The sequence below is a fragment of the Pontibacter litorisediminis genome, assembly GCF_029360645.1.
Classification (GTDB): Bacteria; Bacteroidota; Bacteroidia; order Cytophagales; family Hymenobacteraceae; genus Pontibacter; species Pontibacter litorisediminis.
Genome location: NZ_JARDUA010000001.1, coordinates 115343 through 228643, shown reverse-complemented (window position 1 = coordinate 228643; position 113301 = coordinate 115343). Strand labels below are relative to the sequence as shown.

The 113301-nt window shown below is 53.9% G+C and carries 114 protein-coding genes (2 of these 114 only partly in view); 61 read left to right on the top strand and 53 right to left on the bottom strand.

The window, feature by feature from the left end:
* From PXG97_RS01090 to PXG97_RS01070, 5 genes are all read left to right on the top strand, one after another.
* Positions 1 to 92: the 3' end of a hypothetical protein gene (locus PXG97_RS01090; protein ID WP_276495863.1), read on the top strand. It extends 634 nt beyond the left edge of the window; only the last 92 of its 726 coding nucleotides appear in the window; its start codon lies beyond the left edge, outside the window; its stop codon occupies positions 90 to 92.
* Positions 93 to 206: 114 nt separating this feature from the next.
* Entirely contained in the window at positions 207 to 917 is a 711-nt protein-coding gene (locus tag PXG97_RS01085) for a tetratricopeptide repeat protein (RefSeq protein WP_276495862.1), read from the top strand.
* A 107-nt stretch (positions 918 to 1024) separates the two neighbouring features.
* Positions 1025 to 1891, top strand: a complete 867-nt coding sequence (locus PXG97_RS01080; RefSeq protein WP_276495861.1) for a methylated-DNA--[protein]-cysteine S-methyltransferase — start codon at positions 1025 to 1027, stop codon at positions 1889 to 1891.
* A 64-nt stretch (positions 1892 to 1955) separates the two neighbouring features.
* Positions 1956 to 2834: an OmpA/MotB family protein gene (locus PXG97_RS01075; protein ID WP_276495860.1), complete on the top strand. Its 879-nt coding sequence runs from the start codon at positions 1956 to 1958 to the stop codon at positions 2832 to 2834.
* Between the two features lie 219 nt (positions 2835 to 3053).
* Positions 3054 to 3632 (top strand): heme NO-binding domain-containing protein, encoded by a 579-nt coding sequence (locus tag PXG97_RS01070; RefSeq protein WP_276495859.1) that lies wholly within the window; start codon positions 3054 to 3056, stop codon positions 3630 to 3632.
* Positions 3633 to 3671: 39 nt separating this feature from the next.
* On the opposite strand, the gene PXG97_RS01065 is transcribed toward PXG97_RS01070, so the two are convergent.
* Positions 3672 to 4187 (bottom strand): DUF2062 domain-containing protein, encoded by a 516-nt coding sequence (locus tag PXG97_RS01065; protein ID WP_276495857.1) that lies wholly within the window; start codon positions 4185 to 4187, stop codon positions 3672 to 3674.
* A gap of 23 nt (positions 4188 to 4210) precedes the next feature.
* On the bottom strand, positions 4211 to 4339 hold the full coding sequence (locus tag PXG97_RS01060) for a hypothetical protein (RefSeq protein WP_276495856.1): 129 nt from the start codon (positions 4337 to 4339) through the stop codon (positions 4211 to 4213).
* A 148-nt stretch (positions 4340 to 4487) separates the two neighbouring features.
* On the opposite strand from PXG97_RS01060, the gene PXG97_RS01055 reads away from it, so the two are divergent.
* From PXG97_RS01055 to PXG97_RS01045, 3 genes are all read left to right on the top strand, one after another.
* Complete coding sequence (locus PXG97_RS01055) at positions 4488 to 7253, top strand: TonB-dependent receptor (RefSeq protein ID WP_276495855.1); 2766 nt, start codon at positions 4488 to 4490, stop codon at positions 7251 to 7253.
* 147 nt (positions 7254 to 7400) lie between these two features.
* Positions 7401 to 8549: a helix-turn-helix domain-containing protein gene (locus PXG97_RS01050; protein ID WP_276495854.1), complete on the top strand. Its 1149-nt coding sequence runs from the start codon at positions 7401 to 7403 to the stop codon at positions 8547 to 8549.
* Positions 8550 to 8639: 90 nt separating this feature from the next.
* Complete coding sequence (locus PXG97_RS01045; RefSeq protein ID WP_276495853.1) at positions 8640 to 9791, top strand: acyltransferase family protein; 1152 nt, start codon at positions 8640 to 8642, stop codon at positions 9789 to 9791.
* A gap of 12 nt (positions 9792 to 9803) precedes the next feature.
* Here PXG97_RS01045 and PXG97_RS01040 read toward each other — a convergent pair whose 3' ends face one another.
* From PXG97_RS01040 to PXG97_RS01030, 3 genes are all read right to left on the bottom strand, one after another.
* Positions 9804 to 10775, bottom strand: a complete 972-nt coding sequence (locus PXG97_RS01040) for a multidrug resistance efflux transporter family protein (RefSeq protein ID WP_276495852.1) — start codon at positions 10773 to 10775, stop codon at positions 9804 to 9806.
* Between the two features lie 42 nt (positions 10776 to 10817).
* Entirely contained in the window at positions 10818 to 11711 is an 894-nt protein-coding gene (locus tag PXG97_RS01035) for an AraC family transcriptional regulator (protein ID WP_276495851.1), read from the bottom strand.
* A gap of 80 nt (positions 11712 to 11791) precedes the next feature.
* Entirely contained in the window at positions 11792 to 12889 is a 1098-nt protein-coding gene (locus PXG97_RS01030) for an AI-2E family transporter (RefSeq protein ID WP_276495850.1), read from the bottom strand.
* Positions 12890 to 13015: 126 nt separating this feature from the next.
* On the opposite strand from PXG97_RS01030, the gene PXG97_RS01025 reads away from it, so the two are divergent.
* Both PXG97_RS01025 and PXG97_RS01020 read left to right on the top strand, forming a co-directional pair.
* Positions 13016 to 14392 carry a DEAD/DEAH box helicase gene (locus PXG97_RS01025; RefSeq protein ID WP_276495849.1) on the top strand — a complete coding sequence of 459 codons (1377 nt, stop codon included), beginning with the start codon at positions 13016 to 13018 and terminating at the stop codon, positions 14390 to 14392.
* 127 nt (positions 14393 to 14519) lie between these two features.
* Positions 14520 to 15851, top strand: coding sequence for a DNA recombination protein RmuC (locus tag PXG97_RS01020; RefSeq protein ID WP_276495848.1), 1332 nt, complete (start codon positions 14520 to 14522; stop codon positions 15849 to 15851).
* 84 nt (positions 15852 to 15935) lie between these two features.
* Here PXG97_RS01020 and PXG97_RS01015 read toward each other — a convergent pair whose 3' ends face one another.
* Positions 15936 to 16829, bottom strand: a complete 894-nt coding sequence (locus PXG97_RS01015; RefSeq protein ID WP_276495847.1) for a hypothetical protein — start codon at positions 16827 to 16829, stop codon at positions 15936 to 15938.
* Positions 16830 to 17256: 427 nt separating this feature from the next.
* Between PXG97_RS01015 and PXG97_RS01010 the strand changes: the two genes are divergently transcribed.
* Entirely contained in the window at positions 17257 to 19086 is a 1830-nt protein-coding gene (locus tag PXG97_RS01010; RefSeq protein WP_276495846.1) for a M2 family metallopeptidase, read from the top strand.
* 84 nt (positions 19087 to 19170) lie between these two features.
* Here the strand turns inward: PXG97_RS01010 and PXG97_RS01005 are convergent, their stop codons facing one another.
* Together PXG97_RS01005 and PXG97_RS01000 are read right to left on the bottom strand one after the other, a co-directional pair.
* Positions 19171 to 20403 carry a pyridoxal phosphate-dependent aminotransferase gene (locus tag PXG97_RS01005; RefSeq protein ID WP_276495845.1) on the bottom strand — a complete coding sequence of 411 codons (1233 nt, stop codon included), beginning with the start codon at positions 20401 to 20403 and terminating at the stop codon, positions 19171 to 19173.
* 77 nt (positions 20404 to 20480) lie between these two features.
* The gene (locus PXG97_RS01000; protein ID WP_276495844.1) at positions 20481 to 20936 is read right to left on the bottom strand and encodes an AAA family ATPase; all 456 of its coding nucleotides are present in this window, start codon (positions 20934 to 20936) and stop codon (positions 20481 to 20483) included.
* A 119-nt stretch (positions 20937 to 21055) separates the two neighbouring features.
* Between PXG97_RS01000 and PXG97_RS00995 the strand changes: the two genes are divergently transcribed.
* The 4 genes from PXG97_RS00995 to PXG97_RS00980 all read left to right on the top strand — a co-directional run bounded on the left by PXG97_RS00995 (position 21056) and on the right by PXG97_RS00980 (position 25444).
* Positions 21056 to 21760 (top strand): SIR2 family NAD-dependent protein deacylase, encoded by a 705-nt coding sequence (locus tag PXG97_RS00995; protein WP_420851740.1) that lies wholly within the window; start codon positions 21056 to 21058, stop codon positions 21758 to 21760.
* A 177-nt stretch (positions 21761 to 21937) separates the two neighbouring features.
* The gene (locus tag PXG97_RS00990; protein ID WP_276495843.1) at positions 21938 to 24211 is read left to right on the top strand and encodes a TonB-dependent receptor; all 2274 of its coding nucleotides are present in this window, start codon (positions 21938 to 21940) and stop codon (positions 24209 to 24211) included.
* 66 nt (positions 24212 to 24277) lie between these two features.
* Complete coding sequence (locus PXG97_RS00985; RefSeq protein ID WP_276495842.1) at positions 24278 to 24895, top strand: trimeric intracellular cation channel family protein; 618 nt, start codon at positions 24278 to 24280, stop codon at positions 24893 to 24895.
* Between the two features lie 84 nt (positions 24896 to 24979).
* A complete protein-coding gene (locus PXG97_RS00980) occupies positions 24980 to 25444 on the top strand; it encodes a DoxX family protein (RefSeq protein WP_276495841.1) in 465 nt (154 codons plus the stop codon).
* A 33-nt stretch (positions 25445 to 25477) separates the two neighbouring features.
* Here PXG97_RS00980 and PXG97_RS00975 read toward each other — a convergent pair whose 3' ends face one another.
* On the bottom strand, positions 25478 to 25783 hold the full coding sequence (locus PXG97_RS00975) for a ferritin family protein (protein WP_276495840.1): 306 nt from the start codon (positions 25781 to 25783) through the stop codon (positions 25478 to 25480).
* A gap of 81 nt (positions 25784 to 25864) precedes the next feature.
* Complete coding sequence (locus PXG97_RS00970) at positions 25865 to 26449, bottom strand: riboflavin synthase (protein WP_276495839.1); 585 nt, start codon at positions 26447 to 26449, stop codon at positions 25865 to 25867.
* 242 nt (positions 26450 to 26691) lie between these two features.
* Between PXG97_RS00970 and PXG97_RS00965 the strand changes: the two genes are divergently transcribed.
* From PXG97_RS00965 to PXG97_RS00955, 3 genes are all read left to right on the top strand, one after another.
* Entirely contained in the window at positions 26692 to 27348 is a 657-nt protein-coding gene (locus PXG97_RS00965) for a protein-L-isoaspartate(D-aspartate) O-methyltransferase (protein ID WP_276495838.1), read from the top strand.
* A gap of 89 nt (positions 27349 to 27437) precedes the next feature.
* Complete coding sequence (locus PXG97_RS00960) at positions 27438 to 27977, top strand: acyl-CoA thioesterase (protein ID WP_276495837.1); 540 nt, start codon at positions 27438 to 27440, stop codon at positions 27975 to 27977.
* Entirely contained in the window at positions 27978 to 28637 is a 660-nt protein-coding gene (locus tag PXG97_RS00955) for a hypothetical protein (RefSeq protein WP_276495836.1), read from the top strand.
* A gap of 94 nt (positions 28638 to 28731) precedes the next feature.
* Here PXG97_RS00955 and PXG97_RS00950 read toward each other — a convergent pair whose 3' ends face one another.
* From PXG97_RS00950 to alaS, 3 genes are all read right to left on the bottom strand, one after another.
* Entirely contained in the window at positions 28732 to 29865 is a 1134-nt protein-coding gene (locus tag PXG97_RS00950; RefSeq protein WP_276495835.1) for a TlpA disulfide reductase family protein, read from the bottom strand.
* Between the two features lie 2 nt (positions 29866 to 29867).
* Positions 29868 to 31325, bottom strand: a complete 1458-nt coding sequence (gene gatB / locus PXG97_RS00945) for an Asp-tRNA(Asn)/Glu-tRNA(Gln) amidotransferase subunit GatB (RefSeq protein WP_276495834.1) — start codon at positions 31323 to 31325, stop codon at positions 29868 to 29870.
* 66 nt (positions 31326 to 31391) lie between these two features.
* Positions 31392 to 34028: an alanine--tRNA ligase gene (gene alaS / locus PXG97_RS00940; protein ID WP_276495833.1), complete on the bottom strand. Its 2637-nt coding sequence runs from the start codon at positions 34026 to 34028 to the stop codon at positions 31392 to 31394.
* Between the two features lie 202 nt (positions 34029 to 34230).
* On the opposite strand from alaS, the gene PXG97_RS00935 reads away from it, so the two are divergent.
* Both PXG97_RS00935 and dprA read left to right on the top strand, forming a co-directional pair.
* A complete protein-coding gene (locus PXG97_RS00935; RefSeq protein ID WP_276495832.1) occupies positions 34231 to 34578 on the top strand; it encodes a MerR family transcriptional regulator in 348 nt (115 codons plus the stop codon).
* A 21-nt stretch (positions 34579 to 34599) separates the two neighbouring features.
* The gene (dprA, locus tag PXG97_RS00930) at positions 34600 to 35721 is read left to right on the top strand and encodes a DNA-processing protein DprA (RefSeq protein WP_276495831.1); all 1122 of its coding nucleotides are present in this window, start codon (positions 34600 to 34602) and stop codon (positions 35719 to 35721) included.
* Positions 35722 to 35799: 78 nt separating this feature from the next.
* Here dprA and PXG97_RS00925 read toward each other — a convergent pair whose 3' ends face one another.
* The 3 genes from PXG97_RS00925 to PXG97_RS00915 form a co-directional block, all read right to left on the bottom strand.
* On the bottom strand, positions 35800 to 36729 hold the full coding sequence (locus tag PXG97_RS00925; protein WP_276495830.1) for a ketopantoate reductase family protein: 930 nt from the start codon (positions 36727 to 36729) through the stop codon (positions 35800 to 35802).
* Positions 36730 to 36732: 3 nt separating this feature from the next.
* Positions 36733 to 37731 carry a cation diffusion facilitator family transporter gene (locus PXG97_RS00920; protein WP_276495829.1) on the bottom strand — a complete coding sequence of 333 codons (999 nt, stop codon included), beginning with the start codon at positions 37729 to 37731 and terminating at the stop codon, positions 36733 to 36735.
* 150 nt (positions 37732 to 37881) lie between these two features.
* Positions 37882 to 38166, bottom strand: coding sequence for a GIY-YIG nuclease family protein (locus tag PXG97_RS00915; protein ID WP_276495828.1), 285 nt, complete (start codon positions 38164 to 38166; stop codon positions 37882 to 37884).
* 176 nt (positions 38167 to 38342) lie between these two features.
* Between PXG97_RS00915 and PXG97_RS00910 the strand changes: the two genes are divergently transcribed.
* Positions 38343 to 38759, top strand: coding sequence for a hypothetical protein (locus PXG97_RS00910; RefSeq protein ID WP_276495827.1), 417 nt, complete (start codon positions 38343 to 38345; stop codon positions 38757 to 38759).
* Between the two features lie 18 nt (positions 38760 to 38777).
* Entirely contained in the window at positions 38778 to 39038 is a 261-nt protein-coding gene (locus PXG97_RS00905) for a hypothetical protein (protein WP_276495826.1), read from the top strand.
* A 2-nt stretch (positions 39039 to 39040) separates the two neighbouring features.
* Here PXG97_RS00905 and PXG97_RS00900 read toward each other — a convergent pair whose 3' ends face one another.
* Positions 39041 to 39241: a hypothetical protein gene (locus PXG97_RS00900; RefSeq protein ID WP_276495825.1), complete on the bottom strand. Its 201-nt coding sequence runs from the start codon at positions 39239 to 39241 to the stop codon at positions 39041 to 39043.
* A gap of 160 nt (positions 39242 to 39401) precedes the next feature.
* On the opposite strand from PXG97_RS00900, the gene PXG97_RS00895 reads away from it, so the two are divergent.
* The gene (locus PXG97_RS00895; protein WP_276495824.1) at positions 39402 to 40154 is read left to right on the top strand and encodes a pseudouridine synthase; all 753 of its coding nucleotides are present in this window, start codon (positions 39402 to 39404) and stop codon (positions 40152 to 40154) included.
* On the opposite strand, the gene PXG97_RS00890 is transcribed toward PXG97_RS00895, so the two are convergent.
* Together PXG97_RS00890 and PXG97_RS00885 are read right to left on the bottom strand one after the other, a co-directional pair.
* Positions 40141 to 40497, bottom strand: a complete 357-nt coding sequence (locus PXG97_RS00890) for a hypothetical protein (protein ID WP_276495823.1) — start codon at positions 40495 to 40497, stop codon at positions 40141 to 40143. The two genes, PXG97_RS00895 and PXG97_RS00890, sit on opposite strands and share 14 nt — an antisense overlap.
* Before the next feature lie 35 nt (positions 40498 to 40532).
* Positions 40533 to 41480 carry a J domain-containing protein gene (locus PXG97_RS00885; protein WP_276495822.1) on the bottom strand — a complete coding sequence of 316 codons (948 nt, stop codon included), beginning with the start codon at positions 41478 to 41480 and terminating at the stop codon, positions 40533 to 40535.
* A 204-nt stretch (positions 41481 to 41684) separates the two neighbouring features.
* Here PXG97_RS00885 and PXG97_RS00880 point away from each other — a divergent pair, with 204 nt between their 5' ends.
* A complete protein-coding gene (locus PXG97_RS00880; RefSeq protein WP_276495821.1) occupies positions 41685 to 42773 on the top strand; it encodes a PAS domain-containing sensor histidine kinase in 1089 nt (362 codons plus the stop codon).
* A gap of 89 nt (positions 42774 to 42862) precedes the next feature.
* Here PXG97_RS00880 and PXG97_RS21450 read toward each other — a convergent pair whose 3' ends face one another.
* The 5 genes from PXG97_RS21450 to PXG97_RS00855 form a co-directional block, all read right to left on the bottom strand.
* On the bottom strand, positions 42863 to 43489 hold the full coding sequence (locus PXG97_RS21450; RefSeq protein ID WP_338088587.1) for a YqaE/Pmp3 family membrane protein: 627 nt from the start codon (positions 43487 to 43489) through the stop codon (positions 42863 to 42865).
* A 129-nt stretch (positions 43490 to 43618) separates the two neighbouring features.
* Positions 43619 to 44338: an N-formylglutamate amidohydrolase gene (locus tag PXG97_RS00870; RefSeq protein WP_276495820.1), complete on the bottom strand. Its 720-nt coding sequence runs from the start codon at positions 44336 to 44338 to the stop codon at positions 43619 to 43621.
* Positions 44332 to 45588, bottom strand: coding sequence for a carboxylate-amine ligase (locus tag PXG97_RS00865; RefSeq protein WP_276495819.1), 1257 nt, complete (start codon positions 45586 to 45588; stop codon positions 44332 to 44334). Before PXG97_RS00865 ends, PXG97_RS00870 begins: the two co-directional genes overlap by 7 nt.
* Positions 45575 to 47059, bottom strand: coding sequence for a RimK family protein (locus PXG97_RS00860; RefSeq protein ID WP_276495818.1), 1485 nt, complete (start codon positions 47057 to 47059; stop codon positions 45575 to 45577). The genes PXG97_RS00865 and PXG97_RS00860 overlap by 14 nt, the downstream gene beginning before the upstream one ends.
* Positions 47060 to 47062: 3 nt before the next feature.
* Entirely contained in the window at positions 47063 to 47785 is a 723-nt protein-coding gene (locus PXG97_RS00855; RefSeq protein WP_276495817.1) for a peptidase-C39 like family protein, read from the bottom strand.
* A 183-nt stretch (positions 47786 to 47968) separates the two neighbouring features.
* On the opposite strand from PXG97_RS00855, the gene PXG97_RS00850 reads away from it, so the two are divergent.
* Positions 47969 to 48655, top strand: coding sequence for an MCP four helix bundle domain-containing protein (locus PXG97_RS00850; protein WP_276495816.1), 687 nt, complete (start codon positions 47969 to 47971; stop codon positions 48653 to 48655).
* A gap of 33 nt (positions 48656 to 48688) precedes the next feature.
* Here the strand turns inward: PXG97_RS00850 and argH are convergent, their stop codons facing one another.
* The 8 genes from argH to PXG97_RS00810 all read right to left on the bottom strand — a co-directional run bounded on the left by argH (position 48689) and on the right by PXG97_RS00810 (position 57374).
* A complete protein-coding gene (argH, locus tag PXG97_RS00845) occupies positions 48689 to 50041 on the bottom strand; it encodes an argininosuccinate lyase (RefSeq protein ID WP_276495815.1) in 1353 nt (450 codons plus the stop codon).
* Between the two features lie 133 nt (positions 50042 to 50174).
* Positions 50175 to 51245: a M20 family metallo-hydrolase gene (locus PXG97_RS00840; protein ID WP_276495814.1), complete on the bottom strand. Its 1071-nt coding sequence runs from the start codon at positions 51243 to 51245 to the stop codon at positions 50175 to 50177.
* The gene (gene argB, locus PXG97_RS00835) at positions 51245 to 52033 is read right to left on the bottom strand and encodes an acetylglutamate kinase (protein WP_276495813.1); all 789 of its coding nucleotides are present in this window, start codon (positions 52031 to 52033) and stop codon (positions 51245 to 51247) included. The genes PXG97_RS00840 and argB overlap by 1 nt, the downstream gene beginning before the upstream one ends.
* A gap of 175 nt (positions 52034 to 52208) precedes the next feature.
* On the bottom strand, positions 52209 to 53159 hold the full coding sequence (locus PXG97_RS00830; RefSeq protein WP_276495812.1) for a Rossmann-fold NAD(P)-binding domain-containing protein: 951 nt from the start codon (positions 53157 to 53159) through the stop codon (positions 52209 to 52211).
* Positions 53159 to 54313: an aspartate aminotransferase family protein gene (locus PXG97_RS00825; RefSeq protein ID WP_276495811.1), complete on the bottom strand. Its 1155-nt coding sequence runs from the start codon at positions 54311 to 54313 to the stop codon at positions 53159 to 53161. Before PXG97_RS00825 ends, PXG97_RS00830 begins: the two co-directional genes overlap by 1 nt.
* Before the next feature lie 151 nt (positions 54314 to 54464).
* Positions 54465 to 55469 (bottom strand): N-acetyl-gamma-glutamyl-phosphate reductase, encoded by a 1005-nt coding sequence (gene argC / locus PXG97_RS00820; protein WP_276495810.1) that lies wholly within the window; start codon positions 55467 to 55469, stop codon positions 54465 to 54467.
* The gene (locus PXG97_RS00815) at positions 55457 to 56659 is read right to left on the bottom strand and encodes an argininosuccinate synthase (protein WP_276495809.1); all 1203 of its coding nucleotides are present in this window, start codon (positions 56657 to 56659) and stop codon (positions 55457 to 55459) included. Before PXG97_RS00815 ends, argC begins: the two co-directional genes overlap by 13 nt.
* 28 nt (positions 56660 to 56687) lie before the next feature.
* Positions 56688 to 57374: a GNAT family N-acetyltransferase gene (locus PXG97_RS00810; protein WP_276495808.1), complete on the bottom strand. Its 687-nt coding sequence runs from the start codon at positions 57372 to 57374 to the stop codon at positions 56688 to 56690.
* Positions 57375 to 57925: 551 nt separating this feature from the next.
* Here PXG97_RS00810 and PXG97_RS00805 point away from each other — a divergent pair.
* Entirely contained in the window at positions 57926 to 58222 is a 297-nt protein-coding gene (locus PXG97_RS00805; protein WP_276495807.1) for a hypothetical protein, read from the top strand.
* 2 nt (positions 58223 to 58224) lie between these two features.
* Here the strand turns inward: PXG97_RS00805 and PXG97_RS00800 are convergent, their stop codons facing one another.
* Positions 58225 to 59481, bottom strand: a complete 1257-nt coding sequence (locus PXG97_RS00800) for an aspartyl protease family protein (protein ID WP_276495806.1) — start codon at positions 59479 to 59481, stop codon at positions 58225 to 58227.
* Positions 59482 to 59898: 417 nt separating this feature from the next.
* Here PXG97_RS00800 and PXG97_RS00795 point away from each other — a divergent pair, with 417 nt between their 5' ends.
* From PXG97_RS00795 to nhaA, 4 genes are all read left to right on the top strand, one after another.
* A complete protein-coding gene (locus PXG97_RS00795; RefSeq protein ID WP_276495805.1) occupies positions 59899 to 61638 on the top strand; it encodes a sodium:solute symporter family protein in 1740 nt (579 codons plus the stop codon).
* A complete protein-coding gene (locus PXG97_RS00790; protein ID WP_276495804.1) occupies positions 61578 to 62030 on the top strand; it encodes a GNAT family N-acetyltransferase in 453 nt (150 codons plus the stop codon). Before PXG97_RS00795 ends, PXG97_RS00790 begins: the two co-directional genes overlap by 61 nt.
* 1 nt (position 62031) lies before the next feature.
* Positions 62032 to 63105, top strand: a complete 1074-nt coding sequence (locus PXG97_RS00785) for an alanine racemase (protein ID WP_276495803.1) — start codon at positions 62032 to 62034, stop codon at positions 63103 to 63105.
* A 169-nt stretch (positions 63106 to 63274) separates the two neighbouring features.
* Positions 63275 to 64639: a Na+/H+ antiporter NhaA gene (nhaA, locus tag PXG97_RS00780; protein WP_276495802.1), complete on the top strand. Its 1365-nt coding sequence runs from the start codon at positions 63275 to 63277 to the stop codon at positions 64637 to 64639.
* Between the two features lie 141 nt (positions 64640 to 64780).
* Here the strand turns inward: nhaA and PXG97_RS00775 are convergent, their stop codons facing one another.
* Positions 64781 to 65704, bottom strand: coding sequence for a universal stress protein (locus PXG97_RS00775; RefSeq protein WP_276495801.1), 924 nt, complete (start codon positions 65702 to 65704; stop codon positions 64781 to 64783).
* A 148-nt stretch (positions 65705 to 65852) separates the two neighbouring features.
* On the opposite strand from PXG97_RS00775, the gene mbhE reads away from it, so the two are divergent.
* From mbhE to mnhG, 7 genes are all read left to right on the top strand, one after another.
* Complete coding sequence (gene mbhE / locus PXG97_RS00770) at positions 65853 to 68159, top strand: hydrogen gas-evolving membrane-bound hydrogenase subunit E (protein WP_276495800.1); 2307 nt, start codon at positions 65853 to 65855, stop codon at positions 68157 to 68159.
* Positions 68156 to 68698, top strand: coding sequence for an MnhB domain-containing protein (locus PXG97_RS00765; protein ID WP_276495799.1), 543 nt, complete (start codon positions 68156 to 68158; stop codon positions 68696 to 68698). Before mbhE ends, PXG97_RS00765 begins: the two co-directional genes overlap by 4 nt.
* A 4-nt stretch (positions 68699 to 68702) precedes the next feature.
* A complete protein-coding gene (locus PXG97_RS00760; RefSeq protein WP_276495798.1) occupies positions 68703 to 69056 on the top strand; it encodes an NADH-quinone oxidoreductase subunit K in 354 nt (117 codons plus the stop codon).
* A gap of 73 nt (positions 69057 to 69129) precedes the next feature.
* The gene (locus PXG97_RS00755) at positions 69130 to 70668 is read left to right on the top strand and encodes a proton-conducting transporter transmembrane domain-containing protein (RefSeq protein ID WP_276495797.1); all 1539 of its coding nucleotides are present in this window, start codon (positions 69130 to 69132) and stop codon (positions 70666 to 70668) included.
* A complete protein-coding gene (locus PXG97_RS00750) occupies positions 70665 to 71162 on the top strand; it encodes a Na+/H+ antiporter subunit E (protein ID WP_276495796.1) in 498 nt (165 codons plus the stop codon). The genes PXG97_RS00755 and PXG97_RS00750 overlap by 4 nt, the downstream gene beginning before the upstream one ends.
* Positions 71159 to 71428: an MrpF/PhaF family protein gene (locus tag PXG97_RS00745; RefSeq protein ID WP_276495795.1), complete on the top strand. Its 270-nt coding sequence runs from the start codon at positions 71159 to 71161 to the stop codon at positions 71426 to 71428. The genes PXG97_RS00750 and PXG97_RS00745 overlap by 4 nt, the downstream gene beginning before the upstream one ends.
* A gap of 3 nt (positions 71429 to 71431) precedes the next feature.
* A complete protein-coding gene (gene mnhG, locus PXG97_RS00740) occupies positions 71432 to 71878 on the top strand; it encodes a monovalent cation/H(+) antiporter subunit G (RefSeq protein ID WP_276495794.1) in 447 nt (148 codons plus the stop codon).
* Here the strand turns inward: mnhG and PXG97_RS00735 are convergent.
* Positions 71832 to 72653: a metallophosphoesterase gene (locus PXG97_RS00735; RefSeq protein ID WP_276495793.1), complete on the bottom strand. Its 822-nt coding sequence runs from the start codon at positions 72651 to 72653 to the stop codon at positions 71832 to 71834. The two genes, mnhG and PXG97_RS00735, sit on opposite strands and share 47 nt — an antisense overlap.
* Before the next feature lie 214 nt (positions 72654 to 72867).
* Here PXG97_RS00735 and PXG97_RS00730 point away from each other — a divergent pair, with 214 nt between their 5' ends.
* Complete coding sequence (locus tag PXG97_RS00730; protein WP_276495792.1) at positions 72868 to 74652, top strand: chloride channel protein; 1785 nt, start codon at positions 72868 to 72870, stop codon at positions 74650 to 74652.
* Positions 74653 to 74730: 78 nt separating this feature from the next.
* Here the strand turns inward: PXG97_RS00730 and PXG97_RS00725 are convergent, their stop codons facing one another.
* Positions 74731 to 75783: an o-succinylbenzoate synthase gene (locus PXG97_RS00725; RefSeq protein ID WP_276495791.1), complete on the bottom strand. Its 1053-nt coding sequence runs from the start codon at positions 75781 to 75783 to the stop codon at positions 74731 to 74733.
* Between the two features lie 163 nt (positions 75784 to 75946).
* Here PXG97_RS00725 and egtB point away from each other — a divergent pair, with 163 nt between their 5' ends.
* From egtB to PXG97_RS00700, 5 genes are all read left to right on the top strand, one after another.
* The gene (gene egtB / locus PXG97_RS00720; RefSeq protein WP_276495790.1) at positions 75947 to 77221 is read left to right on the top strand and encodes an ergothioneine biosynthesis protein EgtB; all 1275 of its coding nucleotides are present in this window, start codon (positions 75947 to 75949) and stop codon (positions 77219 to 77221) included.
* Between the two features lie 5 nt (positions 77222 to 77226).
* Positions 77227 to 78234, top strand: a complete 1008-nt coding sequence (egtD, locus tag PXG97_RS00715; RefSeq protein ID WP_276495789.1) for an L-histidine N(alpha)-methyltransferase — start codon at positions 77227 to 77229, stop codon at positions 78232 to 78234.
* 48 nt (positions 78235 to 78282) lie between these two features.
* Positions 78283 to 79398 carry a pyridoxal phosphate-dependent aminotransferase gene (locus PXG97_RS00710; protein ID WP_276495788.1) on the top strand — a complete coding sequence of 372 codons (1116 nt, stop codon included), beginning with the start codon at positions 78283 to 78285 and terminating at the stop codon, positions 79396 to 79398.
* 59 nt (positions 79399 to 79457) lie between these two features.
* Positions 79458 to 80801 carry an MATE family efflux transporter gene (locus PXG97_RS00705; RefSeq protein WP_276495787.1) on the top strand — a complete coding sequence of 448 codons (1344 nt, stop codon included), beginning with the start codon at positions 79458 to 79460 and terminating at the stop codon, positions 80799 to 80801.
* Positions 80802 to 80959: 158 nt separating this feature from the next.
* Positions 80960 to 81469 carry a DUF922 domain-containing protein gene (locus tag PXG97_RS00700; protein WP_276495786.1) on the top strand — a complete coding sequence of 170 codons (510 nt, stop codon included), beginning with the start codon at positions 80960 to 80962 and terminating at the stop codon, positions 81467 to 81469.
* A 51-nt stretch (positions 81470 to 81520) separates the two neighbouring features.
* Here the strand turns inward: PXG97_RS00700 and PXG97_RS00695 are convergent, their stop codons facing one another.
* Positions 81521 to 83053 carry an FAD-dependent oxidoreductase gene (locus PXG97_RS00695; RefSeq protein ID WP_276495785.1) on the bottom strand — a complete coding sequence of 511 codons (1533 nt, stop codon included), beginning with the start codon at positions 83051 to 83053 and terminating at the stop codon, positions 81521 to 81523.
* A gap of 218 nt (positions 83054 to 83271) precedes the next feature.
* On the opposite strand from PXG97_RS00695, the gene PXG97_RS00690 reads away from it, so the two are divergent.
* Positions 83272 to 83628 (top strand): tRNA-binding protein, encoded by a 357-nt coding sequence (locus PXG97_RS00690; protein WP_276495784.1) that lies wholly within the window; start codon positions 83272 to 83274, stop codon positions 83626 to 83628.
* A 1-nt stretch (position 83629) separates the two neighbouring features.
* On the opposite strand, the gene PXG97_RS00685 is transcribed toward PXG97_RS00690, so the two are convergent.
* Complete coding sequence (locus tag PXG97_RS00685; RefSeq protein WP_276495783.1) at positions 83630 to 84031, bottom strand: DUF4296 domain-containing protein; 402 nt, start codon at positions 84029 to 84031, stop codon at positions 83630 to 83632.
* Positions 84032 to 84089: 58 nt separating this feature from the next.
* On the opposite strand from PXG97_RS00685, the gene PXG97_RS00680 reads away from it, so the two are divergent.
* From PXG97_RS00680 to PXG97_RS00650, 7 genes are all read left to right on the top strand, one after another.
* On the top strand, positions 84090 to 84971 hold the full coding sequence (locus PXG97_RS00680) for a DUF58 domain-containing protein (protein ID WP_276495782.1): 882 nt from the start codon (positions 84090 to 84092) through the stop codon (positions 84969 to 84971).
* Complete coding sequence (locus tag PXG97_RS00675) at positions 84964 to 85875, top strand: hypothetical protein (RefSeq protein WP_276495781.1); 912 nt, start codon at positions 84964 to 84966, stop codon at positions 85873 to 85875. Before PXG97_RS00680 ends, PXG97_RS00675 begins: the two co-directional genes overlap by 8 nt.
* Positions 85859 to 86911 (top strand): vWA domain-containing protein, encoded by a 1053-nt coding sequence (locus tag PXG97_RS00670; RefSeq protein WP_276495780.1) that lies wholly within the window; start codon positions 85859 to 85861, stop codon positions 86909 to 86911. Before PXG97_RS00675 ends, PXG97_RS00670 begins: the two co-directional genes overlap by 17 nt.
* Before the next feature lie 96 nt (positions 86912 to 87007).
* Positions 87008 to 87694 carry a YggS family pyridoxal phosphate-dependent enzyme gene (locus PXG97_RS00665; protein WP_276495779.1) on the top strand — a complete coding sequence of 229 codons (687 nt, stop codon included), beginning with the start codon at positions 87008 to 87010 and terminating at the stop codon, positions 87692 to 87694.
* A 177-nt stretch (positions 87695 to 87871) separates the two neighbouring features.
* The gene (locus PXG97_RS00660; protein ID WP_276495777.1) at positions 87872 to 88726 is read left to right on the top strand and encodes a glycerophosphodiester phosphodiesterase; all 855 of its coding nucleotides are present in this window, start codon (positions 87872 to 87874) and stop codon (positions 88724 to 88726) included.
* Positions 88727 to 88790: 64 nt separating this feature from the next.
* Positions 88791 to 89237 (top strand): DUF2750 domain-containing protein, encoded by a 447-nt coding sequence (locus PXG97_RS00655; protein ID WP_276495776.1) that lies wholly within the window; start codon positions 88791 to 88793, stop codon positions 89235 to 89237.
* 88 nt (positions 89238 to 89325) lie between these two features.
* Positions 89326 to 89703 (top strand): DUF423 domain-containing protein, encoded by a 378-nt coding sequence (locus PXG97_RS00650; RefSeq protein WP_276495775.1) that lies wholly within the window; start codon positions 89326 to 89328, stop codon positions 89701 to 89703.
* 226 nt (positions 89704 to 89929) lie between these two features.
* On the opposite strand, the gene PXG97_RS00645 is transcribed toward PXG97_RS00650, so the two are convergent.
* The 5 genes from PXG97_RS00645 to PXG97_RS00625 all read right to left on the bottom strand — a co-directional run bounded on the left by PXG97_RS00645 (position 89930) and on the right by PXG97_RS00625 (position 94316).
* Complete coding sequence (locus PXG97_RS00645; RefSeq protein ID WP_276495774.1) at positions 89930 to 90508, bottom strand: hypothetical protein; 579 nt, start codon at positions 90506 to 90508, stop codon at positions 89930 to 89932.
* Positions 90509 to 90591: 83 nt separating this feature from the next.
* Positions 90592 to 91272: a tetratricopeptide repeat protein gene (locus PXG97_RS00640; RefSeq protein ID WP_276495773.1), complete on the bottom strand. Its 681-nt coding sequence runs from the start codon at positions 91270 to 91272 to the stop codon at positions 90592 to 90594.
* Between the two features lie 362 nt (positions 91273 to 91634).
* On the bottom strand, positions 91635 to 92090 hold the full coding sequence (locus PXG97_RS00635; RefSeq protein ID WP_276495772.1) for a DUF1573 domain-containing protein: 456 nt from the start codon (positions 92088 to 92090) through the stop codon (positions 91635 to 91637).
* Between the two features lie 80 nt (positions 92091 to 92170).
* Positions 92171 to 93577: an ATP-dependent DNA helicase gene (locus PXG97_RS00630; RefSeq protein ID WP_276495771.1), complete on the bottom strand. Its 1407-nt coding sequence runs from the start codon at positions 93575 to 93577 to the stop codon at positions 92171 to 92173.
* A 271-nt stretch (positions 93578 to 93848) separates the two neighbouring features.
* Positions 93849 to 94316, bottom strand: a complete 468-nt coding sequence (locus PXG97_RS00625; RefSeq protein ID WP_276495770.1) for a PaaI family thioesterase — start codon at positions 94314 to 94316, stop codon at positions 93849 to 93851.
* Between the two features lie 37 nt (positions 94317 to 94353).
* Between PXG97_RS00625 and PXG97_RS00620 the strand changes: the two genes are divergently transcribed.
* The 4 genes from PXG97_RS00620 (at position 94354) to coaD (ending at position 96800) form a co-directional block, all read left to right on the top strand.
* On the top strand, positions 94354 to 94839 hold the full coding sequence (locus tag PXG97_RS00620) for an NUDIX domain-containing protein (protein ID WP_276495769.1): 486 nt from the start codon (positions 94354 to 94356) through the stop codon (positions 94837 to 94839).
* A gap of 89 nt (positions 94840 to 94928) precedes the next feature.
* Positions 94929 to 95816: a DUF3822 family protein gene (locus tag PXG97_RS00615; protein ID WP_276495768.1), complete on the top strand. Its 888-nt coding sequence runs from the start codon at positions 94929 to 94931 to the stop codon at positions 95814 to 95816.
* An 86-nt stretch (positions 95817 to 95902) separates the two neighbouring features.
* Positions 95903 to 96181, top strand: coding sequence for a four helix bundle protein (locus PXG97_RS00610; RefSeq protein ID WP_276495767.1), 279 nt, complete (start codon positions 95903 to 95905; stop codon positions 96179 to 96181).
* Between the two features lie 142 nt (positions 96182 to 96323).
* A complete protein-coding gene (gene coaD, locus PXG97_RS00605; RefSeq protein ID WP_276495766.1) occupies positions 96324 to 96800 on the top strand; it encodes a pantetheine-phosphate adenylyltransferase in 477 nt (158 codons plus the stop codon).
* Here the strand turns inward: coaD and PXG97_RS00600 are convergent.
* The gene (locus PXG97_RS00600; protein WP_276495765.1) at positions 96757 to 97437 is read right to left on the bottom strand and encodes an NUDIX hydrolase; all 681 of its coding nucleotides are present in this window, start codon (positions 97435 to 97437) and stop codon (positions 96757 to 96759) included. The genes coaD and PXG97_RS00600 overlap by 44 nt on opposite strands.
* Positions 97438 to 97546: 109 nt before the next feature.
* Here PXG97_RS00600 and pyrE point away from each other — a divergent pair, with 109 nt between their 5' ends.
* Positions 97547 to 98185, top strand: coding sequence for an orotate phosphoribosyltransferase (gene pyrE / locus PXG97_RS00595; protein WP_276495764.1), 639 nt, complete (start codon positions 97547 to 97549; stop codon positions 98183 to 98185).
* A gap of 76 nt (positions 98186 to 98261) precedes the next feature.
* On the opposite strand, the gene PXG97_RS00590 is transcribed toward pyrE, so the two are convergent.
* The 6 genes from PXG97_RS00590 to lepA all read right to left on the bottom strand — a co-directional run bounded on the left by PXG97_RS00590 (position 98262) and on the right by lepA (position 104409).
* The gene (locus tag PXG97_RS00590) at positions 98262 to 100193 is read right to left on the bottom strand and encodes an OmpA family protein (RefSeq protein ID WP_276495763.1); all 1932 of its coding nucleotides are present in this window, start codon (positions 100191 to 100193) and stop codon (positions 98262 to 98264) included.
* 6 nt (positions 100194 to 100199) lie between these two features.
* The gene (locus PXG97_RS00585; RefSeq protein WP_276495762.1) at positions 100200 to 100853 is read right to left on the bottom strand and encodes a 7-carboxy-7-deazaguanine synthase QueE; all 654 of its coding nucleotides are present in this window, start codon (positions 100851 to 100853) and stop codon (positions 100200 to 100202) included.
* Positions 100854 to 101122: 269 nt separating this feature from the next.
* Complete coding sequence (locus tag PXG97_RS00580; RefSeq protein WP_276495761.1) at positions 101123 to 102004, bottom strand: bifunctional 5,10-methylenetetrahydrofolate dehydrogenase/5,10-methenyltetrahydrofolate cyclohydrolase; 882 nt, start codon at positions 102002 to 102004, stop codon at positions 101123 to 101125.
* Positions 102005 to 102040: 36 nt separating this feature from the next.
* A complete protein-coding gene (locus PXG97_RS00575; RefSeq protein WP_276495760.1) occupies positions 102041 to 102259 on the bottom strand; it encodes a CYTH domain-containing protein in 219 nt (72 codons plus the stop codon).
* Between the two features lie 74 nt (positions 102260 to 102333).
* The gene (locus tag PXG97_RS00570) at positions 102334 to 102546 is read right to left on the bottom strand and encodes a CYTH domain-containing protein (RefSeq protein WP_276495759.1); all 213 of its coding nucleotides are present in this window, start codon (positions 102544 to 102546) and stop codon (positions 102334 to 102336) included.
* 78 nt (positions 102547 to 102624) lie between these two features.
* Positions 102625 to 104409 carry a translation elongation factor 4 gene (gene lepA / locus PXG97_RS00565; protein ID WP_276495758.1) on the bottom strand — a complete coding sequence of 595 codons (1785 nt, stop codon included), beginning with the start codon at positions 104407 to 104409 and terminating at the stop codon, positions 102625 to 102627.
* A gap of 210 nt (positions 104410 to 104619) precedes the next feature.
* On the opposite strand from lepA, the gene PXG97_RS00560 reads away from it, so the two are divergent.
* Positions 104620 to 108006: a methylmalonyl-CoA mutase family protein gene (locus PXG97_RS00560; RefSeq protein WP_276495757.1), complete on the top strand. Its 3387-nt coding sequence runs from the start codon at positions 104620 to 104622 to the stop codon at positions 108004 to 108006.
* Between the two features lie 144 nt (positions 108007 to 108150).
* On the top strand, positions 108151 to 108300 hold the full coding sequence (locus PXG97_RS00555) for a hypothetical protein (RefSeq protein ID WP_276495756.1): 150 nt from the start codon (positions 108151 to 108153) through the stop codon (positions 108298 to 108300).
* 81 nt (positions 108301 to 108381) lie between these two features.
* Here PXG97_RS00555 and rnk read toward each other — a convergent pair whose 3' ends face one another.
* Positions 108382 to 108798: a nucleoside diphosphate kinase regulator gene (gene rnk / locus PXG97_RS00550; RefSeq protein WP_276495755.1), complete on the bottom strand. Its 417-nt coding sequence runs from the start codon at positions 108796 to 108798 to the stop codon at positions 108382 to 108384.
* A 4-nt stretch (positions 108799 to 108802) separates the two neighbouring features.
* Positions 108803 to 110359 carry an FMN-binding glutamate synthase family protein gene (locus tag PXG97_RS00545; protein WP_276495754.1) on the bottom strand — a complete coding sequence of 519 codons (1557 nt, stop codon included), beginning with the start codon at positions 110357 to 110359 and terminating at the stop codon, positions 108803 to 108805.
* 542 nt (positions 110360 to 110901) lie between these two features.
* Here PXG97_RS00545 and PXG97_RS00540 point away from each other — a divergent pair.
* Both PXG97_RS00540 and PXG97_RS00535 read left to right on the top strand, forming a co-directional pair.
* The gene (locus PXG97_RS00540) at positions 110902 to 111033 is read left to right on the top strand and encodes a hypothetical protein (protein WP_276495753.1); all 132 of its coding nucleotides are present in this window, start codon (positions 110902 to 110904) and stop codon (positions 111031 to 111033) included.
* A 211-nt stretch (positions 111034 to 111244) separates the two neighbouring features.
* Positions 111245 to 111844, top strand: coding sequence for a BamJ family beta-barrel-assembly machinery protein (locus PXG97_RS00535; RefSeq protein WP_276495752.1), 600 nt, complete (start codon positions 111245 to 111247; stop codon positions 111842 to 111844).
* Between the two features lie 81 nt (positions 111845 to 111925).
* Here the strand turns inward: PXG97_RS00535 and PXG97_RS00530 are convergent, their stop codons facing one another.
* On the bottom strand, positions 111926 to 112396 hold the full coding sequence (locus PXG97_RS00530) for a hypothetical protein (protein ID WP_276495751.1): 471 nt from the start codon (positions 112394 to 112396) through the stop codon (positions 111926 to 111928).
* Positions 112397 to 112723: 327 nt separating this feature from the next.
* Here PXG97_RS00530 and PXG97_RS00525 point away from each other — a divergent pair, with 327 nt between their 5' ends.
* Positions 112724 to 113301 carry the 5' portion of a Glu/Leu/Phe/Val family dehydrogenase gene (locus PXG97_RS00525; protein ID WP_276495750.1) on the top strand. It continues 847 nt past the right edge of the window, so only the first 578 of its 1425 coding nucleotides appear in the window; its start codon is at positions 112724 to 112726; its stop codon lies beyond the right edge, outside the window.

The window sequence follows — 113301 nt, the reverse complement described above, 5'->3', positions numbered from 1 at the left end:
AGGATAAGAGCAAGGAAGACCAGGTGTTTATAGCCGTTCTGCTGGAGCAGAGAAAAGACCCTGAAGGGATTTATGTGGCGCAGCGGAAGTAAGCTGCTTGCAAGTATAGTGCAGCTGTGTTACTTTTATACGTTTGCTAAAATTTGTTTAGGCCGACCTGCTGCTACTCCAGCAGCACTGACCCAGAAGTATAAAACAGCTACTATATGAAAAAATTACTTTTAGCCGCCGTGGCGTTCCTCTTTGCCGCCTCCCTCAGCTTTGCCCAGGACAAAGCCGCCGAGCTCAGCCCAAAGGTGTTGCCGATGTTCGGGGAGAAACAGAAAACCGAAGCCGAGCAGAAGCAGGACGAGAAATTCCTGACCAGCTGCGACAAGAACTTCAACGACCGCCGCGAGGCCAGTAAGTTCTTTATGGAGCGCGGCTGGGAGTACCTGAACGAGGGGCAGGTGGATACGGCCATGTACCGCTTTAACCTGGCCTGGCTCCTGAACCCTGACAACAAAGACACCTATTGGGCTTTCGGCCTGGTAACCTCCGCCCGAGGCGACAACCAGTATGCCATCAGGATGTATGAGAAGGCACTGGCGCTGGATAATAAAAACGCTATGCTGATAACAGATGTTGCTGCCTCTTACCTGGCGGTGTACAAAGAGCGGAAAAAGAAGAAAGACCTGAAAAAAGCACTTGCATACCTGAACACAGCCACTGCCGCAGAGCCAAACAATGCTTACGCGCTGTATAACCTGTCGGTGGCCAAATGCCAGGAAAAGAAGTACAGCGAGGCATGGGACTACCTGCACAAGAGCCGCAGCATTGACATGTCGCAGATCGACTACAGCTACATCCTGGAGCTGAGCGAGAAAATGCCCGACCCGCAGGGCTTCTTCAGTGCCTCCGACAGCGTTGCCAATTAGCAAGTATAGATCCCTAGCCCCAAGGCCGGGGATTTTTCTTTTACAACCAGTACAAAGTCCGCAAGAATCGGGTTGAAAGTATAAGGGTGAATGTGGTAATTGCCTCTATGAACACGCATTATGAAACCGTAGCCAAGGCACTGGCTTACATCCGGCAGCAAGCAGCACAGCAGCCGACGCTGGAGGAAGTGGCCGCACAAGTGCACCTGAGCCCGCAGCATTTCCAGCGGGTGTTTACCGAGTGGGCCGGTGTTAGCCCCAAGAAGTTTCTGCAGTACCTCTCGCTAAAGCATGCCAAGGCAGTGCTGGCACAGAGCACCTCGGTGCTAGAGGCCACCCACAGCACGGGCCTCTCCGCCAGCAGCCGCCTGCACGACCTGTTCGTCAGCGTAGAAGGCATGACGCCGGGGCAGTACAAGAACCAGGGCGAGCAGCTGCAGCTAAAGTATAGCTTCGGCTCCAGCCAGTTCGGCAGCTACCTGGTCGCTTCCACGTCCAGAGGCATCTGCTACCTGCACTTCTTCCAAAACTCTGAGCAGGCGCTGCAGGAATTGCGGCAGGTATGGCCCAGGGCGGAACTGCTGCAGCAGGAAACAAAAATGCACCAGCAAGTACAGTCATTTTTCCTGAACACCATCTCCCCGGAAGATGGCCGGATAAAGCTGCACCTGAGCGGCACACCCTTTCAGCTGAAAGTATGGGAAGCCCTGCTGCGTATACCTGAGGGCCACCTTTGCTCCTACGCCAGCCTTGCGCACAGCATAAACCAGCCAAACGCCAGCCGCGCCGTGGGCACCGCCATTGGCAGCAACCCCATCGGCTTCCTCATCCCCTGCCACCGCGTTATTAAGAGCGTGGGCGGCATAGGCGAGTACCGATGGGGCAGCGAGCGTAAAATGGCCATGATCGGTTGGGAAGCAGCCTCTGCTCCTCCGGTTTTGGGCGGCAATCTATCTTTTGATTTTGCTGGCTGAGCTGCAGTTAAAGGTTTTTTGCTATATTTGCTTACACCCTATTACAAACTTTTAGCTATTGCAAATGAGAAAACATCTATTCAAGGCCTCCATCCTGTTGTTGGCTGGTAGCATGTCGCTTTCGTCGTGCGTGGTATCCAAGAAAAAGTACGATGACCTAATGGCCCGTAAGAATGCGCTGGAGGTAGACAAGGCCGGACTGCAGAAGGAAAAATCTACGCTAGAGCAACAGAAAGCCGACCTGGAGGCTGCCAAAGCCAGCCTGGAGGAAGAGCGCGCCCAACTGGAGCAGCAGAAACGCGAGTACGAGGCGAGCCTGGCCAAAGCCCTGAAAGAAGGAAAATCGCTCGGCGAGAGCCTAAACATGAGCAAATCGCAGATCGACCGCCTGAACGCCGACCTGAAAGCCCGCGAGGCAAGACTGGCCGAACTACAGCGCATCCTGGATGAGAAAGATGCTGCCGTGGCCAACCTGCGCAACCGCGTGAGCAAGGCCCTGCTTGGCTTTAACGATAAAGACCTGACCATCGATGTCCGCAACGGCAAAGTATACGTGTCGCTGGCAGAGCAGCTGCTGTTTAATTCCGGCTCTACCAAGGTAGACCCGAAAGGCGTGGACGCCCTGCGTAAACTGGCATCCGTACTGCAAGAGCAGAAGGACGTGAACGTGCTGGTAGAGGGCCATACAGATGATGTGCCGATAGCCAGAGGAACCGTGGGCATGCAGGATAACTGGGACCTGAGCGTGTTGCGCGCCACAGAGATCACCCGCATCCTGGCAAACGCCGGCGTAGACCCAACCCGCGTGACACCTTCAGGCCGCTCGAAGTATGTGCCGCTGGACGAGGCCAAGACAAAGGAGGCCCGCCAGAAGAACCGCCGCACCGAAATCATCCTGACGCCTAAACTGGACGAGCTGTTCCAGATTCTGGAGACGACCTAAGCGGTTCAAATGTGTAAGTATAACATGCAGCCAGCCTTTAACAGGGCTGGCTGTTTTGCTTTCTGGCTGCACTACTCCAACACAGCAAACTCCTTTGAATAAGACAAACTTTCAACAAATACATCCTTGCCACTTCTGCCCTCTGGCCGTAAATGGTATGTCGAATGCGTAACGAGTTCGACAACTTTTGGCAAATCACAAGCAGACATACTTTTAGCCATGCACGGATTATCAAGCGACCTGATGCACGGGTCTATCTTCATTTTTCTGAAGCGTTACATCGAGAACAGGCATGACTACAGCACCTGGATTAGGATTCTGGAGAGCGAAAACATAGAGCGGGTTGCCACCCCCTACCAAATGACGGAGGTGTACCCGGTATCGGAACTTTACACCATTTTGGCGGCCGGGGCTTTGGCAGAGGGAGTGCCTTATCCGGAGTTTCAGCAAGATTTTGGGGAGTTTCTGGTGCCAGACCTGTTGCTGGTGTTCAAAAAATTTGTGAACCCTGACTGGAAAACCTATGAGATGCTGCAACATATCGGCTCCCACATGCATAGCGGCATCAAGCGGGAAAGTGCACAAACAAACCCGCCCCCGCTGCACGTCACCAAGGTCGGGAAAAACATGCTGGTCATAGACTATCACTCAAAGCGCCGGATGGCCGGCTTTGCAATTGGCATTATAAAAGGGTTAGCAAGGTATTTTCATGAATCGGACAAGGTAAAAGTAATGCCTGCCACTGATCTGCTCTCCGAGCGCGTGCAGATAAGAGTAGAGTTCACCACCAATGGTTAAGGACACAAGGCGTGCTACTTGAAAAACCATTGGGCAGGGTTACGCTTCTACTGCAGTCGATTCTGCCTCAACCAGTTTGGGTTTAGGCAGTACCCGGTGCAGCACGGGCAAGAGGATAAAGTATAAAACCACGCCCGTAGGCACCGAAAGCATGGCCCAGGCCGCGATACCCGCCAGGTTTGCCATCCAAAGCTTGCTAATGGCATCCAGCCAATCGGCCTTGAACATGACCTGCATCTCGGCCAGCGTAAGCCGCAGCTCCCCTAAGCCAAAAAAAGTAATACCCAGCCGGATAAACGGAATAAACAGGAGTATCTGCAGCGGCTGCACCAGATAACTCACCAGCACGGTAGCCGCAATGTTAAGCCGGAACCGTGCCGCCACCGCCGTGCTCAGCAGGGTGGTTACCCCAATCGCCGGAATGACTCCGATCACGCTACCCACTGCCACCGTGGCTGACAGGTTGCGCGGGGTCATGCCCTGCCGCAGCAGGTTTACCGCCGGCTGCACCAGCCTGCGTCTCAGGAAAGAGGATATGACACTGTAAACGGCCACAGGTATGTGTCTTAAAGTATAGGTTATTGCTGCAAACGGAAAAAAGAGGCGGTAAAGTACAGCGTGGACAGCTTCCTCAGGAAAATCTTCTGCAGCTGCTCTTTATACGTGATCCGGTGCAAAAGTAACCTGCCTGCCTGTATTTTGTTCAAGCTTTCCCGAAAGTAAAAGCTGGCGCTGCCAAACTGCTCAGCAGCCTCTATAAGATATGTAGAATTTTTTATGGATGAGTTAAACTAAGGCAGTAGTCTGCTGTCTAAACAACCAAGTCTTACTATACCATAACTTCACACCTACTACATGAAGAGGCTTTTTACCACCTTCCTGATGCTTGTGGCCGTGCTGCAGGCATTTGCACAAACTACCTCGGTATCGGGCGTCGTGCAGGGCAACAGCGATAAAACTCCGCTGCCGGGCGCAAACGTGGTGCTGACGCGCACCGCTGACGCCACCAAATCAGTAACCGCCACCGACGGCGAGGGCCGCTTCCGCTTCGAGCGCGTGGCCCAGGGGCAGTATACCCTGGAGATCAACTACATCGGGTTTGAGAACTTCACCCGCAGCTTTCAGGTGGCTGGCTCCCCGGTAAACCTAGGTCCGTTGTTGCTGCGCGATGCGGCCACCGGCCTGCAGGAAGTACAGATCATTGGCCGCGCCCCGCTGGGCGAGCAGAAAGGCGACACCTCCCAGTTTAACGCCAAGGCCTTTAAAACTGCCCCGGATGCCAGCGCCGAGGACCTGGTGACTAAAATGCCTGGCGTAACCGTGGAGAACGGCAAGATACAGGCACAGGGCGAGGATGTGCAGCAGGTGATGATCGACGGCAAGCGCTACACCGGAGAGGACGTAAACGCCGCCGTGCGTAACCTTTCCGCCGACATGGTGGAGAGCGTGCAGGTGTTTGACGGCCAGAGCGACCGCGCCGCCTTCAGTGGCTTCGACGACGGGAACCGCATCAAGACGCTCAATTTCGTGACCAAGAAAGACAAGCGCCAGGGCTACGTGGGCAAGGCATCGGCCGGCTACGGCACCGACGAGCGTTACATGGTGGGCGCCACGGTAAACTACTTCAACGGCGACCGCCGCATCACGGCCACAGGTCTTACGAACAACATCAACATGTTTGATTTCTCCATTGGCGAGACACCTGGCGGCGGCATGCGCGGCCGCAGAGGCTGGGGCGGCGGCTCACCGAACGGCATCATCAACACCAACACCCTGGGCCTGAACTACAATGACATGTGGGGCAAGAAAATGGAGGTTGGCGCCAACTACAACTACTCAAACCGCGATGTGATCAATAACCAGTACCGCTTCCGCGATTTTGTGAACAGCGACACCACCTACACCGAGAACAGCCGCAACCAGGACATCTCGGAGAGCCACCGCTTTAACTTTAGGCTGCAGTATAACATCAACGAGAACAACAGGCTCCTGGTAAGGCCGAACATCACGGTGCAGCGTAACGAGTCGCTGACCACCCGCAATGCCAGTACAATCGCCAATGCTGATGTGCTGTCAAACTCGCTTAACTCCAACAATGCTGAAAACACAAGCCTGGACTTCAGCAACAACATTATTTACTCGCACCGCTTCGGCACCTCCGGCAGAATCCTGACCGCGGATATTGACACGCGCTACAGCTCCACAAACGGCGAGGCTTTCCAGTTGGAGAACACCTCAAACCTGCAGAACCCGGAGCGCGACGTGACCCGGAACCAGTTCATCGACCTGGAGCGCAGTAACTTCTCTTGGTCTGGCAACCTGGATTACTCACAGCGACTGGGCGAGAACTCACGCCTGCAACTGGAGTATAACATCAGCAACCGCAACAACGATTCCGACCGAAGAACCTACGACTTTGTGGAAGGCGAAGGCTACGACAGCTTTAACGTTCCGCTCAGCAACACATTCAACAGCGATTACATTTCGCAGCGCTTCGGCCCGAGCTACCAGTACAGAACCGAGAGCACCAGTTTTCAGCTGAACGCCCGCTACCAGTACGCTACCCTGCGTGGCGAGAGCGAGTTCCCGGAGCGGTACCCGCTGAAAAGGAACTTCACGAACGTATTGCCATCGGCAGAGTATGAGTATAAGTTCTCAAAATCCACGAACCTGAGGATTAATTACCGCACCTCCACCAACGAGCCGTCGGTAGAGCAACTGCAGAACGTGCTGGATATCTCTAACCCGCTGCAGCCGCGCATCGGCAACCCGGAGCTAGACCAGGAATACCAGCACAGGCTGTTCACGCGTTTCCGCAGCTTTAATGCCGAGACGAACAAAGTGTTCTTCATGGGCGTGTTCGGTAACATGACGCAGAGCTACATCACCAACAGCATCTATACACGCGATGTGCCTTTCGAGCTTCCTGAAAACTATACATACCGCCCAGGTGCGCGTTTCTCGCGCCCGGTAAACCTGGATGGCTACTGGAGCGTGCGCTCGTTCTTTAACTACGGGCAACCGCTTAACTTCATCAGTTCCAACTTTAACGTGAATGGCTCGGTAGGTTACTCCAGAATACCGGGTATGATCGATGAGGAGATCAACTACGCCAACAACACAAACTTCAGGGCAGGCCTGAACCTGAGCAGTAACATCAGTGAGAAGGTGGACTTCAACATCTCGACCACAGGCAGCTACAACCTGATAGAAAACACGCTACGCACCAACCAGAACAACAACTACTACACCCACAGCACCAACCTGCGCCTGAACAGCATCATCTGGAAAGGGATAGTGTACCGCACCGAGCTGAACCACCAGTACAACAGCGGCCTTTCTGCCGGCGTGGACAACAGCTACCTGCTTTGGAACATGAGTCTGGGCAAGAAGATCTTTAAGAACCAGCAAGGCGAGATAAGCCTGAGCGTGAACGACCTGCTGAAGCAGAACGTGAGCATCGAGCGTAACATCGCCGCAGATTATATAGAGGACGTGCAGTCTACGGTGCTGCAGCGTTACTTTATGCTCACCTTTACCTATAACCTGCGCAAGTTCATCAGCGGGGATGCCCCGGAGATGAACCAGGAGCGCAGCGGCAACTGGGGCGGCAGGCCATAATGAGCATGCCATTGTTTGATTAAGGTAAGAGCCCGGGCCAGTGGTCCGGGCTTTTTTGTTGCCGTAAGCTACAAGTGTGGCAGGAAATAAGTAAAATTGCAGAGAGCCTGCACCTTACACAGGATAAGCCGCCACGTATACTTGCCGATGCCGCTAACAGAGACCTTCTTCCGCTTCGACTGGTTTGCCGCCATACTGCTGGTGGGTGTAGTGCAGGGCTTTTTCCTGGGTTTGTTGTTCCTGGCCCGTAGGCCGCACCGGCAGCCCTACCACCACCTGCTGCTGGCAGCCCTGGTGTTTACGTTTGCCGCTTTGGTGCTGGAGGTCTTTCTTTGCTACAGCGGCCTGATGTTCCGGGTGCTGCCCCTGGTGGACTTCTCGGAGCCGGCCAACTTTGCTGTGGGCCCGCTGACTTACCTGCTTTTCCGGAGCCTGAACGGCAACAACTGGACACACAGGCAATGGCTCCACTTCATTCCCTTTGGAGTGTACTTTCTGTACCACACCCTGTTTTACCTACAGCCCGAGGAAGTAAAGTATAACGCCTACCTCGGGGCATACTTCCCGGAGATGGAGCAATTGCCGGTTAACATACAACTCTACTGGGACCCGCTGCACTTAACGGAGTATGTGAACGAGCTAACGATACTGCACATCCTCCTCTACATAGGCCTCTGCTTTTGGCTCCTGAAAAACCGAAAAGCCTCCGACTCCCCTAATCAATACTTCTACACCTGGGCCAGGTTTCTGCTGCTTTTTTTCATTGCTTCCCTTTTAGTGATCCTCCTGACCAAACTGAGCTACGAGCGCGATCTGGGAGACCACATCCTGGCCGCCTTCCTGGTGCTGCAGCTCTTCTTCGCCAGCTATAAGATCATTACCGACTCCGCTTTCTTCCAGCCGGTGGTGCAGGTCAAGTATGAGAAATCGGCCTTGAGCGAGGAGGCCAAGCAAGACCTGCTCCAGAAGCTGAAAGCAGCGGAAGAAGCGAAGTTCTTCGTTCAGCCTTCAGCCTCCCTGCCCTTGCTGGCCAGGCAGCTCCAGACTTCCCCGCACTACCTCTCGCAGAGCCTGAACGAGCGCCTGGGAAAAAGCTTTTTCGAATACCTGGCTGAGCTGCGCATCCGCGAGGCCAAAACCATACTTTCGGACCCCAGGCAACAACACCTGAAGGTGGAGGAAGTGGCCGAGCAGGTAGGGTACCTGTCAAAGTCCGCCTTTAGCGCGGCCTTTAAAAAGTATACCGGCCAAACGCCGGGGCAATACCGCAAAACCACCGCTTCCGGCTCCGTTTAGGTGCTTCCCTATAGGTAAGCACTTCGCACTTACCGGCACATTCTTCCTTTCTGTGCTTCTTTGGCGATGTTTGCATCAAAACATAATGCTATGGAAAAACAGGTTAAAATCAGACGTCATGAGTTCGACTGGCTACGGGTGCTGGCTTTCTCGCTGCTCATCTTTTACCACACCGGCATGTACTTTGTCAGCTGGGAATGGCATATCAAGAACCCGGTGCTGAGCGAGTCGCTGGAGACGCCCATGCTCTTTATGAGCCAGTGGCGCATGTCGCTCATCTTCCTGGTGTCGGGCGTGGGGGTATTCTTTGCCATGGGCTTCCGCAGTGCCGGCGCCTTTGCCAAAGACAGGCTTAAAAGAATACTCGTGCCGCTGCTGGTGGGCATGCTGCTGGTGGTGCCCCCGCAGGTGTACTTTGAGCGCGTGGTACAAGGCACGGCAACCGATTACCTCAGCTTCTACCCTTCTATCTTTGAGCTGGAGCCATACCCGGCAGGCAACTTCAGCTGGCACCACCTGTGGTACCTGGCCTACATCCTGAGCTATAGCCTGCTGCTGCTACCGCTGCTGGCCTACCTTCGCCGCAGAAGTATAAGCGCCGCAAGCATACAAAGCTGGATGCTGCTGGCGCTGCCTGCGCTGTGGCTAAGCATCGGTGGGGTGCTGCTGAACGAGCGCTTTCCGGCCACCAACGCGCTCATCGACGACTGGGCCAACCACTTCCTCTACCTATCGGTGTTTCTGATAGGCTTTCTGCTGATGAAGCTGCCGCAACTTCAGGAAAAGGTAAGGGCGCTGCGCTGGTATAGCCTGAGCCTGGCAATAGCTGCGGTAACCATACTTTATACTTTTTACTGGTTACAGGATGTTGAGCTGAACGGGCTGGCGCTGGATGGCTACTATGTTCTAAAGCAGAGCAACCGCTGGTTTTGGCTAATGGCGATTGTTGGCTTTGCCATGCAGCACCTCAACATTAAAAGCAGGTACCTGGCACAGGCTAACGAAATGGTATACCCTTTCTATATCCTGCACCAGACCATCATCGTGGCGCTGGGCTTCTACCTGCGGGAACTTAGCTGGGGCATCGGGATCAAATTCGCCTTCATCAGCCTGGCTACGTTTGTCCTTTGCTTTGTGCTGACTAGATTTGTGATCATGCCGGTAAACTGGCTGCGGGTGCCCTTTGGGCTGAAACCGCTGCAGAAGGCCACGGCTCCTGTGCAGCAGGCTGCGGTAGCCTGAACCAAATCAGCCCTACCGCAGCCTTACTTTGGGTAAACGCAGGGCTTTTTGCCGGGCTGGCATGCTGTACAGCACCAGCCCGCCCATTACCAGCAGCATGCCCACGTTTGCTAGCGGTCCCGGCCACCCAATGCCCAACAGCACTATCTCACCTGCCAGCGTGGCAACAATCTCAATGGATTGGGTAGCCTCCACGGCAGCCAGCGCGGCCGAATTGTGGCGCACTATGTTCATGGCCACAAAAAACAGGATGCCCCCGATCACGCCGGAGCTCAAGGCGATAATGAGCGTGCCCCATACCTGGGACCCATCGGGTAAGCCTGCCTCGCTGTAGCCGTACAGCATCAGGCAAAGCTGTACAGGCAGGCTACCGATCGCCATGCCCGCCACCCGCTGCATGGCGTTAAGCCCCTGTGTCTTCTCCTCGGTGTAGAGCAGCAGCTTACGGTTGGCCAGCGGCCATAAGGTAGCCGAAATCAGCACCAGCAACACGCAGGCCCACAGGTCCTGTGGTGTGTAGCTGCCGTTGCGCTGGCTCCATTGCATCAGGGCAATGCCCGCCAGAATAAGTATGGACAACAGCAATGCGCGCACCGGAATGCGGCCGCGCGCGTCTTTGTAAATCAGCGGCGAGAGCAGGATACCGGCCACAATGGTGAACTGGAACACGCCTGCTATAAGCCAGCCCGGGCCAAAGAAAGCGGCAGAGGTCAAAAAGATATAGACTATCCCGAAGGCAAGGCCGCCCCACCCCATCCACACCCACAGGCTTTGGCGCATCACTTTAATTAGTGGCAGCAACCTGCCCTGTACAACAAGCAAGGGCAACAGCAGCAAAGCCAGAAACGTGGTGCGAAGCCCCACCGTCCAGGCCCAGTGGCCGCCATCGGCCGAGATAACGCTGTTCACCGTATAGGTTGCGCTGAAAAAGACACAGGCCAGGGAGCCTATGGCGATTGCCTTTAAATGATTGTTCTGGTTCATAGCCGTCCGTACAAAGTTTGCAAATGTACGGCCCGGGCCTCATCAGGTCATGGCATTATCCGCCTCGTCTATGGTACTTTTGGAACCACTCTGCTGCTGCCGCACCTGCATAGGCGTTTGGCCCGTCATCCTCCGGAAGAAGCGTACAAAGTAGGAGGCATCCTCAAACCCTAGTGTATAGGCGATCTCTTTCACCGACAAGGTACTGAAGTACAACAGCCGTTTAGCCTCGATCAACAGCCTGTTGTGCAGCATATCGGCCACTGTTATCCCCAGACTGATCCTGCAGATATTATTCAGGTGCTTTGGGGTAATTCCCATTACCTCAGCATAGTATGACACAGGCAGGTGCTCCTGAAAATGCTGCTCAACCAAAGTGCTTAACTGAAAGATGCGCTCGCTGTACCGGGCTGGCGTTAGCCTGGCTATTTGCAGGTGCGACTCGCGTAGCAGGAACTTCAGCAAGGTATAAAGCAAGCGTGAGAGTATGGTAATATCCGGAACAGGCTCCTCCAGCTCCTGTTCCAATAGCTGCACCAGTTGCTCGATGGTATGACGCAGTTTGGGAGGCAGGTCGAGGTAGGGGTGTTGGTACGCGGCCCCAAACAGCACCAGCACATCGTGCGCGGTGAGGCCTGTGGTCTGCAGCAGACTCTCCCGGAACGCCACGATCTTGCCGCGCTCCTGCAGCGCCAGCCGCTGGTGCGCCTGCCCCGGGCCCAGAAAAAACACCCGGCCCGCCAGCATCTCGTAGCGCCGGAAGTCGATCAGGTTATCACCGCCCTTGGTTTCCTGCACATAGATGAGCTGGTAGGCGTTGTGCCGGTGCGGCACCGCCGAAAGCTCGCTGGCAAACTCCTGTAGGGGCAGCACAGCCAACTCCTGCAGTTGCAGCAGTTCCTGTATCGGCAATGGCTCTGGCTTCGGCTTTTTCATGGAGGTAAAAATAGCATGCTAAAATACGCAGAAAAGCGCCAGCCTATCCTTATTTGGCCTTACAAAAAGCAGGTAAAGCGCTAACTGAACAACTTTTTAATTTTATCCAGGGTGAGCGCGTGCTCCTCAGTGCCTTCAGTGCCCAACATGAACGACCAACCCGCAAGCCTTTCGGTATGGTCGCAGTATACTTTAAACATGCCCAGGTACGGCACCGCCAGAAACATACCGGGCAATCCCCAAACCATACCGCCCACTATAATGCTAAGTATGGTAAACATAGGGTTGATGTTGACTTTGCTGCCCGTGATGTTGGGCGTGAGGATGTTGTTCTCGGTGAACTGCACCACCAGGAAGAAGAACAGCACCATCAGCGCCTTGTTGGGGTCGCCTTGCACCAGCAAGGTATACAGCAGCGGAATAGCCCCTCCTATCAGCGTGCCGAAGTATGGGATGAAGTTGATGAAGGCGGAGATGATGCCCAGCAGCAGCCAGTAATCTACCCCTATCAGCAGCAGGCCCGTGGAGTTGATGACGCAAAGGATCAGGATGACGATCACCACACCGGCCATGTAATGCTTGGTCACATTGGAGATTTCGTCCATGATCCGCCTCACCCTGCCATGCTTGGCAGAGCTTACCTGCCTGAACAGGAAGTGTTCAAACTTGTTGCGGTAGTACAGAAAAAGAAAAATGTAGACGGGCATCAGGCCAAATTTGGCAATGGTGCCGGTTGTTGCCATCAGGATGTTGCTCAGGAAACTGCCGCTCAGCTCCAGCGCGCTTTTTAGCTGTGCCTGCAGCCAGTGCTCGTTCTTAGGGTTGCTTTCTCCAAAGCGGCTATCTATACTCTCCTGCAGGCGGTCCAGGTTGTCCATTGCCTTTTCCTGCAGGGCCGGGAAATCCCCCAGAAACACAATCAGTTGCTTGTATAGCAGTACCAGCGCCCCCACAAATATGGCCATGGCCGCTATCACTGTGATGAAGTTAGCCAGTATCCGCGGCAGCCCCTTCGACTCCAGCCAGCTCTCCACCGGGTACAGCAGGTAGGCAAACAGCACCGACATCAGGATTGGGTACAGGAACTCCCGCGCCACCACCAGCACGTACACCAGCAGTATGCCAAACAGCAGTATAAAGGTATAGTGCCTGAGCTTGCTTCCGGGTTCTTTCTCCATACCCTTACTACTGCAGGCATGCCCTATTTTGTTATTAAAATTAAGGTATAGGCATACATATACGCTTCTCGCTACACGGGCAGAGCGGGAATTGACCTACCTTTGCAGCTTACGTACAAGCAAACCATGGCTACTTTCGAGCAACTCAACCTAAACGATGCCCTGCTGCAAGCGCTGCAGGCAGTGGCATATACCTCACCTACTCCCATACAGGAGCAAGCCATACCATTGCTGCTGCAGGGGCGCGATGTGGCAGGCCAGGCCGAAACAGGCAGCGGCAAAACGGCTGCCTTTGGCCTGCCGCTCTTGCAAAGTATAAACCCGGATCTGCAGCAGGTACAGGCATTGGTGGTGGTGCCCACCCGCGAACTGGCCGTGCAGGTGCGGCAGGAACTTAAGCAGTACGCTCGTTTTATCCCGAACCTGAAGATCAGCGCCTTCTATGGGGGCCACTCCTTTAAGTTGGAGGAGGACTCGCTGGCCCACCCCCCGCAGGTGCTGGTCGGCACGCCCGGCCGCCTCACCGACCACCTCAGCCGCAAAACCTTAAATGTAAGCAAAGCGACAAAAGTAGTTCTGGATGAGGCTGATAAGCTGCTGGAAATGGGCTTTGAAGAAGAACTGGACAAACTGCTTGGCGCTTTGCCACGAAAGCGCCAGACGATCCTTTTCTCAGCCACCATGGAGGAGAATGTAAAGGAGCTGATCGCTAATTCGCTGCAGGACCCCATGTTTGTACAGGCTACCGTCGCCGCCGTTCCTGATCGCATCTTATACTATGGCCTGAAGGTGCAGGACGCACAAAAGCCGGAGGCACTCGTACAGCTGCTGCAAAGTATAAGCTCGGCCGGTACCGTGGTGTTTGTGAATGCCCGCCTCTCTACTGAGGAGGTGGCGCAGCACCTGCAGGAGCATGGTTTTGCTGCCCGGGCCTTGCATGGCAAACTGGAGCAGCGGGAGCGCGATAAAACTATGACGCTTTTCCGCAATGGTACCGCGGCCATACTTGTCGCCACCGACCTGGCCGCCCGCGGGCTGGACATGGACGTGGTGCAGCAGATCATCCATTATGAGCTGCCCCAGCACCAGGACGCTTACCTGCACCGCAGCGGCCGTACTGGCAGGGCCGGCAAGTCGGGCACCGTTTATACTTTGCTGAACCCCCGCGAACTTCAAAAACTGGAGCAGTGGCCGGAGGTACAGGTAAACGAGTGGCTGGACCCGCGGGAGCTTACCTCAACCAATACCCTAGCTCCCGTTGAAGCACCAGCCCTCACGACGCTGCACATCAGCGGTGGCCGCAAAGATAAGCTTAGCCCACGCGATATTGTAGGGGCTTTGATCGCAGAAGTTGGTTTGAGCGCCGCCGAGATCGGCAAAATTGAAATTCAGGACCACCACAGCTTTGTAGCCATTCCGGAGGAAGCCGCCGGCACTGCAGTCAAAAAACTCAACGGCGCCAAAATCAAAGGCAAAAAGTACAAAGTAAGCTTTGTGCGTTAAAAGACCCGCACCTGATAAAGTATAAGATCTGTGCTACCCCCAGGAGGAGCAGACTGTTTAGCTTGAGAACGCTAATTTCATTAGCAAAATCATTTGCTGCCATACTAAAAAACTTTACCTTTACCTTATGGAGATCATGGTAGGCATAGCGGCATTTTTGGGAGGCCTGGTAGTAGCCTTTTTGGCGCTGAAGGGAAAGTTAAACGCGCTGCAGCAGGTAGCCAACCAGGCTGCCGTTACGCAGGGCGTGCTGGAGGGGCAGGCCAGGCAAAAGGCGCAGGAGTTGGAGCAGCTTAAGGCACAGCTGCGCGAGGCACAGTCCGAAACGCTGGACCTGACCAATGCGCTGACTAAAACCGAAACCGACTACGAGCACCTCAAAAGCCGCTTGCAGGAGCAAGGGCGTGAACTGGAGCAGCTGCGCGAGAAGTTTCTGCAGCAGTTCCAGAGCATCTCCAACCAGGTGCTCATGACGAATGCCGAACACTTCAACAAAGCCTCTTCTGAGAACCTGGAGCGTGTGCTGGCACCGCTCAAGGAGCGCATCAAGGAGTTTGAAGTGAAGGTGGAGCAAACCTACGAGAAGACCTTGAAGGACAGCATCTCTCTGAAAGAGCAGATTACGCAGCTGGCCTCCCTGAACCAACAAATGAGCCAGGACGCCATTAACCTGACCAAAGCCCTGAAAGGCGAGAGTAAAACACAAGGCAACTGGGGCGAGTACCTGCTGGAGAGCCTGCTGGAGAAGTCCGGCTTGCGCAAAGGCGTGCATTACGAGCGCGAGGAGGTACGGCAAAACGACGAGAAACAAGTATACCGCCCCGACGTAATCGTGCGGCTGCCGGAGGGCAAGCACCTGATCATCGACTCCAAGATGTCGCTGGTGGCGTATGAAGCCTTCTGCAGCTGCGAGGACGAGCACCAGCAGGAAGTGTACCTGCGCGGTCATATCAACTCCGTCCGCACCCACTTCTCCGATCTAGGCCGCAAAAGCTACCATCGCCTGAACGGCATTAACTCCCCGGATTTCGTGCTGATGTACATTCCGATTGAGCCAGCCTTTAACCTGGCCGTGCAGCACGACCACGACCTGTTTACAGATGCCTTCGACAAGAACATCGTACTGGTAACTACCTCTACCCTGCTGGCAACATTAAGAACAGTAGCCGGCGTGTGGCGCCAGGAGGACCAAAAGCGCAACGTGCTGAGAATAGCCGAGGAAAGTGGCAAGCTCTACGACAAGTTTGTAGGTTTTGTGGATGATTTGAAAACGATTGGCAAGCACCTGGAGAACAGCCAAAGCTCTTACAACGCAGCTATGAACAAGCTGACCGAAGGCCGCGGCAACCTCATCCGCCGGGTGGAGATCCTGCGCGAGCTTGGAGCCAAAACCAGCAAAACCATAGACGATAACCTGCTGCAGGAAGCGCAATTGCCGGAGGAAGCAGAGCAGGAGTAATATGCCTAAGAAACATCTTACGTTACACAAAAAAAGAGGCACTGTTGATGTGCCTCTTTTTCGTGTAAGGGTGTTTTGATTTTCCTAGTTGCAGTCATTACCCACGGTAACCTGCTGCGTCACTTCAAATGGAGTCGAAGCCATGCCAGCGTTACCTTTCACGGTACCTGTTACTGTAACTGTATAAGTACCGGCTGGTAAGCTATAGCTCAGCTGGTCTAGCTTGGCAATAGAGGCATTGCCACAGGCAGCGGTGCTGCTGAAGGCATTCTGAGCAATGATGTCGCCCATTGTCATGTCTGTTAACAATGCAGTGGTAGCACGGCCGAAACTACCTGCGTTTGCTGTGTAGAGGATGTCTGCTAGGCAATTGTTTGTTTTGTCGCCTACTTCTACAGTAAATGCCGGGTTAATCACATCTTCCTGGTTAGAAACCATTACTTTTAGGTCGCTAATTCGAGGATTGCCTTCTTCGTCGAGCAATGTAAAGGAGTATTTAGCTCTACCCTTGTTTACAACAACCGATTGTCCTGCTATTGTAATATCAATGGTAACATCAGAGTTACCAGTGCCTTCTTCTTCTGAGACTAGCGACCAGGCTGTTCTGGAGGTAACAGGTACAGTTGTTACAGGCGTAATAGTAGTCTGCCCAAGTTTAACAGCCTCCAACCTGCCACCATTAAAGAAAACACACTTCTGTCTCTGAGCAGCGGCGTTTCTATTGTTGGCAGTACCTCCTGTAAAGTAAGCTGCTGCGGCAACATTGTCAAAAACCCATGTGCCTTCTGCATCAATAGCTGGTGCGTTAACATCAATGTCCACCATGATGGATTGTGCGGTTTCGGCAGCAGCCTTCGAGGCATCTATACTGCTGCTCCTCAGGTCTGCGCTATCCATTTCTTTTTCGCAACCTGCCAGCAGAAACGTGGAGGCCACCATGGCCGATACTAAAATTGAACTGCGGAATAACTTTTTCATATAGTATATAAAGGGTTAGGTTAAAAATGCCGCTAACTAGTCCATAGCAAACCATCCAGCACATTGCTACAGTTATTCATAAAACACCTAATGCTGCGCCAAGCCCCTTCAACCCCGTTGGAAGAACTCAGTTTTCAGGCACAAACAGGCATAAAAGCAGATACCTGGTGTGCTAACAGCTCTAAAATGCGTACCTCGAAAAATTGTGATGTAGTAATAGGAAAAGCTACCCCTGTTCTCATACTTCAATTAAAAACAGGGATCATACAAATATACGGCTATATAATAATATAGTTACTGTTTAATATAAAATTATTTATAGCTTTAAAATATGAGCCAGACATTCACATCTACCGCTCTATTGCTTATATTTAATCTTTGCTTCAGCAGCTGCCTGAAGCAAACAACCTAAATCTTAACCTAACCCATGAGAAAACTAATCTTTACCGGCCTCACCGCCGCTGTGCTCCTCTCCTCCTGCTCCAGCCAAAAAACGGAAACGGCAGGCACAGAGCAGACGACAGAGTTAACAGAAGTACAGCGGGAGGCGCAAACTTTTCTGGACCAGTACTCCAAAACTTACCAGGACCTGTACACCAAATCGGCGGGGGCAGAATGGGCATCCAACACCAAGATAGTGGAAGGCGATACGACGAATGCTGCCGCCACGCGCCGGGCTAACGAGGCTTTTGCCGCCTTTACCGGAAGCGCCGAAAACATAGAGATGGCGCGCACCATGCTGAACAAAAAAGACCAGCTTACGCCGCTGCAAGTAAAGCAGTTTGAAGCCATACTGTACGCCGGAGCCAACAACCCGCAGATTATACCGGATGTGGTGAAAGCCCGCATCAAAGCTGAAACGGAGCAAACTGAAAAGCTGTACGGTTTCGATTACCGCATCTTCCAGAAGTCCGTGAGCACGAACGAGATCGATAACATCCTGAAAAAGGAGACAGACCTGAAAAAGCGCCTGCAGGCCTGGAACGCGAGCAAAGAAGTTGGTCCTGGCCTGAAAGAGGGCTTGCTGAACCTGCGCAACCTGCGCAACGAAACAGTGCAGAGCCTCGGCTACGACGACTACTTCACTTACCAGGCTTCTGATTATGGCATGTCGCGCGAAGAGATGATGCAACTGATGCGGCAGATAAACGAGGAGTTGCGCCCGCTGTACCGCGAGTTGCATACCTACGCCCGCTATGAGCTGGCCAAGAAGTATGGCGAAAAGCAGGTGCCCGATTACTTGCCTGCCCACTGGCTGCCAAACCGCTGGGGCCAGGACTGGAGCTCTATGGTAGAAGTGGAAGGCATTGACCTGGACGCTGCCCTAAAGCCGAAAGGGGCCGAATGGCAGGTAAAACAGGCCGAGCGTTTCTACACCAGCATGGGTTTCCCGGCTTTGCCAGAGACCTTCTACACCAAATCGAGCCTGTACCCCCTGCCGGCAGACGCAGGCTATAAGAAAAACAACCATGCTTCTGCCTGGCACATGGACCTGGACAAGGATGTGCGCTGCCTGATGAGCGTGGAGCCCAATGCGGAGTGGTATGAAACCACGCACCACGAGCTGGGGCACATCTATTATTACATGACATACACCAACCCTGATGTGCCGGTGCTGCTGCGCGAGGGTGCCAACCGGGCTTACCACGAGGCAGTGGGTTCATTGCTGGGCTTAGCTGCCATGCAGAAGCCATTCCTGGCGGAGCTGAACCTCATCGATAAGAATGCACAGACAGACGAGGTGCAGACGCTGCTGAAAGAGGCGCTAAACTACGTGATCTTTATTCCTTTCTCTTCGGGGGTGATGAGCGAGTGGGAGCACGACTTCTATGCCAAAAACCTGCCGGCCGACCAGCTGAACAAGCGCTGGTGGGAGCTGAAGAAGCAGTACCAGGGCATAGTGCCGCCAACGGACCGGGGGGAGAACTTCCTGGATGCGGCTACCAAGACGCACATCAACGACGATGCCGCGCAGTACTATGACTACGCCATGAGCTACGTGATCCTGTTCCAGCTGCACGACCACATCGCCAAGAACATCCTGAAGCAGGACCCGCACGCCACCAACTACTATGGCAGCAAAGAGGTAGGCAGCTTTCTGCGCGATATCATGTATCCGGGTGCCTCTGCCGACTGGCGCCAGATGCTGAAAGACAAAACCGGGGAAGAGCTTAGCGCCCGCGCCATGGTAGAGTACTTCCAGCCGCTGATGGATTACCTGAAAGAGCAGAACAAAGGCAGAAAGTATACTTTGTAGTTTAGGAGGTCGGATACTATCGACAGCCTCTCCACCAAAAAGCCTCGGCAGATATCCTGCTGAGGCTTTTTTGATTTAGGGTTCCTATATTGCTGATCGCTCCAGCTGTGTCAGCGCATGTTCCTCCAGAAAAGCCGCTAACCTGTCCATGGTTTGGGCAAGTTCTACCGGTTCCGGCAAGTACACCACCCTGAAATGGTCTGGGTGCTTGTAATTGAAGCCCGAGCCCGGCACCAGTAGCACATGCTGCTCGGTGAGCAGGTTTAGGGCAAACTGCTGATCATCTGCGAAGTCAAACTGCTTCAGGTCCAGTCTTGGGAACATATAAAAGGCTCCTTTAGGCTTAACGCAGGTAATACCGGGTATGGACGTTAGCCTCTCGTAACAAATGGCTCGTTGCTGGCCCAGCCTTCCGGTTGGTTGGGTTAGATCCTGCATTTCCTGTTGCCCCTGTAGTGCCGCCTCTATGGCAAACTGTGCCGGCACATTACTGCACACCCGCAGGCTGGCCAAGGTGTTAAGGCCGCCCAAGTATTCCTGCGCCTCATGTTTGGCTCCGCTTACCAGCATCCAACCTGCCCTGAAGCCAGCTGCCAGGTAATTTTTAGAAAGCCCGCTAAAAGTCACGAATACCACCTTATCCGACAGGGTGGCAGCAGACGTAAACTCCTCCTCATCGTAGAGGATCTTGTCGTATATCTCATCTGCAAAGATTACCAGCTTGTGTTCCTCGGCAAGGGCTACCAGTTGCTGCAAAAGCGCTTTGGAGTACACCGCACCTGTCGGGTTATTCGGGTTGATAAGCACCAGGGCCCGGGTACGGCTGGTGAGTTTGCTCCGGATGTCCTGCACGTCCGGAAACCAATCGGCTCCTTCGTCGCAAACGTAATGCACGGCCTTGCCCCCGGCAAAGCGCACGGCAGCCGTCCACAGCGGGTAATCCGGCGATGGCACCAATACCTCATCCCCCTCATCCAGCAAAGCCTCCACAGCATGCATGATCAGCTCACTCAGACCATTGCCCAAGAAAATATCGTCTGTGCTGATGTTGGTTACCCCTTTGGCATTATAGTATCGCTTTACAGCCTCCCGGGCACTTAACAAACCTTTGTGGTCAGAATAGCCTTGCGCCTTCCCTAGATTCCGAATGATATGCTGCACCACCTCATTAGGTGCATCAAAACCAAACGGGGCGGGGTTTCCGATGTTGAGTTTGGTGATGCGGTGCCCCGCCATCTCCAGCTCCTTTGCACGCTCATACAATGGCCCGCACAGGTCATACGACACATTATCCAGGCGCTTGCTCCTCTTAATCATACTTCTAAAATTTAGCGAAGATAGCATCCGTGGAGATTGCCTGTACATCTACCCCTCAGGATTTTCTTTGTGCTGAATCAGCTCCCGCCCTGCTCCTCTGCTTGCCTCACTTCAAACGCTCCCCATGGCATTAGCCGCACCTGATAGAGCTTATCAAAGCCCTCGCCCAGTGTGGGCACCTCCAGTCGTTTTTGGGTGCCGTAAATGCCTTTTACAGGTATAAGAAAACGCCCTGCCCGGCGGCTGTTCCGCTTTACCGCCTCCTCAGAGCTCGCCTCAAAGAAGTAGCCGACTACTTCATACTTTGCTTCTCTGGCCATACGAATATACCTGGACCGCTCCTCTCGGGTAGGATTGGTGTTGTCTACCACAAAGCGCATCTGGCTTTTCAGGCAAGTTTCCAGGAAGAGCCGCTCGCGGTGCCGGGTTCGGAGCAGGTCCAGGCTGATGCGCACATGGCTGTTAAAGAACCGTTCTCTGTAAAAAGAGGACTTGCCGCTGGCCTGTATGCCGCAGAAAATAATCGCCTGCATGTTTACGGATGTTTTACAAAGTATAAGTGCGCCAAGGGGTTTAGGTTGTTGGCCAGCACTGAAAGTGTAACTTTAAAGCCTGTAAAGCATATAAAGAAGATCATCATAAGCAAGTATACATGGATGCGATGAAGAAAAAGCTGGTGGTGCTGAGCGGTGCCGGTATAAGCGCCGAGAGCGGCATTGCCACCTTCCGGGATGCGAACGGTCTCTGGGAAGGCCATGACGTAATGGAGGTAGCCTCGCCGGAGGGTTGGCGCCGTAACCAGGAGCTGGTACTCGACTTCTACAACCAGCGCCGCAAAAATGCACACGCCGTTAAACCCAACGCCGCTCATATTGCCTTAGCTGATCTGGAACAAGATTTCGACGTGCGCATCATCACCCAAAACGTGGATGATTTGCATGAGCGCGCTGGCTCCACCCATGTCATACACCTGCACGGCAAGCTCTTCGAGAGCCCCAGCACCCTAGATCCTACGTTGGTATACCCGATTGATGGCTGGGAGTTGAAGAAAGGAGATAAATGTGAGCGCGGTTCGCAGCTGAGGCCTAATATCGTGTGGTTCGGAGAGCCCGTGCCCATGATGGAAAAGGCCATTGCAGAAACGCTGCAGGCAGATATCTTTCTGGTGGTGGGCACCTCCCTGGTAGTATACCCTGCCGCCAGCCTGGTAGATTATGTGGATGCAGATGTGCCCGTTTTTGTAGTAGACCCGAACCTGCCAAGTATACGGGTCCGGCCAAACCTGCACCGCTACGAGGAAAAAGCCAGCACCGGCATGGAAAAGGTGGCAAAGCTGCTCCGGGAGAAGTATAAATAGCCAGAAACGAATAGAGAACTGAAGCCCTGCAGGTAAAACTGCCAGGGCTTTTTTATTGCTACAAACCTAATCCCCTCAGAAATTCATGGTGCAACAACACACAAAAACAATATTTTAGATAAATCTAAATTCATAGTTTTGCGTTTCAAATATTCATAACATTAAAAACCTAAAATCATGAAATGCGCATTTTTACTCCTCCACCTCCTGCTTACCTTTACTGCCGCCGCCCAGCAGGGCACCTTGCAAGGAAGAGTAACAGCCGGTGGCAAACCCATACCATATGCCACTGTGTTGCTTGAGGGAACTAGCCTGGGAACCTCCACTGACCTGGAAGGTCACTATACATTGGAGAGAATACCTCCCGGTGTACATGAGTTGGTGGTTAAGGCCATTGGATATAAACCAGCCCAGCATACAGTGCAATTAGCGGCAGACACTCTGCTTACCCGGGACTTTATACTTCAGGAGAACCACGCCACTCTGAATGAGGTGGTGGTAACCGGCACCCGCACCGAGCGACGCAGGTTGGAGAGTCCCGTAGCTGTTAACGTGCTCGATAGCCGCACCTTCGGCTTTACCCAGTCTAACACCCTGTCGGAGGGGCTTTGCTTTCAGCCGGGGCTGCGCCTGGAAACTGACTGCCAAACCTGTAACTACACGCAGCTGCGCATGAATGGCTTGGGTGGCTCCTACTCGCAGATACTGGTGAACAGCCGCCCGATCTTTACCTCTCTAATGAGCCTGTATGGCCTGGAGCAGATACCAGCCAACATGATAGACCGTGTGGAGGTGGTGCGGGGCGGCGGCTCCGTGCTGTACGGCTCCAGCGCCATTGCCGGCACCGTAAACATCATTACCAAGGAGCCGACGGAAAGCACATTTACCCTCTCCAGCAACTCCTCGCAACTGGATGGACAGGCTTGGGACCATTTTCTGAATGCCAACGCCAACCTCGTGAATGAGGACCAAAGCGCGGGCACCTCCTTTTTCGCTTCACACCGCGACCGGGAGGCTTATGATGCCAACAGCGACGGCTACTCAGAGCTGGCGCAGCTAAAAAACAACTCCTTCGGATTTAACGCATTCTTCAGGCCAACGGACAGAGACAAGGTGGACGTAAACGGGTGGAGCATCTACGAGGAGCGCAAGGGGGGCAACCGGCTGGATGAGCCTGCGGACCGCGCCGACCAATCGGAGTACCGGCTGCACAACATCCTGGTAGGTGGCTTTAACTGGGACCATCGGCTGTGGAATGGCAAGGCGTCATTTAGTGTGTACGGCTCTGGCCAGCATACCAAGCGCACGCACTACACGGGCATAAACCAGGCGGATGGATGGGGGCAAACGCGCAACCATACTTGGCAGGGCGGCTTTCAGTTTAATTATACATCACAACGCTTCCTGGGCGGCAGCAACACCTTTACCGCCGGCGCTGAGCACCTCTACGACGATACCTTCGATGAGATAGAAGCTTATAAGTACCGCATTGACCAGGAAAACAACCTCACCGGCCTCTTTCTGCAGAGTGATTGGGACATCAGCCCTGCCGTTACCTTACTTGCCGGGGTCCGTGCCAACAAACACAGCAAAGTAGATGACCTGATCCTGACGCCACGCCTGAACATGCTTTACAAGCTTGGCACCACCACGCAGCTACGCGCCTCCTACGCACGTGGCTTTAAAGCACCGCAGGCTTTCGAGACCGACCTGCACATTGCCTTCGCAGGTGGCGGCATCTCCCTCATCCAACTCGACCCGGCGCTAAAAGAAGAAACCTCCAGTGCCTTCAACGCTTCCCTTGACTTCAACAAACCCAGCGAGCACCTGATCTACGGGTTTACGCTGGATGGTTTTTATACCCGCCTGCAAAATGCCTTTGTGCTGGAAGAAGTAGGCACGGATGAGTTGGGGAACCAGCAACTGCTCCGCCGAAATGGCAGCCACTCTACGGTGAAAGGTATAACGTTGGAGGGACGGATGAATTACGACCAGCGTTTCCAGCTGGAGACGGGCCTGACGGTGCAGCAGGCGGCCTACGATGAACCGGTAACCTGGTCATCCAAGGTGTCTGGTACACGAAAATACCTTCGCACGCCGAATACCTATGGCTATTACGTGCTCACCCTGCTGCCTCAAAGTCGCTTCAATGCTACTTTCTCAGGTGTTCTGACCGGCCCCATGCAGGTGCCGCACTTTGCCGGTGCGCCGGGTGTGCTCGAGGACGAGCTTTATACTTCCCCAACCTTTGTAGAAAACAACCTGAAGGTCTCCTACCGCTTCACCCTGAGAAGTATAAAACAGGACCTGCAGTTACACGGCGGGGTACAAAACGTCTTTGATGCCTATCAAAAAGACTTCGACACCGGCCCCTACCGCGACAGCAACTACGTGTATGGCCCAGCGCGTCCGCGCACTTTCTTCGTTGGGTTAAAGTTTGGGCTGATGTAGGCAACGGGGCAAAAGAATTTTATTCTAGGCCAAAGCCTCTTATATTGCCGCTTCACAAAAAAGAAGTTGAGCATACAATACATCCTTGAGCTGATTGGAACGGCGGTGTTTGCCATGTCGGGGGCACTGGCTGTGAGCGAGCGCGACCGGGAGCAGGACTGGTTCGGTGCCGCCTTTACGGGCTTTGTAACGGCCATTGGGGGCGGCAGCCTCCGCGACATCATGCTGGGCAGCTATCCGCTGGTGTGGGTGCAGGACACGACTGTGCTGTACGTGATCCTGGCGGCCATTGTGTGCAGCGGGCTTTTTTACAGATGGCTGCTGCAGCTGCGCCGTACATTTCAGCTCTTCGATACATTAGGTATTGCCATTTTCACAATTGTGGGCATGGAGAAAGCCCTCAGCCTTGGGGCGAGCGCCGAGGTGGCGGCTATTATGGGTATGTTCTCGGCTGTGATGGGCGGCGTGATCCGCGACACGCTCACCAACGAGGTCCCGATCCTGTTCCGTAAAGAAGTGTATGCCAGCGCCTGCCTACTCGGCGCCTCGTTTTACCTGGGTCTTGAGTACCTGCAGGTGGAACGCAACACCAACTTTATCGCCTCCATGCTGCTGATCATCGTTGTCCGGCTGGTGGCGATCCGGTATAACCTGAGCCTGCCCAAGTTCAACCGCCACACCTGAGGCAGCTCCCCCTCCACGATTAAACCTACCCATATTCCTTAACTTTCGTACTCTGTGAAATAATCCACTACACAAGTATAGGATATGACATTCTTCAAAGACAGGATACTGTCCACCCCCGACACTTGGAGTCTGACGATCGTTAGGGTGATGCTGGGGCTGGTGATCTGGCCGCACGGCGCTCAGAAGCTGTTTGGCTGGTTTAACGGTCATGGCGCCGCCGCCTTCATGGACTCGTTCGAAAAAGTATCCGGCCTGCCGGGATGGCTGGGCTGGCTGGTGATCATCATCGAGTTCATCGGTTCGATCTGCCTTATCCTTGGGTTCTGGGTTCGCTTCTGGGGCTTGGCCATGCTGGGCCTTTTTGTAGGCATTGTACTTTCGCTGCACCTGCCCAACGGTTTTTTCATGAACTGGGGTGGCAACCAAGCCGGAGAAGGGTATGAGTACCACCTGCTGGTGATCGGCATGGCCTGGGCTTTGGTGGTAGGTGGTGCCGGCAAGCTAAGCGTAGACAAAAGTATGGCCAACCAGGAACGGAAATTTTAGCCAATCACAAGTATAAAGGCAGTGGATGCGCACCTAATCCTCTGCCTCCTCTCCTTTCTGTACAATATCCCCATCCGAGAAAAGGATCGTTTTCAGCATCTCGCGCCACACCGGCTTTTTACGCAGCAGGAACTCCAGGTTCATCCCGAAATGCTTGAACTCCTCATGTTGCGCGTTCTGCATGATGGCCCGGGCCACCTCGTCCTTTTCCACGGACATGCGCTGCTCGTACCAGTTAATGGCCTCTGCCTCCTCTATCACCGAGGTAATCATGCGGGCGAAGGTGCGCGTTTCTTCAGGCAGCTCATGGGCCGGCTCGTGGTATTGTTCTGTAGGCATCGCTAAATCGAATCTATTGTTTCTTATAAGTATAACGCAGCTGCCTTTACAGCGTTGAGTACCACATGGGCTACCCGCTAATTATTCATTCAGCAGCCTGGCCACATACTTCCCGATGATATCAAACTCCAGGTTTACCGTATCGCCAGGCTTTACAGTGTGCAGGTTGGTATGCTCATAAGTATAGGGAATGATGGCTACAGAAAAGCGATCTTCCTTTGAGTTCACCACTGTTAGGCTGATGCCGTTCACGCAGATAGAGCCTTTCTCCACGGTTACGTTGCCTCGGCTCGCGTCATATCGGAAGGTAAAGACCCAGCTGCCCTGCTCATCTTCCACCGCCTCACAGGTACCCGTCTGATCTACGTGCCCCTGCACCACATGCCCGTCGAAACGGCCATTGGCCACCATGCAACGCTCCAGGTTTACCGGGTCGCCTACTTTCAGGTGGTTCAGGTTGGTCTTGCGCAGCGTTTCGTCGATAGCGGTTACAGTATACTTGTCTCCTTCTATCTTCACCACCGTCAGGCACACACCGTTATGCGCCACGCTCTGGTCAATCTTCAGCTCTTGCGTAAAGGGGCTGGTCAGGGTAAAATGCTTGTTGGTGTTGTCCTGCTGAATATCCGTTACATGGCCCAGCGCCTCAATTATTCCTGTAAACATAGTCTCTGGTGTTGATGCTTTAAAGTATAAAGTACGTTCTCCGTAGCCTCAGATAAAGCAAATAGGCAAGAGAATGTTTCGCCAAAATTAGCAGGAATCTGCCTTAGGTGCAGAGGCACTCCAAAATAAAACACATAAAAGGCTTTTATTCCGGGAATAATTGGCCCCGGTTGCTTATTTTCGCAAACCTGCCTTTGCGCAGGGCAGTACAGCTACAATAAGGACCTCTAGATTACAAGATCATGCAAACCGACTCGTACAGGCACAAAGGCATGCGCCGGGCTTTGGTAAAACAGCTACGCGACAAAGGCATTCGCGATGAGCGCGTGCTGGCAGCCATTGACACTGTACCGCGTCATTACTTCTTCGAGAAGGCTTTTCTGGAGCAGGCCTACCAGGACAAAGCCTTCCCCATAGGCGAAGGGCAAACCATTTCCCAACCCTACACCGTGGCTTTCCAAACGGAGCTGCTGCAGTTAAAGTCCACCGATAAAGTGCTGGAGATTGGCACCGGTTCCGGCTACCAGTGTACCATCCTGCTGCAGATTACGCCAAACGTGTACACCATTGAGTACAACCGGCCCCTATACGAAAAAGCGCGGCTCTTCTTCCGCAAGCACGGGCTGAAGCCACACACGTTCCATGGCGACGGCTCCCTGGGGCTGCCGGCTCATGCCCCTTACGACAAGATTATCGTGACGGCCGGGGCGCCGGTGGTGCCAAAAGAGTTGCTGCGCCAGCTAAACGTGGGCGGCATCCTGGTGATACCGGTGGGCGATGAAAAAACACAGAAGATGCTGCGCATCACCCGGGTCGAGGAAAATGAGTTTACCAAGGAGGAGTTCAGCGACTTTAAATTCGTGCCCCTGTTGGGCCGCTCCGGCTGGAGTGGCGAGTAGCCAACTGGTTTATACTTTGCCTCTGCTCAAGTAGATTTTATCCTTTCGCACGCGTGGCGTATCTTTGCCCGATCATACAACAATCTGGAATGCGTAAACAAAAAAAAGTATCTGACTCCTACGTGATCATGACGGAGTTGGTGTTGCCAAACGACACCAACACCCTGCACAACCTGATGGGTGGCAAAATGATGCATTGGATGGACATTGTATCGGCCATTGCGGCGCAGAAGCACTCTAACCGCATCGTGGTAACTGCCTCGGTAGACAATGTTTCGTTTGCCGAGAGCATCAAGCTGGGCAACGTGGTAACGCTGGAGGCAAAAGTGACCCGTGCCTTCAACTCCTCTATGGAGGTGCACATTGTCGTGTATGCCGAAGACATCCCGAGCGGCAAGAAAGTAATGTCTAACCAGGCCTTCTTCACCTTTGTGGCGGTAGACCAGTTGGGCAATCCCATCGACGTGCCGGAGGCGATCCCTGAGACAGAGGAAGAAGTAAAACTATACGATGGGGCCCTTCGCCGCCGTCAGCTGCGCCTGGTGCTGGCTGGCCGCATGAAGCCAAGCGAGGCCAACGAGCTTCGCTCTATATTCGATATCAAAGAAGACGCCCAAGGACAAGTATAAATGAAAGGATTACAGGCAGATATCAGTAACGAGTTTCTCAAAAGCTTCATCCCAGAGACCATCTATTTAGTGGAGGGTGATGTGGCCGTGCCTGAGCCTGTAACCCCTGCGCCTACAACTGCCACCACAGAACCGGCAACAGCAGAAGTGGATGCCACGTCGCCCGCTACGGTGGCCGCCCCAGAGCCAACGGTGGCGCCAGCGCCTGCCAAGCAGCACGTGCACGAACTGCCGAAGATCCCTAAAAAAGAGGCGGTGCCGCAAAAGCAGAAGTACACCATCATGGGGCAGAACCAAAAAGGCGTGGTGGTGCTGGTTACGTTACCTGCCGCCGAATTTGAAAAGCTGCCGCAGCTGCAATTCCTGCAGAAGATCCTGTCTGCCATTGGCCTGATGCCTGCGGATGTGGCCTACGTGAATAATATCTCCGGGGAGTTGGCGCTATTCGAGGAGCTGCAGAAGGAGTTGCAGGTAAACTACATCATCAGTTTTGCCAGCCGCATCGAGACAGCGCTGCCGCACGAGAAATTCACGTTATACAACCCAGTGACGGTAGGCAAAGTGCCGGTGGTTTTTTCCCAGGCACTCAGCATGCTGGAACAAAACGTGGAGCACAAAAAGCACCTGTGGGGAGCGCTGCAGAAAACATTTAACCTGTAGCGTCGCTTAATCATTAAATAGCAGCAAACAAAAAAGGCGGCCCTTCATACATTGAAGGGCCGCCTTTTTTATACTTTCAGTATGGGCTAAAGCCTTAGTTCTGGCTCAGCAAAGACTCCAGCTTCTGCTCCAGTTCCTCTCCTCTCAGCCCTTTGGCCACGATCTTTCCTTCCGGATCGAGCAGCACTGTCTGCGGGATGGCCGTCACATTGTAGAGCTGCGCCGCGCTGCTCTCCCAACCTTTCAGGTCTGATACCTGCGGCCACGTAAGCTTGTCTTTCTCAATGGCAGCCAGCCACTTCTCCTCCGACTGGTCCAGCGACACACCGAAGATCTCAAAACCTGTACCTTTGTCTTTCAACCTGTTATACATCTTCACCACATTCGGGTTCTCTTTACGGCACGGTCCGCACCAGCTGGCCCAGAAGTCGATCAGCACATACTTGCCTCGCAGCGAAGACAAGGACTTTGTAGTGCCGTCTGGGCTAGGGAGTTTGATATCTGGTGCTACCTGGCCAATGGCCGTGCTGCGGTGCGGCTGCAGGCGCTCGTTTACCAGCGCGGTATACTTCGAGTTCGGGATGTACTGGTTGTAAAGCGACGCCATGCTGTCGGCGAAGGCAAAATCATTCACCGGGTCTACCAGCGTAGCTGTGCCGAAAGCCGACACGATGGACTTCGGGTGTTGCGCAATGAAATCCTTTATCTGCCCCTGCAGCTTAAAGTACTCGTTGCGCAGGCGCTCGCCTTCTGCCTGGTTCCCCTCCTGCATGGCCTTAGCAAAAGCCTGCTCCAGCTCCACTTGCTGCGCGCGGGTGTCGTTCACCAGTTTGTTCAGCTGCAGAAACAGCTGCGACTGCTCCGAGCCTTCTACCTTCGCCGTGCCATTCATATCCTTGGCATCAGCCTCCACCTTTATCTTTCCCTCTTCCAAAACGAACATCATGCCGTTCTGCTGATCCAGCGCAATGCGGTAGAAGGTTGGCTCTTTCACGGTTCCTTCAAAAGTAAAGGTGCCTTCACTGCTCAACTCAGCCGTATCGCGTGGTTCAAAGCTTTGCTTACCTAGCTCAAACAGGTAGATCTGCCCAGGAGTGGCGTTGTTTAGCTTCCCATTGATCGTATAGCTGTCCTCGCCGTTGGTGGCCGACTTGTTTCCCTGGCAGCTGGATAGTATGGCAGCGGCCGAGGCTACTACAAGCACATTTTTGAATTTCAGTTTCAGCATGTCTATGCGTTTAGTTTCTCTCTCAATAACTGGTTTGTCACTTTCGGGTCGGCCTTGCCTTTGGTCTTTTTCATGATCTCACCCATGAACATCCCGATCAGCGACTGTTTGCCGGCTTTATACTCCTCTACTTTCGCCGGGTTCTCGGTTAGCACCTGTTGCACGATCTGTGCCAACTCATCCGTGTTTGACTCCTGCAGCAGGTTCTGCTCCTCGGCCACGCGCTGAGCCGTGTACTGCGGGTGCTCCAGCATGTAGGGGAAAATCTTTTTGGCTGCCACCGAGTGGCTTACCTTGTTCTCATCTACCAAAGCGATCACCTGCGCAATTTGTTCCGGCTTCAACGGGAAGTCCTTTATGTGCAGTTGCAGTTCGTTCAGGTATGATTTTACAGGTCCCATCATCCAGTTAGATGCGGCCTTGTAGTTTTTCGTGTGGTTCGTCAGCTCCTCAAAGTATAAAGCAATCTCTTTGGCATCCGTTAACACGGCCGCATCGTACTCCGGCAGGCCAAATTCGCTTACAAAGCGCTTGTACAGTTCCTGGGGCAGACTGGGCATTGCTGCCTTCACCGACTCCAGCCACTCCTGCTCAATTACCAATGGCGGAAGGTCCGGCTCCGGGAAGTAGCGGTAATCGTTCAGCGTTTCTTTCGAGCGCATGGCCGTGGTGGTGCCTGTGTTGGCGTCGAAGTTGCGGGTTTCGCCGTCTACCTTGCCGCCATTCTCCAGCACCATGATCTGTCGCTCGATCTCGTGCTCAATGGCGCGCTGCACGTTACGGAAGGAGTTCATGTTCTTCACCTCCACTTTGGTACCCCACAGCGGCGAGTCCTTCAGCATCACCGAGATGTTGGCATCGCAGCGCAGCGAGCCCTCTTCCATGTTGCCGTCGCAGATCTCCAGGTACTTCACCAGGCGTTTGATCTCGATCAGGTAATTATAAGCCTCCTCCGAGTCACGGATGTCCGGCTCCGATACGATCTCAATGAGCGGCACGCCGGCGCGGTTAAAGTCCACCAGCGTCTCTACCTCTCCTGGCAAGTGCATCGATTTACCGGCGTCCTCCTCCATGTGGATGCGGGTGATGCCTATCTTCTTTTCCTCCCCGGCAGCATCCTTGATCAGGATGTGGCCGTGCGTACAGATCGGGGTTTTGTCCTGCGTGATCTGGTAGCCCTTCGGAAGGTCCGGGTAAAAGTAGTTTTTGCGGGCATATACGTTGTGCTTCGTGATGTCGCAGTTCGTCGCCAGGCCCATTTTTACCGCCATCTCCACTACGCGCTTGTTCACGCGCGGCAAGGTACCAGGGTGCCCCAACGTGATCTCGCTCAGGTTGGTGTTGGGCAGCATGCCGTACTCTGTGGAGTCGGAGGAATAGGCTTTGCTGGCAGTGAGCAGCTGGGCGTGTACCTCTAAACCAATAATGGCTTGATACTTATCTCTTATTGCTTTATCCATTTCTTTAAGAAAAGACAGAAAAGAAGTATGACCGGAAAGGCTCCGATCTTACTTCAATATTAATCATTATCCGTTAATAATTGATTTCACCAGGTCTACTGCTTTGGCAGGCACGGCATCCAGGCCAGCTGCATCCTTGCCACCGGCAGTGGCATAGAATGGCTGGCCGCCGCCGCCGCCTTTGATCTCTTTGGCCAGTTCACGAACAAGCTGGCTGGCGTTAAAGTTTTTGTCCTGCACCAGGTTATCCGACAGCATTACCGCGATCTGAGGCTTGCCGTCGATCTCGGCGGCTAATACAAGCACCAGGTTCTCCACCACCTGACGCATGTCGAAAGCCAGCTTCTTCAGGTAATCGGCAGAGCTCAGGTCCACCCGCTCCGTAATCAGGTTGATGCCGTTCAACGGCTGCGCCTTCTGTACTAATGTATCTTTCAGGCTGCTCAATTGCTTCAACTCAAACTGCTCCAGCTGCTTCTGCAGCGCCTTCAGGTCGTCTTGCATTTTCTGCACCGCGCCTGACACGTTGCTCTGGGTGTTGAGCACCTCGCGCACCGCGTTCAGCTCGTTCAGTTGCTGCTGCATATACTCTTCTGCCGCATCGGCCGTAATCGCCTCTATACGGCGCACTCCCGCAGCCACCGAGCTTTCTGATATGATCTTGAAGTACCCGATGTTGCCGGTGTTGTGCACGTGCGTACCGCCGCAAAGCTCCACGGAGTAATCGCTGCCGAACGTGATCACGCGCACAAAATCGCCGTACTTCTCCCCGAACAAGGCGGTGGCGCCCATATTTTTGGCTTCGTCAATCGGCACGTTGCGGCGCTCATCCAGCGGAATAGCCTGGCGCACGCGCTCGTTCACAATATGCTCAATTTCGCGCAGTTCGGCATCTTCTACCTTGGCAAAGTGTGAGAAGTCGAAGCGCAGGATCTTTTCATTTACCAACGAGCCGCGCTGCTGCACGTGGTCGCCTAAAACCTTTCTTAAAGCCGAGTGCAGCAAGTGCGTAGCCGAATGGTTTTTACGGATCATGTTACGACGCTCCGCATCGATCTCCGCACTAAAACCAGCCTCTACGTTTTGCGGCAGTTTGCTGGTGATATGAAGTATAAGGTCGTTCTCTTTCTTCGTATCCAGCACCTCCACGCGCTCGCCGTCCGCCACCAGGTAACCCACGTCGCCCACCTGGCCGCCGCTTTCGGCGTAAAAAGGTGTTTTATCCAGCACCAGGTGATACTCGCTCTTGTTCTTGGCTTTCACCTGGCGGTAACGCACGATGTGCGAGTCAGTGGTATCGCAGTCGTAGCCCACAAACTCGTTTACCACGTCCGGCTGAAGGATCACCCAGTCGCTTTGCTCGGTGGCGGAGGCGTTGCGGGAACGGTTCTTCTGCTGTTCCATCTCCTTGCCAAAACCCTGCTCGTCTACTTTCAGCCCTTTCTCGCGGGCGATCAGTGCCGTCAGGTCCAGCGGGAACCCGAAGGTATCGTATAGTTCGAAAGCGGTTTTGCCGTCGATCGTATTATTGTTCTGCTTAAAGCTTTCTTCCAGCGCGTCCAGCCTTTTCAGGCCGTTCTCCAGGGTGCGCAGGAAAGCGTTCTCCTCTTCCTCGATCACGCGCTGCACAAAGCCCAGCTGCTGCTTCAGCTCTGGGAACACATGAGCCGTCTGCTCGGCCAGCACCTCCGTCAGCTTGTAGAGGAACGGCTTTTTGAAGTCGAGGAATGTAAAACCGTAACGCACCGCGCGGCGCAGAATGCGGCGGATCACGTAGCCGGCCTTGTTGTTCGACGGCAGCTGCCCGTCGGCAATGGTAAAGGAAATGGCACGGATATGGTCAGCGATCACACGAATGGCCACGTCCGTTTTCTCGTCCTGCCCATAAGTCACGCCAGCCTCTTTGGCAATAAACTGGATCAGCGGCTGGAACACGTCCGTATCATAGTTCGACTGCTTGCCCTGGATAGCCATGCACAAACGCTCGAAGCCCATGCCTGTATCTACATGCTGCGCAGGCAGTTTCACCAGCGAGCCATCAGCCAGGCGGTTAAACTCCATAAATACGTTGTTCCAAATCTCCACCACCTGCGGGTGGTCGTTGTTCACCAGCGACTTGCCGTCTACTTTGGCGCGTTCCTCCTCTGAGCGCAGGTCGATGTGGATCTCGGAGCAGGGGCCGCAGGGGCCGGTGTCGCCCATTTCCCAGAAGTTATCTTTTTTGTTGCCCATGAGGATACGGTCCTCGGCAATCATGGTCTTCCAGATATCAAAGGCTTCCTGGTCCATCGGCAAGTTCTCCGACCCATCGCCCTGAAACACCGACACGTACAGCCTGTCCTTTGGCAGTTGGTACACTTGCGTCAGCAACTCCCACGACCACTCCAGCGCCTCCTTCTTGAAATAGTCGCCAAACGACCAGTTGCCTAGCATCTCGAACATGGTATGGTGGTAGGTATCGTAGCCCACCTCCTCCAGGTCGTTGTGCTTGCCACTCACACGGAGGCACTTCTGCGTATCGGCCACACGCTTGTAGGGCGCGGGCTTATTGCCCAGGAAGTAGTCTTTGAAGGGCGCCATGCCCGAGTTGATAAACATCAGGGTTGGGTCATCCTTCACCACAATGGGCGCAGAAGGCACGATCTGGTGCTGTTTGGAAGCAAAGAAGTCCAGAAACTTTTGTCTAATCTCAGCTGAGTTCATGTATGAGTGTTAAGCCTTTAGATACTAAGTGCTATACTTGTTGTTTAAGAGAGAAAAATATCTAATTTTTGCCAATCGGTAAGGCGGCACTTTTAGCGCCTGCCGCATAGCACATTAGAGGCAAAAGTAGCATTTTTAGCCGGAATCAGTAACATTCCACCCGAAAATTAGCGACTCCGGCCTCCCCAAACAAGCCAATATTATGCCGTACAAGGAAAAAGAGATAGAGAAACAGTATTACACCATCGGCGAGGTGGCCGCCATGTTCGATGTAGCCCCTTCGCTCATCCGTTTCTGGGAAACTGAGTTTGAGCAGATCAAGCCGAAAAAGAACAAGAAAGGCAACCGCCAGTACACGGCGAAAGACATTGAAACCTTACGCACCATTTACCATCTGGTGAAGGAGCGCGGCTACACGATACAGGGGGCCCGCGAGGTAATGAAAAATAAGCCTGTACAGGCCAAGGACAAAATGGAGATCGTGGAATCGCTGGAGCGGGTGAAGGCTTTCCTGATGGGTATAAAAGAGCAACTGAACACCAAAGCCTAAAAGCTGCGTAGTTCTTTACCTATGGTAGAGGAGCAGAATATTTATGAGGTTGCCATAACCCGTTTGCCTGGTGTGGGCGGCCAGCTGACGCGCCAACTCGTTAGCTACTGCGGCTCCCCAAAGGCTGTGTTTGAGGCCATCCCGGCCAAATTACTGAAGATACCTGGCGTAGGGCCAAAGCTTGTTCAAAGTATAAAAGAGAACGCCCGACCCACACTGCTGCAGGCTGAGGACTGGGTAAAGCGGGCGGAGGCGGAGGAGGTGCAGCTGCTGTTTTATACTTCCCCCAAGTTCCCGGACCGGCTGAAGCAGATCCCGGATGCGCCCACGCTTTTATACTTCCGGGGCAGCGCCAACCTTAACCAACGCCGCATCATCAGCATGGTAGGCACCAGGCAGGCAACCACTTATGGCCAGACCGTAACCGAGCGTATTGTGGAGGAGCTAAAGCCGTACAACGCAATGATCGTGAGCGGGCTGGCTTATGGCGTGGACATTGTGGCACACCGTGCGGCACTGCAGGCAGGGTTGCCTACCGTTGGCGTCATGGCCAGCGGACCCGAAACCATTTACCCGGCCGTGCACCGCAAGTATGCCGAGCGGATGCTATCGCAGGGCGGCCTGCTAACCGAGAACCCCTTTGGCACGAAGCCCGATGCGCCGCGCTTTCCAGCCCGCAACCGCATTATTGCCGGCATGAGCGACTGCACCATCGTGGTGGAGGCCGCTATGAGGAGCGGCACCCTTATTACCGCCGACATCGCCCACAGTTATGACAAGGAGGTAATGGCTGTGCCCGGGAATATTACCTCGCCAGTCTCTGAAGGAACCAACCATCTGATCAAGTCGCTGAAAGCGGTGGCTTATACATCGGTGCAAGACCTGGTGGAGCTGCTGAACTGGGATTTAGAAGACGAGGCCGCCGCCAAAGCAAAGCGCACTACCCCTGCCTTTGATCCTGCCGAGTTTAACGCAGATGAGCTGAAGGTGCTACAGGTGTTGCAGCAAAACCGCGAAGAGCACATGGATAACCTGAGTTGGAAGGCACAGGTGCCGATAAGCCTATTGGCCTCGGTGCTTTTAGGGCTGGAGTTTAAAGGAATGGTGAAGGCACTGCCTGGCAAGCGGTTTGTGCTTTTGTAGTTGTTGGTTGAATTAATAAACAGCGCAATTAAAGCGAACTCATCTATTCATGCACTGGCAAAATCATCCCATTCACCATCAAACACCTTTCAGCTCGCGGTAGACCTGCTCATAGGCAGGTACAGGCACGCCATACTTCTCCGCTTCCCGAACCACATAACCTGTCAGGTTTTCCAGTTCCGTTTCCTTCCCCTGAGCAAAATCGCGCTCCATGGAGGAGGTGACATCCTGCTGCATGCGCTCTACCACTGCCAGGTTTCTGTTTACCAGATCTTCCGGCAGCGTCACCCCTTTGGCCTGGGCGACTTCCATCAACTCAAGCGTAAGCTTCTGGAACTGCTCTTTCAAATAAGGCTGTTGCACAATCTGCCCCATCGGTTGGTGTGTTAGGGAGGTAAGGCTGGCAACCGGCGAAATAAAGGCGAACTTCTCCCATACTTTCGTCTCTACCTCCTGCTCATAATATTCCTGGTTGATTCCGGCCTCATCGAAAAGCCACTTGAGGTGCTGCAGCTTTTCTTGAGGAAGCTCAGGATTGCCCCAAATCAAGCGGTTATACTTGCCCTGCACCTGCACCACCCCTGGAGCTTTTACGCTGGAGATGATGTACACACAGCCCCACAGCACCTGCGCCTCCGGGAAGCGCCGCTGCAGGTACTCAACGCTTTCCACCCCATTAAGCAGGGGCAGCAGCACGGTGTCCGCGGTTATACAGGGAGCATACTTATCGGCTACCGCTTCCAAACTATAGCTCTTCACGCAGAAGATTATCAAGTCGAGCTTGCCTAGAGTTGCAGGATCATCAGTAACCATACTTGGCCGCACCGTCAGCGTCTCCTCTGTCAGCTCGAGCCGCAGCCCCTGCTGTTCCAGTTCTTGCTTGTGCTCGCACCGGGCTACGAAGATGATTTCATACTTGTCATCATGGGCGAAGCGCTGGGCCAACCTGCCACCGTAGTAGCCGCCCACGCCTCCGATTCCCACCACTGCTATTCTGAATCTATCCATACGTTAATATGATCCGTGCTTTCGGTCTGCGATTACTTTCTCGAAATCCCACTCCACACGCTCTTTAAAAGCCTGGCGCCGCAGCTCGCAGTCGCCTTTGGTGCAAACTGTGCAGGATGGTGTAATGCAGGGGTCGGTATGAATGAACATTTCGATGCTGGGGTCGATCTTGTCGCGAACCACACGGGCCACCGCCTCCACCTCGTCGTGCGCCTCCTGCACGTTGAGGTACCACGGTAGCGTCAGGTGGCAGTCGATGTGGAGCGTGGAGCCATACTTGATCACGCGCAGGTTGTGGATGTCAATCCAGTTTTCGCGGCGGTTCTGGTTCAGCACCTGCACAATACGCTGCAGCAACTCATAGTCAGCCTCATCCATTATACCGGCAATAGACGAGCGCAGGATGCGATAGCCGGTGTACCCGATCATCAGACCGAAAATGATAGCTACGACACTATCCAGCCAAATCATGCCGGTAAGGTAGATTAGCAGCAGGCCGATAAGAATGCCCACCGTGGAGTAAGCGTCGGTTTTAAGATGCTTGCCCCCGGCAGCCAGCACCAGCGAGTTGTTCTGCCGGCCCTTTCGCTCCGTCACGTAACCTACCGCGTAGTTCACTAAACCGGACGCGGCAATCAGCAGTATACCCACATCGAGTTGTTGGAGCGGAATTGGCTTGATGAGGTTTAGGATAGATTTCACGATAATGGCACCACCGGCCACCAGAATGAGCGCCCCCTCCAGGGTGGCCGCCACAAACTCAATTTTGCCGTGCCCGTACGGGTGGTTCTCGTCGCGTGGGCGTGCCGAAATGATAAGGCTGTAAAGCGAAAAAGCACCGGCCACCACATTGATGATGGACTCCAGCGCGTCCGTTAAGATGGCGTTGGAGTTGGTGAGTATGAAAGCAAGAAACTTAGCAGCCAGCAGCACCACTCCCACCAGCACCACAAACAACTGGAGCCGAATGTTCTCGCTCAGGCTATTGATCTTTTTTTTCAAGAATTGCTTGGTCTCTGCGGAAAAATAAAGCCCCATGACCGGGGCTGCTGTAAAGGTACGAATATAAACCGCCAATGTCTACAGGCAGTTTTGATCAACCCAGCGGCGGATGGGTGACAGCTACCATGCGGCGGCGTCGCTTACAGGCGTCTACTCGTCCAGCATATCGCTTAGGTCCAGCCAGTTTGGGTTCATCGACTCAATAAGATGGATGGTAGAGTCGTGGCTTCCGCCCTTTAGCTGTTGCTCCCGGTTCAGGGCCTCATCCTCCACTTTATAATGCTCGTAGTAAACCAGCCTGTAAGGGTTTTCCTGGCTCGGGGCGGATTTGGTGTGGGTGAGCCGGTAGAGGTCTCCAGCCACGCCGATCTCTACGTTCTGCCGCGGCTGGTCCCCAAATATGTAGACAAAATAATGTGGATGCTGTACTTGCATATCATACCTCCTTTTCGAACTAAATATACGGCATGCAGGCCGCTGCGTTAGTGCCTGGCTCCTGTTTCTGCTCTAAATTTTTTAACGGCCGCAAACACCTTTTCCTTATATCGCTTACCCCCTTTCTTTCATATGCGTAAGTAAGTGTTCATTTGCCCTTGATATGGATTTTGCCTATGGAGATCTTAAAGAAAGACTTTGCCACTGTTACCATACATCGACCGGATAGCCTGATAGAGGTTGTTTGGCACCGGCAAACATCTGACGAAGAGTTCAAACAGGTGTATACCTTCATCTTGAAAACGGCGCAGAAAGAAGAACTCCGCTACCTCTTGTCGGATAACAGCGTGGGCATAAACCTTGCGATGGCCATGCAGCATTGGATTGCCTCTTACGGCAGCGGCATCATTAAAAAGTTAAAATTGGTGCGGTATGCCCGCGTGGTGCCTTATGATGCCTTTCAGGAGGTCGTGTCTTATAAGATGTATGACATCATCAGCCGGATGGACAACGGCCAGCTCCAGTTCCGGGTGTTCTACAGCAGAGACGAAGCCTTCAGGTGGCTGTACAACGGCGCACAACAGCTTGCTTAACCAAAATAAACCTCCCCTATGCCACTCCAGCCAAACTTAGAGAAGCTCTTAGCGAAAGTATACGAGCCGAAGCAGCGTTACGACCAAAAGTATACTGGCAAAGACATCACCTTCATCACCAACGAGCTAGGTGAACCGGTCACGCTGTTCATCGGCAGAAGAAACGAAGACGGAAGCATCGCCGGCGAGCGGTACGTGCGAAAGATCGTTCGCCAGCCACAAGGCAACATCATCCTGAAGAGCCACTGGGAAAAAAAAGGCTCCGTAACCCGTAGCTAAGGCTACAACTCCTCCAGGTCGAAATCCTTGCCTTTGCCATACGTCAGCAGGTCGTGGAGCAGGTAGGTTTCCAGCGTGAGCAGGTCTTTTACCCGGTAAGCGTTCTCTTCCGGCATTTCCACCACCTGGAACTCAAAGGTCTCACCGTGATTGGTAAGCCGGTATTTTTTGCCTTTGCGGAGGTTGTCAATGGAGATGGCCATGTGCTTTTGCTAACGTATGTATCCCACAAATATACGAGCCACCTGAGCAAAACCCTGAAGTTACTTAAAGAAATGCCCCTCCCCCAGCTTTACGACCTGGGGCAGACTTATCCTGCCGTTACAGCTGCTTTGTTTATCTTTGCTGTAAAAAGAATTAACTGTGCTAGAGATTGTATATGAGGATGCGCATTACGTGGCCATCAATAAACCGAACGGCTTATTGGTACACCGCACGCGCATTGCCGAGGAAAAGAAAGAGTTTGCCCTGCAACTGCTGCGGGACCAGCTAGGTTATCATGTCTACACCATGCACCGGCTCGACCGCGGCACTTCCGGCGTGCTGTTGTTTGCCAAGTCGCCGGAGGCAGCCACGCCAGTGGTGAAGGCCTTTGAGGCCCGGGAGCCGGATAAAACCTATTATGCTATCGTGCGGGGGTTTGCCCCAGAAGCCGGCACCATCGACAGCCCCATCCGCCCGGATAAGGACCACCAGCACAAGGAGCCACAGGATGCCATTACCCATTACGAGCGGCTGGCCACGGTAGAGTTGTCAATTCCGGTGGGACGCTACCAGACAGCGCGTTACAGCTTGGTGAAGGTGACGCCGGAAACAGGCCGCATGCACCAGATACGGAAGCACTTCGCCCACATCCGCCACTACATTGTGGGAGATAAGCGCCACGGTGACTGGCGGCACAACAAGATGTTCCTGGAGGAGTTGGAGAGCCCCTACCTGCTGCTGCACGCCGCAGCGCTAAGTTTCGTGCACCCGTTTACAGGCAAGGCTATAAGTATAAAGGCACAGTTGCCGCAGAACACGCTGCGCCTATGCCAGAAGTTCGGTTGGCTGGATGTGCTGACACAGCAGGAAGCGCTGCCGCAACCCCTGCCCCAACCTGTTACCCTCGCTTAAGGAAGCGCCGCACCATTTCCAGCTGCGTACGGGCCACCAGGTCATTTTTAGCGTCGGCATTCAGTACCGTAAGCATGTAGGCCATCGGCGAGAGGCGCCAGTCCTGCAACACTTCACCGTTTTGGGAGCGGTAAACCGGCTTAAAGTTCTCTTGCAGAGGCACGTGCATGCTGTTGCATACTTCGGTAGCCCGCCGGATGGCCTGGCTCAACTCATCCATACTTTCGCAACCATGCTGCTGCAGCAGGTCTGAGGCGTAACAAGTCAGCTCTTTATCGGCAAGGCTATCCAGGAAATTATCCAGCGGTGCATAGGTTCGGGTCTGTTCTAGGGTTACTAACATGGCAACGTATGGCTATAAATTGGTCACTCTACATATCAGGCGGCCTTTGCTTTACGCAAGTCGCGGAGGCGCTCCAGCAAGTCCCGCTCTTCTGCGCTCAGGTTGGTAGGCAGCGCTACCTCTATCTTTACGTAAAGATCGCCGTGTTGGCTGGCATGCCCGTAATGCGGCATGCCCTTGCCCCGAAGGCGTAACGTCTTGCCGCCTTGTGTGCCGGCCGGGATCTTTAGCTTTACCACACCGGTCATGGTAGGCGCCTGCACCTCTCCGCCAAGTATGGCTGTGTACATATCTACAGGCAAGGTCGTAGAGAGGTCGTCGCCGCTGCGCTCAAACCGGGGGTCGAGCAGCACCCGCACGTTGATATAAAGGTCGCCGGGTTCGCCACCGCCCGGTGCCGGCGCGCCTTTGCCTTTGATGCGCAGCACCTGCCCATCGGCCACGCCGGGTTTAGTGGTAATGCGGAGCTGCTGCTCGTTTACGTTCAGCAGGCGGCTGGTGCCGGAGTAAGCTTCCTGCAACGTGACTTCCATATCAGCCTGGTAGTCCTGCCCTTTACGGGCACGCTGCCCCCCGAAGCCTCCACGGGCACCGCCAGCTCCAAAGAACTGCTCGAAGAAATCGGAAAAGCCACCGCCTCCGGCGCCGGCGCTGCCAAACATATCGCCGAAATCGCCCTGAAAACCTCTGAAGCCTCCGCCTGGCTGGCCGCCGTGGTATTGCCCGCCGGCCCCGCCTCCAAAACCTCCCTGCTGAAACTGCCGCCAGTTGGCGCCCAATTGGTCATATTGCTTGCGCTTGGCTTCATCACCCAGCACCTCGTAGGCTTCGCTTACGTCCTTAAACTTCTCCTCCGCCTGCGGGTTATCTTTGTTTTTGTCCGGATGAAGTTTCTTTGCCAAGGCACGGTAAGCTTTCTTGATGTCGGCCTGAGATGCTTTTTTGTCTACTCCGAGTATCTTGTAGTAGTCCTTGTATTCCATAGTTGTCTGCGGTTTCTATATGATACGTTTTCTGTTGTGCCTGTTGTTTTGGGTCCCGGATTCAGATGCGAGCAACTCCTCCAGGCTCCCTTCCTTTTCCGCGCTGTTTGCGCCCTTCGGATAAAGCCTAGACAGGCAAAGCCAGGCTATGGTTAAAACGTTATGCCACTAAATATAGTAAACAGTTAAAATACATGACAGCCCATGAGCGACACCACATCTGACGAAATCTTGGCAAAGCTGGTTTCTAGAACCAATAGGGTTGTTTTCACCTATGACGTGGAGGCAGCCAGGTTCACCTTCTTGAACAAGGCGTTCAGTGATGTATGGCAACGCACAACGGCTAGTGTTTTGGCCAACCCGGCTATACTTCTGGAGAGTGTGCACCCGGATGACCTGACCTATCTGGAAAAAGAATACCGCGACTTGCTGCATGGCGTTCTTAAAAACCAGGTAGAGATGCGGGTACTACTGCCCGACAAGTCCGTGCGCTGGCTAATGCTGTACCCCGAGTTAATCCTAAGCCAGAGTGGCCAACAGTTTATAGCAGGCTTTGCCGATGATATTACCATGGCCAAGGACAACATAAACAGCCTGGAGAAGTATGGGGCGAAGAAAAACTCCGTGCTCGAGATCCTGTCGCACGACCTGGCCGGGCCGCTTGCCAACACCCGCTCTCTGGCGGAATTACTAAGGGAATCTACGAAAAAGTATGAGAATGCTGAGGTGAACAAGATCATCCATATTATCAGGGAGAGCGCTGAGCGAAGCGTGCGCCTGATACGGGATTTTGTGCAACAGGAGTTTCTGGAGTCTGCCCAGTCTGACTTGATGAAGAGGCGCGTCAACTTGGTAAATAGGCTGCTGGAGATAATAGGTCAGTACAAGGAGGGGGCAGACCATATTCAGAAAGACATCCGCTTTACCACTTCCAGCCAAACGGTTTATGCTTCCGTAGACGAGAACAAGTTTATGCAGGTCATCAACAACCTGCTGTCCAACGCCATTAAGTTCACGCCAGACAATGGCGTTATTTCCGTAGACCTGCAAGAACAGGAAGAAACAGTGGTTATAACCGTAAAAGACAATGGCATCGGCATTCCCAAACAGTACCACGACGAGCTATTCGAAAAATTCACACAAGCCAGAAGGCAAGGCCTGCGCGGAGAGCCAACCACGGGCCTGGGCATGTCGATCATCAAAACGATTGTAGAATGGCACAACGGCCGCATCTGGTTCGAAAGCGAAGAAGACAAAGGCACCACCTTCTTTATTGAGATTCCTAAGAACTAACCTTTGGTCTTTGCCAGAAAGCACGGTAAAAGTAAAAGGGGCACCATAAAAATAGTGCCCCTTCTTTATACTTTAATTCAAGTATTCCTTTAGATGGTGTCTGTTACCACCAGTAAGGCGTGAATGATACCTGGCAGGAAGAACAGCAGGGTCAGGATGATGTTAATCCAGAAGGAGGTGCCGATGCCATCGTGCAGGAACACGGCCAGCGGCGGAAGTATAATGGCAAGGATGATCTCCACCACCGAGGTGCGCGAGCCGCCCTGGCGCATCATTTCTTTCATCTCCTTCTTCAGCTCTTTTTTCTCTACCTTGGTCATGTTAGCCAGTCGCTCCTTGGCCATGGCCAAAGCCTCTGCCTCTTCTACGGTCATCTTGCGCTCTACCAGTTTTACCTCTTCCTTCACAGCCGGTGCCTCTGTTACGGCAGCCGCCTTACGTGGAGCAACCACAGGCTCTTTCTTGGCGCTCGCCTGCAGCACTGGCTCAGGAGCCGCAGCGGCCTCTTTCTCCGCTTCGGCAGCCATGGCTATCTCAGCCACAGACGGGGTGATGTCCTCTACTTCAGCTGCTTCGGGGGCAGGCTTCTGCTTTACCGTATGGTAGGCCTCTGGTTTGTCTGCTGAAAATTTATAGTATTCTGCTGAGCTACAGGAGAAAAGGAATTGCCCTAACGCCAGTACCACAACCAAATGAAGTAAATTCTTAATTCTCATAGTCTTTCTTTTTAGGTTAAAAGTATGTAATCTGATGAAACCTCCACACGCACAAGCATTTGCTCCCCCGGAAGGCCAATAATAGTTTTAATACTACAAATGAAGATATTTTGTTTTCCTAATACACGATTACTTTTCCTTGCCGTCGGGCTTATACTTGGAGAGTACCGCCTCGAGGCTGCGCCGAAGACTTTTTTGCAGCTGCTGCCATGGTTGACCGCCCGTCTCAGGGTACTTCTGGTTTACCTCCAGTTCGATGCCGCTGTACTGCCCCTCCGGAAACTTGCGGCGCAAGTACGTCGGGAATCCGTCGGCGATGCCAAGATACGGATAGTTGAAACGCACCACAAGCTCCGGCTGCTGCTCCCGTAGCGCCTTCTTCCAAGAGCGGCAGAAATCCCGCTCCGTCTCGCGCCTTGGGTCATAAAGCAGCCCGATATCCGCCTGCCGCTCCTCCCCGTCCAGTACCGGTGTAAAACTGTGCACGGCAATGTGCAGCACCTGGTGCCCCACCCTGGTCAGGTCTTCAACCAACTCCTCCACCCGCTCGCGGTATGGGTGATAGTGCTCTTTCAGAACCTGCCGCTGCTCCCGCTCCGGCAGGGTTTTGGTAACGTCGGAAAACAGGCTCTTGTGATGCAAGGAGCGGTTTAGCTCTACCAGCAACCTGGAGGTAGTGGAGTAAAATGTCTTATCAGCTAAATCTTCAAGTGTTTCTAAGAGCTCCAGGGCGCCTTTATCATACCCTCTATGCGATTGCAGGAGCTCCTGCTGCGTGGTAAATAGCCCTGCGTATGCCGGCGGTATCAGGTTGCCGCCGTGCTCGCAGGTCATTAAAATTTTCAACATGGTTCATCTGGTAAAAATACGCTTCCTTTCTGCAGGCACACCGCCAGTCGCCGGTATACCTCCCGGATCATTTCGGCTGAGGGCTCATGGCCCAGAGCGTTCAGGATCCGTTCGGAAAGGTTGCCACGGGAAACAATAACATTCAATGCATTCGCCACCTCCGGCTGCTCTTCCAAGGAAAGCGCGTCCTGCACCAGGTGCTTCCAAAGCTCCCCGGCCGTGCAGTTATCCTCGCAGGAATAGCCTAACAGGCGGAGGTAACCAGGATCCGCCAAAATGGCGGCCTGCCCTTTGGCAATGACTTCTAAAAGTATGGCAGAGAGCCGGTCTTCATCCCATGCCTTCAGGTCCTGAAGCAGCACCCACCGCTCCGCCACCAAGGCCTGCAGCACCTGCACCACTGCCTGCAGCACCGCCAGGTCGGCCACCGGGCTTTCCTGAATGTCCAGCAGGCGGATCTCAATGGTATTGCGCTCAAAGCGGGCAATGGCGCCGCGCGAGTTCAGAAACTCCTCTTGCAGGGTGCCCTCCGGGTCGTACGGGGCCACCTCACGGTACATGGGCTGCAGCACCTGCTCCTCATACGCTGCGTGGCTGAACACCGCCTCCGGAACCACTTTTCCTGTTATACTTGGCAGCTTCTGCTGATTTTGCCGGTATACTTCCAGCCGCGAGTCTGCCAGGCCGGTTACGGCGCCATCCAGTACTGGTGTAGAGGCACTCAGGGCCGGCAGGATAGGCAGCAGCACACGAATGGCCGCGTGCAGCTTCTCGAACTCCGCATCATCGTAAAAGGGCAGGTTCAGGTGCGTGCTCTGCAGGTTGGCCCAGCCGTGGCCGCGGCAATCGAAGATGCGGTTGTAGGCTTCGTACACGGCATTGTGCTCATGTGGCCAGAGCTTTGTCTCAGTGTAGGGGTCCATGAGCGGGTGCGCGCCACTGGGTAGCAGCATGGCCTCATACTTCTCCAGCATCTTGTTAATCTTCTGCACATGCCGCTGAAACTTTTCCTGCAGCTGTGCCAGGCTTTTCACAGGGCCCTGCGTCTTCAGCTCCACCACGTGCAGTACCAACTCGTTGCTCCAGGCAATATCGCCGAACTCTACATCTGACAGGTACTCCCCTACCTCATCGTAAATAAGTTTATCGGTGATGGGCAGCACCTGCAGGGTGTCGCGCTGCACGATCATGTACTCCAGCTCCACCCCAAAACCCTCGAAAAGGTGCAGCGGCTTTTTAGGTTTGTCCATCGGTTCTGCCATTTGCGTTTTTGTGGTTGTCAATGCGTCGCTTTATGGATTTGATGATAGAAGTATAAAGCTCCTTTTTCAGGATCTTGTCTTCTACACCGGCGTCTATACTTGGGTTGTCATTCACCTCTATCACGTAGGCTTTGCCATCAATCTCCTTCAGGTCTACCCCGTAAAGGCCGTCGCCGATCAGGTTGGCAGCTTTCAGGGCCGTGTGCAGCACATGGAAGGGCACCTCCTCGAAAGGCACGATCTCGTCGTCGCCCTCCTCGTCCTGCTTCTTTTTGCCGTTCCAGTTATAGATCTGCCAGTGGCCTTTGGCCATGTAATACTTGCAGGCATAGAGCGGCTGCTTGTCCAGCACGCCAATGCGCCAGTCGAACTCGGTCGGGGTGTACTCCTGCCCGATGATCAACTCGGAGGCCTCGAGCATCTTAGCAAGCTCCTCCTCCAGTTCCTCCTTGTTCTTGGCCTTAACTACGCCTTGCGAAAAGGAGCTGTCGGGCACCTTGAGCACGCAGGGCAGACCCAGCTCCTGCTCCACCTCCCGGCAGTTGTCCTTGTGGATGATCATGGTTTTGGGGATAGGCACCTTAGCCTTTGTCAAGAGCTCGGCCAGGTACACTTTGTTCGTGCAGCGCAGGATAGAAACGGGATCGTCGATCACGGCCAGCCCGTCGGCATAGGCCTTGCGGGCAAAGCGGTAGGTGTGGTGGTTCACGGCCGTGGTCTCCCGGATAAACAAGGCATCGAACTCCGGCAGGCGGCGGTAATCGTCCTTTGTGATCAGCTCCGTGTAGAAACCCATGCCTTCGGCAGCCTCAACAAAATGCTGTATGGCCTTATCGTTGGATGGCGGCGCCTTCTCCTGCGGGTCTACTAGTATGGCCAGGTCGTAGGCCTTGCGGTTAATGCGGGCGCCGGAGAAGCGGTGGCGTGCAAAGTAGGCCTTGGCGAAGCGCTTCAGGAATTTGCGGTGGTCTTCCTGCACCTCGTTGATCGGCACCTGCGAGATGCTCTGCAGCACCCAGTTGTCCTTGTACACGAACTGGGCCCGCAGCAACGGCGCCTGAAAGTGGTCGTGCAAGGCCTTGCAAAGCTTTTCATATTTGGCCGCCAGGTTCTGCCCGAAGTAAATGCTTAGGGTAAAGGTATTCGACTTCAGACCGGCCAGGCTTTTCTGTATCAGGTCTTCTATCTCCACAGTGATGGCGCGCACAATGGTCGGGCTTTTGAGGTCCTGCATGGTAGTTACGCTGGGAATAGGCTTGTGCCCCCGTGCCTCAGCCAGCAGCGACACATAGTAGCCTGCGCTCTGGTAGCGGTGCGAGCGACACAGGTTAAAGATGCGGGCACTGCGGATGTCGGTGTAAGTGGAGTTGGTGAGGTAGGTTTGGGCATCAACTACCTCGGTATCTTCAATCGCCTCCTCCCAGTCTTTGGGATAGTCGACAATAATTATTTTGCGCATGGTTTAGTCATCGAAGGGTTCATAGTTGGCAGGCAGAATGGCAAGCAGGTTGGCATCGTACGTGGCCATGCCTAGCATAATAGAGTTGATGAGGTGGGTCGCCCTTACCTCATAGTAGTTGTCTTTGAAGTAAGGGTTCTCGCGGTAAGGGTCGGCTACCACAACGCTCTTCTGGTCTTCCCCGAAACCGCACAGCACTACAAAGTGGCCCATGGGGTAGCCTTTTACATCGTCGTATAGAGAATTGCCCTGCTCATCGGCAAATTCGCGGGCGCTCTGGTAAAGGTAGGTGGCGCTCAGGCCCGTCAGCAGCGGAATGCCCCGCTCAAAGAAGCCCCGCAGCAGTTGCTTGGTCAGGTCGCGGCAACGGAGCTCGCCGCCCAGCCTCAAAAACTCGATGTAAGCCTGGGTGGCCCGATGCAGTTTTGGCCCTTTTTTATACTTTAACTGCTCCTCCAGTTTCAGGATAATCTCCTCGTTGCTCAGCCCGATCCAGGTGGGGTCGAAGATAAACATGTTGTAGGTGTAAATCCGGACCCGGTAACCGCGCTGCAGGGCATGGCAGGCCAGCAACACCTCCAGGGTTCCGCCCTCGTCCAGTGAGGGAACCTCCTTGATCACATCACTTAGTGAAATTGGATCTTTAAAATAACGGTACACGGCATGCAAGCTCGTGGGGCCGCAGGTGGAGTCATCTGGTTGTGTATGGATTTTGATCGGGATCACCTAAAATCTTCTGCCTTAAAATGGTGCAACAATGTGCTTGTTATACGCTGCAGAAAACAGAAGTTATTGAATATATTAAAGATAATACGTGCTAAAGCTTAGGGTGATTTGGTAAAGAAGCGGGCAGCAATTAGAAATTTTGCCGGAAAGTGCCTATCTTAAGATACACAAGTATCTGATACTATGAGTTGGAGCTTTAAATTAGGGAACCGCAACCGCATTGCACTGGCGCTTGGCTTCGTATTCCTGATTATTATGGCCGCAAACTGGTTTGTGAGCTACAGCATGACGAAGGTAAACGCCCAGTTCGAGTCGGTGTACGCTGACAGGCTTGTGCCGGCACTGGATATATCGACGATGCAGGAGCGTTATTACCAGAACCGACTGTTGCTGGAAGAGCATTTGCTGACAGCATCTGTTGAGGAGGAGCAGCGCATTATGGCTGAGATAGAGCAGAACGAGGCCGACCTGGACTCGCTGCTCGGCAAGTTTCAGGCAACTTACCTGACTACCCAGGAGAGCCAGGACCTGCAGGACTACCTGCAGGCCGGCAGAGACTACTCAAAAACGCAACAAACCATACTGGTGATGAGCCACACCGGCGATAAGGCGGCAGCCCTGGACATGTTCCGCAGGGAAGGCATGGCCGCTTTCCAGGAGCTGCTGCGGCCGCTGCATGCCCTTAGCAAGCTACAGGAGCAGGTAGGCCATGAGCTGTATGAGGATGCTGAGCGCCAGATGAAATCGCTGAAGGTGCTCTCGTATATGGTTATTGCCCTGGCTGTTATACTGGCCGCGCTGGTGGGTGCACTGCTGCAGTCATCGCGCAAGTTAAAGGCGATAAAGCCACAGAAGTACCACCTGAATTAGAAGCAATGGACGCCTGAGCGCATAGTTTTCTGATCAGCCTTTCGTTGCTTCTTCACCGTGGGTAAGATTTTTGAACGCCTGCTGCACGCGCTCAAAATGAAACGCTTTTAAGAGCTGCTGCATTTGCCCGGTAATTTTATCGTTGCACAGGTTGCCGATGCTCCCTTCGTGCGTGTGCGTGGCCTCTGCGGGAGCCTCAAACTTACCCGCCTCGATCTGCTCGCCCACGGTTTTGTACGCATCCCGGAACGGCATGCCCTGCAGCACCAGTTCATTCACGGCATCCACGCTGAAGAGGTACTTATACTTCTCGTCCTCCAGAATACCCTCCTTTACCTGTAGCTGCTCAGCCATGTAAGCCATCATCTGCAGGCAGTTCTTCAGCTCCTGAAAAGCCGGGAACAGGCTTTCCTTCAGCAGCTGCATCTCGCGGTGGTAGCCTGATGGCAGGTTGATGAGCAGCATGCTGATGTCGGTGGGCAGAGCCTGCAGCCTGTTACACTTACCGCGCAGCAGCTCGAACACGTCCGGGTTCTTTTTGTGCGGCATGATACTGGAACCGGTGGTCAGGTGGTCGGGCAGCGTCACAAAGCTAAAGTTCTGGCTCATGTACAGGCACAGGTCCATGCTCATGCGGGCGAGCGTCGCGGCCACAGCTGCCAGGGCCACCGCCACGGTGCGTTCGGTTTTACCCCGGCCCATTTGCGCGTATACCACATTATAGTTCATGCTTTCGAAGCCCAGCAAATCAGTGGTCATCTGGCGGTTGAGCGGGAAAGAGGAGCCGTAGCCGGCAGCGGAACCGAGCGGGTTTTTATCCGCGATCTTATAAGCGGCCAGCAGCAGCTGCATGTCGTCCACCAGGCTCTCGGCATAGGCGCCAAACCACAGGCCGAACGACGATGGCATGGCCACCTGCAGGTGCGTGTAACCCGGCAGCAGCACATTTTTATACTTTTCACTTTGGGCCTGCAGCACCTCAAACAGGGCCTGCACTTCCTGCACTACCTCCTGCAACTGGTGGCGGAAGTACAGCTTGAGGTCTACCAGCACCTGGTCGTTGCGCGAGCGGCCGCTGTGGATCTTTTTGCCCGCCTCGCCTACTCTTCTGGTCAACTCCAGCTCCACCTGCGAATGGATGTCCTCCACCCCCGGCTCAATGGCAAAGTCACCGGCCTCTATACTTTTGTAAATGTTCTTCAGCTCCGCCTGCAGCACCTGTAGTTCATCCACCGTGAGCAAGCCTATACTTTGCAGCATCTGCGTGTGCGCCAGCGAGCCCAGCACATCGAACCGTGCCAGCTCCATATCCAGCTCCGCATCGCGGCCAACAGTGAATTTCTCTATCTCAGCGGCTACAGCCGTATTCTTTTGCCAAAGTTTCATGTGTTAATTTTAAATGAGTGCGTGAGCGAATGCGTGAATTCTTGATGTACTAAGGTGCTAATCGAGAGCTCTTCTTTTAGAAGTGAAAAATCGGATACAGCGTAGATTTACCAGGTATAACAATTTACAACCATCAACCCACAATCACCCTCTCCAGCAACTCAGTGTAAAGTTTAATGCCTTCCTCTATCTCGTGGAGGTAAATGTACTCATCGGCCATGTGGGAGCGGCCGGAGAAGCCTGGTCCCATCTTAAGCGACGGGACGGGCAGCAGCGCCTGGTCGGAGGTGGTGGGTGAGCCATAGGTATGGCGGCCCATCCGGATGCCTGCCTGCACCAGCGGGTGCTCCAGCGGGATGCTGGATGGCCTCAGGCGCATGGAGCGCGGCTTCACCTCCGCCTGTACCTGCTGCTGTATTGTGTCCAGCACCTCCTCCATCGTGTAAGCGTCCGTCAGGCGCACATCCACCGTGAACGTACAGGTATCAGGCACTACGTTATGCTGCGTACCTGCCTGTACCACGGCCACGGTCATTTTCACCGGCCCCAGGTGCTCCGATACCTTCTGGAAAGTGTAATTCTGGAACCACAGGATGTCCGGCAGGGCCTGATAGATGGCATTGATGCCTTCCTCGCGGGCGGCGTGCCCGGCCTTACCGCGGGCCGTGCAGTCCAGTACCATCAGCCCCTTTTCGGCTACGGCCAGGTGCATCTCCGTTGGCTCACCCACAATAGCGGCCTCTATACTTCCCAGCCTGGGGAAAACGATCTCTATACCGTTGCGCCCGCTGATCTCCTCTTCTGCCGTGGCCGCCAGCACCAGGTTATACTTCAAATCCTTCCGGTTGTAAAAGTATAAAAACGTAGCCATCAGCGACACCAGGCAGCCTCCGGCATCGTTGCTTCCCAAGCCAAACAGCTTGCCGTCTGCCATACTTGCCTCAAACGGATCGCGCGTGTAGCTGGCATTGGGCTTTACGGTATCGTGGTGCGAGTTTAAGAGCAGTGTAGGCAGCTGCGGGTTATAGTGCCGGTTAAAGGCCCATACATTATTTTGCTCCCGGTGCACTTCCTCCACCCCGTGTTCTTTAAGAAACTGTAGGATCAGGTCGGCTGTCTTGTCTTCCTCCCGGCTAAAAGAGGGCGTTTGGATCAGGGACTGAAGCAGCGCGACCGCCTGCGGGTATAGTTGCTTCTGTTCCATCAGGTAAGGTGTAGGGTCGTGCCGCTGTAGTGGGCAGTATTTATATTTGTCAGCGCCTCTGCCTCGCAGATCAGCACCTGCGCCACACCCTGCTGCAGGGCGGCAAAGGCATTATCCAGTTTCGGTACCATGCCTGCATTTACTACGCCATCCTCTTTCAGGGTTTTATACTTGCCCAGGTTGATGTGTGGGATTACAGAGGCATCATCTTCGGCGTTTTGCAGCACGCCTTTCTTCTCGAAGCAGTATACCAGTTGTACTTTATACTTTGGAGCTAAGGCCGTAGCCAGCACCGAGGCAATAGTATCGGCGTTGGTGTTGAGCATGCTGCCCTGGGTATCATGCGTAAGTGGGGCAAAAACAGGCGTAAGGCCAGCTTCTACAACAGCCTCCAGCGCGGGCACGTTGATACTTTCCGGTCCGGCCACGTCGCCGGCAAAACCGTAGTCTATGGTTTTAACAGGGCGTTTTTGTGCCGGAATGATGTTGCCGTCGGCCCCGGTAAGGCCGATGGCGTTGCAGCCCAGCGCCTGCAGCTTCGCCACAACCTGTTTGTTCACCAGACCACCGTACACCATGGTTACCAGCTCCAGTGTCTCGGCATCCGTAATGCGGCGGCCTTCCACCATCTTTGGAGTAATGCCCAGCCGCTGGCCAAAGGCAGAGGCAATTTTGCCCCCGCCATGCACCAGCAGTTTCGGGCCCCGCAGCTGCGCGAAATCAATCAAAAACGCTTGCAGCCGCGCCGGGTTATCCAGAATGTTGCCGCCTATTTTTACTATAATCATTGTGTTATGACAAAGGAACTTGTGACAAAAGACAAAAGACCATGTAAGAAGACAAAAGACCATGTAAGAAGACAAAAGACCATGTAAGAAGACAAAAGAGCTTGTGACAAAGGACAAAAGATAGCCATTAATGAATAATTGGTCTTTTGTCACAAGCTCTTTTGTCTATTGTCTCTTACAAAGCTTCCAGCATGCGCTTGAGCACAGCCTGGGCCGCGTAGGTGCGGTTATTGGCCTGCTCCAGCACCAGCGAGTTCGGCCCGTCCAGAATCTCATCGCTGAGCTCCACGTTCCGGCGCACCGGCAGGCAGTGCATCACCTTGGCATTATTCGACACCTGCAGTTTCTCGTTTGTCAGCATCCAGCCTTCGCCGTCGGTCAATACTTTTCCATACTCCGTGTAGCTCGACCAGTTTTTCACATACACAAAATCTGCCCCCTTTAGCGCCTCCTGCTGGTTAGTGGTAACCGTGGCATTCTTGGTGAACTCATCGGCCAGTTCATAGCCTTTCGGGTGTGTGATCACCAACTCCACATCGGCCTGCCCCATCCATTCGGCAAAGGAGTTGGCCACGCACTGCGGAATAGGTTTGATGTGCGGCGCCCAGCTTAGCACCACTTTCGGGCGCTTGCCGGCTACGGCATTTTCCTTGATCGTCAGCAGGTCCGCCAGGCTCTGCAGCGGGTGGCGCGTAGCCGACTCCAGGCTCACGATTGGCTTTTGGCTGTACTTGATAAACTGACCCAGCAGCTCCTCGTTATAATCCTCCTCGCGGTTCTGCAGTTTCGGGAAAGAGCGAATGCCGATAATATCGCAGTACTCCCCCATCACGGCGGCAGCTTCCTTAATGTGCTCCACCGTGCTGCCGTTCATGATCGCCCCTTCCTGCGTCTCCAGCGCCCAGCCTTCCTTGTCCAGGTTCATCACGATCACGTTCATGCCCAAGTTCTGTCCGGCTTTCTGCGTGCTCAGGCGCGTGCGCAAACTGGGGTTCAGGAAAATCAGGCCCAGCGTTTTGTTCTCGCCGAGGGTTTTATACTTGTAAGGGTTCTTTTTCAGGTGCTGCGCCTCCTCTACCAGCTGGTTTAGGTCGGCTACATCGTGCACCGAGGTATATTTTTTCATTAGATGGCTTGTGGTTCGTTTTGATAAAGGATAGCTTCGAAAGCCTCCAGGAATTTTTCTACTTCGCGCATGCCAATGCAGAGTGGCGGCAACAGGCGAAGCGTATTCTTATCTGAGGATGACCCGGTAAAAACCTGGTGCTCGCCGAGCAGCTGCTTGCGAATAGGGGCGCAGGGCTTGTCCAACTCCACACCAATCATCAGCCCTTGCCCTCTTACCTCTTTTACACCGGGCAACTGGCGTAGCTCCTGCATCAGGCGCTGCCCCATATGCTGGGCGTTCTCCATCAAATTCTCCTCCTTTATCACTTCCAACACCGCGAGCGCCGCCGCACAGGCCAGGTAGTTGCCGCCGAAGGTTGTCCCCAGCATACCATGCTTCGCTTCTATGGTCGGGCTGACGAGCACACCGGCCACCGGAAAACCATTGCCCATGCCTTTAGCGGTGGTAATGAGGTGCGGCTTTACGTCGGCATGCTGGTGGGCAAAAAATTTACCGGAGCGGCCGTAGCCCGACTGTACCTCATCCAGGATCAGCAGCGCGCCAACCTTCTCACAGCCGGCTGCCAGTGCCTTCAGGAAGGCTGGCTCGGGCACCTGTACGCCCCCTACGCCCTGTATGCCTTCCACAATAACAGCGGCCAGCTCTGCACCGTGCTCCTGCAGCGCATTACTAAATGCTGACAGGTCGTTTAGTGGCAGAAAAATGATGTTATCCGTCTTGTTGATCGGTGCCTGTATCTTCTCGTCATCCGTAGCCGCAACGGCTGCAGAAGTGCGCCCATGGAAAGCTCCTTTAAAAGCGATGACTTTCTTGCGGCCGGTATGGAAGGAGGCCAGCTTCAGGGCGTTCTCGTTGGCCTCGGCTCCGGAGTTGCACAGGAAGAGGCTGTAGTCCTCATAGCCACTTAGCTCCCCAAGTTTATCAGCCAGCTCCTGTTGCATGGGAATCTGGACCGAGTTTGAGTAAAAGCCGATGTCGTAGAGCTGGCGCGCGATGCGCTTCACGTAGTGCGGGTGGCTGTGCCCAATGGAGATAACGGCGTGGCCGCCATAGAGGTCAAGGTATCGATTGCCTTTGTCGTCCCAGACGTAGGCGCCTTGTGCCCGAACGGGCGTAATATCGAAGAGCGGATAAACATCAAATACGTTCATGATCTATGGAATAGAATTAGATGTAAGAAGTTAAACAATAGAGAAAATACTTCACGTACATATAGGTAACTGCTTATGGTTGTGTAGTTAAATTGTTGTTCGGGCCTGTTAGTTAAATCGGCAAACTACTAACGAGCAACGATCATCGATGCTAAAAGGCTGCGGCTTTTAACCTGAGCCCCGCCTGTTCCTCCAGCCCGAACAAAAGGTTCATGTTTTGCACGGCCTGGCCACTGGCTCCTTTCAGCAGGTTATCTATTAAACTGGTGATGACCAGGTAGTCTCCTTCCTTCTGCAGGTGCAGCAGGCATTTGTTCGTATTCACTACCTGCTTCAGGTCCGGAGTGTTTTTGCTGATGCTCACGAACGGATGGCTGCTGTAATAGTTGTTATACAAATCCTCGGCCTCAGCCTTGCTTAGCTCACAGCGGGTGTAGCTGGTACACAGGATGCCGCGGGTAAAGGGCCCACGATAGGGTACAAAGTTGATGCCTGGCAGCTCCTGCTGCTGCAGGCCCTGCAGGGTGCGACGGATCTCGTGCAGGTGCTGGTGGGTCAAAACTTTGTAGTTAGAGATGTTCGCGCTGCGCCAGCTGTAGTGCGAGGTGGCACTCAGGCTTTGCCCCGCCCCGGTGCTGCCCGTGATGCCGCTAACATGCACCTCCTCTGTCAGCAGGTTTTGCTGCGCCAGTGGCAGCAGCGCCAGTTGTATAGCCGTGGCAAAGCAGCCGGGGTTCGCGATATTCTGTGCCTGTTTTATACTTTCGCGCTGCAACTCCGGCAATCCGTATACAAAGTCTCTCCCACAACCGCTTACCACCGCCTTTTTTAAGCTTTCATTCCAGCGGAAATCCTGGCTCAGGTCGATGATTTTTATACTTGACGGCAGCTGTGATGCCTCCAGAAACTGTTTCGCAGCACCATGCCCTACGCACAGGAACAACACATCCACGTCCTGCTGCAGCTCATCGGTAAAGTATAGCTCCGTATCGCCGAGCAGGTCTGTGTGCGTGTCGTACACCGGCTTACCCGCCTGGCTGTTGCTGTGCACAAAGGCAATCTCTACGTTGGGGTGATGAAGGAGCAGGCGCAGCAGCTCGCCGCCGGTGTAGCCCGCGCCGCCCACAATGCCTGCTTTTATACTTAGTCCGCCCATTCTGCTGTGTTGTTTACCGTGTGGTACAGCTTGGTTTGATTGCCGAATATCTTGGCAAAGCCCTTCACGTCGTCAGAGGTCCAGGCGCGGTTCATCTCGCCGTAGCTGCCGAACTTGTCGCTCATCAGGTCGTGTGCACTCTCGATGCCCTCTACCTGGAAGTGGTAAGGAGCCAGCTGCACGAACACTTTGCCCGTCACGTTCTGCTGGGTACTCTCCAAAAAGGCCTCGATGTCGCGCATCGTCGGATCCAGCAGCTGCCCTTCGTGCAGCCAGTTGCCATACCAGGCCGACAGCTGATCTTTCCAGTAAAGTTGCCACTTGGTCAGCACGTGTTTCTCCAGCAAGTGGTGCGCCTTGATGATCACCATCGGGGCAGCCGCCTCAAACCCTACGCGGCCTTTAATGCCGATAATGGTATCGCCTACGTGGATGTCGCGGCCAATGGCAAACGGCGCGGCCAGTTCCTGCAGGTGCTGGATGGCCTGTACCGGATGCTCGAATGTCTTCTCGTTTACGCCTTTTAGCTCGCCCTCCTCAAAGTATAAAGTCACGCGCTCCGGCTCGGTTTTGCTCAGCTGCGTGGGGTACGCCTCCTCCGGCAGCGGCAGGTGCGAGGTCAGAGTCTCCTTGCCGCCCACGGATGTTCCCCAGATGCCTTTGTTGATGGAGTACTGCGCCTTCTGGAAGTCCATTTCCACGCCATGCTCCTTCAGGTAGGCGATCTCCTCCTCGCGCGAAAGCCGTTTATCGCGAATTGGGGTGATGATTTCCACCTCCGGGATCAGCGCCTGGAAGACCATGTCGAAGCGCACCTGGTCGTTTCCGGCGCCCGTGCTGCCGTGGGCCACATAATCTGCGCCAACGGCTTTAGCATGGTTGGCAATGGCAATGGCCTGTGTTACGCGCTCGGCGCTCACGCTAAGCGGGTAGGTGTTATTTTTGAGGATGTTGCCAAACACCAGGTAGCGGATGCAGCTTTTGTAGAAGTGCTCCGTCTCGTTCAGGTGGGTGTGCTGTTTTACGCCCATGGCATAGGCCCTGCGCTCAATCTCTCTCAGTTCCTCCTCAGAGAAACCGCCTGTGTCTACAATGGCTGAGTATACTTCCAGGCCGAGCTCCTGAGCCAGGTAAATGGCGCAGTAGGAGGTGTCGAGGCCGCCGCTAAAGGCTAAAACTACTTTCTTCATGTCGTATTTATACTTGCTGATGATGCGATTATACTTGTACAGTGCTCATTTCGGGCGTATTGAACCCCGGCTGCTGCCCCGGCTTCTGCCGATGGCGCAGCCAGCGCTCGTTCACGCTGCTTTGCTTTGGTGCGGGCTTCTTCTCCACTACCGGCAGCGCCATAAAGTCTTTCTCCTTGGCCGGGTCATACAACATGGCGGTGCAAAGGCAGTTGGTGCGGTTTTTACTTTGCAGGATCTCGAAGTTCACGCAGCTGCGGCATCCTTTCCAGAACTCCTCGTCGTCGGTGAGCTCAGAATACGTCACTGGCGTGTAGCCCAGGCCGGAGTTGATGCGCATCACGGCCAAAGCTGTGGTCAGGCCGAAAATCTTAGCGTCGGGGTACTTTGTGCGCGACAGTTCGAAGATCTTCTGCTTGATCTGGCGCGCCAGCCCGCTTTTGCGCAGCTCCGGCGACACGATAAGCCCCGAGTTGGCCACATACTTGCCGTGTCCCCAGGTCTCGATGTAGCAGAAGCCGGCCCAGGTGCCGTCCTGGTGCAGGGCGATCACCGCCTTGCCCTCCAGCATCTTCTGGGCAATATAATCCGGAGAGCGCTTGGCAATGCCGGTGCCGCGCGCCTTAGCCGACGATTCCATCTCGTTGCAGATCTGCAAGGCATGGATAATATGTTGCCCTTGGGCAACCGTCACGATGAAAGTGGGTTGATCCATTGGTAGAAAAGTATAGCCATGCTGCTTGGGCACAGCTAAAAATCAGCTTGTTAAAAATTAACCGGAAACAAAATGAATGCAGCGAAACAGCGCCTCAGGCCTGAGCCGGACAGCTATAGATCGTGATGCAATAAATGATTGGGGAATGACTACCGCATAGGCAGTCGGGAAAAACGCAGGCTACCGCCTGTAGCGGACTGCAGGGATAATGGTCCTCAAAACTGCCTTCGCTGAAAAGGCAGAAAAAGTCGCACCCTCCGTGGCCGGAGCGTGTTTTATCATGTCAGATGATAAAAGCGGCTTTTTTTTCATTTCAATGTTTAAGTATAATGTGGGTCCGTGTTATACCCTTATTAGCAGTACAAATGTTTCGCAATAGAAATCATTTTTGCAACCCTTAGCCCAATTTTATTTAAAAGTTCATACTATCGCACCATTTTCTAATATAAACAGGGTCATCCCCGCCATTTCAATGGCCCGATATGCTTGTAAGCCAAAAATCGTAACTTGCGGCTGCAACGGCCCTGGTGGCTGCTTTTATACTTGCTCCCATGAAAAACCTTTCTATCCGCGTGATGATCGGCATCCTGTTCTCTGTTGTCGGGTTAGCCTCACTCCTTTTCACACGAGATGCGCTGATGTCTGCCATTTGGCTGAGCTTTGGCAACGGTCTCATACTTTCTGACCTTCGCCTTACCGGAGTAGATGAACAGGGAAAGGAGTTCGTAAAGCCCATTCCGAGAGCACGCACCATTGTCGCCTTGGTACTGATCGTTTTTGCCGTACTGCTGCTACTCTTCCAGATTTTCCTGGATCTGCAGCAGGGAGGAAACACCCAGCTGCGTTAGCGTCAGATACGGCTCTGCAGCACCACATCCACATCAATAATCTCCTGTTCCCGCTTCAGGCGGAGGCGTAGTTTACGGCCTGGCTTGCTGTCGAGCATGTTCAGGAGGTCCTGCAGCTGCAGCTCGTTACAGTCTTTGCCGTTGATGTGCAGGAGCTGGTCCCCTGGCTGCATGCCCACCATCTTGGCCGGAGAGTCCTCCACCACGTTTGAGATCGTGTAAAAATTGATTCCGGGGAGAGGCGTGCTAATCTCGAAACCCGCCATGTTATAGTTAAAGGGTTCTTTGAACCGGCGGTTCGGGATGAGCGTGATCTTCTGGTGGGGATAGTCGAAAATAACGGTAAAGCGCTTCAGAATATCGGATCCAAGGTTGCCGTTACGGCCGGCAATGTTAAAAGCCAGCTCCACCGCCTCCTCGTCGGGGTAAGACGCCGGCAGGTTCTCCATCTCGTACTTGCCTAGCTTGAAACCTTCCAGTCTTCCTATTTTACCATTTATATCACCTCCCAGCCCTCTTCCCAGGTAAGCCTGCATCACCTTTGGGGGTAAAGCCAGGCGCTCGTTCGTGGGCAGGTACAGCGAGATGCTGTGGCTGGCCCCGGTATCCACAATCAGCTTCACGTCCAAAGAGTCGCCGTTGTACTGCCGCACGGTGGCGTAAAGGTAGGGCTTAGCGTCCTCTATCTGCAGTGGGTACTCTTCCGCCTTTCGCTTTTTCTTCACTTTATAATCTGGCCTGTACAAGGTTAAAGTCTCGTTGCTATAGTTAACCTTCACGATAAAATTCTTGAAGATATCATAGCCGATTATGCCATGGACAGGCATCCCCATCCGCAGCGAAAGGTTAAAAACCTCCTCCAGCAGCACGTATACTGTGTGGTTTTCGCCTTTGATGCCAGGCATGTACATGTTGTTACCGGTGCTGTGGAGCGCCTCTATTGTATGTCCCTCTCCCAAGCCCCTTATCTTTATCTTGTTGGAGCCATTCAAGTCAAGGGAATCGGAAAAGTATAACTGCGTAATGAGTGTATTCTTTACGCCCGAATCCAGAATGAAATTGAGGGGCTCAGAGTTGTTGATCCGGACCGGCAGCACAATTAGGTTGTGCACGAGTTTAAAAGGAAGCGTGATCTTGTTGCGGTTTGTGGTGAGGTAAACCGTATCCGACTGCTGTTGCAGCGGCGCCTGGGCTCTAACATCGGCTATAACGAGAAGCAGACAGGCGCAGAGCATTATGGGGAAACCGGCTGGTCTCATAGGCGGCGGATTGGCAGGTAGAACTACACTTTACATCATAGTATAATAATACGATATTTTTGCCTTTACCGGTCAGCTCTGGCGGCTTATTTCTTTTTTATCGGCGTGCCGTCACCTTACTTGCAGGCCAAAAAATACCTGTCTCCGCCACGCGCCCTGCAGCGCCACCCGCTGTGCCAAAGGTGCCGCCGTTAAATTGAACTGAGCCAATACCAGGAAAAAGAAGTCGTTTAACCATCAAATCGCCCGGCAACGGCAAACCAAGGCAATTTTGCACAAATTTTATGCTACAAAAGCAGACCCACTGCTCTAACCAAGCAGCTTTATGGCTTTTTAGATGCATTTAGCCTCAAAAAATCTTAACTTAAGGTTTACTGCTTTAGTGAATACTTCAACAAACTTATACTTTTCTAATAGATGCACTACATCGACCTGTCAATATTCGTGCTCTACATGCTGGCTATGCTGGGGGTAGGGTTTTACTTCCTGAAAAAGAACGAAGGCGCTGAAGATTACTACGTAGGTGGCCGCAGCATGAGCAGCAGCCATATCGGACTCTCGGTGGTGGCCACCGATGTAGGTGGCGGCTTCTCCATCGGGCTGGGCGGGCTGGGCTTTGCCATGGGGCTTTCAGGCTCCTGGATGCTGTTTACAGGACTTTTGGGAGCATGGCTGGCGGCGGTGTTTCTTATCCCGAAGGTGAAAAGCAACCCGGCTTTTGCCAACTTCCTGACCTTCCCGCAGATTTTCGGGCATTACTTTAATGCGCGGGTGGCGTTGCTGGCAGGCATCATCTCCGCTATCGGCTATACCGGCTTCACCAGTTCCCAGATTCTGGCGGGCGCCAAGCTCGCCAGCGGCACCTTTACCAACCTCGACCTGAACACGGCCCTGCTGATCATGGGTGTGATTGCTGTGGTCTATACAGTCATGGGTGGCCTGAAGGCGGTGATCTACACCGACACCGTGCAGTGGGCAATCCTGATGGGGGGCCTGGTGTTTATCGGCATTCCGGTCTCTTTTCTGGCGGTTGGCGGTTTGGAGACGCTCGATTTTTCGCAGATCCTGAACCCAGCTTATCTTGCAGCACAAGGCGGAAAAAGCATGGCCGCCATCCGCAGCACAATTCCAAGTGAGTTTCTGAGCCTCACTAACATCACCTGGCAGCAGATCGTGAACTGGAGCATTACGATCATCCCGATCTGGTTTGTGGGCATGACGCTGTACCAGCGCATCTATGCCTGCCGCGATGAGAGAACGGCAAAGCGCGCCTGGTTTATTGCCGGATTCTTTGAGTGGCCGCTGATGGCCTTTATGGGCGTGAGCCTGGGCATCCTGGCCCGTGTGGCTGCTGAACAGGGCATGTTCGACGCTTTGGGAGCCGGCGCCGTGGTAGACCCGGAAACCGGGCTGCCCATGCTGCTGCGCTCCGTGCTGCCGGTTGGTCTAATGGGCCTGATGCTATCCGCCTACTTCTCGGCCATACTTTCTACCGCCGACAGCTGTCTGATGGCCTCCTCCGGCAACATTGTGTCGGATGTGCTGAGCCACTTTTTCCGCATAGACCCGGAATCGCCCAAGACCCTGCGCCTCTCGCAGGTGGTGACGCTGCTGGTGGGTATTTTCGCGCTGTGGCTGGCCACCATGATGACCAACGTGCTCGACCTGATGCTCTACTCCTACGCCTTTATGGTATCCGGCCTCTTTGTGCCGGTGCTGGGGGCGCTGTTCTGGAAAAAACGCAGCAACGTGGCGGCTTTCTGGGCAATGCTGGTGGGTGGTTTGGTTACAGTTTTGCTCCAGGTAAACACCTTGGCAGCCCCGGCACCAGGGGCTGACTTAGGTGGCCTTGCGCAGGCCATACATCCTTACTTCCCGGCGGAGGCCAGCCAGAGCTGGCTGAGTTTAAGCCCCTTGGATTTGCGCGAGCTGATAGGGCGTACACTTTCTGCCAACAGCATCGTACATATCCCGTGGATGGACCTGACGTTTGCCCTTCCCTTTAACCTGGACCCGAACTTATTTGGCCTCACAGCCTCCCTTATACTTTACATATCGCTAACATTTTTATACCCTACTAAAACCACGAAAGAAACATGGCAGACAACAACGGCATCAGCTACCACCGCTATACCCCAGGAGATAACTCAGGGCTGAACCGCGACGAAGTTCTCGATTTCCTGTTTGAGCACCTGGATGAGTACGGAGACAAGCGCGAGGATATTGCCAAATGCATGGATTACGCCCTCTCCGAAGCCGAAGGAAAGGGTGGCTCAGTGCTAGTGGCCCGCGAAAACAACCAGGTGGTGGGAGCCCTGATCCTGAACAATACCGGCATGAGCGGGTATATACCAGAGAACATCCTGGTGTACGTGGCGGTGCATGGCAGCACCCGCGGCAAGGGCGTGGGCAAAGGGCTGGTGCAACTGGCTATAAACAACACGCAAGGCAGCATAGCCCTGCACGTAGAGCCGCAAAATCCGGCCCGCCACCTGTACGAGAAGCTGGGCTTCTCAAATAAGTATTTGGAGTATAGACTAACGAGATAGCATGGCAGTTCTGAAACTGTACCACAATAAACTAAAGCATAATTACGAGCACCTGGACCACGTGTTCAAGGAGCGCGGCATCGACTGGGGCGTGGTGACCAAGCTGCTCTGCGGCCTGGAGCTCTACCTGAAGGAGGTGCTGGACCTGGGCGTGCGGGAGGTGCACGACTCCAGGGTCACGAACCTGAAGGTGATCAAGAAAATGGCCCCCGAAGTGCAGACGGTGTACATCAAGCCGGCCCCTAAGCAAAGTATACCAGACATCATACAGTATGCGGACGTAAGCTTTCAAACGGAGCTGGAGATCATCAAGCTTCTTTCGGAGGAAGCGGTAAGACAGCAAAAACTGCACAAGATCATCATCATGATCGAAATGGGTGACCTGCGCGAGGGCGTGATGGGCGAGGAGCTGGTGGGCTTCTACGCCAAAGTATTCGAGCTGCCGGGCATCTCGGTCATTGGCCTGGGCGCCAACTTTAACTGCCTGCACGGCGTGATGCCTACCCAGGACAAGCTCATCCAGCTTTGCCTGTACAAACAGATCATCGAGACGAAGTTCAACCGCCAGATTCCCTGGGTTTCCGGGGGTACCTCGGTAACCATACCGCTGCTTTTTAACCACCTGCTACCCAAAGGCGTGAACCACTTCCGAATTGGCGAGGCCCTGTTCTTTGGCCTTAACCTGTTCACCAACGAGACGTTTGAGAACATGCACGACGATGTGTTTGAGCTGGTGACGGAGATCATTGAGCTCACGGAGAAGCCGATGATCCCCAGCGGCGTACTGGCAGAGAACCCGAGCGGCGAAAGCTTTGAGATAGACGAGAGCTTGTATGGCAAAACCTCGCACCGCGCTATTCTGGACGTGGGCCTGCTGGACATTAACCCAAAGTTCCTAATCCCAAAGGACGAGAACATCAGCGTGGTCGGCGCCAGCTCTGATATGCTGATTGTGGAGTTGGGCCAGAACGAGCAAAACTTTAAAGTGGGTGATGTGCTGCGCTTTAACCTGCGCTACATGGGCGCCCTTAGTGTGCTTAACTCACGGTACATAGCGAAAGAGGTCGTGAAGTAGCAGCCCAACACCTCTTGCTAAAGCCACAGTTTGCTTAGGCAGACTGTGGCTTTTTCTATTAATCCTCGCGCCGTTTTTACCGCCTGTCTTGCTCTGCAGAACCGTATTGCAGAACATTTACACAAAGGGCAACGTCTTTAATCACACGTGTAACCAACACATCTAGACCTTGAACAAGAGAACTGCCGCCAAACCAAAGCTATACCGCCGCATTCTGTACCCGCTCCTGGAGTTTGTCCGGGCGGAGTCCTTTAGCGGCATCCTGCTGATGTTCGTCACGCTCATCGCCATTGCCTGGGCTAATTCGCCGTGGGCAGACACTTACGAAAAAGTATGGAACACCCCGTTCACCATTGCCTTTGGGGACTACGGCCTTACCAAAGCCGCCATACTTTGGATAAACGATGGCTTGATGGCCATTTTCTTTTTTGTGGTGGGCCTGGAGATCAAACGGGAAACGATGGTGGGCGAGCTTTCTTCCATCCGGTCCGCCGCTTTCCCGGTGACGGCCGCCCTGGGTGGTATGTTTGTGCCGGCCGGCATCTTCGTTCTCCTGAACCTGAACAGCGAAGGCCTGCCAGGCTGGGGCATCCCCATGGCTACCGACATTGCCTTTGCCCTCGGTATACTTACACTGCTGGGCCCCCGCGCACCGCTCTCGCTCAAGCTCTTCCTGATCGCCTATGCCATTGTGGATGATATTGGCGCCGTGCTCGTGATTGCGCTGTTTTATACTTCAGAAGTAAACTTCCTGAGCCTCTGGATCGGCTTCCTCCTTTTTGGACTGTTGCTGGTGGGTAACGCCCTGAAGATGCGCAACATCTGGATCTACATCCTGGTTGGCGTGATCATGTGGGTGGCTTTCCTCAAGTCTGGGGTGCATGCCACGGTGGCAGGCATTTTGCTGGCCATCACCATTCCGGGCCGCTCTAAGATCACGGAGGAAGAGTTTGTGGGCAGCACCGCCAATATCATCGAAGATCTGCACGCCAACCATCTGGCCGCCCAGCAGGACCCGGAGTTTGAGCCAAAGGATGAGGTGTACCAAGGCGCGGTGTACACCATCGAGAACAACTGCGAGGAAGCCCTTTCGCCCATGCACCGCCTGGAGCACGCCCTGCACCCTATCGTAGCCTATGCCATCATGCCGATCTTCGCGTTGGCCAATGCCGGCATTTTCATCAATGCGGATTTAGTGGGCAGCCTTAGCGCTGCTTTACCGATGGGCATCATACTTGGGTTGGTGCTGGGTAAGCCGCTGGGTATACTTTTATTTGCCTGGCTGGCCTCTGTCACCGGCATCGCGTCCAAACCGAAGAGCTTTAATTGGATGCAGTTGTTCGGTGTAGGCTTGTTGGGAGGCGTTGGATTTACCATGTCGATTTTTATTGCCAACCTGGCCTTTGCCAGCTCACCTATGCTGCCGCTCTCCAAGCTCGCTATACTTTGCGCTTCCGTGGTGGCCGGCACTGTGGCTTACCTCATCCTGCGGTTCTCCGGGCCCAAGCCGGTTACTGACCGAACGGAGGCTTAGCCTCTTGCGGGGCTAGCAAGTAGCGAGCCTTTACGGCAGCCGCAGTGCAGCAGATGAGCCGAGCAGATATGATAAAACAGCAACGCCCTGCCTCTTTTCTGGGGCAGGGCGTTACCATTAAGCAACTTCTTCAGCATTTTCTCATGGGGAAAGCAGGGCATCCAAAAAGCCCATGTCCTCATCTCTTTTCTTAAACACCAGCAGCGGGATGTCCAGGTCGTGGCGCAGGATCTTCTCGGTGACGCTGCCCAGCACAAACAAGGCCGCCGCCGACATGCCTTTGGCCCCTATCACCAGCATGTCCGCGCGGTTTCGCTTGGCCTCCACCACCACTAGCTCGCCAATGTCATCTTCGTCCTCCAGCCGCACCAGCGCCAACTCTGTGCGCCCCTGTAGTTCCGGGAAGCGCGAGATCAGCTTGTTGTATTTCTCCTGCGCAAAGCCCCGCATGCGCTCGTCAAAGGCTTCATACGTCATGCCCAGGGTGCGGTAGCCGGATGGTACCTGGTAAGCGTTCAGGCATACCACGTGGATATCGGGTTTCTCCTTTGCCACCTGCAGCACACGCTCCAAAGCCATCACGCTGTACTCAGAGAAATCCACGCTCACGACCACGTTGCGAAGCTTTGGCTCGAAATTCTCCGGCACGAACAGCACGCTCCTGCGGCCTGTGCGCAGCAGTTTCTGCGCCAGCACGCCCGTGCCGCGCAGGCGTAGCTTACGTCCCATCAGCAGCAGGTCCACGTTCTTAATTTTACTCCAGTGGAGGAGCTCCTTAACCGGCGTTCCCTCCTCTACCAACACCTCCACATGCACGTGCGGAAGCTGCTGAAAGGCCGGACCAACCTTGGTCATGATCATCTCGCGGATGCCCTCATCGGCAGGCAACCCTGTGCGCTCCAAGCTCTGCAGCAGCTCGCTAGGCACATCGAGGCTTTTTTCTACATGGATAAAGTAAACGGTCTCCACATGCAACTCATGGCTCAGGAAGGCGGCATAATGCACCATTGAGTCATCCATTGCTGTGAGGTCAAGCCCCACCATCAGTCGGTTGATCTTGTTCATAGTAGTATTCCTTATTGGTTGTTTTCTCTAAAAACTTGCCGCTACAGCCTGCTTTGGTCTATTTCCGTACCTAATAAGCGGGGACTGGGAAGTATACTTTCTTTCCATACGTTAACATACAAAAATTTTATCTAAAAAGCCGGGTTTCATGCTCTATGCGCTACTGTTTGGGATAATCACGGCGGCCGCTGCCCCACTGCTGCATCGGTTTCTGGGCCGCTTTGTGGTAGTGCCCATGGTGCTGGCGCCGCTCCTGCTCTTCATCTTTTACCTGGGCTTTATGCCTGAGGTGCTACAGGGGCAGCCGGTGACGCAGGAACACGGTTGGGTGCCGGAGCTGGGCATCAACCTGCAGTTCCGGCTGGATGGGCTGAGCCTGCTCTTTGCCTTGCTCATATCATTCTTTGGGGTGCTGGTGATGTACTATGCCAGCGGCTACCTGGAGGGCGACCCCTTGCTGGGCCGCTTCTACCTGTACCTCATGCTTTTCATGACGGCCATGCTTGGGCTGGTAACCTCCGACAATATTTTCGTGCTTTTTGTTTTTTGGGAGCTCACCAGCGTCAGCTCATACCTCCTGATCGGGTATAAACAGGCTGACAAAGATGCCCGTGTGGCGGCATGGCAGGCGCTGCTGGTCACGGGCCTTGGGGGGCTGGCGCTGATGGGCGGGCTTATTCTTCTAAGTATTGCTGCCGATGCCTTTACTTTTACCGACTTACTGGAGAAACGGGCAGTGGTACTACAGCATACGTTGTACCTGCCTGCTCTCATGCTGATTCTGCTCGGTTGCTTCACAAAGTCAGCCCAGTTCCCGTTCCACTTCTGGCTCCCCAATGCCATGGCAGCGCCTACGCCTGTCAGCGCCTACCTGCATTCGGCTACCATGGTGAAAGCAGGAATATACTTGCTGGCCAGGCTTACGCCCGTCCTCTCCGGCCCCGACGCGTGGCACTATACCTTGATGGCGGCTGGAGGCATCACGGCCGTACTAGGCGCCTTCCTGGCCTTGCAGCACTCCGACCTCAAGGCCATACTGGCCTACACCACCATCAGCGCACTGGGCTTGCTGGTGACCATGCTGGGCATTGGCGATGAGTACGCGCTAAAGGCCATGCTGGTGTTTCTGCTGGCCCACGCCCTGTACAAGGGCACACTGTTTTTGGTGGCCGGCGGCGTAGACCACAGCACCGGCACCCGGGACCTGACCAAGCTATTCTGCCTGGGCAAACAGGTAAAACCCATTGCCTCGGCCGCCACCCTGGCCTCGCTTTCCATGGCCGGCGTTATACCGTTCCTGGGTTTTGTGGGGAAAGAGCTGCTTTACGAGGCTTCCCTGGAAAGCTATCTGCTGCTGCTCATCAGCATGTTCACCGGACTGGCTTTTGTTGCTGTGGCTATCCTGATGAGCTATCGTATCTTTTGGCGGAAGGGAGAGGAGAAAACGCAACTGCACCACAGCCCCGGCTTCAGTCTCTACTTCCCACCGCTGGTTTTGGCCTTTGGCGGGCTGCTGTTAGGGCTGCTCGTGGGCACCGTGCCGCTACCGTTGCTGCAGGAGAGCGTCCGGGTGGTTACGGCTAACCCTGCCATGGAACTCAAGCTGAGCCTGTGGCACGGGTTTACGCCGGTGCTCGGGTTAAGCCTGCTCACCCTGCTGCTGGGCATGGTGCTGTACTATTTCCTGCCCCGGCTCCAGCACCGCGCCACGGCCTTGCAGCCGCTCTACCGCTTAGGCCCCGACGCTACTTACCACCGGCTTTTCGAGTTGTTTTTGCATGGGGCGAAGGAATTTATACTTAAGCTGCAGAACGGGCACCTGCGCAGCTATGTGATGTACATCATGTTCTTTTTCTGCGGATTGCTTCTCTACGTCCTTTGGCGCGACACCCCGGGCCTGGACATGAGCGAACGGGTAGAACAGCTGCACGAGCTTAGGCTGTACGAGCTGGTGGTGCTTTTCTTGGTCATCTCCGCACTGGTTTTCCTGCTGGGCACCCGCTCCCGCCTCACCTCCATCGTGGTGATGGGGCTTATAGGTTACTCGGCGGCATTGTTCTATATACTTTTTGGGGCACCGGATGTGGCCGCCACCCAGCTGCTCATCGAAACGCTCACGGTTGTGATCTTCGTGCTGCTGCTGCACAAGCTCCCCGCCTTCACCTACCTCTCGCACCAGTTTATGAAGTACAAGTTTATCGGTATCTCGGTGCTGTTTGGGGCGCTGATGACCTATGTAATGCTACTGGTGCAACAGCAGGCGATGGAATCAGAACTGAAGGAGTACTACGGCAAGGCAAGCTTACTGGAAGCACACGGCCGCAACATTGTAAACGTGATACTGGTAGACTTTAGGGGATTGGACACATTAGGAGAGATCACGGTGCTGGCTGTGGCGGCGTTGGGTATTTTCTCGCTGCTGCGCCTAAACCCGGAGAAAGGAGGAAAACCATGAGAACTATCATATTTGCCACTGCCATCCGCTACCTCACCCCCCTGTTCCTGCTCTTTTCGGTTTACATCCTGTTCCGGGGCCATAACCACCCCGGGGGTGGCTTCATCGGCGGGTTGATTGGGTCTATCGCCTTCGTGTTTCATGTGCTGGCGCACGGCTCGGATCGCACACTGGACGCGTACTTTCGCTTCAGGCTTTACAGCCAGGCACGGCAGCCCAGCCTGGGCGCTCCGCAGCACATGTTGAGGCTGATGAGCGCTAACACCTGGAACAGGTTTCCAGGCACTCCCACCCCAGGATGGCGCTACCATATCATCAAACTAAGGCCTGCATACATGATCGCGGCTGGGCTCTTTCTGGCGGCCACAAGCGGCACATTGGGCCTTCTGCACGGCCTGCCCTTCATGTCGGGTTTTTGGCTGGAAGGCAAGCTTCCGATCATCGGTTCGCTGGGCACGCCCCTCCTCTTCGATGCAGGGGTATACCTGCTGGTGATGGGGATGATCCTGAAAATGGTTTTTACGATGTCTAAAGAATAGAAGAATGGAAACGCTGCTTCCGCTCATGGGGGGAACCCTTTTTGCCGTGGGTTTATACTTTATCCTGCACCGGCACTTGTTCAAGGTCATATTGGGCCTTATACTTTTCGGCCTGGCCACCAACCTGTTCCTGTTCGTGATTGGCGGGCTTACGCGTGGCGGCAGCGCGATTCTTAAGGAAGGGCAGCAGGTAGCCACCGAACCCTATGCCGACCCTGTGCCGCAAGCTCTCTTGCTCACGGCTATCGTCATCGGGTTTGGCATCCAGGCTTTTGCCATTGTGCTCATACGCCGCGTGTACATGACGTTCCACTCCAACAACCTGGATGAGCTGCAGAAAGAAAACGAACCACACTAACCTCCAGCCAAGGGCTGGCCGCCTACCCGCCAGCGCTGCGTGCCCGCGACAGAATAACCGCTAATCTTCCTATATGACCTCAGACCTACTGCTTGTTTTACCCTTGCTGCTTCCGCTTTATGGTGCCCTCGTGTGTTTTGCCTTCTGGCAGCAGGAGCAGTGGCAGGCATTGATGGCAGGGCTGGTGCAGGTGGCATGGCTGCTGGTTATGGTACTGCTGATGCAACGGGTGCTGGAGCAGGAGGTCATATCCACCCAGGTGGGTAATTGGCCGGCGCCTTATGGCATTACACTGGCTGCAGATGTTTTCAGTGCGCTGATACTGCTATCGGCTGCTGTTATCGGGCTGGCGGTGTATTTGTTCAGCCTGCAGGGGCTGGACGTGACGCGCAGGCGCTTCGGCTACTACCCACTGCTGCTTTTGCTGCAGATGGGCGTAGGGGGCGTGTGCCTTACCGGCGACCTGTTTAATCTCTTCGTATGGTTCGAGTTACTGCTGATTTGCTGCTTTGCCCTGCTTAGCCTGGGCGGTACCAAGGGACAGCTGGAGGGAACGCTCAAGTATGTCACCATTAACTTTCTGGCGTCGGGGCTCTTGCTGACGGGCGTAGGCATCATGTACAGCCTCTTCGGCTCCCTGAACCTGGCAGAACTGGCCTTGCTGGTGCGAACGCCGGATCACCCGAATATCCGTTTACTCAGCATGGCCAGCGTATTTTTTCTGGTTGGTTTTGGCATTAAGGCGGCTATCTTTCCGTTGTTTTTTTGGTTACCGGCCTCCTATCATACCCCGCCCGTTGCTATTTCCGCCTTCATTGCGGGTCTGATCACTAAAGTAGGCATGTATACTTTTATCCGGCTGTTCACCCTGCTCTTCGTGTCGGACCTGGATTTTTTGCTGCCGCTGCTGGCCATCCTCTCGGGCCTGACCATGGTGATCGGGGTTGTTGGAGCCGCTGCGCAGACCGACTTCAAGAAGATCCTCTCCTTTCATATCATCAGCCAGATCGGCTATATGCTGATGGGGCTGGCCATTTACACACCGTTGGCTCTGGCGGGCAGCGTGTTCTTCATCATACACAACATCCTGGTCAAGACAAATCTGTTTCTCATCAGCGGGGTGGTGGCGCAGCGATACCGCACGTTCTCGTTGAAAAAGCTGGGCGGGGTTTACCTGCAGCAGCCGTGGCTGGCGGTGCTGTTCCTGCTCTCGGCGTTGAGTTTGGCGGGCACCCCGCCTCTTTCCGGCTTCTGGGGCAAACTCATGCTGGCCAAGGCAGGCCTGCAGGCAGGGGATTACGTGCTGGTGGGCGTCTCGCTGTTGGTTAGCCTTATCACCCTTTTCTCCATGACCAAGATCTGGAACGAAGTGTTCTGGAAGCCAAGGCCTTTCCCTACCAAAACCGATAACATCCTGGCCCCTGTGAACCCGCTGCGGCTGTGGCAACTGTACCTGCCGGTCGTCATGCTGCTGGGCTTCATCCTTTTTATCGGCCTCTACGCCCGCCCGTTGGTGCAGTTGTCGGAGCGGGCTGCCACACGCCTTCTGCACATCGAAACGTACACTGATACAGTACTATCAAAGAACGCCAAAAATAAAACAGGCTCATGAGGCTCCTGCTGATCCATATTATTCTAGCCATCCTGCTGGTGTATACCTTCTTCCACCGCCCTTTTGTGGCGGTGCCTTACAGCGCCATCAGCGCAACGATACTGTTTGCCTTGGTTTTTACGGTACTGTGGCTAAGTTCCTACTTTTACAGACGCTCCTATTTCCTTAAGATACCAAAGCTGATTCGTTTCCTCCTCTTTTTCATGAAAGAGTTGTTTGTGGCGAACCTGAAGATCGCATACGACATCATTACCCCGCACTACCGCATGCAGCCCACTGTGATGGCCTATCCGCTGGAGGCCCGTTCCGACCTGGCCATTTCCATCCTGGCTAACATGATTGGCCTGACCCCGGGCACGCTAAGTATTGACGTGAGCGCAGACCGCACCACCCTTTACGTGCACACGCTATACCTGAAGCACGGCGATGTGGAACAGCTCAAGCAGCACATAAAGAATGGATTTGAACGAAGAATATTGGAACTGACAACATGACGATTTTCCAGATAACCCTGATCATTGCCATAGCGATGTTGAGCATCTGCCTGCTGCTCACGGCCATCCGTTTCGCCATTGGCCCCACCCTGCCTGACCGTGTCACCGCTTTCGACCTGTTCGTAGCCAACGTGATCGGCATTATCGTGATTTACACTGAGCTTACTGACAATGAGGATTTTATCGACGTGGCCATGATCCTGTCATTATTCGGCTTTCTGGGTTCCATATCGTTCGCCTATTACATCATGAGAATTAACAAATAGACCATGGCAACAACTATAGACTGGGTTCTGATCAAAGAACTTGTTAGCTGCTTCTTTATACTTTTGGGTGTGGTGTTTATGCTCATCGCCGCTATTGGCCTGCTCCGCTTCCCTGATTTTTACATCCGCATGTCGGCCATCACCAAAGGCGCCACGTTGGGGCTGGGCCTTATCCTGATGGGCATGGCTATATACTTTAACCAGCCGGGCATACTGCTGAAGGTGCTGGCCATAATCGTGTTCACCTCCATCACGACACCGGTTGCCGCGCATGTGATCGGTCGTACGGCCGTGCAGAATGGAATCCCCTTCTGGGGCAGAACAAAACTGGACGAGTTTAACAACTATATTCTAAAAGAATTACTGGAGCGAAAAGCCAGCCATGATAAGTATACAGTAGAGGTTAAGAAGGAGAAGCCTGAGACTGGTGGTGGTGCTGGTAACGTATGAAAGGCCGCACTGACTCCGCATAGGTATGGTGCGACTCTACTGCCGTGAGCACGTGGTCGGGGTACGTTAGCGCCGTGAGCTTTCCCCCGAAAACGCAGCCGGTGTCGATGTTGATGGTGTTGTTGCGCCAGCTCGGCTCGTGCACCGGCGTATGGCCGTATACCACAATGGCTTTTCCGCAGTATTCGGCGGCCCAGTCAAGCCGAATGGGCAGGCCTTTCTCGTCGAGCTCCCCGGTGGTGGGGCCGTAGAGGCATAGCTCGCGAACCCCCTTGGTGCTGCGCCCGTGCAGCCGCTCCTCCAGCCCGGCGTGCGCCACTACCAGCCTTCCCTCATCCAGGATGACGTGGTGCGGCAAGCCGCTTAGAAACTCCTTTACCCGCTCCCGGAACACGGCGTCGTAAGGCTCCAGCTGCGCCTTTGTCAGCTCCAGCCCGTGGCGCACCTGCACGTTTCGGCCCAGCAGCATACGCAGTAGCTTGTCGTCGTGATTGCCGGTAACGCAATACGCTAGCCCCTGCTCCACCATGTCCATCACCAGGCGCAGCACCTCTGGCGAGTTTGGGCCGCGGTCTACCAAATCACCTACAAATACAGCTTTAGCCTCCGCAGGCGGCACCACCTCGTACCTGGCCTCCTGCTTATTAAAACATACCTTATACCCAAGCAGTTGCATCAACTCCAGCAGCTCATTTAAGCAGCCATGTATATCCCCTATCACATGGAATGGCCCATGCTCCTCCGGAAGTTCTAGGTTAGAAAAAGGATGATCCACCCGTTTACCCATACACCAATTTCTCTCGTTTCTATTTCTATTTTCAAGCAATACCTTTATAATAACAGGGAAACACGGCTCTAGGTTAGGCTGCAGCGAAACATTTTTCTGAAGGGTTTCTGTTAAAAGAGTGCAAAAATTTATTGGCTCTGGGCGCAGGTCTTCCTAATTTTGCATAAATATAGTCCATACATCATCAGGCACTTCCTTAAAAATGCCTTCTTCTTACAGAAAGTCTAAAATACCACTCCTCTGGCTGCGCCGCCATACCTCTGACCGTGAGTTTATGCTCATTTCGAGCGTGTTGGTGGGGCTCACGGCCGGTGTGGCCGCCGTTGTGCTTAAGTCGCTGGTGCATTACATACAGCTGCTGCTGGCCTACGGCAACCGCCTGCTGGACCAGCCTTACTGGCTGGTGGTGTTTCCGCTGGTGGGCATTCTGCTGACGGTGCTTGTTGTAAAGGTGTTTTTTAGGGGAAGTATCGGGCGCGGCACGGCCAACATCCTTTTCAACATATCCCAAAAATCAAGTTTGGTGGAGCGGCATAAAATGTTCTCGCACGTGTTGACCAGCGCCATTACCGCAGGCTTCGGAGGTTCGGCGGGTCTGGAGTCGCCGATCGTGGTAACGGGCTCTGCCATTGGCTCCAACTATGGCCGCGAGTACCACCTCAATTACCGCGACCGAACTTTGCTGCTGGCCTCCGGGGCCGCCGCCGGCATCGCCGCCGTGTTTAACGCCCCCATTGCGGGCGTACTGTTCGCCATAGAGGTATTGCTCACCGATATCAGCATCTCCGCTTTCATACCGCTTATCATCGCGGCTGTGGTTGGCGCGCTCAGCTCCCGGATCATCCTGGAGGAGGACATCCTGTTCAACATCAGCCAAACCGAGTACTTTGCCGCCGAGCACGTGCCGTTCTACGTGCTGCTGGGCATACTCTGCGGCATGATGTCGGTCTACTACACCCGCATGGCGCTGCGCGTGGAGGAGCTTTTTGAGGACTACCAAACAACTGTTCTAAAGCGTGCCCTGATAGGAGGCGCCTTGCTGGGCCTGCTCATTATGCTGTTCCCGCCGCTGTTCGGCGAAGGCTATGACAGCATCCGGCTACTGGAGCGCGGACAGGCACAACTGCTGCTGCAGGATAGCTGGCTCGCTTTTTTCGGCACCAACGAGTGGCTCATACTATGCTTTGTAGGCGCCTTGGCGCTGGTAAAAGTGTTTGCCACGACTATCACCATCGCCTCAGGCGGTAACGGGGGCAACTTTGCGCCATCTATGTTTGTCGGGGCCAGCACGGGCTACTTTTTCTCGCGCATCATCAACATGCTCAACATCAGCAGCCTGCCCACCGGCAGCTTCGCTATGGTGGGAATGGCCGGTATACTTAGCGGCGTGATGCACGCGCCGCTCACGGCCGTGTTCCTGATCGCCGAGATTACGGGCGGCTACACGCTCATGATCCCGCTCATGATCGTGGCGGCCAGCTCCTTTGCACTGGTGAAGTATTTTGAGCCTTACTCGCTGGACACGAAAAAGCTGGCGCAGAAAGGCCAGCTGCTCACGCACAACAAAGACCGCACGATCCTGCGCATTATGAAAATAAAGCACCTGATCGAAACGGAATTTCAGCCGGTGTCGCCGGAGGCTACCCTGGGGGAATTCGTGGACGTGATTGCCCATTCGCGCCGCAACCTGTTCCCGGTGGTGACAGCCGGGGGCAAGCTGGACGGTATCATCCTTCTGGAGAACGTGCGGGAGATCATGTTCAAGACAGAGAAGTACAACACGGTTAAGGTGAAGGAGCTTATGATAAAGCCCCCTGCCATCGTACAGTACGACGACAGCATGGCCGATGTAATGAAGAAGTTCGACGAGTCCGGTGCCTGGAACCTGCCAGTGCTTCGGGGCGATACCTACCTCGGCTTCGTGTCCAAGTCCAGCATCTTCACTAAATACCGCAAACTGCTGATCAAGACGACAAACGTTAGTTAATTTGCAATAAGTAGAGAGTGTTTGAGCAAAGATCCCTCGTTCTTCTGTATTCCCTCAGACACGAACCCACCCATTCACTCATTTCACCTCCCTCCACAGCTCTCCTTTCCTGATCTGGAGCGGCGACGGTATGTTGTTGTGGTAAAGCTGGCCGGTGCCCAACCCCTGCGGCAGCGTGACCTCATACTGCGCCGTGAACTGGGCGATGGCGTTCAGCCCAATGTTCGACTCCAGCGCTGAGGTCATCCACCAGCCGGCCTGCCGTTCCTCTGCCAAGCGTATCCATTCGGCGCTAGCGGCCAACCCGCCTACCAGGGTGGGCTTCAGGATGATGTACTGAGGTTTTATACTTTCCAGCAGCGCTGCCTTAGCCTGCGGCTCCTGCACCCCGATCAGTTCCTCGTCCAGCGCGATGGGTACAGGGGTATAAGCACAGAGCTGCGCCATTTCCTGCACCTGCCCTTGCCGGATGGGCTGCTCTATGGAGTGCAGCTCATACTTTGCCAGGCGCTCCAGCTTCTTGTAAGCTTCCTGTGGCGAGAAAGCGCCATTGGCGTCCACCCGCACCGTCAGTTGGTCGGCTCCGGCCACCTCCCTTATACTTTGCAGGATCTCCAGCTCCGTGGTAAAGTCCAGGCTGCCGATCTTCAGCTTCAGGCAAGTATAGCCGGCTTCCAGCTTCTGCCCTATCTGCTGCTGCATAAACGCCCGGTCGCCCATCCATACCAGGCCGTTTATGGGGATGCCCGCTTCGCCCCGGCTGAAGGCATTGCCATAAATCAGGCCGTTGCCGCCGTTCTCCAGATCCAGCAACGCCGTTTCCAAAGCGAAACGCAGGGCAGGCCACTGCTGCAGCTGCAGTTCCTGCGGCAGCTCGGCATCAGTGCTGAGGCTTACCTGCCGGTTGTTCACCAGCTCCACCACCTGCTGCAGCTTCTGTTCCAGGTCGGGCCGGTAATCTATACTTAAGCCTGCCAAAGGAGCGCACTCTCCGGTGCCGTAAACCTCCGGCGTCTCGGCATCCCATACTTTCAGGAAGTATACTTTATGCTCGGATAGGGCGCCCCGGCTGGTGCGGGCATCGAACTTAAATTGTAAGGTATGCGGGGTATAGCTTAGTTGCAGGCTCATGGCAAAGGACTGTTTTAGCTGCAAGATAAACCATAATCGCCTGAAATGCCGTAGATGAAGAACAAACCACCGATCTGATGACAGAAAACGCAGCAGCAATACCCTTGATGGCTTCCCCCCGGCCGACCTTTCCATACTTTCCCCCGTTTAAACTTTGCTATTTATGAGCACGCTAGCCGCCTCCCCCGCTCTAATGCTTCTGGAGCGATTCAACCAAATCAGGCAACGCACCGAAACCATTTGCCGCCCCCTGGAGCCGGAAGATATGGTGGTGCAGCCGATGGTGGACGTCAGCCCCCCTAAATGGCACATGGCGCACACCACCTGGTTTTTCGAAACGCTCCTGTTGCAGCCATACCTGCCAGGATATAAGGTGTATCACCCGCAGTACGCCTTCCTCTTCAACTCGTACTATAACAGCCTCGGCAGCCGTGTGCTACGCCACCAGCGCAGCACCATCACGCGGCCACCCCTGCGCGATGTGCTGGCGTACCGGAAGTATGTGAATGAACACATGAACACGCTCTTGCAAGAGCTTCCGGAAGAGGAACTGGAGCAAGTAAAAGCTATACTGGAACTGGGGATGCAGCACGAGCAACAGCACCAGGAGCTGCTCGTAACGGATATCAAGTATATTTTAGGAACAAATCCCCTGCTGCCAACTTACCTCCCGCAGCCTGAGCAGCCAAAACAGGTTGTGGCTACCCCTGCCCAGTTCCTGGAGGTGCCCGGCGGGAAGTATAAGATCGGCCACCAAGGCAACGGGTTCTGCTTTGATAACGAGCAGGGTGTGCATGAGGTGCTGTTGGAAGGCTTTGGGATCATGAACCGGCTGGTGACCAACGGCGAGTACCTGGAGTTTATGCAGGACGGCGGCTACACAGATTTCAGGCATTGGCTGGATGAGGGCTGGGCCATGGTGAAGGAGCAACAGCTGGAGGCGCCCTTGTATTGGGTGCGGCAGGATGATGCCTGGTACCGCTTTACGCTGCACGGCCTCCGGAAGGTAGACCTGCTTGAGCCTGTCTGCCACCTCAGCTTTTACGAGGCCGATGCCTTTGCCAACTGGTCGGGGAAACGGCTGCTGACAGAATTTGAATGGGAAGCAGCCACGCAGGTGTACCCGCCGCGGCAGGGCAACTTTGTGGAGAGCGAGCTGCTGGAACCCACACCGGCAGACCCCAAGGCAACGGGCGTACAGCAACTGTATGGCGACCTGTGGGAATGGACGTACAGTGCCTATCACCCCTATCCTGGCTTCTCGAAGGCTCCCGGGCCTGTGGGAGAGTATAACGGCAAGTTCATGATCAACCAGATGGTGCTGCGTGGAGGCTCCTGCGCCACACCGAAGAACCATATCCGAACAACGTACAGAAACTTCTTTCACCCTGACAAGCGCTGGCAATACACCGGAATAAGGTTGGCCAACAAACTATAACCCAAATGAACGACATCGCACCCATTGCCCCTATGATAGAACTAAGCCGCCACCAGGATAACTCCTCTGACGCCAGCGCCTTTGCCAACGACATCGCAAAAGGACTCACACAGCAGTATAAATCGCTGCCCTCCCGCTATTTTTATGATGGCGCCGGCAGCAGGCTGTTCCAGAAGATCATGGAGCTGCCCGAATATTACCTCACCCGCAGCGAGCTGGAGGTTTTCACGCAGAACAAGTATAACATGGCGCAGCAATTCTCCCGGGGAGGCTTTTTCCACCTCATAGACCTGGGGGCAGGCGATGCCCTGAAGACCAAAGTCCTGCTGCAAGAGCTTGCGGAACAGCAAAGCCAGTTTGATTACGTGCCGGTAGACATATCGGGCGACGCCATGGAGGAACTCTCGGAGAGCCTGCAGGAGGAATTGCCACAGTTAAAAGTGGAGGCCGTGGTGGGAGAGTATTTTCAGGCGCTGGAATGGCTGCAGGAGCATAAATCAGAACGAAAGGTGGTGCTGTTCCTGGGCTCCAACATCGGTAACTTCGAGGAGGGTGCCAGTATAACCTTCCTCAAAAGCATCCGCAGCTACCTGCAACCCGGCGACCAGTTGCTGATGGGCGTGGACCTGCGCAAAGACCCTGAGGTGATTCTAAAAGCCTACGACGATGCCGCCGGCGTGACTGCAGCCTTTAACCTGAACCTCTTGCACCGCATCAACCGGGAGCTGGACGCCGATTTTGACGTGGATCAATTCAGCCACCACGCTATCTACAACCCGCTGGAGGGGGTGATGCGCAGCTTTCTGGTAAGCAAGGTGGCGCAGGAGGTGCATGTGCGTAAGGCAAACCTTACCGTACAGTTTGAGGCTTGGGAGGCAATCCACACAGAGAACTCCCATAAGTTTAGCATTCCGGAGGTGGAGGAACTGGGCAGGCAGTGCGGGTTTAAAACAGAAACCGTGTTCTACGACAGCCAGCAAGGTTTTGCCGATGTGCTCTTCAGTGTAGGTTAAAATCCATACATTTACGCTTTCTCTCTTTTAAACCCTTTAGCATTAACGATGGAGGTTATTTCGCTTGCCGAAGGAAGCAGCCACTTCAGGAGCCCTGAGGCCGCCACAGCTGCCGCAATCGATGCCCTGCGGCATGGCAAAACCAAGTATGGCCCTACCGAGGGCACACTGTCGCTGCGCCGCGCCATTAGCCAGAAGTACAAAGAAGACGGTATAGCGGTAAGCCCGGAGCAGGTGCTGGTTACGCCAGGCGCCAAGCAGGCGCTCTACAACCTGTTCACGGTCCTGCTGAAAGAAGGCGATGAGGTAGTGGTACCCACCCCTGCCTGGTTCGGCTTCCATGAACTGCTGAAGTACAGCCCCGCCCAGGCGGTGGCCCTGGCTACGCAACCAGAAGACGACTATGGCCTCACCCCCTCCATGCTGCGCAGCGTCCTTACGGAGCGAACCCGTATCCTGCTGCTCACCAACCCCGGCAACCCTACCGGGCGTATCTATAGCCAAGCGGAGCTCGAAGCGCTGCTTGAAGTCGTGAATGAATACCCGAACCTATACTTGATTTCAGATGAAATATATGACCTTGTTACTTACGGCAGGCCTTTTACTTCTATCCTTTCCTGCCAAGGGGCGAAAGCGGCACGAACAGTCGTCGTAAACGGCTTTTCCAAAAACTTCGCCATGTCGGGCTGGCGCCTCGGTTTCATACTGGGTCCGGAAGACCTGGTGAAGCGGTGCGTTGGCTTTCAGGGCGCCACTTTGTCGGGGGTGAGCATCTTTGTGCAGGATGCGGCCGAGGCAGCCCTGTTGGCGCGGGAGCAGGAACTGCCGACCATGCTGCAGGTATTGGCTGAAAACCGCACCGTCATGCAGAAGGGCCTAGAGGCGATTCCGCACATCACCTATTCCATCCCAGAGGGGGCCTACTATTTTTTCCCCGACCTGAGCTACTACCTTAACCGCACCAGCATTACGGGGGAGCTCTTGAAAACCACACCCGACCTCTGCCGCTACCTGCGGACCTGCTACAACCTGGAACTTGCCCCGGGCGACAATTTTGGGGCCCCGGGCCATGTGCGTATGTCCTTCGCCGTTGAAACACACCGCCTGCAGGACGCCATGCAACGGCTGCGGCAAGGGCTGGCGCTATTAACAGCTGAAGAATAAAGCTGCGCTTTCCGGTTATTTCCGCTAATTTTGCGGCCTCATTACCAGATGTGCGCCGCATGAACATTACCGACTATAAGCAACACTTTTCCAAAAACTTCACCCTCGCCTACCCTGTGGTGCTAAGCCAGCTGGGGCACATCCTGGTAAGCGTTTTCGACAGCTTGATGGTAGGCCAGACCGGCACCCTGCCCCTGGCCGCAGCCTCGTTAGGCAACAGCATCTTTACCATTACCCTGGTTTTTGGCTTGGGGGTATCGTATAGCATTACGCCACTTATTGCCGCCGCCGATGGCCGGCACAACTATACCCGCATATCGCTGTTGCTGCTCAACGGGCTAGTCTCCAACGTGCTGCTGGGCATCCTGCTTTTCATCGCAGGCTATTTCCTCTCCCCCTACATCACCATACTCGGTCAGCCCACGCAGGTGGTAGAGCAGGCTATCCCCTACATCAATGTACTATTTCTCTCGATGGTGCCCCTGATGGTGTTTCAGGCGTTCCGGCAGTTTGCGGAGGGGCTTTCGCTAACCAAGCAGGCCATGTATATCTCTATACTTGCCAACGGCCTCAACGTGCTCCTCAACTACATCCTGATCTTCGGTAAGCTGGGCTTTGAGCCGATGGGCCTGCTGGGGGCTGGCTGGGCCACCTTGATTTCACGCATTGTGATGGCGATTGCCATGGCCGGATGGGTGCTGTATGCCAAGCGCTTTGAGGTTTTCAGGCGGTTCCTGCGGTTGCGTCACCTGTCCTTCATCCACATGTACCGCATTTTTAAGCTAGGCTTGCCCATATCGGGGCAGATGATCTTCGAGATGGGGGCTTTCAGCTTCTCTGCCTTGATGATCGGTTGGCTTGGCGCCACCGAGCTTGCCGCACACCAGATCGCCATCAACGTTGCCTCGGTAACCTACATGATGGCCAGTGGCATTGCCGCAGCAGCCACTATCCGCGTAGGAAACCAGAAAGGACTCGCTAACTACAGCGCCATGCGCATGGCTGGCTACAGTAATTTGGTGATGGGTGTGGTCTTCATGATCGGTAGCGGCCTGCTGATGGTGCTGCTAAACGAGCTTATCCCGATGCTTTATATTGATGATGTTGAGGTGATTCAGTTGGCCTCAGGGCTATTGATCATCGCGGCTCTGTTTCAGATATCGGACGGGGTACAGGTAGTGGGCCTGGGAGCGCTACGCGGGCTGGAGGATGTACGAATCCCAAGCCTTATATCGTTATTGGCTTACTGGGTGATTGGACTGCCCATAGGATACCTACTCTGCTTTAAAGCCGGCTTTGGTGTAAACGGTGTTTGGATGGGGCTGCTGGCCGGGCTTTCGGTGGCGGCCGTGCTGCTCACGCTGCGGTTCCGAAAGCTGTGTAACCGACTGACACTCAGGTAAAGTACAAATTCCGGGCACTTTTTACCTTTGAAGGCTGTTACCTGCCCAGAAACAGTATCAACTTCTAGCCAAAGTACTACATGTTTAACTTTACCCTATTCCTGTCGTTTTGGACAAGAATATTGCTGCCATTGTTCTATACAGGAACAACTGCCGCAATGTCTCCTGCTGCAAGCAATGCTTCACCTGCCTCTTTAGAAAGTGCTACTAACGAGCACCTTGTATGGTCTCCTGAACGAAAACTTTCTTGGGATGATTTTCAGGGAGAGCCCGACGAGAGCGCCCCGCACCACGCCCTAACAGCAGCCAACCTGGCCGTTAACGCCACCTGCAAGAAGAACGAGTACACCTATACGGTTAAGTGCGTCTTCCTGCCGCAGCAGTCCTGGTCTAAGCGGAAGAACTCCGAAAAACTGCTGGCCCACGAGCAGCTGCACTTCGACCTAACGGAGGTACACGCACGCCAACTGCGCCACGATTTGCAGCAACTCAACTGCGTAAGCCTCAAAACTAAGCTAAGCCTGGTCGTGAACAATGCTTTTAAGCGCTGGAAAGCCGAGCAGGACGCTTTTGACAAAGCATCGCGGCACGGGTTGGACAAAGAGGAGCAACAGGTGTGGGAGGCCGCGATCACAGCCCGACTTAAAAAGCTGGAGGCTTACCGGTAGTTTAACTGGTAAGCCTCAAGGTATGAATCTGGCGTCTCCGCGCTGGTATGCTTAGCTGGCGGGGCCAAGGTCGCTTGTGGCCGGGCCTGTGATCACTTTGCCAAAAGGGTCGAAACGGGAGCCATGGCAGGGGCAGTCCCACGAACTTTCCACGCTATTCCAACTCACCACGCAGCCTAAGTGTGTGCAAACGGCAGAGCACTGGTGGCGCACACCGTCCTGGTCGCAGTAAACGGCCACCTTCTGTGCACCTTTCCGCATGATGCTGCCGGTGCCGGGCATCACCTGCATCGGATCGTCCACCTCTCCGGGTGTTACGTAGTCCTTGAACTGGGCCGCCACATTCAGGTTCTCTTTCAGGTATTCACCTACCGAATGCAAAGGAGATCGGGCGGGGTCATACAGGCTGGCCCATGGGTTTGGTCGCTCCATGATCAGGTCAGTGATCAGCATGCCGGCGATGGTGCCATGCGTCATGCCATGGCCCGAGTCGCCGGTGGCGATGTACACATTGTCCTCGTCGCCAGGATTGCGTCCGATAAAGGCCAATCCATCCACCGGCTCGTATACCTGACCCGACCACACGTACTGCACCTGCCCTGCCATCGGGAACTTCAGGCGAGTCCAGTCTTCCAGTTTGCGGAAGCACTCGGCAGGGTTGTCGCGCTGACCGGTTTTATGGTCCTCTCCCCCCACTATCAAAATATCGTATGCGGCATCACCTACCGTATCCTTTTGCAGGCGCACATAATGGTAGGGATCTTTCATGTCCCAATACAGCGCATCCGGAACGGAGTCTTTGGGTACCTGCACCCCGATGGCGTAGGTGCGGTAAGGGGCCTGCTTGGTATGTATGGTAACCCGGTCGTTTACCGGTGTATTGGTGGCCACAACCAGGTGATTGGCAGAAACAGAATGGTTGGAGGTTGTCACAACTGTCGCGACAGGCCCGCTCCTGAAGTCTTTGACGTGCGCTCCAGTGAAAATCTTGCCCCCGTTTTCAGTGATCGCCTTGGCTAGTCCAGAAAGGTACTTCATAATGTGGAAGCGGCCCTGGTTCGGGTAATGCAGGCAAGGGTAAGTGGTCAGTGTCTCCAGAGGGCTATGCTTACGCAGCACTACCTCTTGCCAGCCAATTTGCTGTACCGCCTCCAGTTCCTTCATCAGCTGCGCCTCTTCTTCGGGGGTGGTGGCGAAGAGAAAACCATCCACACGGGCAAAGTCACAATCGATGGATTCCTCGCCGATGATCTGCTCGATTTTATCGATCGCCCGCCCATGGCTCTGGCAGGCCAGACGGGCCCCGTCTTTGCCGAACAGCTTTATCAGGTTGTCGAAACGCTCATCCAGCGCATTGGAGAGGTGGGCCGTTGTGCGGCTGGTCTCACCGCCCCCAATGTCCTTCGACTCCAGCACCACCACCTTTTTCCCTTCTTTGGCCAACAGGTAAGCTGTGGTGAGGCCAGCTATGCCTGCCCCTACTACACATACATCGCAGGTAATGTTCTCGCCCAGCGTTTCGGTTGCGGGTGGCTGCACCTGGTCCACCCAAATAGGCATCGTGGCTCCGGATTCTTTTTTCATAGTTTATACTTTGTACTAACGGTAGATACGTGGCCCCATCATAGAGGCGGAGCCGGATGATTAGGAGTACGAAGTGCCTGCGCTTATGTTGCTAAACCGCTCCTGAAGGCATTTTTTGCAAACAAACGGCCGTTGGAAACAGCCTTAGGCGATACGAGACTGGAAAGCATCGGAACTTATACTTAACTTGAGGCGACTAAAACCGATTTGAAAATAAGATGTACGCACCAGAGCAGAGCAAGGAGCTAATTAGCTGGCAGGAGTTCGAAAAAACAGACATACGGGTAGGGACCATTATCGCCGCGGAAGATTTCCCGGAGGCGCGCCGCCCGGCCTATAAGCTGCAGGTTGACCTGGGGCCGCTGGGCATAAAGAAATCGAGTGCCCAGATAACGAAACTGTACAGCCTGGAGGAGTTAATAGGCATGCAGGTGCTATGCGTCACAAACCTGGGTAAAAAGCAGATCGGAAATTTTATGTCGGAGGTACTGGTGACGGGCTTTGCCGACGAAAACGGGGATATTGTGCTGGCACGGCCCGCCGGAAAGGTGCCGAACGGCAGCAAACTGATGTAGCCTACTGCGCCTGCAGCTGCTCCTTGCCGGTGGCTGGTCTGATCTCCTGTGGCCGCCCTTCCCGGGCCTGCGCCTTTGACTCTCGCATGCTCAGGGTGTCTACCACTACTTCGTAGAGCTTGTTCATTTCACCAATGTTCTCCAGATAGTAGTTGTAGGTGCTCTTGAACTGCTCCGGCGTAACATTGTGTTGCTCAAGGATTTTCTCCTGCTCTTTGTTGTAGGTCATCATAGCCGTGTCCGGGTAAGTCACGTTCGATTCGATCATGGCCTCCACCGTATGGATGTCGGCAAGGATGCGCACCATCTCCTCCTGCGGGATCATGTCCTTTGGTTTTTCGCCGCTTTGGCTCTGGCAGCCGAGCAGGCTTACGCAAAAAAGTATAGAGAAAAGTCTTTTCACGGATGCATATTACGAGTTTATCGCTTAATTTTAAAATCAGACTGCAGTTTACCTTCTCATGAAAGAGCTTGTCAAGAAGCTACGAAAGTACGAGATCCGCATCCGCAAAGCCATCACCACGCAAATGCAGGGCGATTTCCACTCGGTGTTCAAGGGCACAGGGCTGGAGTTTGACGATGTGCGCGCCTACCAGTATGGCGATGATGTACGCTCCATAGACTGGAACGTGTCAGCCAAAGGCCACGGCACCTTCGTGAAAACTTACCGGGAGGAGAAAGAGCAGTCGGTGTTTCTGATGCTGGACGTGAGCGCCTCCCAGCGTATTGGCACCGGCGCACAGCAAAAGCTGGACGTGGGCAAGGAGATCTGCGGCGTGTTGGCTCTGTCGGCGGCAAGGCAGCAGAGCCAGATCGGCATTATCTGCATCTCCGACAGAAAAGAAAAGTACCTGAAGCCTGCCAAAGGCATAGAGCAGGCGTACTCCATCATCAAATCACTGGACGAGCTACAGCCAAAGTCCGCTAAAACAAACCTGGGGGCAGGCATCAAGCTCACGCTGGACATTATCAAGCGCCGCAGCATCATCCTGCTCCTCTCCGACTTTATCGACATCAACTACGAGAAAGAACTGAGCATGCTGGCCCGGCGCCATGATTTGATCGTGCTGCACCTGCGCGATGTACGCGAGCAGCAGCTGCCTGCCATGGGCATCGTGCCCATACTGGACAAAGAAACCGGCCGCACGCTCTGGCTGAATACCTCAGGACGCGAGTTCCAGGAGCGCTACCTGGCCCAATACGAGCAAAACCAGGAGCAGCTGATGCGCCTCTGCCAGAAGTACCAAGCCAATTACCTGGCCATCAACACCAACGAAGATTACGTGCCACAGCTCGTGAACCTGTTCAGGCTCCGTAACAAGTCTACTAAAAAAAGTGCGTAAGTCCTTTATCCTCCTACTCCTGTGCCTCTGGCAGCTGGCTGCGCAGGCACAACAGCCCCTGCTACCCGAAGGCCGCTTTAACCGCGACACCATACGCCTGGGGGAGCTGGTGCAGTATTCGCTGGTGCACCATCACCCGGATACGCTGGAGGTGGTTTTACCGGCAGGAAACTTTAATTTTTACCCTTTCGAGCTGGTAGAGAACACCTACTACCCTACCCGCACCAGGGACGGCATCAGCACCGACAGCGCCATCTATACCCTGCGTACCTTCGAGACCGACTCTCAGCAACAGCTGTCGGTGCCGGTGTACGTGCTGCGCGGGCAAGATACACTGGCGCTCTTTGCACCGGCCAGCACTGTGCACCTGAAGCAGCTGGTCCGCACGGTAGAAGAGCCGCTGCAGGTAAAGGCAGACACAGACCTGGTGCCGGTGGAGGAGCGCTTTAACTGGCCCATCATGCTGCTTTGGGTAACTACCGTTGTCGCGTTAGTGGCGCTGGTCTGGCTTATTTTCGGGCAATCCATCAAGCGCAGGTATAAGCTGTACCGTCTCCGGAAGGATCATGTATACTACACCTCGCGCTTTAACTCCCATAAAGACCGCTTCCAGAAATCGGGGGTGCCCGCAAGCCTGGAGAAGGCGGTAACCTTATGGAAAAACTACTTAACCAAGCTGGAGCGAAGCGGCATCAACTCGTTCACGACCAAAGAGATTGTGGAGTTCTATAACGATGATGAGGAAATCAACACCGCGCTGCGCATCTGCGACAAGGCCATTTACGGGCACCTGCAGGAAGAATCACAGGGAGAGGCGAACCTTGCCCTGAGCATGCTGCGGCGCTTTTCCCTGGAGCGCTACCAACTTCACCGCGAACTGATCAGAAATGCTAGAACTAAATAAGGCTATGTGGGATTGGCTGAGCCTGGAGTGGTTCACCTACGATACCCTGCGTTCTTACGACTGGGTGCATCCGCTGGTGCTCTATGCGTTACCGGTTATCCCGCTGTTGTTCCTCCTGAAGTCCTTGCTTCGCCGTAACACCCGCTTAAAGCTGGACATGGCTTTGTTTCAGGGGCGCACCGGCTGGCAGTGGAGCAGCCTGCTGCGCTTTGTGCCCAGGCTGGTGTTTATGCTGTTTACGATGCTGGTGCTGGTGGCGCTGGCCAGGCCGCAACGTATAAACGAGCAGTTGGAGCTTACCTCCGAAGGGATAGACATTGTGCTGGTGCTGGATGTGTCGGGCTCGATGGAGCTGCAGGACATTGTGCCGAACCGCCTAGAAGCCGCCAAAGAAGTGGCCATCAGTTTTATAAACGGCAGGGTGCAGGACCGTATCGGTATGGTGGTCTTTGCCGGAGACGCCTACTCTCTTGCTCCCCTTACCACCGATTACGACCTGCTGCGCGAAAGTATCAAGTCCATTGATTTTAACATGATCCGGAACGATGGCACCGCCATTGGCAGCGCCCTGGCCGTAGCCATAAACCGCATGCGCGACTCCAACGCCAGAAGCAAGGTTATCATCCTGATCAGCGATGGGGAGAACACCGCCGGAAGCCTTGATCCTGAGCTGGCAGCCCAGCTTGGCTACGCCTATGGCGTAAAACTTTATACGATCGGAATTGGTAAAGATGGCCGGGTGCCCTACGACATGGACGGCAGCGGAAAGGTGCTGTACGTGGAAACCCAGATGGACGAGAGCAGCCTGCGCCAGATCGCCCAAATCGGTGAAGGGCAGTTCTTCCGGGCCGACTCCAAAGATGCCTTGCAGCAGGTATTCCAGAGCATCAACCGGATGGAGAAAACAGAGGTGACTGAAAAGCGCTTCCGCGACACGCAGGACTATTACCAGGTGTACCTGAAGTGGGCACTGCTGCTCCTGCTGGCCTGGATGCTGCTGAAAAACACGTTCATCGCTAACGTGCTGGAAGACTGATCTTGAGTTAGAGAGCTTGGGAGTTAGAAAGTTAAAGGATTGGGGGTTGATTCACGCATCCACTCAATCACTTATTCAGAATTATACTATAAAACTATGAGCATAAAGGAGAACATACTTTACTTTGATGAGCAGCTGCGGCCAACGCCTTGCCGGCTGGTGGCCGTCTCGAAAACGCATCCGGTGGAGGTTATAAAAGAAGCGTATGACGCCGGCCACCGCCTGTTTGGGGAGAACAAGGTGCAGGAACTGGTAGACAAGTACGCGCTGCTGCCCCACGACATCGCCTGGCACCTCATCGGGCACCTGCAGACCAATAAAGTAAAGTATATTGCTGAGTTTATTGATACCATACAGTCGGTGGACAGCCTGAAGCTGCTGGTGGAGATAAACAAGCGCGCCGAGATGTATGGCCGCACGCTACCGATCAAGTGCATGCTGCAGATTGCCATCGCCGACGAGGAGACCAAGTATGGCATGACCTGCGACGAGGCCGACGCGCTGCTGCAGTCGGAGGAGTACCGGCAAATGCAGTATGTTCAGATCACGGGCGTTATGGGTATCGCCACCAACACCGACGATGAGCAGAAGCTACGCCAGGAGTTCCGCCAGCTGCGCGCCTGCTTTGAACACCTGAAGGTGAAGTTCTTCCGGGCCAACAACGACTTTAAGGAAGTTTCTATGGGCATGACCTCTGACTGGAGAATAGCCCTGGAAGAAGGCAGCACGATGATTCGCGTGGGAAGCGGCATCTTCGGTGCCCGGGACTATAGCAAGAAATAAAGAAAGGCTGGGGGAAAGGATTAAACCTCAGCCTTTTTTATACTTCCAAAGCATGCCAGAAAAAGCAACTGCAGCACGGAGCCAACTCTACTCAAAGCATGGGTTCATATGAAGAACATCCTGTATACTTTCGTTGCTGCTTTTATACTTCTTCCCGCTTGCACATGCTCTAACACTATGAAGTTTAACCCTCCTTCCGCCACCACGCCACCGCTACCCGCCTTCGACCTGGAGGGGCACCGAGGTGCGCGCGGCCTGCTGCCGGAGAACACGGTGCCAGCCATGCTTAAAGCACTGGAGATGGGGGTTACTACTTTGGAGATGGATGCGCACATCAGCCAGGATGGGCAGGTGCTCCTCTCCCACGACCCTTACCTTAACCGGGAGCACGAGCTGCTGCCAAATGGGTCCGAAATCCCGAAGGAGGAGGCAAAAAAGCACGTGCTCTTCCAGATGCCATACAGCCAGATTCGACGCTTTGATGTGGGCTCCAAGAATTACGGTAAGTTCCCAAGGCAGCAGTTGATGAAAGCGCACAAGCCGCTGCTCTCGGAGGTGCTAGACGCAGCACAGGCTTACATACAGGAGCACAACCTGCCGCAGGTGTTCTACAACATCGAAACCAAGTCTAACCCCAGTGGCGACGGCAAGTATCACCCGAAACCGGAAGAGTTTGTAGACCTGCTGGTAGCCGTGATAGATGAGAAAGGAGTCCGGCCTTATGTGATCATTCAGTCTTTTGACCCGCGCACGCTGCAGGTGCTGCACCGCAAATATCCGGGTGTGAAGACGTCGCTGCTGGTGGAGAACCTGAAGGGCTTGGATAAAAACCTACAGTTACTGGGCTTTACGCCGCACATCTACAGCCCCTACTATAAACTCGTGACGCCCGCACTCGTAGAGGCAACACATGCGCGCGGCATGAAGCTCGTGCCCTGGACCGTAAACAGCCTGGAGGAGATGCGACACCTGAAGCAGCTAGGGGTAGACGGCCTTATCTCAGACTACCCTGACCTGTTTCAGGAGCTGTAGCTTAAGTATAGATTTTTCGTAAATTGCTTTATAAACCAATCTGCAACATAAAAACATACAACGTATGACACAGCATGCCAACAACATCGAGCACAAGTACCAGGACTTCATAAAGCATGTTGTGCAAACAGAAGAGGTTTGGGGGCTGACGCACAACGAGACCTGGGCCACCTCCAGCTCCTCAGAGTATGAGGACACGGAAGTAATCCTTTTCTGGTCTACCCGCGAGGGTGCTGCCGCCTGCGCTGAGGACGAGTGGGCTGCTTATGCGGCAGAGTCGATCACGCTGGTGGAGTTTCTGGAGAACTGGTGCGTGGGCATGTACGGCGATGAGCTGCTGGTTGGCGCCGACTGGGACCGTGACCTACTGGGAAAGGAAGCCGAGCCACTGGTGATTGCCCTGGATGTGGTGACACAGCTGAAAGCCGCCGGCAAGACGCTTGAGTTTACCCAATACGAGAGCCAGGAAGAATTTGAGGAGCAGCTGATTGAGGCGCTGGAGGCCGAGTAAAGTGTAGCTTTGGCTGCATTTTATACTTTGCCGTTGTACCTTTGCGGCATCCCTGCCCTTGGCGCAGGCTCACTCAACTTTTAAAACCGTGACGCAGAAAACCATACTTCTTCTTGCCAGTGCGCTGGGTGCTTTAACCGTGGCCATTGGCGCCTTCGGGGCACATGCCCTGGCCCCCATGCTGCAGGCATCCAATCGCGTAGACACCTTCGAGACAGCCGTGAAGTACCAGATGTACCACACGCTGGCGCTGCTGGCCATAGGCCTGTTGCTGTTCCAGGTGCAGCAGCCGGCCCTGCAGGTAGCTGCCTGGTGCTTTTTCCTGGGCATCCTGATTTTCTCCGGATCGTTATACGTGCTATGCGCCACCGGCATCACCTGGCTCGGTGCGATCACGCCAATCGGCGGCACCCTGTTCATAATTGGCTGGGGAGCGCTATTCTATGCGGTGCTGAAGGCGCTGTAGCAGGATATACTTCGGGATTGAAAACAGGGCAAAGTATGAAATCATACGTTGCCCTGTTTTTTTGGGAGCTAAGGCAGCATCAAATGATACTTTCTATACTTCTGAGCCGCCTCTTCTTTGTGCTAAAAGGCTAGGGATGGTAAGCGCGGGTTTCAACCAAAATGCTGTTTCGTAAACAGCATTTTGTTGTGCAAAAGGCTATTTGCAATGTTACCCGCCGTTGTGCTTATATGTTGTTTGCAGTTGTTTTCTTTCTGTTCATGGCCTGAAAGCCCAACACTAGCAGCACAGTTATCAGAGAAACGAAAAATACAGTTGTTGATACACTCTTTATGACTGAAAATATACTTGTTGTTGTGACTAAAGCCTGTGGCAGGTCCGGATACTTGCTCAACATGAAAATGATGCCGAAATTCTCAACATAATCCGCTACGCCGCTTATTATTGGAAGCACACACAGGTAAGCATAGGGCGCTTGCAGCTTGTTGAGCTTATTGAGAAAATACCCGATAACTAAACTATAAGAAACCCCGAAAAGCAGTGGATAGATCATATCTACGGGTATTTGGGTAGTTAAATAGGTCTCACGTCCTCTCTCTCCTAGCGCGTTGAACAAGGCATTTACATAATCCAAGTCATACCCCGTGGGCCTCATGTCCAACAACTCCAATCCGTTCGAAAAATGCATTGTTTTCGGGATTGTGTAAGCCAACATGAAGGCGTATATCAAATTGGTCAGAAGAAAAAGCCCTAAAACCTTTTTCCCAGAAATGTTCCTCTCTACAATTTTGAACAATCCTTCCATTTTCTTTTAGGTATTACAAGTGTGTACCGCTTGTGAACGTGGCGTAGCTCAGTGGGAGCCTGCGCAGATATGATGGGGTAATCTTAAAAGGTAACGGGCAGAGTCAGGCCCCAAACAACAACTTCTTTACCATCATGTTTGCCTGGGATAACCTGTACTGCCCTGCTGCATACGTCAGTAATCTCCTGTTGTGCAGCGTCGTTTTTTCTAGGACCCAATATCTCTGCGTTGAGTTTTCCGTCCTTGCCAAAGTATAAAGACAGGGGGAGCATGGTACCCGCTTTGAATTCCTTCCGCAGCAGCGTAGATTTTTTCAACCCACTGAGCAATGGCTTTTCGATTGCCTTGTTCAAGCCTTTGCCGTCTAGCACCTCTTCATGCACAGAGTTCACTACTACTTTTGGGGCTGCATCCACATCCTCCCAAAACATCGTGTCTGCATAGGCAATCTTCTGCTGCAACTGCTCTTTCAGCAGATTTGCTGCATCTCTGTCGCGTAACCTGACGCAAGCCTGCAGAAGCTCAACCGCTTTATCGTTGTTGCCCAGGCCTAAATTGATTACCGCTAAATTGTACATGGCATCTTTATGCCTCGGGTTTAGGGTTATCACCTTCTCAAACTCAGCGGCGGCGGCATCAATTTGCTGCTGCTCAAATAGCTCTAGGGCATGTGCGTAGGCTTCATCCACTTGATTTTTCCCTTGAGAAAAAAGCTGCGTGGAGGTAACAAGTACGGCGAAGGCAGAGAATAGAATTTTCTTCATTTTCAGAGTTTGGGTAGCAAAAGAATGTATGGAAGGAGTACGTACCGCACTTTTGCGCTTTGCATTGTGGTGGTTTATCCTCTATTTCTTTAAAGGCTGCTGAAGCTACACACATTCCATTTTATACTTCAATATACATCTCTTTTAAAGATTGTCAAGCGGGTACGCAACCTTGCTTCACTTCTTGGCATCGGCAACTATAGACCTCCTCCTGCTCTAATGGATCGGCGGTAGTTCACGTTTATACCACTAGCCGCTAGCTCAATGGTCCTGCCGCTGAAATCACCCGATATTCCACCAGCACAAAAAAAGAAAGGCCACCCTTTTCAGGGTGACCTTTTATACTTTATAGGAGCAGCCGCTTAGTTAGAGGCAGAGGCTTTGGCAGCGTTTGCGTTGCCTTTCTCTTTGATGTTGGTTACGATGTACACATACTTGGCGCCTTCTGCAGCGTTAGAGTGTACAATGATCGCTTTCTTCTGCTGTCCAAGTTTGCCGGCGCTATTGAATTTAGCCGTAACGAAACCAGTCTTGCCTGGCATAATCGGCTCTTTTGTCCAAGCTGGCGTTGTGCAGCCACAGGTTACGTCCACGCGCTCCAGCACCAATGGCTGTGTTCCGGTGTTCTTGAACTCAAACGTATGCTCCACCACATCGCCCTGTGTAATGTTGCCAAAGTTAAACTCGGTCTCTTTGAACGTAAGCGCAGCTCCGTTAGTAGCCTGCTCCTGCGGGGCAGTAGCCTTTGGTTTTTCCTGAGCCACAGCGCCACCTATGCATAGTGCCGCGAATGCAAAAGAAAGGATTACTTTTTTCATCTTGGATAAAGGGTTAAGTTTATACGATATCATATATACTGTTTCTGCAGCAAAAACGATGCAAAATAAGTTTTCTTTTGTCAGTTAACTAATAGCTGCTCGTTAAAGTTCAGCAAATAAAGCTCTTCCGAAGAGCGGGTAAGCGCCGTGTAGAGCCAGCGGGCAAACTCCTCGTTCACCATGTCTTCCTTCAGAAAGCCCTGGTCCACGAACACAGCCTGCCACTGCCCACCCTGCGCCTTGTGGCACGTAAGCGCATAAGCGAACTTTACCTGCAGCGCATTCAGGTAAGGGTTCTTTTTCAGCTCCTTGTAGCGCTCCTTTTTGGTGGGGATGTCCATGTAGTCCTGCAGCACCTCCTCGTACAGCTTCTTGTTCTGATCAGCCGGTAAGGCTGGGGCGTCTGTATAAAGCGTGTCGAGCATGATCTTCACCTCCTCCTCCTGCGCATCCGGGTAGTCCACAAAGCGGATACGGATATCGGCAAAGCGGAAGCCATACATGTCTTCGTAGCGGATGATCTTCGTAACCTCCACAAAATCGCCGTTGGCCATAAAGCCAATGTCGGAGTCTTTGGGCAGCCAGAAGTAGTTGTTGCGCACGATCATCAGGTAATCCCCTACGCCCAGCTCATCCTCGGCAAAGAAGATCCGGCGCCGGATGTGCTGGTTGTACAGGTTAGCGTTTTTGTTCGAGCGGCAGATGACAATGGTATTCTCAATGCCGAACTTATCGTAGGCATAGCGCAGTCCGTCCTCCAGCTTTTCGCCGGTCATGCGGTAAATATCGCGCCACCCTTTGGTAAAGAGCTTTATCTCCAACTTCTCCTGCTGCATGCGGTCGCGCAGCTGCGTGGCGTTCATCAGGATACCCGATGCCTCGGCCTGGCGCATGACCTGGCGCAGCTCCAGCTGCTGCACATGCGCGCGGAAGTTCTGGCGCATGTACTCCGCATCCAGCGATGGGCTCAGCGCCTGCCCCACCGGCGGGAGCTGGGCCGTATCTCCGATCAGCAGCAGTTTGTTGTTCTTTTTGGCAAACACATACTGCAGCAGGTCCTGCAACAGGCCGTTTTCCCCAAAGCCACTGTCGTCCGAGATCATAGAGGCCTCATCCACGATATACACCGTGCTGTCAGACTTATTGGGCATGCGCGTAAAAGCCAAGCCCTCAGAGAACGGATTGGCTGTCTGACGGTAAATTTTTTTATGAATGGTAAAGGCGGGGCGGCCACTGTAAGTGCTCATCACCTTGGCTGCACGGCCCGTGGGCGCCAGCAGCACATACTTGTAGCCGAACTTGTTCAGGATCTTTACCAGCGAGGTAACCACTGTCGTTTTACCTGTACCGGCATACCCCTTCAGCAGGAACACCTGCCGCTCATTTGTCTTATCAAGTATAAACTCGTCGAGTTTGGTGAATAGCTTCGCCTGGTCCTCTGTCGGTTCAAAGGGGAAACTGTTTCGTAAGGCTTCTACCGGGCGCATGGTGTATGTTAGAAAATTAAAGAGTCAGGGAGTTAAAGAATCGGAACAACATGTAGCATGTGGCGCCGGCATTTAGACGGTGACGCATGGTGTACACGTGTCTCCAGACGCGCTTTTATACTTAATAGATGTTATTCATCCTCGTTCAACGCTCCGTCTGGTTTACGAGACTAAAAGTATAAATTCTTTTTAGTATGAATGCGTAACAAAAATGGGTGGTGAAAGAGTCAGTAAAGAAGTATAATTTATACTCTCCTGAAAGTATAAATCTCTATCTCTTAGACTCCTTAACTCTGGCCACGTCTTCCGGCGTAATGGTGGCCATGCTGGTGCTGGCTTTGGCGATGAGCAAGGGCGGCTCGGCTCCTTTCACGGTGTATACTTCGGCCTCGCAGAAGTTAAGCTTGCGCCCCTGCTTCAGTACATACCCTTTGGCCAGCAGCTTATCGCCGAGGCCCGGATGAAAGTAGGATACCTTGATCTCGGCGGTTACCACATGGTGGTCTTTGGGCACGAGGCTAACGGCGGCAAAGCCCGCCACAATGTCGGCCAGTGTGGCTATAACGCCGCCGTGGGCGAAGCCTTTGTGCTGCCGGTGCTTTTGCTCCAGGTTTAATTCGCCTTCTACCCTGCCTTCTTCTATCTTTGTAACCGTAAAGCCCATGAGCTTCATAAATTCCTGTCGCTCTAGCTTCTCGCGTATGTCTGCTTCGAAATCCGGATTGTACGTCTTGATCATTCTGTAAATTTACGACCAAATCACCCGCAAACCAACCATGCCAGACCTAAACCCTGCCGCCGCTGCCTATGCCCATAAACTGCGCGTGCGCGCGTGCGGCATCCTGATACAAGATGATAAACTGCTGTTAGTGCGGCACGGCAGAACCATGGGGAACGATGCATTTTGGGCGCCGCCGGGAGGCGGGGTTGAGTTTGGGGAAAGTATGCAGCAGTGCCTGAAGCGGGAGTTTAAGGAAGAGACGGGATTGGAGATAGAGGTAAGCCGGTTCCTGTTCGTTAATGAGTTCCTACAGCCGCCGCTGCATGCGGTAGAGTTCTTTTTTGAGGTAAAGGCTGTTGGCGGAAGCATGAAAACAGGCTCAGACCCGGAGGCTGAAGCCGGCAACCAACTGATAGAACACCTGCAATGGCTGACGGTGAAGGAGATCCAGCACATACCGTTTGCTGACAAACACCGCTCGCTGCAGCTGCTGCTCTCCCTGGACGACCTGCTGGGCCTGCCTCATAATTTAGTGGTGTAGCATTAGCCACGCTGCCTTTTGCCATAATTTTTTTATACTTGCACTAGGGCGGCTCTGCCCGCTAACGCTTACTCACGACACAGTATACCTTGAACACCATCAACACACACTACAGGCTTTCGCACCGCATCCAGGATGAAACATTTTCGCTGGAGCAGGCAGGGCAGTGCAACCTCTACATCGCGCTAAGCCAGAAGGCCATACGCCTGGCGGTGGCCAATACCGAACGCAACAAGTTTGTGGTGCTGGAAGATTACGAGCTTATTACGGTGTTCTCGCCGATGCAGGTGGCCGAGCAGCTGCGCCTGATTGCCCAGGAGAACGAGCTGCTGCAGGAGCAGAACTGGAACCTGGTACGCGTTTCGGTGAGCAACCCGCACTTTACCCTGGTGCCCGAAACGCTTTACGATGCGGCCCACCAACAGGACTACCTGCGCCTGCACTCGGACTTCAGCCCGGCGCAGGATGCGGTGCTGTACTACCGCCACAGCGGCCTGGAGGCGGTAAACATCTTTGCCATGGACGGAGCCTTGCACCAGGCCCTGCAGGACCTGTTCCCGGAGCGGCCCCTACAGGTAGTGCACCTGACCAGCTCGCTCATCCGGAGCGTACTGCACCAGACGCCGCGCTCCAACCTGCGCAGCATGTATGCCTTCGTGGAGCGCAACTATGTAACCTTGTTGGTTGTAGGGCCATCGGGTCTGGAGTTCTGCAACATCTTCCACTATGTAAGCCCGGAAGATTTTATCTACTACATCATCTTTATCATGCAGGAGCAAAAGATGAATCCCGAGCAGGAAACCATCACCGTCTGGGGCGATATTACGCACGACTCCTCGCTGTTCCATATCCTGCAGCGGTACATCCGCCACATCAGGCTAGGGAAAAAACCGGCAGATGTAGAGTACAGCTATAAGTTCCACGACATGTTCGAACACCGCTACTTTGAGCTCTACAGCATGCATCTGTGTGAGTGAGACTAATTTTGAATGCGTGTTTGAGTGAATGAGCGATTATTTAGACCCGTAGGTCGGTTACGAGGAAATACTTACTTAATCACTTCATGCAAAGCAGCAGTAACCACTCTTCGAAACAGGAATGTGTAGAGCAATTTAGAAAACGAACGAAAAAGCTAGCACTTGACACCATACGTTTTAGCCGAAGCTTGCCACGAACGGAGGAAGCAAATATTATGAAGCGTCAGCTGCTGCGTTCAGCTACATCCGTTGGAGCAAACTATAGCGCCGCCTGTGGAGCCATATCGGCAGCTGAGTTCTTTGCCAAAATAAGTATCGTGATTGAAGAGGCTGATGAAACACTTTACTGGTTGGAGATCCTGTAAGAATCCGGAACTTCTACTAAAAACGCGCTAGCAAGTATAACAAAAGAAGCCACTGAGATAGTATTAGTCTTATCGAAAGCAAGAAAGAACACAGTTAAATAAAATTCACTCATCCACTCAAACACTCATTCCCCCATTGTATATGAAACGCATCGCCCTGTTCCCCGGATCTTTTGATCCCTTCACTAACGGACACTATGATGTGGTGATGCGTGGGGCCAAGCTGTTTGACGAGGTGATCGTGGCTATCGGGAACAACAGCAGCAAGCAGCGGTATATCCCCGTGGATAGGATGTTTGAGGTGATGACCCGTCTGTTTGCGGATCATACGAACATTAAAGTGGACACTTTTAAAGGGCTCACCGCCGAGTATGCGCGCGAGAAGGGGGCGCAGTTCCTGCTGCGCGGGCTGCGCAACACCACCGATTTCGAGTATGAGAATACCATCGCCCAGGCCAACCGCCACGTAAACCACGACCTGGAGAGCGTTTTCCTGATCACCTCGCCGCACCTTGCCGCCATCAGCTCCTCCATCATCAGGGAGATTCACCGGTTTGGCGGCAACGTGGATGAGTTTATACCTTTCCGGTTTTCAGAGATTGCAGATAGTGTCGGATAACGAAGGCAATGGAGGTATACGCCTTTGGCAGCACCTCCTGCACCTCCTCCGGCGTCATCCAGCGCACCTCCTCAATAAACTCCTCCGCCTGTGGCTTCATCAGGCTGTCGTCGGTGCAATCCATCAGGTACCAACTGGTTTTCTTCAGGATCTTTTTGCCCTTGAAGGCATACGAGTGCCAGGTCTTCGGTAGCTTCTCCACCACCTCTACCTTAATGTTGCACTCCTCCTCTACCTCACGCATGGCGCCTTCGCGCACTTTCTCCTTCTTCTCCAGCTTACCTTTAGGCAGGTCCCACACACCCAGGCGGTAGATCATCAGAATCTTGCCTTCCTTCAGCACCAGCCCACCGGCAGCCTTCACGATCTTGAACTGGTCCTTCAGGTGCTCGATGAGCTTTTTCTTTTTATCAGCCACCAGCGTCAGCGAGTTCAGCTTTTTTAGCCTCTTCACCTCCATCAGGCGCACCAGGCGGTCTATCAGTTGCGCGTCTGCTTCCTTTATCAGCACATCCCCCACCAGATCTTTGGATGTAAAGTGGTCCGAGGCTTTCAGAATGAGGTCATACTCATGCTTATACACCTTGTCGGTGGCTTTTTTAAGGATAAGCGGAATGTCGTTAATAAAAACGTTCATGCGTTTTGGGTGCTCCAGTGGAAGCGTAATTTATACAAAACAAAAAATAAATCGGCGCAATCAAAATACGCAGCCATAAAAAGGAAGATTATTTCTGTAAATTCGGGTCATGGATTCTACGACAACAGCATACCAAGTGGCCTCGTTCCTGCTCGAGACAGAGGCCGTGAAGTTAAGACCGGAGCAGCCGTTTAAGTGGAGCAGCGGCTGGAACTCTCCTATCTATTGCGATAACCGCGTCACGCTTTCTTTCCCGTACATCCGCAGTTACATTAAACAGCAGCTGGCGGAGCTGGTAAAGCAGCAGTATCCGGAGGCAGAGGCCATTGCGGGAGTAGCCACCGCAGGTATAGCGCAGGGCGCCCTGGTGGCAGACTTGCTGGAGATGCCTTTCCTGTACGTACGCCCCGAGCCGAAGAAGCATGGCATGGGTAACCAGATCGAAGGGCGCCTGCTAGAGGGCCAGAAAGTGGTGATGATCGAAGACCTGATCTCTACCGGTGGGAGCTCGCTGAAGGCAGCGGAGGCCGTGAAAGCCGCCGGCGCCGAGGTAGTGGGCATGGCCGCTATCTTTACCTATGGCTTTGCCACGGCCGATGAGAATTTCCAGAAAGCCGGTATCCCGCTGCACTGCCTCAGCAACTATAACGCCTTGGTAGAGGCTGCCGCCAAACAAGGCTATATCCAAGCGTCTGCCATGGAAACGCTGGCAGAGTGGCGTAAATCACCGCAGACCTGGGGTCTCTAATCATTTAAGTTGAGAAAATACAAAAGGGAGGCAAATTTATACTTTGCCTCCCTTTATACTTTAAGCCCTTCGTAGTTTACAGCACGCGCATCTCGATGCGCCGGTTCAGCTGGCGGTTCTCTTCAGAGGTGTTTGGCTGCACGGGCTTCATCTCGCCATAACCCTTGTAGCGGATGCGCTCTTTGCTGATGCCGTTGCTAGCCAGGTAATCCACCACAGATTTGGCGCGGCGCTCGGAAAGTACCTGGTTGGCCTTATCAGCTCCCACATCATCGGTATGGCCAGAGATTTCGATCTTCAACTGTGGGTTCTGCTGCATAAAGGCAATAAGCTTATCCAACTCCGTTTTCGATTTCTTCTCCAGGTTATACTTTCCGGTATCAAAGAACAGGTTGCTCAGCACCATGGCCGCCCCGGATTTGATCGGGTCCAGGTACACATCCAGCGCCACCGGCGAAAGCGCCTTCGAGGAAGTGTAGTCGAAACTGCGGCTGTTCATCAGGTACTTTGGGGCAGACACATACAGGGCATACTGCTTGCCCTGCGTCAGCACCACCGTATACTCCCCTGATACTTTGTCAGAGCTTACCTGCTGCACCAGTGAGTCTGCCTCCACATCGTAGAGTTGCACCTGCGCCGCCAGCGGCTTTTTGGTGGCTGCATCAAACACGCGCCCCTGGGCATAGGTGCTGGTTACGCGGCTGCGCCACGCGGCCGGCACATCAAACCTGTAGAGTTGTATGGTTGGAGGGCCGGCCTCGGTGTTTACTTGCCTGGAGTAATAGCCCACTTCACTGTCCGGTGTGATAAAGAGCGAGCCTTCGTCGGCAAAAGTGTTGAGTGGGTACCCCAGGTTCTGTGGCTCAGACCATTTGCCGTTCTCGCTCATGTCCGATTTAAACACATCCAGCCCCCCCATGCCGATATGGCCATCGCTCACAAAGTATAAGGTGCTGCCGCTCATATGGATCGAGGGCGCCATGTCGCGGCCCGTGGAGTTGATCTCTTTCCCCAGATTCACGGGCTTCCCCCAGGAGCCGTCGTCGTTGCGGTACGTTACCCAAATGTCTTCCTTGCCAACGCCCCCTCCACGCGTAGAGGTAAAGTATAACGTACGGCCATCAGCCGAAAGGCTTGGCTGCGAATCCCATGCTTTGGAGTTGACCGTCTTGCCCATGTTCTGCGGTTTACTCCACTCGTTTCCTGTCCGGAAGGAGATGTATAAATCGCAATCACCTTGGGTGTCCGGCCGGTTACAGGAGGTGAATACCAGTGTTTTGCCATCCCCGGAAATGGTGGCTGCCCCTTCGTTGGCCGGGGTGTTGATATTTTCGGAGATAGGTGCAGGTGCCTGCCAGCTGCCGTCTTTGTATTGGCTCACAAAGATGTTCTCGTCATGGTCCGGGCGGCCACTCTCGCGGGCAGTATAGATAAAATAGCGCTGGTCGGCAGTGGTGTACGGGAAGTACTGCAAGCCAAAGCGGTTGAGGGTGCCTGGCAGTTGCTCCGGGTTAAACTGCACCGGCTTCTGCATGGCCTCCTGCGCAAAGGCAGCCGTTTTCAGCTGCCGCTTCGCCCACTCCACCTGCTTGGCATTATTGGAGCCAGTCTTCAAGAAGGTCTCATACCACTGGCTGGCTGCTTCGTAATTACCTTTGTCGAAGTATAACTCAGCCAGCTCATAGTAGTTGTTGGCTTGTCCTTTGGAGAACGGCAGCAGTTTCAGGCCTTTCTCCATATACTCAAAGGCTGCCGCCTTATTGCCCATGAGCCTGTGCAAACCGGCAGCACGCAGGTACGCGTCGGCAAAGTTGGAGTCTTTTTGTATGGCCTCATCCAGCGCCTGCAGGGCGCGGTCAAAATCGCGGGCCCGGGCGTAGCTGTCGGCTTTCTCGTATAAACGCTCTGCTTTGGCCGAGGTGGTGCTAAGTTTTTGGTTTTGCGCCAGCGTGGTGGAGGCAGAGCCCAGCACCAACAGGGAGGCAATCAGCAGCTGTTTATACTTCATAGGGTGTTAGGGGATGTCCATGTACTTGTGCGTCTGCAGCGACACACGCCATTTCGGGTTGTTTTTCACATACTCTACGATAAGCGGCGTCATTTCGCTGGCCTTGCTCCACTCCGGCTGCAAGTATAATTTGCAGTGCTCCCCTACTCTGGCGGCATGTTCCTCTGCCCACTTAAAGTCACTCTTGTTAAAGATAATCACTTTTAGCTCATGCGCAAAGGGATACACCGAGGCATCGGGCTGCTTAAACTTTTTAGGCGACAGACAGATCCAGTCCCAGTTGCCGCTCACGGGGTACGCGCCTGATGTTTCGATATAGGTTTTGATGCCGCGGGCCTGAAGTTGCGCTGTCAGCGGCTCCAGGTTGTACAACAGTGGCTCGCCCCCCGTTATCACCACGGCTTTGCCCGGATAGGCAGCAGCCGTTTCTACGATGTCTTCTACCGGGGTAAGCGGATGTGCCTCGGCATCCCAGCTTTCCTTCACATCACACCAGTGGCAGCCCACATCGCAACCGCCCAGGCGGATAAAGTATGCCGCCGTACCGGTATTGCCACCCTCCCCTTGTATGGTATAAAAAGCCTCCATCAAAGGCAACAGGCTACCATCTTTAGGTACCTGGTGTATGGAGGCCGTCTTGTATGTTTTTTCTTCTTCCAATGCTCTAATTCCCTCTGGCCATACTTAGAACTGAGCGTATAGCCGTTTCTACTCGTGTTTCCGCCTTTCTGAAAGTGTACGCTATACTTCCGGCAGAACTCACAAAGTTACGAAAAAGGATCAGGATTTACAGGATTAAAAGATTCTCAGGGTTTTGCTTGGGAAGAATGGGCAAGGTGCAGCCAAGCTTAATCCTGACTATCCATTGTAATCCAACAAATCCTGGCTCAAAAAAAGCCCTCTCCTGTTCAAGGAGAGGGCTGTGGTGGTTATCTATATACTTCCTTCTTAGCAGCTTTAAGCGTGTTCATCATCAGCATGGCAATGGTAAGTGGGCCCACCCCACCTGGAACCGGGGTAATGTAGCTGCACTTCTCGGCCACGTTATCAAAGTCTACGTCGCCTCTCAATCTAAAGCCTGATTTGCGGCTAGCGTCCGGCACGCGGGTAGTTCCTACGTCGATCACCACGGCACCCTCTTTCACCATGTCAGCCGTAATGAGGCCAGGCCTGCCAACGGCAGCAATAATGATGTCGGCCTGGCGGGTATGGTAGGCCAGGTCCACGGTGTTGCGGTGGCAGAGCGTTACCGTGGCGTTGCCCGGGTAGGCAGCCTTGGCCATCAGGATGCTCATCGGGGAACCCACAATGTTGCTGCGGCCAACCACCACGCAGTGCTTGCCGTTCGTCTCGATCTCGTAGCGCTGCAGCAGCTGCAGGATACCAGCTGGCGTAGCGGGCAGATAGGCCGGTAAGCCAGCCACCATGCGTCCCACATTGGTTGGGTGGAAGCCGTCCACGTCTTTTCTGGGGTCAATCGCCTCGATCACCTTCTCGGTGTTGATGTGCTTTGGCAGGGGCAACTGCACAATAAAACCGTCAATCTCCTCGTCCTCGTTCAACTCTTTGATCTTGTTCAGCAGCTCCTCCTCGGTAACCGTTTCATCGTAGCGGATCAGCGAAGATCCGAAGCCAATGCGCTCACAAGTAGCCACTTTATTGGTAACATAGGTAACGGAGCCGCCATCGTTACCTACCAGCACAGCAGCCAGGTGCGGCAGTTTGCCTCCTTTTTCTTTGATGGCAGCCACCTCAGCTGCGATTTCGTTCTGAATGGCTTCGGATGTTTTTTTACCGTCGAGCAGGATCATGATAGTAGTTAAATGTTATGTGTTATTAGTTAGGAGTTACAAATTTACATAGGAGTCGTTTACCAGGTCCTCCTCCTCTAGCTGCAGCAGTTCCTGGTAATAGTTACATTGCTGCCGCAGCACTTCTATACCCAGCGATCCTTCCAGGTCAATGGCTTCAATCTCGATAAAATGGCCAAGCTCCTCCAGGAAATCGATGTGGAACTTCACGTTCTCGATAAAGAAAATCTTCCGGAGCTTCTTTACCTCAGCCAAAACCTTTCGGCCATTGCAAACCTGTGCTATGGAGGCCGTGCTTGGGTTTTTCAAGTATAAAAGCACCTCCGTCTTCAGCGCCTCCCCGTTCCGCTCCCGGTTGTAGTGGAGTGGATCAGCACGTTCTCGATATGGCCTTGGCGGTGCTTTAGCTTACCAAACTCTGACTCGTAGAAGGTGTCTGTCTGTACATCCAGGCCTTTGTAGACCGCTCCGTTTTGCAGCAGTATACTTTCTGCCTCGGCAGGATCGGCACAACAGGCTTTTATAGTGATATCAGCGTACATCGAAAGGTATTTGGCTTATAGCCGAAGTATAAAAGCGACAAGCCCCGGCGCGCAGGGGCACGTCGGGGCTTGTTTATTTTAGTCGAGTTTGAGCACGGCTAAGAAGGCTTCTTGTGGGATCTCCACGTTGCCTACCTGGCGCATGCGTTTCTTACCCTTCTTCTGCTTTTCGAGGAGCTTGCGTTTACGCGAAATATCACCGCCGTAGCACTTGGCCAGTACGTTCTTGCGCATGGCCTTCACCGTTTCGCGGGCGATGATCTTCTGGCCAATGGCCGCCTGAATGGCAATCTCGAACATCTGGCGCGGCAGCAGCTCACGCAGCTTTTCGCAGAGGCGCTTGCCCCAATCATAGGCCTTGTCGCGGTGTACAATGGCGCTCAGGGCGTCCACTTTCTCACCGTTCAGCATGATGTCCAGCTTTACCATGTTGGATGGGCGGAAGCCAATCAACTCATAGTCGAGGGAGGCGTAGCCACGGGAAATGGTCTTCAGCTTATCGAAGAAGTCGAACACGATCTCGGCCAGCGGCATCTCAAAGGTCATCTCCACACGATCGCTGGTAAGGTAAGTCTGGTTCTTCAGGATACCGCGCTTGTCCATACACAGCGTGATGATCGGCCCCACGTAATCAGACTTAGAAATGATTTGCGCTTTGATGAAAGGCTCCTCGATGTGGTCGATATAGTTTGGATCCGGCATCTCCGAAGGAGCATTCACCTTCACCATTTGCTCTTTTGTAGTATAGGCGTGGAACTGCACCGACGGCACGGTCGTGATCACCGTCATGTCGAACTCGCGCTCCAAACGCTCCTGCACAATTTCCATGTGCAGCATTCCCAGGAACCCGCAACGGAAACCGAAACCGAGGGCGGCGGATGTCTCCGGCTCCCACACCAGCGAGGCATCGTTCAGCTGCAGCTTCTCCATGGAAGCGCGCAGTTCCTCATACTCGCTCGTCTCTACCGGGTAGATACCGGCGAATACCATAGGCTTCACGTCCTCAAAGCCCTGAATACCCTGGGCCGGACGATCTACGTGCGTGATGGTATCACCTACTTTAACCTCTTTGGCGTTCTTGATACCGGAGATCAGGTAGCCCACGTTACCGGCAGCCATTTCCTGGCGAGACTCCTGGTTCAGCTTCAGCACCCCAATCTCATCAGCCTCATAGGTTTTGCCGGTGTTGATGAACTTCACCTTCTCCCCTTTCTTCAGCGTGCCGTTAAAGATGCGGAAGTATACCTCAATGCCTCTGTAGGAGTTAAAAACGGAGTCAAAGATCAGCGCCTGCAGCGGGGCAGCCGGATCACCCTTCGGGGCCGGGATTCGGTCGCATATGGCGTTCAGGATATCCTCGATACCAATACCAGCCTTACCGGAGGCATGGATGATGTCTTCTTTGTCGCAGCCTATCAGGTCGATGATCTGGTCAGACACCTCTTCCGGCATGGAGTGCGGCAGGTCGATCTTGTTCAGTACCGGAATGATCTCCAGGTCGTTGCCGATGGCCAGGTACAGGTTAGAGATCGTCTGCGCCTCAATCCCCTGGGAGGAGTCCACAATAAGCAGTGCCCCCTCGCAGGCAGCGATGGAGCGGGAAACCTCATAGGAAAAGTCAACGTGGCCAGGTGTGTCGATCAGGTTGAGCACGTAATCCTCTCCCTTGTAGTGGTAGTTCATCTGGATGGCGTGGCTCTTAATCGTAATGCCGCGCTCACGCTCCAGGTCCATGTTATCGAGCAGCTGGTTTTGCATTTCACGCTCTGCCACCGTAGAGGTAAACTCCAGCAGGCGGTCGGCCAGGGTACTCTTACCATGGTCGATGTGGGCGATGATGCAGAAATTGCGAATGTTCTTCATAAATGTCTATACGAAAAGCAAAGTTAAGAAGAATGTGCATTTGTTGCTGCTATCAGGCCTTAAGAATTATAAAAGCCATACTTGGGCATGGTAATAGTCGCTTGCCTGGCAGGGCCGCTCCCTTAGCCGCCCTGTCTCCAAATCCTTAAAATCTTAGCCCAAAAATGACTATATTCGCATCAAATCTGGAAAAAACTAGTTCATATAAGTATGCAACTTACAAAAGTAGAGCATTATAAGCCTGTTAACCATATCCGTATCGTTACGGCTGCCTCTCTGTTCGATGGCCACGATGCCTCGATCAATATCATGCGCCGCATTATTCAGGCCTCCGGGGCAGAGGTAATTCACCTGGGCCACAACCGCTCGGTGCAGGAGATCGTGGACTGCGCTATTCAGGAAGACGCACAGGCCATCGCCATCACCTCATACCAGGGCGGCCACCTGGAGTACTTCAAGTATATGTACGACCTACTCAGCGAGCGTGGCTGCGGACACATCCGCATCTTTGGCGGCGGCGGCGGCGTAATCCTGCCTACCGAGATCGAGGAGCTGCACCAGTATGGCATCGCCCGCATCTACTCCCCGGACGACGGACGCGCCATGGGCCTGCAGGGCATGATCAACGATATGCTGGAGAAGTGCGACTTCCCGACAGGCAAGGACCTGAATGGAGAAGCCAAGCACCTGAAAGATAAAGACCCGAAAGCCATTGCCAAGCTTATCTCAGCCGCTGAAAACTTCCCGGAGGAGGCCCGCGGTATACTCGACGAAGTAAAAGAGCAGGCGAAAGATGTAAAGACACCCGTATTGGGCATTACGGGCACAGGCGGAGCCGGAAAGTCCTCTCTGGTAGATGAACTGGTGCGCCGCTTCCTGCTGGACTTCCCAGACAAGAAGATCGCCATCATCTCCGTAGATCCTTCGAAGCGTAAGACAGGCGGAGCCCTGCTGGGCGACCGTATCCGCATGAACTCGATCTCTAACGAGCGGGTATACATGCGCTCCCTGGCCACACGCCAAAGCAACCTGGCCCTGAGCAAGTATGTGCAGGATGCCGTGGACATCGTCAAAGCAGCTGATTTCGATCTGATCATACTGGAGACATCGGGTATCGGCCAGTCGGACACGGAAATCATTGAGCACTCGGACATGAGCCTGTATGTGATGACGCCGGAGTACGGTGCCGCCACGCAGCTTGAGAAGATCGACATGCTGGACTTTGCTGATGTGATTGCCCTAAACAAGTTTGACAAGCGCGGCGCCCTGGACGCCCTGCGCGACGTGAAAAAGCAGTACAAGCGCAACCACCAGCTGTGGGACGTGAATGACGAGGAAATTCCGGTGTTCGGAACCATTGCCTCGCAGTTCAACGACCCGGGCATGAACCAGCTGTACCGCGCTATCATGGCCAAAATCTCTGAGAAAACGGGCGTGGCGTTCAACTCCAACCTGCAGACATCAAAAGAGATGTCGGAGAAGGTGTTCATCATCCCTCCAAGCCGCACGCGTTACCTTTCTGAAATTTCCGAAACCATCCGCAACTACGACAAGTGGACGAAAGACCAGGCGGAAGTGGCCCAGCGACTGTACGGTATCAAAAAGTCCATTGAGGCCGTGCAAAGCATTGAGGTGGAGGATAAAGACCGTTTGATCAAGCAACTGGAGCAGGCTTATGCCGAAGTGGAGCTGAACTTGGACGGGCAGAACAAGAAGATCCTGGAGAACTGGCAGGAGAAAGTGCAGGCCTATAAGAACGAGTTCTACGTGTTTAAAGTGCGCGACAAGGAGCTCAAGATAAAAACGCACACCGAATCGCTCTCGCACCTGCAGATACCGAAAGTTGCCACACCTCGCTACGAGGCCTGGGGCGATTTGCTGAAGTGGAACCTGCAGGAGAACGTGCCGGGTGAATTTCCATACACAGCGGGTGTGTTCCCGTTCAAGCGCGAAGGCGAAGACCCTACCCGCATGTTTGCCGGCGAAGGTGGCCCGGAGCGTACGAATCGCCGCTTCCACTACGTAAGCTTAGGCATGCCAGCGAAGCGTCTGTCTACAGCCTTCGATTCCGTTACACTATACGGCGAAGATCCGGATTACAGACCCGACATCTACGGTAAAATTGGTAACTCTGGCGTAAGCATTTGCTGCCTGGATGATGCCAAGAAACTATACTCTGGCTTTAACCTGGCCGACCCAAAGACTTCGGTATCCATGACCATCAATGGTCCGGCTGCCATACTCACCGGCTTCTTCATGAATGCCGCCATTGACCAGCAGTGCGAGCTTTATATTAAAGAAAACGGCCTGGAGGATGAGGTAAATGCTAAGATCGAAGCCATCTATAAAGACAAAGGCGCTGAGCGTCCGCGCTACCAGGGCAGCCTGCCGGAAGGCAATGATGGCCTGGGTCTGATGCTGCTGGGCGTTACCGGCGACCAGGTACTGCCGGCGGAAGTATACGAACCGATAAAGACCCGCACACTGGCAGCCGTTAGAGGTACCGTGCAAGCCGATATCCTGAAAGAGGACCAGGCACAGAATACCTGTATCTTCTCCACGGAGTTCTCGCTGCGCCTGATGGGCGACGTGCAGGCTTACTTCATCGACAAGAACGTACGTAATTTCTATTCGGTGTCCATTTCCGGCTACCACATTGCTGAGGCTGGTGCTAACCCGATTACCCAGCTGGCCTTTACGCTGGCTAACGGCTTTACGTTTGTGGAGTACTACGTGAGCCGCGGCATGGACATCAACAAGTTTGCGCCGAACCTGAGCTTCTTTTTCTCCAACGGCATCGATCCGGAGTATGCGGTAATTGGCCGTGTTGCCCGTAGGATCTGGGCGAAGGCGATGAAGCACAAGTATAACGCCGATGCCCGCTCGCAGATGCTCAAATACCACATCCAGACATCCGGCCGTTCGCTGCATGCCCAGGAGATCGACTTTAACGATATCCGCACCACACTGCAGGCGCTGTATGCGATCTACGACAACTGTAATTCCCTACACACCAACGCCTACGACGAGGCCATCACCACGCCTACAGAGGCGTCTGTTCGTCGTGCGATGGCGATTCAGTTGATCATTAACCGCGAATTAGGGCTGGCGAAGAACGAGAACCCGCTGCAAGGCTCGTTTATCATCGAAGAGCTGACGGACCTGGTGGAAGAGGCTGTACTGACCGAGTTCGACCGTATCACAGAGCGTGGCGGTGTGCTGGGTGCTATGGAAACCATGTACCAGCGCGGCAAGATCCAGGAGGAAAGCTTATACTATGAGACGCTGAAGCACACCGGCGAGTACCCGATCATCGGGGTGAATACCTTCCTCTCTTCCAAAGGCTCTCCTACCGTGATCCCGACAGAGGTTATCCGGGCCACGGAAGACGAGAAGCAGTACCAGATTACGATGGTGCGCGCCCTGCAGGAGCGCAATGCCGATAAATCAGAGGAGATGCTAAAGCGTATCCAGCAGGTGGCCATTAACAACGGTAACATCTTCGAGGAGATGATGGAGACAGTGAAATACTGCTCCCTGGGCCAGATCACCAACGCTCTGTTTGAGGTGGGCGGACAGTACCGCAGAAACATGTAGGTCATCCTAAAAGTATAAAGTATAAAAGCCGGGCCCTGTGGTCCGGCTTTTCTTTTACGTGTGCCCCCTGATAATTTTAGGGCGCACTTATACCTGCATCAGGTGTGTCTCGTAAGTATAAGCTCAAGTTAAAACAATTGAAGGATGAACACACCAGATAAAGCTCCGCTCATGCTTTTACTCGGCACGGTGGTTTTAATTGGGGCTGCCGCCTATATCTTTGTCAACAGCCAGTTCGACGAGGAGGATTTTGAGTTTGATACCTATGATGAGCATAGCGAGGATTATCTCTAGCAGTTACAGCCATACGTAAAATTAAAGAGCCCGCTGCACTCCAGGCACAGCAGGCTCTTTTCGTAATAGGGTCTTGGGGGTTTACAGGGAAAAGTTGCCGGTTGCCTCCGGCTGGAAGAGTATCTTCTCAATTTTATAGTTGATCGTGCCCGATGGTACCGGCCACTCCACGATGTCGCCTTCTTTACACCCGATAATGGCGGTGCCAACCGGCGCAAAGATAGAGATCCTGCGGGTGTTAATGTCAGCATCCTTTGGGTACACGAGTGTTATTTCCAACTCGGTTCCTTTCTGCATGTCTTTCAGCAGCACCTTGGAGTTCATGGTCACTACGTTAGCCGGAATTTCCTCCGAAGGCACCAGTTTGGCACGCTTCAGCTCCTCGCCTAGTTTGCCGATGTTTGCGGCGGCACCATTGCTGCTTTGCCGCTGCACCTGAATCAGGTCTATAAGACGCTTATAGTCTTGTTCGGTCAGGTAAATAAGGTTGTTGTCCATATGATCAGTTAAGTACATAGTTTCTGCTGATGCTGCTGGGTGCTTGGCTTTTGGGAAAGTAGAGCTCTTTGAAGCTCATGTTTCGGCCCTGCTCCACACGCCTGAAAATCTTATCGGGCGTAATGCTGCTTATACTATCAAAGCCGCACGCCTCCATGACCTCTACCGTAGATTTTAACGTGTTGCCATGGAAATTGGCCACCCGCACGCGCTTGTCTGCCACGTCTAGCCCCTTATACAGGTTCTTATCTTGTGTGGCAATGCCTACCGGGCAACGCCCCGAATCGCACTGCAGCGCCTGTATGCAACCAAGGGCGAACATCATGCCGCGGGCACTGTAGCAGCTATCAGCTCCCAGTGCGATCGCCTTGATGATGTCCACGCCTGTGATGATCTTGCCGGCGGCGATAATTTTAATCTCGTCGCGCAAGCCATACTTGCGCAGCGTGCTCTGGGCAAAAGCCAGGGCATCGTACAGCGGCATGCCTAGGCTGTCGGTAAACTCCAGCGGCGCCGCCCCTGTGCCTCCCTCTGCCCCATCAATGGTGATGAAGTCCGGGAATAGGCGGTTGTGCATCATCTCCTGGCACAGGCGCTCAAACTCCTGTTTGTTGCCGATACACAGCTTGATGCCGATAGGTTTCCCGTCTGACAGCACCCGTAGCTTCTCAATGAAGAGCAGCATGGTAAACTGGTCGCTGAAGGCAGAGTGCGCAGGAGGCGAAGCCACTGTAGTATACGGCTCCACCTTACGGATAGCAGCAATCTCCGGGGTGTTTTTGGCGGCCGGCAGTATTCCACCATGCCCAGGCTTAGCGCCCTGAGACAGCTTGATCTCCACCATTTTGATGTTCGGGTGCGCCACCTGCTCGCGGAACAGCTCCTCCGAGAAGTTGCCGTTCTTGTCACGGCATCCGAAATAACCCGTGCCGATCTGCCAGATCAGGTCGCCGCCCCCTTCTATATGGAATGGGCTCACGCCCCCTTCACCGGTATTGTGGGCAAAACCACCCAGTTTCGCGCCCGCGCTCAGGGCCGTTACGGCCGTTTTGCTCAACGAGCCGTAGCTCATGGCCGAAATATTGTAAATGCTGGCGCTGTAAGGCTGCTTGCAGCGGCTGCTGCCCATTGTCACGCGCAGGCTGTCCTCTTTTACGTGCACCGGGAACATGGTGTGGGCAATCCACTCATACCCTACCTCCAGGCTGTTGCTGTGCATGCCGAAGGGCACCGTCTGACGCACATTTTTGGCGCGCTGGTACACAATAGAGCGTTGGCGGCGGCTAAAGGGCTTGCCGTCTGTATCCGACTCGAAGAAATACTGGCGGAACTCGGGGCGAATACTCTCAAAGAAATAGCGCAGGTAACCCACCAGCGGGTAGTTGCGCAAAAGCGAGTGCCTGGCCTGCCGGATGTTGTGCAGGTACACCAGGTGCAGCGGCACGAGCAACAGCAAGAGCCAGAGCATCTGCCGGTCGAAAATAGATAAAAAAAGCGTAACTAAGTAAGCACTGGAGAAGGCGTACGAGAACGTGCGCCTGACGCTAATAGTTGTAGCCATAAAAATTAAAAAGGATGTAGTTCTGACGTTTATACTTTTGGGTTCGCCGGGGTGTAGGTTCCAGAATTACCAGGTAAGAAGCAACCGGCAATTCTGGGCACGTTAGCTAAAGTCTTTCGGGGTCGTGTAAAAGTGCAGGCAGTAACCGTTCAGCTTGTCACACAGCGTTACATGGTGCGATGCAGACACCAGGCCGGAACGCCGGGCCGGGGTGTAGCAAGGAGCGATATGTAGCTGCTGTGGATGCATGGTTAGTTTATGGGTGCAAAGTTATGCGATTCTTTTTGATAAAAGCCAGCTAAACCTGCAGAGATATTTAACCTACCCAGGAGTACTGATGCTACGTCGGAAATGTTATAATTCTCGCATCTGCCTTACATGGCGTTCAAGGGCAAACCTGGGCATTTTCTGCTGATTATGCGCTTTTCTAACTGCTTTATACTTAGGTAACAAAAAGCTAACGTACAAGTTTTAAAGTTGGGCAACCTTACAGCCCGAAACGCGTTCTAAAAACCAAGTTCAACCCTTTACCCCTACCACGTATGAGACAGTTCGCATCCATTTCGTCCGTGCTTCTGCTGAGCACGTCGGTGGCGCTAGTTCTGAAAAACTGGCTAGCCCCGGCAGACATCAACATAGACCTTGAAGACGAAGATTATCATCTGTACCTATAGTATAGAGGCAGCGCTTCACGAAAGGCTACTTCCCATCAAGAAGTAGCCTTTTTTGTTTTAAAGTGTTGTTACCGCACTTAAGGTTGCAACGGCAAGGTTAACCGCTCCTGCTTTGGCATAGGACTAAAAAATGGTAGCTTTGTGTAGATCTCTCGTAAGAGATGATAAACTTTCATACTAAACCGCACCTGTGGGTGCACAACCGTATACTATGGATTTAAAAGAGAAAATCAGCTACATCATTGGCCGCGACATGGCCACCAACCTCAAAAAGCAAGGGATAGAGGTGGAAGCCGAGTCGTTTATGCAAGGCCTGAAGGATGTGCAGGCGGGCACTCCTTCGTCACTGTCGCAGCAGGAGGTGCAGGAGGCCATGATGGCGCTGCAGCAGGAGATGGCGCAGAAGCAAAACGCGGCCGGCTCCTCCAACAAGCAGGCTGGCGAGGCTTTCCTGGCTGAGAACAAGAACAAGGAAGGTGTGCAGACACTGCCAAGCGGACTGCAGTACATGGTGCTGAAAGAGGGCACCGGCAAGTCGCCTTCTGCTTCTGATACCGTAACTACGCATTACCACGGCACCCTCATCAACGGTACCACGTTCGACTCCTCTTATGAGCGTGGCCAACCGGCCACTTTCCCGGTGAACGGCGTGATTGCCGGCTGGACCGAGGCGCTGCAGAAAATGAAGGAAGGCGCCAAGTGGAGACTTTTCATTCCGGCGGAGCTTGCTTACGGAGCACAGGGCGCTGGCGATGTGATCGGGCCAAACTCCACCCTTATCTTCGATGTGGAGCTACTGCAGGTAAAATAACAGCACTGCACTCCAGACACACAAAAGCCCGGGCTGTAGCAACAGTCCGGGCTTTTATACTTGCGGGCTCCCCTGCTTTCCTTACCTGGTCCCCATCTTAATCAGCTGCATTTCATTTAGCCAGCGCTGTCCCTCCTCCGGGTACATAAAGTGCTGCATGATCAGAAACCGGCCATCCTGCATCAGCTCGTCGCCAGTCAGCTCACTCACCAGGTCATGCATCAGGAACACAGGCAGTACCACCGCCACAAAAACGTCATCGTTCACGATAGAGAGCACCTCGGGAAAAACATACTCAAAGATCCAGCGCTGATCCTGGCGGCAAATGGTGCCACGCTTTTGCAGGTCTAGCTGCCATTTGACCGGTTTCAGCCTGCGTACTTGCTCTAAGATCTCTTTATAGCCACTTCTCAATTCGTCTGAGCTTACCGCTCCCTCCCAACGCACCACCAGTGTCTGCTCCCCTTCCTCATAGCAAACGCTTAGCTTCTCCGTCTTCAGCAGCACCTCTGCACCCGTTGGCCTTGCGGCCAGTATATTTAAATCAACCATTCTTTCCATTGGAGTAGTTCGTATTTGGGATAAGGCACTTCAGGAGGTGCGGCAGCAACTTCCGACGAGCCTGTTCCCAACGCCTTCTTGCAACACCTTTCTAAAACTTTAGAGAGGTAAATTTGTCCGTTATAAAGTTAAAAAGCAACTATATAACACTTAATTTATATTATATATGATATTTTATTAAGCGAGTAGCTCCTCAAGCACTTCAGTACCAGCAAGAAGAACAGTGTGGTTAGGGCATAAAATAGCCTAAAGCGAACAAATACTTGTGAAAGACGTTCATAAACCAGCAAACCATCATCCCTTAAAAACAACAGTTGTATGGCTAATACACCTAACGAAGGCAAAAAATTCTTAGACAGTGTCCATCAGTATTTCGACCACGCTGCCAGCTTCTCCAAGCTCAGCCCAGGCATTCTGGCGCAGATCAAGGCTACCAACAGCGTGTACAAAGTATCTTTCCCGGTTGAGATTGACGGGAAAATTGAGGTAATAGAGGGAATACGCGTGCAGCACAGCCACCACAAGCTCCCATCCAAGGGCGGCATTCGCTTCAGTATGCAGGTTGATGAGGACGAGGTAAAGGCGTTGGCCACCCTGATGACTTTTAAATGCGCTGTGGTGGACGTGCCGTTTGGCGGTGCCAAAGGAGGTGTAAAGATCAATCCCAGAACCAGCTCCGTAAAAACACTGGAGCGCGTCACGCGCCGCTACGCGGCAGAGCTGATCAAGAAGAACCTTATTGGCCCGGGTATGGATGTGCCAGCCCCAGACTACGGTACCGGCAGCCGCGAAATGGCTTGGATCGCGGACACCTACCAGGCGCTGAAGTATGGCGAGACCAATGCGCTGGGTTGTGTAACGGGCAAGCCGGTAGGCCAGGGCGGTATCAGAGGCCG

Coding starts and splice junctions, on each gene's coding strand:
- PXG97_RS00915 (WP_276495828.1), bottom strand. CDS start 38,166: ATGCAAGTACAGCATCCACATTATTTTGTCTACATATTTGGGGACCAG.
- PXG97_RS01025 (WP_276495849.1), top strand. CDS start 13,016: ATGGCTACTTTCGAGCAACTCAACCTAAACGATGCCCTGCTGCAAGCG.
- PXG97_RS00815 (WP_276495809.1), bottom strand. CDS start 56,659: ATGAAGAAAGTAGTTTTAGCCTTTAGCGGCGGCCTCGACACCTCCTAC.
- PXG97_RS00795 (WP_276495805.1), top strand. CDS start 59,899: ATGCACTACATCGACCTGTCAATATTCGTGCTCTACATGCTGGCTATG.
- PXG97_RS00755 (WP_276495797.1), top strand. CDS start 69,130: ATGACCTCAGACCTACTGCTTGTTTTACCCTTGCTGCTTCCGCTTTAT.
- PXG97_RS00890 (WP_276495823.1), bottom strand. CDS start 40,497: ATGTTAGTAACCCTAGAACAGACCCGAACCTATGCACCGCTGGATAAT.
- PXG97_RS00545 (WP_276495754.1), bottom strand. CDS start 110,359: ATGGCTACAACTATTAGCGTCAGGCGCACGTTCTCGTACGCCTTCTCC.
- PXG97_RS00600 (WP_276495765.1), bottom strand. CDS start 97,437: ATGAACGTTTTTATTAACGACATTCCGCTTATCCTTAAAAAAGCCACC.
- PXG97_RS00870 (WP_276495820.1), bottom strand. CDS start 44,338: ATGTTGAAAATTTTAATGACCTGCGAGCACGGCGGCAACCTGATACCG.
- PXG97_RS00530 (WP_276495751.1), bottom strand. CDS start 112,396: ATGGTTGATTTAAATATACTGGCCGCAAGGCCAACGGGTGCAGAGGTG.
- PXG97_RS00990 (WP_276495843.1), top strand. CDS start 21,938: ATGAAATGCGCATTTTTACTCCTCCACCTCCTGCTTACCTTTACTGCC.
- PXG97_RS00590 (WP_276495763.1), bottom strand. CDS start 100,193: ATGAAGTATAAACAGCTGCTGATTGCCTCCCTGTTGGTGCTGGGCTCT.
- PXG97_RS00935 (WP_276495832.1), top strand. CDS start 34,231: ATGCCGTACAAGGAAAAAGAGATAGAGAAACAGTATTACACCATCGGC.
- PXG97_RS00730 (WP_276495792.1), top strand. CDS start 72,868: ATGCCTTCTTCTTACAGAAAGTCTAAAATACCACTCCTCTGGCTGCGC.
- PXG97_RS00690 (WP_276495784.1), top strand. CDS start 83,272: ATGTACGCACCAGAGCAGAGCAAGGAGCTAATTAGCTGGCAGGAGTTC.
- pyrE (WP_276495764.1), top strand. CDS start 97,547: ATGGATTCTACGACAACAGCATACCAAGTGGCCTCGTTCCTGCTCGAG.
- PXG97_RS00570 (WP_276495759.1), bottom strand. CDS start 102,546: ATGTACGCTGATATCACTATAAAAGCCTGTTGTGCCGATCCTGCCGAG.
- PXG97_RS00670 (WP_276495780.1), top strand. CDS start 85,859: ATGCTAGAACTAAATAAGGCTATGTGGGATTGGCTGAGCCTGGAGTGG.
- mbhE (WP_276495800.1), top strand. CDS start 65,853: ATGCTCTATGCGCTACTGTTTGGGATAATCACGGCGGCCGCTGCCCCA.
- PXG97_RS00765 (WP_276495799.1), top strand. CDS start 68,156: ATGAGAACTATCATATTTGCCACTGCCATCCGCTACCTCACCCCCCTG.
- PXG97_RS00750 (WP_276495796.1), top strand. CDS start 70,665: ATGAGGCTCCTGCTGATCCATATTATTCTAGCCATCCTGCTGGTGTAT.
- PXG97_RS00785 (WP_276495803.1), top strand. CDS start 62,032: ATGGCAGTTCTGAAACTGTACCACAATAAACTAAAGCATAATTACGAG.
- egtD (WP_276495789.1), top strand. CDS start 77,227: ATGAACGACATCGCACCCATTGCCCCTATGATAGAACTAAGCCGCCAC.
- PXG97_RS00610 (WP_276495767.1), top strand. CDS start 95,903: ATGCAAAGCAGCAGTAACCACTCTTCGAAACAGGAATGTGTAGAGCAA.
- PXG97_RS01035 (WP_276495851.1), bottom strand. CDS start 11,711: ATGAAAAAGCCGAAGCCAGAGCCATTGCCGATACAGGAACTGCTGCAA.
- PXG97_RS00900 (WP_276495825.1), bottom strand. CDS start 39,241: ATGGCCATCTCCATTGACAACCTCCGCAAAGGCAAAAAATACCGGCTT.
- PXG97_RS01000 (WP_276495844.1), bottom strand. CDS start 20,936: ATGCAGGCGATTATTTTCTGCGGCATACAGGCCAGCGGCAAGTCCTCT.
- PXG97_RS00560 (WP_276495757.1), top strand. CDS start 104,620: ATGCAACTTACAAAAGTAGAGCATTATAAGCCTGTTAACCATATCCGT.
- PXG97_RS00620 (WP_276495769.1), top strand. CDS start 94,354: ATGCCAGACCTAAACCCTGCCGCCGCTGCCTATGCCCATAAACTGCGC.
- PXG97_RS00905 (WP_276495826.1), top strand. CDS start 38,778: ATGCCACTCCAGCCAAACTTAGAGAAGCTCTTAGCGAAAGTATACGAG.
- PXG97_RS00695 (WP_276495785.1), bottom strand. CDS start 83,053: ATGAAAAAAGAATCCGGAGCCACGATGCCTATTTGGGTGGACCAGGTG.
- PXG97_RS00630 (WP_276495771.1), bottom strand. CDS start 93,577: ATGCGCCCGGTAGAAGCCTTACGAAACAGTTTCCCCTTTGAACCGACA.
- PXG97_RS00635 (WP_276495772.1), bottom strand. CDS start 92,090: ATGAAAAAAGTAATCCTTTCTTTTGCATTCGCGGCACTATGCATAGGT.
- PXG97_RS00925 (WP_276495830.1), bottom strand. CDS start 36,729: ATGGATAGATTCAGAATAGCAGTGGTGGGAATCGGAGGCGTGGGCGGC.
- PXG97_RS00850 (WP_276495816.1), top strand. CDS start 47,969: ATGAGTTGGAGCTTTAAATTAGGGAACCGCAACCGCATTGCACTGGCG.
- PXG97_RS00660 (WP_276495777.1), top strand. CDS start 87,872: ATGAAGTTTAACCCTCCTTCCGCCACCACGCCACCGCTACCCGCCTTC.
- argB (WP_276495813.1), bottom strand. CDS start 52,033: ATGATTATAGTAAAAATAGGCGGCAACATTCTGGATAACCCGGCGCGG.
- PXG97_RS01005 (WP_276495845.1), bottom strand. CDS start 20,403: ATGATTAAGAGGAGCAAGCGCCTGGATAATGTGTCGTATGACCTGTGC.
- PXG97_RS01055 (WP_276495855.1), top strand. CDS start 4,488: ATGAAGAGGCTTTTTACCACCTTCCTGATGCTTGTGGCCGTGCTGCAG.
- PXG97_RS00950 (WP_276495835.1), bottom strand. CDS start 29,865: ATGCTGAAACTGAAATTCAAAAATGTGCTTGTAGTAGCCTCGGCCGCT.
- PXG97_RS00745 (WP_276495795.1), top strand. CDS start 71,159: ATGACGATTTTCCAGATAACCCTGATCATTGCCATAGCGATGTTGAGC.
- PXG97_RS00760 (WP_276495798.1), top strand. CDS start 68,703: ATGGAAACGCTGCTTCCGCTCATGGGGGGAACCCTTTTTGCCGTGGGT.
- lepA (WP_276495758.1), bottom strand. CDS start 104,409: ATGAAGAACATTCGCAATTTCTGCATCATCGCCCACATCGACCATGGT.
- PXG97_RS00800 (WP_276495806.1), bottom strand. CDS start 59,481: ATGAGACCAGCCGGTTTCCCCATAATGCTCTGCGCCTGTCTGCTTCTC.
- PXG97_RS00860 (WP_276495818.1), bottom strand. CDS start 47,059: ATGCGCAAAATAATTATTGTCGACTATCCCAAAGACTGGGAGGAGGCG.
- PXG97_RS00865 (WP_276495819.1), bottom strand. CDS start 45,588: ATGGACAAACCTAAAAAGCCGCTGCACCTTTTCGAGGGTTTTGGGGTG.
- PXG97_RS01075 (WP_276495860.1), top strand. CDS start 1,956: ATGAGAAAACATCTATTCAAGGCCTCCATCCTGTTGTTGGCTGGTAGC.
- PXG97_RS00725 (WP_276495791.1), bottom strand. CDS start 75,783: ATGAGCCTGCAACTAAGCTATACCCCGCATACCTTACAATTTAAGTTC.
- PXG97_RS00980 (WP_276495841.1), top strand. CDS start 24,980: ATGACATTCTTCAAAGACAGGATACTGTCCACCCCCGACACTTGGAGT.
- mnhG (WP_276495794.1), top strand. CDS start 71,432: ATGGCAACAACTATAGACTGGGTTCTGATCAAAGAACTTGTTAGCTGC.
- PXG97_RS01070 (WP_276495859.1), top strand. CDS start 3,054: ATGCACGGATTATCAAGCGACCTGATGCACGGGTCTATCTTCATTTTT.
- alaS (WP_276495833.1), bottom strand. CDS start 34,028: ATGAACTCAGCTGAGATTAGACAAAAGTTTCTGGACTTCTTTGCTTCC.
- PXG97_RS00965 (WP_276495838.1), top strand. CDS start 26,692: ATGCAAACCGACTCGTACAGGCACAAAGGCATGCGCCGGGCTTTGGTA.
- PXG97_RS00775 (WP_276495801.1), bottom strand. CDS start 65,704: ATGAACAAGATCAACCGACTGATGGTGGGGCTTGACCTCACAGCAATG.
- PXG97_RS00830 (WP_276495812.1), bottom strand. CDS start 53,159: ATGAAAAAATATACCTCGGTGCACGATGTAGCCGACCTAAACCAGCTG.
- PXG97_RS00910 (WP_276495827.1), top strand. CDS start 38,343: ATGGAGATCTTAAAGAAAGACTTTGCCACTGTTACCATACATCGACCG.
- PXG97_RS00680 (WP_276495782.1), top strand. CDS start 84,090: ATGAAAGAGCTTGTCAAGAAGCTACGAAAGTACGAGATCCGCATCCGC.
- PXG97_RS01045 (WP_276495853.1), top strand. CDS start 8,640: ATGGAAAAACAGGTTAAAATCAGACGTCATGAGTTCGACTGGCTACGG.
- PXG97_RS01085 (WP_276495862.1), top strand. CDS start 207: ATGAAAAAATTACTTTTAGCCGCCGTGGCGTTCCTCTTTGCCGCCTCC.
- rnk (WP_276495755.1), bottom strand. CDS start 108,798: ATGGACAACAACCTTATTTACCTGACCGAACAAGACTATAAGCGTCTT.
- PXG97_RS00810 (WP_276495808.1), bottom strand. CDS start 57,374: ATGGATCAACCCACTTTCATCGTGACGGTTGCCCAAGGGCAACATATT.
- PXG97_RS00580 (WP_276495761.1), bottom strand. CDS start 102,004: ATGATCCTGCTCGACGGTAAAAAAACATCCGAAGCCATTCAGAACGAA.
- PXG97_RS00995 (WP_420851740.1), top strand. CDS start 21,056: ATGGATGCGATGAAGAAAAAGCTGGTGGTGCTGAGCGGTGCCGGTATA.
- PXG97_RS00710 (WP_276495788.1), top strand. CDS start 78,283: ATGGAGGTTATTTCGCTTGCCGAAGGAAGCAGCCACTTCAGGAGCCCT.
- PXG97_RS01080 (WP_276495861.1), top strand. CDS start 1,025: ATGAACACGCATTATGAAACCGTAGCCAAGGCACTGGCTTACATCCGG.
- PXG97_RS01030 (WP_276495850.1), bottom strand. CDS start 12,889: ATGGAGAAAGAACCCGGAAGCAAGCTCAGGCACTATACCTTTATACTG.
- PXG97_RS00825 (WP_276495811.1), bottom strand. CDS start 54,313: ATGAACGTATTTGATGTTTATCCGCTCTTCGATATTACGCCCGTTCGG.
- PXG97_RS00535 (WP_276495752.1), top strand. CDS start 111,245: ATGGATTTAAAAGAGAAAATCAGCTACATCATTGGCCGCGACATGGCC.
- PXG97_RS00970 (WP_276495839.1), bottom strand. CDS start 26,449: ATGTTTACAGGAATAATTGAGGCGCTGGGCCATGTAACGGATATTCAG.
- PXG97_RS00540 (WP_276495753.1), top strand. CDS start 110,902: ATGAGACAGTTCGCATCCATTTCGTCCGTGCTTCTGCTGAGCACGTCG.
- PXG97_RS00960 (WP_276495837.1), top strand. CDS start 27,438: ATGCGTAAACAAAAAAAAGTATCTGACTCCTACGTGATCATGACGGAG.
- argC (WP_276495810.1), bottom strand. CDS start 55,469: ATGGGCGGACTAAGTATAAAAGCAGGCATTGTGGGCGGCGCGGGCTAC.
- PXG97_RS01040 (WP_276495852.1), bottom strand. CDS start 10,775: ATGAACCAGAACAATCATTTAAAGGCAATCGCCATAGGCTCCCTGGCC.
- PXG97_RS00555 (WP_276495756.1), top strand. CDS start 108,151: ATGAACACACCAGATAAAGCTCCGCTCATGCTTTTACTCGGCACGGTG.
- PXG97_RS01020 (WP_276495848.1), top strand. CDS start 14,520: ATGGAGATCATGGTAGGCATAGCGGCATTTTTGGGAGGCCTGGTAGTA.
- argH (WP_276495815.1), bottom strand. CDS start 50,041: ATGAAACTTTGGCAAAAGAATACGGCTGTAGCCGCTGAGATAGAGAAA.
- PXG97_RS01015 (WP_276495847.1), bottom strand. CDS start 16,829: ATGAAAAAGTTATTCCGCAGTTCAATTTTAGTATCGGCCATGGTGGCC.
- PXG97_RS00880 (WP_276495821.1), top strand. CDS start 41,685: ATGAGCGACACCACATCTGACGAAATCTTGGCAAAGCTGGTTTCTAGA.
- PXG97_RS00885 (WP_276495822.1), bottom strand. CDS start 41,480: ATGGAATACAAGGACTACTACAAGATACTCGGAGTAGACAAAAAAGCA.
- PXG97_RS00975 (WP_276495840.1), bottom strand. CDS start 25,783: ATGCCTACAGAACAATACCACGAGCCGGCCCATGAGCTGCCTGAAGAA.
- PXG97_RS01010 (WP_276495846.1), top strand. CDS start 17,257: ATGAGAAAACTAATCTTTACCGGCCTCACCGCCGCTGTGCTCCTCTCC.
- PXG97_RS00805 (WP_276495807.1), top strand. CDS start 57,926: ATGAAAAACCTTTCTATCCGCGTGATGATCGGCATCCTGTTCTCTGTT.
- PXG97_RS00700 (WP_276495786.1), top strand. CDS start 80,960: ATGTCTCCTGCTGCAAGCAATGCTTCACCTGCCTCTTTAGAAAGTGCT.
- PXG97_RS00625 (WP_276495770.1), bottom strand. CDS start 94,316: ATGATCAAGACGTACAATCCGGATTTCGAAGCAGACATACGCGAGAAG.
- gatB (WP_276495834.1), bottom strand. CDS start 31,325: ATGGATAAAGCAATAAGAGATAAGTATCAAGCCATTATTGGTTTAGAG.
- PXG97_RS00790 (WP_276495804.1), top strand. CDS start 61,578: ATGGCAGACAACAACGGCATCAGCTACCACCGCTATACCCCAGGAGAT.
- PXG97_RS21450 (WP_338088587.1), bottom strand. CDS start 43,489: ATGAGAATTAAGAATTTACTTCATTTGGTTGTGGTACTGGCGTTAGGG.
- dprA (WP_276495831.1), top strand. CDS start 34,600: ATGGTAGAGGAGCAGAATATTTATGAGGTTGCCATAACCCGTTTGCCT.
- PXG97_RS00840 (WP_276495814.1), bottom strand. CDS start 51,245: ATGGAACAGAAGCAACTATACCCGCAGGCGGTCGCGCTGCTTCAGTCC.
- egtB (WP_276495790.1), top strand. CDS start 75,947: ATGAGCACGCTAGCCGCCTCCCCCGCTCTAATGCTTCTGGAGCGATTC.
- PXG97_RS00705 (WP_276495787.1), top strand. CDS start 79,458: ATGAACATTACCGACTATAAGCAACACTTTTCCAAAAACTTCACCCTC.
- PXG97_RS00645 (WP_276495774.1), bottom strand. CDS start 90,508: ATGGAAGGATTGTTCAAAATTGTAGAGAGGAACATTTCTGGGAAAAAG.
- coaD (WP_276495766.1), top strand. CDS start 96,324: ATGAAACGCATCGCCCTGTTCCCCGGATCTTTTGATCCCTTCACTAAC.
- PXG97_RS00955 (WP_276495836.1), top strand. CDS start 27,978: ATGAAAGGATTACAGGCAGATATCAGTAACGAGTTTCTCAAAAGCTTC.
- PXG97_RS00640 (WP_276495773.1), bottom strand. CDS start 91,272: ATGAAGAAAATTCTATTCTCTGCCTTCGCCGTACTTGTTACCTCCACG.
- PXG97_RS00655 (WP_276495776.1), top strand. CDS start 88,791: ATGACACAGCATGCCAACAACATCGAGCACAAGTACCAGGACTTCATA.
- PXG97_RS00665 (WP_276495779.1), top strand. CDS start 87,008: ATGAGCATAAAGGAGAACATACTTTACTTTGATGAGCAGCTGCGGCCA.
- PXG97_RS01050 (WP_276495854.1), top strand. CDS start 7,401: ATGCCGCTAACAGAGACCTTCTTCCGCTTCGACTGGTTTGCCGCCATA.